Raw genomic sequence first — 114,158 nt, 5'->3', positions numbered from 1 at the left:
GTTCACCAGAACGCCGCGCCGCTGGTCGAGGCGCTGCTGCCGCACCTTAGGCGCCAGACGTTGACGCTGGCGCCTGTCGTCATCGCTTCTCAGGCGCGTGTGGCACTGGGGGATGCGGCGGGCCAGGCGCTGGGCGCGCGCATGGTCCTCGTCCTGATCGGCGAGCGGCCGGGCCTGTCCTCACCCGATTCGCTCGGCGCCTATCTCACCTTCGCGCCGCGGATCGGCCTGACCGACGAGGCCCGCAACTGCATTTCCAACATCCGCCCCGGCGGGCTGGACTTCGCCGAGGCGGCCTTCAGGCTCGCCTGGCTGATCGACCAGGGCTTCCGTCGCTCGCTGACCGGCGTCAAGCTCAAGGACGAGAGCGACGCGGCGCTGGAGGCGGGCGCGGCCGCCGGTCTGATCCCGAAGGGCTGACCGCCCTCAGCCCGCGAAGCCGCCCTCCGCCAGGAAGGTGGCCTCCTCCGGCGTCGTCTCCCGCCCGAGCAGCGCATTGCGGTGCGGGAAGCGCCCGAAGCGGCGGATCACCGCGCGGTGGCCTTCGGCATGCTCCGCCGCCTCGCCGCCGAGCGGCGTGCTGAGCGCGACCGAGAGATCCTGGTCCGCCAGATCCTCCGAATGGCAGAAGGGCAGGTGCAGGAACAGCCGCAGCGCCGGCTCCGTCGCTGCGCCATGGCCGCGCGCCTGCGCCAACCGCGCGAAATGCCGGGCCAGCGGGTCGGTGGCGTACATATGCGCCGTTCCGCGGAAGCTGTTGCGCGGGAACTGGTCGAGCAGGATCGCCAGCGCCAGGCTGCCCGCCGCAGTGCCCGCCCAGGCATCGAGCTCCCGCCGCGCCGCCGCGAAGTGCAGGGTCATGAAGCGCTCGCGGAACAAGCCGTCGAACGCCGCGTCCTTCCTGAACCAGCGCTCGGGGCCGGCATCGCGCCAGAAATCGATGACGGACTGGGCCGTGTCGCCGGTTTCGCGACGAGGCTTGCCCGGGAGGTCCTGCTGCATGGTCGCTGTTCTCCTTGTCCGGTCCTGCGGCACGGCCGACCCGTGTCCCGTCGGTGGCAGGCGCACTGCGCGCCGAGGGGGCTTGCTAACCAAAGGTCAGCGTCGTCATCTAGGGCTGTGACGACGATGCAGCCGCCACGACCCGCTGACCCGCCGACGGCCGAGGACTCTCCCGGCGGGTCTGCCCACGTCTTCGTCAGCCGCGACATCGCCGAGACACAGGCCTGGCTCAACGCTCTCCTGCGCCGCGATCTCAGGCTGGAGCCGCTCGGCGTCGACGGCTTCGAGGCCAGGCTGTCGGCACAGTCGCTGGCGGGCGCCCACATCATCCGGGCCGAATATCCCGCCGGGATGCGGCTGAAACACGGCGGTGCCACGGACGATCTCACCATCCGCATTGTCGCCGCCGGGGAAGCCTGTTTTCGGCGGGCCGGCAGACGCTTGCCGCGGTGCCGGGACGCGGGCTCGTGCTCAACACCGGCCTCTGCGAATCGGCTGAATACGGGCGTGGCAGCGTGCACACGACCTTCACCCTGCCGGGCGAGGAGGTCGCCCGCATCCTTCAGGCCGCCTTCGAGCGGCCCGCGCCCGGGCAACTGGACATTGCCGGCACCTTCGATGTGGCGGCCCCCGAGGGCGCGACGATCGTTGCGATGATGAGCGCGATCGAGTCGGGCCTCTCCGGCGACGCCCCGCTGGCGTCGGCGCCGCAGGCGGCGAGGCTGCTGCGCGATGCGCTGGTCATGCTGGTCCTGGCGCGCTTCCCGCACCGCTACGCCTCCTGGTTCGAGAGGACGGCGGCCCCGGCGCCCTGGCAGATCCGGCGGGCGGTCGCCTTCATCGACGCGCACAGGGACGGGCCGCTCACCGTCCAGGAGGTCGCCGACGCCGTCGGCATCGGCCTGCGCTCGCTGCAGGAAGGCTTCCGCAAGCACAAGCAGATCTCGCCGCACGACTACATCAAACAGGTGCGCCTGGCCGCGGTGCGCGCCGAACTGCTCGAGCCGGGCTCCACGCGCTCGATCGAGGCGATCGCCCGGCACTGGGGCTTCGTCAACCGCGGGCACTTCGCCCTCGATTATCGCAACGCCTTCGGCGAACAGCCCTCCCAGACCCGCCGCCGCCGCTGACCCATTCTGGCACGACCGTGCCAGGGCGATCCGCAGGGCAGTCTCGGAGCCCGCCGGGCGGCTAGTTGCCCAAACGTAAAGCAACACCCTCCGGCATGGTTACTCAAATGCTGCGATCCCGGGCGGCGCCGACTCCGCCTGCGCGTCGCTGACTCCGGAGACGAATCTTCGTGGAAAAGACGTTAATATAAAAAACTGCATTTTTAAGTGAATTATAAATTTATTCGCTTAAATTCTCGGTATGGAACGAGGGGTTTCAAGTTGCTGTAATACCAACGGCCCTCATTCCTGACCGATATGCGCCCATTCACGCCTCCCGATGGATGTGATGGTCCTGGGCTGATCGACGAGGCGGTTCCACGCGTCGCAGGCGGCGTCGATGATGTCGTCGTAGGTGTCGAAGACGCGGTTTGAGAGCCAGTTCGCGCGCAGATACTGCCAGATGTTCTCGACCGGGTTCAGTTCGGGCGAGCGCGAGGGCAGGAAGATCAGCGAGATGTTTTTCGGCACGACGAGCTTGGCCGTGGTGTGCCATCCGGCGCGATCGAGCAGTAGGACGGCATGGGCGCCCTTCGCGACCGTCCTGGCGATCTCGTCGAGATGGGCCTGCATGGCGTGGGTATCGGCGAAGGGCATGGCGAGCGCCGCGCCGACGCCGCGGGCCGGGCAGATCGCCCCGAACAGATAGGCGCTCTCGTAGCGCTGGTCGGCGGGCTGGCGCGGCCTGGTTCCGCGCCTGGCCCATTGCCGGACCAGGCCGTTCTTCTGGCCGATGCGGGCTTCGTCCTGGAACCAGAGTTCGATCGGCTTGCGCTTCGGCACATGGGCGAGATGGGCCCCCAGCGTCACCGCGAAGTTTTTTTGAACGCCTCGATCACGCGCGCGTCCTGCGCCGGGTGGTGCGGGCGCGCGCTGATGTGGGAAAAGCCGATCTGCTTCAGAAGCTTCCCGATCGTGCGCTCGTGATAATCAACGCCGAAGCGCTCACGAACGACCTTCTGCAGGTCGATGCGCCGCCAGCGCACCACGCCATTGACGGCCCGGTCGGGGCCCGTCTCGACGATGGCCGCCAAGGCGGCGAGCTGATCGGTTGAGAGCCTGGGCGGATGTCCCTTGGAACGAATGTCCTTCAGCCCGTCGGGGCCGCCTTCGTTGAACCGGTGAACCCAGTCGCGCAGCGTCTGGCGATCCATGCCGCCGATCCGCGCGGCCTGCTCCCGATCCATACCGTCGAGAACCGCCGCCAGCGACAGAAGCCGGCGGCTCTGGTTGGCGTGCCTCGACCCCGCCGCAAGCCGACGCAGGTCGAGGGCCGAGTAGTCCGTTCGAAGCTTCACCGCAGCAGCCATGGCGCGAATCCTCCTCGCGCACATGGAATCAGCGAAACGAGCCGCCGAAAAGACCCCCGTGAGTCAGCCGCTATGGCCGTTGGTATAAGTGTTAGTGAGGGGCGTGATGAGCAAGAACAGTGCCAGAGGCCTGGCATCATTTGCTGCGGGGGCAGATTGTACGCTTCGTCACGCCAAGGCGACGGCCGCCTCACTGGCCGGTCTTCTCGAGGCTGGGTCCGGGATCGAGATCGACTGCGCCGGCGTCGAGCAGGCCGACATCACCTTCGTGCAGACACTCCTGGCCGCCAGCCGTAGCTGCGCCGCCCGCGACCTGCCCTTCACCCTCACCAGCATGAGCGACGTCGTCGCTTCCGCCTTCCACCGGGCCGGCGTGACGCCGCCCGGCACGATGCCTTCCGAACTGTCTGGGATCTGACCATGGCCAACATCCTCACCGTCGACGATTCGCCGAGCGTCCGGCAGATGATCAAGCTCGTGCTGGGACCGGCCGGGCACAACGTCGTCGAGGCCGGCGACGGCGCGGAGGGGCTGGCCAAGGCCAAGGCGCAGAGCTTCGACCTCGTCATCACCGATCTCAACATGCCGGTGATGAACGGCATGCAGATGATCAAGGCCCTGCGCGCCCTGCCGGCCTTCATGGGCACGCCCATCGTCTTCCTGACCACCGAATCCGACGACGCCGTCAAGCAGGAGGCCAAGGCCGCCGGCGCGACGGGCTGGATCACCAAGCCGTTCAAGCCCGAGCAGCTGCTCGCCGTCGTCGCCAAACTCGTGAGGGCCTGATGGAACTCGATCCGACGGAAACATTCCGGCAGGAAGCGTCCGAGCTGCTCGATTCGCTCGAGACGGTGCTGCTCGACCTCGGCCAGACGCCGCAGAACCGCGACCTGATCGACGCCGCCTTCCGCGCGCTGCACACGATCAAGGGCTCGGGCGCGATGTTCGGCTTCGACAAGGTCGCGGCCTTCACCCATGATTTCGAGACGGCCTTCGACCTGATCCGCAAAGGCAAGATCGACGCCAACCATGAGATCGTCACGGTCTCCCTCTCGGCGCGCGACTACATCCGCACGCTGATCGAGGACCCCGATTCGACCGACCCGATCATCGGCGAGGCGATCGTCGAGGAGCTGCAGCGCCTGATCGGCGCCGGCCCGGCCGCGGCGAAGGCCGCCGCCCCGGTGGAGCCCGCCGCCGAGGCGGCGCCGGAGGCTCCCGTTTCCGCCGGCTGGCGCATCGAGATCGCCTTCGAGCCCGGCATCCTGCGCAACGGCACCAACCCGCTCGTCCTGCTCGACGATCTGCGCGCGCTCGGCCCCTGCACGGTCGAGGCCGATACTGCTGCGATTCCCGTGCTCGAGGAACTCGACCCCGAGACCTGCCTGGTCACCTGGACGGTGACGCTCGAGAGCGCCTGCTCGCAGGACGACATCGAGGACGTCTTCATGTTCGTCCGCGACGAGATGAAGCTCGTTATCACCCCGCTCGATGCAGGCGGGCAGGCCGGTTTCGGCCTCGACATGTCGATGCCGGGCGATGCGGCGCCCGCCGCCGCCGTAGAGCCCGTGACCAAGGCCGAGACCGCTCCTGCTCCGGCCGCCCGTGCGGCTGCGCCCGCACCCGAGAAGGCTGAGCTGAACCGCCGCGCCGAGGACAAGGGCACGACGGTGCGCGTCCAGGCCGAGCGCCTCGACGAGCTGATGGACCGCGTCGGCGAACTCGTCATCGCCCAGGCCCGCCTCAGCCAGATCGCCCATTCGGGCACCGATCTCGCGATCAAGGCGATCGCCGAGGAGATCGAGCGCCTGGCCTCGGGCCTGCGCGATTCGACCATGGGCGTGCGCATGGTGCCGATGGGCTCGCTCTTCGGCCGCTTCCGCCGCCTCGTCCACGACCTCTCGCGCGATCTCGGAAAGCCGGTCGACTTCGTCACGGTCGGCGAGGACACCGAGATGGACAAGACCATGATCGAGCGTCTCGCCGATCCGCTGGTGCATCTCATCCGCAATGCCATCGACCACGGCATCGAGAACGCCGAGGACCGCGCCAGAACCGCCAAATCCGCCACCGGCCGCATCGAGCTCGCCGCCCGTTATGTCGGCGCGCAGGTCCTTGTCACGGTTCAGGACGACGGCGCCGGCCTCAACACCGCCCGCATCCGCGCCAAGGCCGAGGAGAACGGGCTGATCCCGCCCGGCGCCAATCTCAGCGAGCACGAGATCCACCAGTTCCTGTTTCATCCGGGCTTCTCGACCGCCAAGACGATCTCGGCGCTCTCGGGCCGCGGCGTCGGCATGGACGTGGTCAAGCGCACCATCGAGGCGATGCGCGGCACGATCGACCTGACGACGATCCCGGGCCACGGCTCCTCGGTGACGCTGCGCCTGCCGCTGACGCTGGCCATCATCGACGGCCTGCTGATCCGGGTCGGCGAGGGGCGCTACATCATCCCGCTCTCGGCGGTGGAGGAGTGCATCGAGCTGACGGCGGAGGCGGAAGCCCGCGCCAAGGGCCGCAGTTTCCTCAATGTCCGCGGCGACCTCGTGCCCTTCCTGCGGCTGCGTGACGTCTTCGATGCCGACGGCCAGCCCGATCCCCACCAGAAGGTCATCGTCACCTCGATCGGCGACACCCGCGTCGGCCTCGTCGTCGACCAGATCATCGGCAGCCACCAGACGGTGATCAAGTCGCTGTCGAAGCTGCATTCCGACGTCACCATGTTCTCCGGCGCGACCATCCTCGGCGATGGCTCGGCGGCGCTGATCCTGGACGTCGCCCAGCTCGTCACGCTCGGCCAGTCCCGCGCCGAGAGCGACAGAACCCCGGAGGCCGCGTGATGAGCCAGGCTCAGATGCAAGCAAACCCGCAGGCGGGCGCCACGGGCCTGCCGCCGGCAACCGAAACCCGCCTGCAGGTGCTGATGGTCGGTCTCGGCAACGAGATCTTCGCGATCGAGACCGACATGGTCCGCGAGATCATCGACCCCGTGCCGGTGACGCGCGTCGCCGGCGCCCGCAGCTTCCTGCCGGCGCTGGTCAATGTCCGCGGCAACGTCATCCCGCTCGCGGATCTGCGCATCCGCTTCGGCATGGCCAAGACCGAGCAGACCGCCGACACGCGCATCGTCGTGATCGAGGTCGAGATTGACGGCGACCCCGTCACCCTCGGGCTGCTCGCCGACAAGGTCTACGAGGTCACCGAAGTCTCGACGCGGCAGATGCAGCAGACGCCGCGGCTGGGCAGCCATTGGCGGCCCGAATTCATCCGTTTCATCACCAAATGGGGCGATGAGTTCGTCATCGTTCCCGACATGGCCCGAATTCTGGGCTGAGTACGATTTCCCACTTGCTGGGGCGAAGGGGGCTTCCGATGCGCTTCTCGATCAAGGCCAAACTGTTCGTGACGTTCGGTGGGATCATCGGCTTGTCGATGGTCGCAGGCGGCGTGGCCTATCAACAGCTCGCCGCGCTCGACCGCTCGCAGCAAGAAATCGTTGGCCAGGGCCATCGCATCGTCAAGCTCGGCGAGTTGCAGAATGAGCTCCAGGGCCAGGTTCGGGCCGAGAAGAACGCCATCATCGCCTCCTCGGAGGCTGAACTCGAGGCGGCCGCTGCCGAGCTCATCGCACGGCGCCAGAAGGTGACCCAACTCAGCGCGGACATTCATGCCTCTGCGTCCGAACAGGGCAAGCGGCTGATGGACCAGGTGATGGCCACGGCCAAGGCGCTGAACGAGGTACAGGACACGATTATCCGCAACGCCAAGCTGCACTCCGCGGCGCGGGCGGATGCCCTCTGGCAGACCGAGGGGCAGGCCGTTCTCGCCGCGCAGAACGCGGCCCTCGACAGTCTGCTGGCTGAACTCGACAAGAACCGGGGCTCGGTCGAGCACGAACAGGCTGCTCGCCAGGTCGTCGCCGCCCGCTACCAGACGGCGCGGATGCTGCGCTCGCTAGTCGAAACCTTCACCGCGAATTCGCTCAATGCCCTCGACGAGCGCCGCCGGACGGCACTGGCCGAGATGGAAAGGTTGAAGCGGGCGGCCGATATGGCGGCGGAGCGGCTGACAGCCCTCGGAATCGCCGCCGAGACGCTGCAGAGCCGGGTCGGCCAGGTCGAGGCCGTCGCGCTCCGCGCCGTCGACATCGCCCGCGAGGGCGGCGTCATCCGTGCGGCCGAACTGAGCCGCAGCGAAGGCCGCAAGGCACTCAGCGATTCGCTGGCGGCTGTTGAAGGCTATGCGCACTATGTCGAGAAGCGCATGGACGAGATGGGAGCCGCTGGGACGGCCGCCGCACTCTTCGCCGAAATGCTCCTCGTCGCGATCCTGGCGGCATCCGCGCTGATCGGCCTGGCGGCGGCGACCTGGATCGCCATCGGCATCAGCCGCGGCATCGGCGGAGCGGTGGCACTCGCCAACGCCGTCGCCACGGGTGATCTGACGCGCACGGTGGAGCCGAAGTCCAATGACGAGGTCGGCGACCTCCTGACGGCGCTCAACGGAACGGTCGAGAAGCTCCGCGAAGTCGTCGGCGACGCCACCAAGGCCGCCGAGAACATGTCGGCGGGTTCGCAGGAACTGTCGGCCAGCGCCGAGCAGCTCTCGCAGGGCTCGACAGAGCAGGCCTCGTCGACCGAGGAGGCCTCCTCCTCGATGGAGGAGATGGCGGCCAATGTGAAGCAGAACGCCGAGAACGCCGCCACCACGGAAAAGATGGCGGTTCAGTCGGCTCAGGATGCCGAAGCCTCGGGCGTCGCCGTCGGCAAGGCGGTCGACGCGATGCAGACCATCGCCCAGAAGATCAACATCGTGCAGGAGATCGCGCGCCAGACCGATCTGCTGGCGCTGAACGCGGCGGTCGAAGCCGCCCGTGCCGGCGAACACGGCAAGGGCTTCGCGGTGGTCGCCTCCGAGGTGCGCAAGCTGGCCGAGCGCAGCCAGGCGGCTGCCGCCGAGATCGGCACGCTCTCGGTCGACACGGTGAAGGTCGCCCAGGAGGCCGGCTCGATGCTGGCCAAGCTGGTGCCCGACATCAAGAAGACCGCCGAGCTGGTCGAGGAGATCACCGCCGCCTGCCGCGAGCAGGATGTCGGCTCCAGCCAGATCAACCAGGCGATCCAGCAGCTCGACAAGGTCACGCAGCAGAATGCGGCCGCCTCCGAGGAGGTCTCGGCGACGTCCGAGGAACTCGCCTCCCAGGCCGAGCAGCTCCAGGCCACCATCGCCTTCTTCAAGACGGACGACAGCGGCGCCGCGACCGACCGCGCGGTCAGCCAGCTCAAGGCCAAGGCGAAGCAGATGAAGGCCGTCGCCCAGCCTCGCAAGGCGGCAGCGCCGGCCCGCTCCACCAAGGGCTCGAAGGGCGGCTTCGACTTTGATCTCGACGATGCCGGCGACGAGCGCGACGCCACGTTCAGCCGGGCCTCCTGACCGGAGCGGCCGTCATCGCGGGATGACGGCCGCCACCAACCCTCAAGTTTCCCTCTAGCAGTACGAGTCCTGTCATGCGTTTGACCATCAAAGCCAAGCTGGCCGGCGCCTTCGGCGTCGTCATTGCCCTCTCGACGGCGGCCGGCGGCCTCGCCTACTGGAAGCTCGGCGCACTGGCCGAATCCCAGAACGAAATCATCCAGCAGTCCAAGCGCGTCGAGGCGCTCGACGAACTCAACAGCCGCATGCTGCAAGAGATTCGCGCCGAGAAGAATGCGCTTCTGGCCAAGACCGACCAGGACATCGCGCGCTTCGTCGCCGACAACGCGACGCTGCGGGCCGAAACCGAAAAGCTGCATGGCGAGCTTCATCATCTCGCCAGCCCGGCCGGCCGGAAGCTGCTCGACGAGGCCCATGCCAAGCGCAAGGCCTATGTCGACGCCCAGTCGCGCGCGCTCGCCTATGCCAAGCTGAACTCAGCCAGCCGTGCCGCCGCGCTCTGGGACAGCGAGACGCAGCCCCTGATCTCGGCCGTCACCGCGACGACCAACCCCGTCATCGCGGCCGCCACCGCCCCCACGGCCTCGCCCGAGATGCTGCGCGCCGGCATCGGGATGTTCAACGCCCGCCTCGAATGGCTGCGCCTCTCGCGCCTCGTCTCGGTCATGCTCTCGGGCACGACGGTTGAGGAGATCGAACGCGATCACAAGCAGATCGAGAGCCAGGCCGCCGTGGTCCGGCAGGTGCTCGCCAAGGGCGCCGCGCCGATGCAGGAGTTCGGCATCGCGACCGGGCCGATGCTCGGCGCCTTCGACAACGCGATCGATTCGATCCTGCGCGTCGCGAAGATCGCCGCCGAAGCCGGTCCGATCAAGGCGACGACCCTGTCCACCACCGAGGTTCGCACCACGGCCGTGCAGGCGACGGAGGCCTACAGCGCCTACAGCAAGATGGTCGACGCCCAGATGGCCGAGATCAGCAAGGCGGCGCAGGACGAGGCGGCCTTCTTCAAGAACCTTCTTCTGGCGATCGTCCTCGGCACCTTCCTGATCGCAATCGCCGCCGCCACCTGGATCGCGCTCAGCATCAGCCGCGGCCTGGCCAGCGCCGTCGGCCTCGCCAATGCCGTCGCCATCGGCGATCTCAGCCAGACCATCGCGGTGAACAGCAATGACGAGATCAGCGATCTCGTGACCTCGCTCAACACCATGACCGCCAATCTCAACGCCACCGCGGCGGTCGCGGATTCGATCGCCTCGGGGGACCTCACGGTCGAGACCAAGCCGCTGTCCGAGAAGGACACGCTCGGCATCGCGCTCGAGAACATGGTCACCAAGCTGCGCGAGGTGGTGGCCCAGGTCAGCGGCGCCGCCGAGAACATGTCGGCGGGTTCGCAGGAACTGTCGGCCAGCGCCGAGCAGCTCTCGCAGGGCTCGACAGAGCAGGCCTCGTCGACCGAGGAGGCCTCCTCCTCGATGGAGGAGATGGCGGCGAACGTGAAGCAGAACGCCGAGAACGCCGCCACCACCGAGAAGATGGCGGCCCAGTCCTCGCGCGATGCCGAAGCCTCGGGCGTCGCCGTCGGCAAGGCGGTCGATGCCATGCAGACCATCGCCCAGAAGATCAACATCGTGCAGGAGATCGCCCGCCAGACCGATCTGCTGGCCCTCAACGCGGCGGTGGAAGCCGCCCGCGCCGGCGAACACGGCAAGGGCTTCGCGGTGGTGGCTTCCGAGGTGCGCAAGCTCGCCGAGCGCAGCCAGGCGGCCGCAGCCGAGATCGGCACGCTCTCGGTCGACACGGTGAAGGTCGCGCAGGAAGCCGGCTCGATGCTGGCCAAGCTGGTGCCCGACATCAAGAAGACCGCGGAACTGGTCGAGGAGATCACCGCCGCCTGCCGCGAGCAGGATGTCGGCTCGACCCAGATCAACCAGGCGATCCAGCAGCTCGACAAGGTCACCCAGCAGAACGCGGCGGCCTCCGAGGAAGTCTCCGCCACCTCCGAGGAACTCGCCGCCCAGGCCGAGCAGCTCCAGACCACCATCGCCTTCTTCAGGCTCGACGAGCGGACGACGCCGGTCCAGGCCGCCGAGCCCGTCACCAAGGCGGTCAAGCAGCTGCGCGGCAAGGCCGCCAGCATGGCCGCCGCGATCCAGCCGAAGAAGGCGCCCGCTGCCAAGCCGGCCCGCAAGGTCGCCAATGGCGGCTTCTCCTTCGACCTCGCCGGCGGCGAGGACCAGGACGACGCCGCCTTCCACCGCAACTGACGAGGTGCACCGGCCCGGGTCCCCCGGGCCGGTTGCCGCCCCACGCTTTCAACGCGAGGTCGCCATGGCTGATACCGCCCAATATCTGACGCTCGGCATCGACCAGGAGCTGTTCGGCATCGATATCCGCAATGTCCGGGAAATCCTGGACATGCGGCCGATCTCGAAGCTGCCGCATGCGCCGAATTTCCTGCTCGGCATGATCGATGTCCGCGGCGCCGGTTACCCGATCGTCGACCTGCGCACCAAGCTCGGGCTGCCCCGCGCCGAGCCCACCGATGCGACGCGGATCATCATCCTCGACGTGCCGGTCAAGGGCCGCACCATGGGCGTCGGCTTCGTCGCCGACCGCGTCTTCGAGGTCACCGGGCTCGACGACGACCAGACCGAAGCGGCGCCCGACGTCGGCGGCCGCTGGCAGTCGAACTACATCGCCGGCATCGGCCGCAAGGGCGAATCCTTCATCGTCGTCTTCGATCTCGAGCGGCTGATGGAGGCGGACGACCTGCCCCAGCTGCCGGCCATGGCAGCGGAAAGGGCCGCGTGACGTGAGCAAGCAGCAGGCGGCAGACGCCTACGATCACCTCTCCGACAAGCATTTCAACGCGATCGCGAGGTTCATCGAGGCGCGGGTCGGCATCAAGCTGCCCCAGACCAAGCGGACCATGGTCGAGGGGCGCCTGCGCAAGCGCGTGCGGGCCCTGCAGTTGGCGGGCCTCACCGCCTATGGCGCACATCTCTTCGATCAGGGCGGGCTGGAGGCCGAGACCGTCCACCTGATCGATTGCGTCACCACCAACAAGACGGACTTCTTCCGCGAGCCGAGCCATTTCGACTTCCTGCGCGAGGTTGCCGTGCCGCAGCTGACGCAGCGCCAGGGTGGCCGGCCGCCACAGCTCAAGGTCTGGAGCGCCGCCTCCTCGACGGGCGCCGAAGCCTACACGGCGGCGATGGTGCTGCAGGACCTCGTCGCCGCCGGGAAGGTCGCGCGCTTCTCGATCCTGGGCACCGACATCTCGACCGAAGTGCTGCGCGAGGCGCGCACCGCGATCTATCCGCGCGCCTTCGTCGCGCCGGTGCCGGCCGCGATGCAGCAGCGCTACTTGATGCGCTCGCGCGATCCCCGCGAGGACGTGGTGCGCGTGACGCCGGAGCTGCGGCGCACCGTGTATTTCGAGCGCCTCAACCTGATGGACGAATCCTATCCCTTCGACCGCGACGTCGACGTCATCTTCTGCCGCAACGTCTTGATCTATTTCGACAAGCCGACGCAGCAGGCCGTCCTGACGCGGCTGGCTTCGCATCTTCGCCCGGGCGGCTACCTGATGCTGGGCCATTCCGAATCGATGGCCGGCAGCGGAGTTGGCCCGCTGCGCCAGGTGGTCCCCACGGTCTATCAGACGGCGCCGATGGCCGGAACGAGGTCCGCCGCATGAACCGCAAACCGATCCGCGTCCTCATCGTCGACGATTCCGCCTCGGTGCGGCAGGTGCTCACGACGATCCTCACCGAGGATCCCGGGATGGAGGTCATGGGCACGGCGGCCGATGCTTTTGCCGCCGCACGGCGCCTGCAGACCGAATTGCCCGACGTCATGATCCTCGACATCGAGATGCCCGGCATGGACGGGCTGACCTTCCTGCGCAAGATCATGGCGCAGCGCCCGATCCCGGTGATCATCTGCTCGACCCTGACCGAGGCCGGGTCGCGCGCCCTGTTCGATGCGCTCGAGGCCGGCGCGGTCGATGTGCTGCCAAAGCCGCGGATCGACACCCGCGCGGCCCTGATGGAAACGGCCGACCGCCTGCGCCACGCCGTGCGCGCCGCCGCCCAGGCCAAGCTGCGCCCGCGCGAGCCGCGCATGCAGATTGAAAAGAAACTGACGGCGGATGCCATCCTGCCGCCGCCGGTGCTCGGCCGCGTGCGGCATTCGACCGACAAGATCGTCTGCATCGGCATTTCCACCGGCGGTACCGAGACGCTGCGCGAGGTGCTGGAGCAACTCCCGGCCAACTGCCCGGGCATCGCGATCGTCCAGCACATGCCCGAGAAGTTCACCCTCGCCTTCGCCAGACGGCTTAACGGCCTCTGCGCCATGGAGATCAAGGAGGCCGAGGACGGCGACGAGGTCTCGACAGGCCGGGTCCTGATCGCGCCGGGCAACCGCCACATGCTGCTGCAGCGCGTCGGCCAGCAATACCGCGTCGCCATCAAGGACGGGCCGCATGTCTCGCGTCACCGCCCCTCGGTCGACGTGCTCTTCCGCTCGGCCGCGCAATATGCCGGCGCCAATGCGCTCGGCATCATCATGACCGGCATGGGTGACGACGGCGCTCGTGGCCTGCTGGAGATGCGCAAGGCCGGTTGCCGCACCCTGGCGCAGGACGCCGAGAGCTGCGTCGTCTTCGGCATGCCGAAGGAAGCCATCGACCTCGGCGCGGCGGAACGGATCGTCAAGCTCTCTCGTGTACCGCAGGAGATCATGGCCTGGCCGCAGGCCACGGGCGGGCCGGGCTGAGGGGTTTTCCATGCGTGTGGCGTTGGAGTTGAGTGGTGGCGGGGGCATGACGATGACGGCGCACGACACCGCCCTGCCGCGGATCATTCAGGCGCTCGAGGGCGCGGCCCGCGAGATCGACGTCACCTTCGCCCGGGCGGGCGGGCAGCTCGGGGAGGGCCTGAGCCTCTTCGAGGGTCTGAAGGAACGCCTCTCGACGCTGTCGGCCGAACTGGCGGGCGACGATATCGCCCAGGCCGGCGCCACGCTCTCCACAATGGCGGGTGAATTGCGGGCCATCAATCACGGGCTGCGCCACGAGACCGGCGTGCTGCAGGAACTCGCGCTCCACAGCAAGGATGCGTCCCAGGCGCTCGAACGCCTGCTCGAGCACATGCGGCTGATCACGATCCTGGCCCGCAGCGCCCGCATCGAGGCGGTCTCGGTGCAGGCCGCCGGCCGCGACTTCGGCGACTTCACCAGCGAGATCGTCGCCCTGACGACGCAGGCCCAGCGCACCATCCAGAACTGCGCCCGCGACCACGACCATCTCAGCGTGCTGCTCGGCTCGGCGCTGGAGGCGCAGCGCGATTTCGAGGGGCATTACGGGCTCGCCCTGGCGGGCCTCGCCGACAAGCTGGAGCAGACGCTCGCCGAGGTGGCGGCGCGCCAGCAGCGCGGGGTCGTGCTGACGAGCGACGCCGCGACCCATTCTGGCAAGATCGCCATGGCGGCCGGTGGTGCCATCATCGCCCTGCAATCGGGCGACAGCATCCGCCAGCAGCTCGAACACGCGATCAAGGCGCTGCGCCTGCTCTCCGCCGTCGCGACGGGCACGGGCCCCGGCGCCGGCCTGGACGCCGAGGCGCGCCGGGTCGCCGACACCGTGCTGCGCCGCCTCGAAGCCGCCCAGCTTCAGGAGAGCGCGCAGATCCTGGCCCAGGACGCCGACTCGATCGAGGCCGCGCTGGCCGTGCTGGCCGGAGACACCGCCGGCCTGCTCGATCTGGTGCGTTCGCTCTATCAGGGCGACGGAGCCAAGTCCGGCTCCTTCCTGGCCGACCTCGAGGCGGATCTGGCCGAGGCCTCCGACCTGCTCGCCAAATGCGATCGCGCGCGCGCCGGCGTCGACCGGGTGACCGCGGCCCTCTCGACGGTTCTGGAAACCTGCCAGCAGACCGTGGCGGCGCTCGCGGGCACGGTGTCGAGCATCGTCCTGATCGGCATGAATGCCGGCCTTCGGGCGGCTCGCATCGGCACCGGCGGCCGCAGCCTCGTCGTCATCGCCCAGGAGCTCAAGGTCGCGGCCGACCAGGTCGCGGCCGATGCCGCGCAACTCACGCCGACCTTCGCGCAGATGCAGCAGGCCTCGGGCGGGCTGAAGCAGGGCGGAGGGCTCGACGCAGCCCATTTCGCGGCGCTGAACGAAGCGATGGGGACCTCGCTCGCGGCCATGCGCGGCGCCGGCGATCGGCTGGGTTCCGCCCTCGACCAGCTCACCCGGGAGGGCGGGGGCTTCGCCTCGGTCGTCGCCCAGGCGCGCCTGTCCTTCTCGAACGCCGGTGCGATGAGCGACCTGATCGCTTCGGGCGCCGCCGAACTCGAGCGCTCCTGCGATACGGCACAGATGCCGGACGAGCCGGCTGCGGCGGCAGCGGTACGGGAGCTCATCGACGACCAGGTCTGGCCCAATTACACGATGGTCGGCGAGCGCACGATCCATCAGGCGATCGTTGCCGCGCTGCTGCCGGCGGTGGCCGGAGCGGCGGCGTCCGTGACCGTCGCCGCACCGGCGCAGGGCGATGTCGACGACTTCCTGTTCTGAGCGCGCCGTACCCTGTTTCGAGCGATGAGACTGCACGCGGCGCGTGCATATCCCCAACTTTCTCGCGACACGGAAGGGGCTTGGCAACCTTTTCGGTTAGATTTCGTTCAATCGCGGATAGACAACGCTTTGTCTTCGTCCTATGGCCGAATCTGTTCTCACAGCATTTCCACCCTCTACCTGCGATCGGAGCGCCCCATGGCAGATAATAACGAAGAGCTGCTCGATCTGACGACCTCGATCGTCTCAGCCTATGTCGCCCGCAATAATGTCCCGCGCGGCGACCTTGCCGAACTCATCGCGAGTGTCCATGCGTCACTTGCGAAGCTGGGCGGTGAGCCGGAGCCCCCGCCGGCTGCGCCGCTGGTGCCGGCCGTGCCGATCCGCAAGTCGGTCACGCCCGAGGCGATCATTTGCCTGGAAGATGGCAAGTCCTTCAAATCCTTGAAGCGCCATCTCAGCAGCAAATACGATCTCACTCCCGAGCAGTACCGTGCCAAGTGGGGCCTGCCGGCCGATTATCCGATGGTCGCGCCGGCCTATGCCGAAGCGCGCTCGGCGCTCGCCAAGTCGATGGGCCTGGGCCGCAAGGCAGCCGCGACAGCCGCTCCGGCCGCCAAGGCCAAGCGCGCCTCTCGCGCCAAGGCCTGACGCCGCCCGTCGGCAATCCCGGCCGTTCGCGCGCGACGAGCCGGCGCCCACGGCCTCGAATCGCAGCCTCGCCCCTCGGGCGGGGCTGTTGTCGTTCGGACGGTCAGCGCCGCTCGAGCAGGCTCTTTCTCAGCATGCAGTGCACGCCCTTGTGCTGGTTCACCGTCTGGGTGACGCGCAGGTCGGCGGCCATCGAGCACAGCGCATAGGCCTGTTCGCGGGTGATGCCGGTGCGCTCGACGATCAGCACGATCATGTCGCGCAGCGCCTTCTCGGCGCAGCGGTCGAGGTCCGGGTCCATGCCGCAGGTGATGACATGGGTCGGCGTCTCGGCGCGGGGATAGGTGAATGTCAGATCCTTGCGCACCGTCAGGCGGAAGGTGCCCGACAGGGCGGTCTCGATCGCGGTGACGTTGACCTCGCCATCCCCCTGCACGCCATGGCCGTCGCCGACTGAAAACAGCGCGCCTGGAACGAAGACCGGCAGATAGAGCGTCGTGCCAGCGACCAGTTCCTTGTTGTCGAGATTGCCGCCGAAGGCGCGCGGGATGATCGAGGTGCAGCGCCCCCATTCCAGCGGCGGCGCCACGCCCATCACGCCGAAGAAGGGCGACAGCGGCAGCTCCAGCCCCCAGGGCAGGGTGCCGACCATCCGCGCCTTGTCGAGCGGGATGTTCATCATGTGGAAATGCGGGAAGTCGTCCGGCAGCGTGCCGGCGAGCGGACGGTTCAGGTTGTAGCCCCAGTCCTGCCGCAGCGAGACCGCCTCGATGTCGATCTGCAGCACGTCACCCGGCCAGGCGCCCTCGACCGCGACCGCGCCGGTCAGGATATGCGGCCCGAAGGGCAGGCCCTTCTGCGCCGCATGGATCGCGTGCAGCTCGGGCGGAACGTGGAATCCGGCCGGCGGCAGGGTCTCGACCGTGCCGCTGACGGATTCGATCGTGACGCTCTCGCCGCTGGCGATGGTCAGCGCGGGCGGCACGCGGGCATCGAAATAGCCCCAGTGGCAGGTCTCGGGCGAAGCCTTGAGATGATGGGTCATGATCGCTCCCGCGCGGCGTGGCCGCAGGATGGTCCGCGGCCGGAGGGGCTGTCGAGTGCAAATAACGCGCCCCTCGGCTGCGCCCGCTTGCCTTCCTGGCCCGGTTGCCTTCATGGGCCAGTCCTGTCCGCCCGATCCGAGGAAGCCCTGCCGATGTCGAGAGACCTGAAAGCCATCGCCCTGTTCTGCGGCTCGAACACCGGGCTGGGCGAGGCCTATCGTGAGGGCGCGGCGCGGCTCGGGGGCGAGATCGGCCGGCGCGGGCTGACGCTCGTCTATGGTGGCACGCATAAGGGGCTGATGGGCGTCGTCGCCGACGCCGTGCTCGCGCAGGGCGGGGCCGTCCACGGCGTCATCACCCGGCGTCTGGCGGATCTCGGCCATCTCCACGAGGGGCTGACCCGGCACGAGATCGTCGACGGCATGCGTGCGCGCAAGGAGCGCATGGCCGAACTCGCCGATGGCTTCGTCGCCATGCCCGGCGGCATCGGCACGCTCGAGGAGTTCATGGAGGCCTGGACGCTGAACCAGCTCGGCGAGTTCGACAAGCCGGCCGGGCTGTTCGACATCGAAGGCTACTACCAGCCCTTCATGGGCTTCATCGACCATATGATCGCCCAGGGCTTCCTGCCACCGGCCCATTCGCAGGGGATCGTCGTCGACCCCGATCCGGCCCGTCTGATCGACGGGCTCGTCGCCTTCGAGCGCGTCACCGTTCCGAAATGGCTCTAGACCGGCCGGTCTCGAGGCGCGCGGCGAGCTGTTCGGCGAATTTCGCGGCAGCCACGGGCAGCGGCCGGCCGTGGAGCTGGCCCATCGCGAAGCGGGCCGGCTGGATGTCGCGCTCGTCGATCGGGCGCGAGATCAGACCGTCGCGATGCTTCAGGCTGGCGGGGGCGCCGATCTCGATCTGGAACGTGATCGCGTCCTCCAGCCGGACATAGTTGCGCAGGAACTCGAAGGAGTTCGATTCGATCACCGGGACGAGCTTGAACGAGCTCCTGGCGACGGCCTGGTCGAGCAGCTGACGCCCGCCATAACTGGGATCGGGCAGCGCCAGCGGGTAGCCGCTGCACTCCCGCAGGCGGATGCTGCCCTCCTTCGCGAGGGGATGGTCCTGCCGCATGATGGCGACGAGGCGCTGCTCGGCCGACGCGATGATCTGGAAGCCGATGCTGGTGTCGAGCCGGAAGATCAGGGCGAGATCGACCTCGTAACCCGCCAGCGCCCGCAGGGCCTCGCCATGGCTGGCGACGCGCACGTCGAATTCGACCAGCGGAAACGACCGGCGATAGGAGGCGATCTCGACCGGCAGGAAATCATGCGCCAGCGCGTGGCTGCAGGCGATCGCGACCGTGCCGCGCCGGAAACCCGACAGATCCTCGATCTGTGAGCGCACCCGGCCCATATCGGCGAGCTGGCTGCGGATGTGCCGGATCAGCAATTCGCCCGCCGCATTCAGCCGCACCCCGCGCGGCAGCCGCTCGAAGATCTTGGTGCCGAGTTCGTCCTCGACGTCCTGCACGCGCCGGTTCAGCGCCGAGGCGGTGATGTTGAGCCGCTCCGCCGCCTTGCGGATCGAGCCCACCCGCGCGACCTCGTCGATATAGTTCAGCAGGCGCAGATGCCTCATGGCGCGGCCCTTCGTGCGATGCGTTTTACGAACAGATCATGCAAGAAGTCAGCACAAGACGGCATCGGTCAAGCCGTCCTAGGCTTCTCCCATGGCCGCGGCACAGGGCCGCGATGGGAGAGTTCGCATGACGCACGCGATCAGCCGACGCCGTTTCACCCTCACCGCCGGTGCCGCCGCGCTGGCCTCCGCCCTGCCGCGGCCGGCCCGGGCGCAGGCGCCCACCCGCCTGAAGATGATCCTGAACTGGCGCTACCAGGGCCCGCAGGGCTGGTTCTTTCTGGCCGACGACCGCGGCTATTTCCGCGAGGAGGGGCTCGAGATCGTCATGGACCAGGGCAACGGCTCGGGCGCTGCGGTCGGGGCGGTCGCTTCGGGCTCCTACGACATCGGCTTCGGCGACATCAACGCGCTGATCCAACTCGCGGCGAAAAGTGCGGCCGGTGCGCCGACCCCGCTGGCGATCTCGGCGATGTACAACCGCCCGCCCTTCACCATCGCGGTCAAGGCCGACGGGCCGATCAAGACGCCGAAGGATCTCGAAGGCCGCACCCTCGGCGGTCCCGCCAATGACGGCGCGCTCAAGCTCTTCCCGGCCTTCGCCAAGCTCGCCGGCATCGACGCCTCCAAGGTCGCGATCACCAACATGCAGCCCAATCTGCGCGAGCAGATGCTGCAGCGCGGGCAGGTCGACGGCGTCTTCGGCTTCGTCAACACCATCGCCTTCTCGGCCAAGCTCGTCGGCATCGACCCGGCTAAGGACTTCCGCTTCATCAGTTTCGGCGATTACGGGATGGATCTCTACTCCAACGCGATGATCGCCTCGCGCAAGCTCGCGACCGAGAATCCGCAGGCGCTGAAAGGGTTGCTGCGCGCGATCAACCGCGGCCTGAAGGACACGCTGAAGGACAACGACGCAGCCATCGATGCGGTGGCCAGGCGCGAGCCGCTGATCAACAAGGTCGTCGAGAAGGAGCGTCTGATCGCGACGCTCGCCTCCGAGATGAGCCATCCCGAGGTCGCCAAGATCGGCATCGGCGACATCGACGATGCCCGCTTCAAGAAGTCGATCGCGATCGTCGTCGAGGCCGACGGCCTGCCGCGCGTGCCGGCTCCCGACGAGGTCTTCAGCCGCGCCTTCCTGCCGCCGCTGGCCGATCGCGTCACCAAACTGGGGTGAACCTCACCCGTCATTCCGGGGCTCGCGCAGCGAGAACCCGGAGCCCACGACCGGGTGAGCCCTGAGGGTCGGAAACGGCCGCGACCTCGCCCGTGGATTCCGGGTTCGCCCCTGCGGGGCGCCCCGGAATGACAGCAAACCCCAGAGCCGCCGCGAACACCTGCCCGATTGCCGAGAACATAAGCATGGATCTGAACCTCACCGGCCGCGTCGCGGTCATCACCGGCCCGGCGAAGGGCATGGGCGCCGCCGTCACCCGGGCCTTCGCGGCCGAGGGCTGCAGGCTCGCCCTGATCGGCCGCGACATCGCCGCGATTGAGCCCGTCGCGGCGGAGATCCGCGCGAAGGGGGCGCAGGCCCTCGTCATCGCCTGCGACATCACCAGGGGCGGCGACTGCGAGGCCGCGATCGCGCAGACGCTGTCGGCCTATGGCGGGCGCATCGACATCCTCGTCAACGTCGCCGGCGGCTCGGGGCCGATCGGCAAGACCGGCTGGGAGACCACGGAGGAGGAGTTCGACGAGATCGTCGATCTCAACATGCGCGGCTGCTTCAACACCATGCGGGCCTGCCTGCCGGCGATGATCGCGCAGAGGGGCGGCAAGATCGTCAATGTCGGCGGCACCTTCGGCATGCGCGGTCGCGCCGGGCGCATGGCCTATTCGGCCTCGAAATGGGGCCTGCGCGGCATTACCAAGAGCTTCGCGCTCGAAGCCGGCCCCTACGGCATCAACGTCAACTGCGTCGCGCCCGGCATGGTCGACGGGCCGCGCTTCCGCGGCAAGGTCGTGCCGGAGATGGCCAAGCGATTGGGCATCTCGGAGGAGGCAGCCTTCGAGAAGCACGCCGCCGACTACGCGCTGAAGCGCGTTTCGACCGATGAGGATGTGGCCAATGCCTGCCTCTTCCTCGCCTCCGACGTCTCCCGCCAGATCACCGGCGTCGACCTGCCGGTCGATGGCGGCTGGGCCATGCTGTGAGTGAAGCCGTGACCGACACGCCCTTCATCGCCGATCTCGTCCTCACGGGCGGCACCGTCGTGACCGGTCAGGCCCGCTATCGTGCCGATGTCGCGATCAAGGACGGGCTGATCGCGCTGGTCGGCGCGCCGGCCGCGATGCCGGCGGCGCGCGAAACGGTCGACGTGTCCGGCCAGTTCCTGTTGCCCGGCGCCATCGACGTGCATGTCCATTTCCGCGAGCCCGGCTACACCCATAAGGAGGACTGGCGCACCGGTAGCGCTGCCGCCGCGATGGGCGGCACCACCACCGTCTTCGAGATGCCCAACACCAATCCGCCGACGCGCTCGGTCAAGGAACTGCGCCAGAAGCAGGAGGCGGCCGCCAAGGCCCATGTCGACTACGGCATCTATGGCCTGCTCGCCGAGGACAATATCGACGAGCTCCAGGGCCTGATCGAGGGCGGCGTCAACGCCTTCAAATGCTTCATGGGCAACACCTTCGGCAATCTGCCCTCGCCCTCGACGGGGGCGATGCTGGAGGGCTTCGAGATCATCGCGCCCTCGGGCCTGCGCATCTCGCTTCATGCCGAAACCGCGTCGATCATGGCCTGGCGCCAGAAGCGGCTGATGGAGGCCGGCCGCAACGACCCGCTCGCCCATATCGCGGCGCGCCCCGCCATCGTCGCGGCGGAAGCCGTCGGCCGCGCGGCGGAACTGGCGGAGTGGACCGGTGCGCGCATCCACATCCTGCACATCTCTTCAGCCGCCGAACTGCGCCCGCTTGCCGAAGCCAAGGCGCGCGGCGTCGAGATCACCGGCGAGACCTGCCCCTGCTATCTCCTGCTCGACTCACGCGACTATGTGCGGCTCGGCTCGATCATCCGCGTCAACCCGCCGGTGCGCGAGGCCTCGGACTCGGAAGCCATCTGGGCGGCGCTGCAATCGGGCGTCGTCGACATGATCGCGACCGACCACGCGCCCCATACGGTCGAGGAGAAGACCAAGAACGTGATCTGGCAGGCCGATTGCGGCTTCCCCGGCGTCGAGACGCAGATGCCGCTGATGCTGAACGAGGTCTCGAAAGGCCGCATGACGCTCGAGCACTATGTCCGCATTTCGGCCGAGAACCCGGCGAAGTCCTTCGGGCTCTGGCCGCACAAGGGTCGCATCGAGGCCGGCGCCCATGCCGACATCGCCGTCGTCGACATGAACAGGACCGAGACGATCCGGGCGGAGACCCTGCACTCGCGCGGCAAGATCACGCCGTTCGAGGGCGTCAGCGTTACCGGCGTTCCCGTCCACACGCTGGTGCGGGGCCGTTTCGTCCAGCGCGACCGCAAGCTCGTCCCCGAGACCAGCGGCTGGGGCCGCCAGGTCACGGCGATCCAGGCGATGCCGAAACCCACCATTCGCAACGCCGACCAGACCCTGGCCGCCTGTTTGCAGGCGCCTGCCATCACCGCAGAGGGAGCCGGGCCGTGAACGCCGCCGTCACCGATATCAGACCGGGCACTGCGATGCCCTCGCCGACCTTCATCGAGTTCCAGGAGGCCTCGATCACCTATGGCCGCGGGCCCAAGGCGGTCCAGGCGCTGGCACCGACCTCGCTCAAGATCGGGGAGGGCGAATTCGTCGCGCTGGTCGGCCCCTCCGGCTGCGGCAAGTCGACGATCCTGAAGATGGTCGGCGAATTGCTGGCGCCCTCGACCGGCCATGTCTTCGTCGCCGGCCGCGAGATCGGCGCGACGCCGATCCGCATCGGCATGGCCTACCAGAACCCGACTTTGCTGCCCTGGCTCAACATCCGCGACAACGTCATGCTGCCGCTGAAGATCGTGCCGCCCTTCCGGCAGGGTTACCGCGCCAAGCGCAAGGGCGAGTACCGCGACCGCGTCGAGGCGCTGCTGGCCCAGGTCGGGCTCGGCGGCTTCGGCGACAAATATCCCTGGCAGCTCTCCGGCGGCATGATGCAGCGCGCCAATCTCTGCCGCGCCTTGATCCACGACCCGGACCTCCTGCTGCTGGACGAGCCCTTCGGGGCGCTCGACCAGTTCACCCGCGAGGAGCTCTGGGCGATCATGCAGGACCTCTGGCTTTCCAAGAAGCTGACCGTGCTTCTGGTCACGCACGACCTCAAGGAAGCCGCCTATCTCGCCGACCGGATCTGCGTGATGAGCGCGCGGCCCGGCCGCATCCTCGACGATTCACCCGTCGAAATCGCGCGTCCGCGCACCATCGACATGACCTTCGAGCCGGATTTCGTGGCGCTGAACCAGCGCCTGAGGGCGATGATCGTCGGCGCGCGGGGCGGCACCGGCATCGTCAACCACGCGCCCGGCGCGGCGTGAGGAAGGGACTCTGATGGAACGCGTCAGTGAGATCATCCGCGAGAAGGGCGCCTCGACCGCGCTCATCATCGGCGTCTTCGTATTCTGGGAGCTGTTCTGCCTGATGGCGGGCATCTCCGACATCCTGCTGCCGCGCCCGACCCAGATCATCGCGGCATTGATCCAGTACTGGCCGGCGATCTGGCCGCATACCTGGCAGACGCTCTACACGACGATCGTCGGCTTCGGCATCGGCGTCGTCATCGGGCTCTTGCTGGGCATCCTGATCGGCTCGTCCAAGCTCGCCTACGACACGGCTTATCCGCTGCTCGTCGGCTTCTCCTCGATCCCCAAGGTCGCGGTCGTGCCGATCTTCGTGCTCTGGTACGGCGCCGGCACGGTGCCGGCGATCCTGACCGCGATGATCATCTGCATCTTCCCGATCGTGGTGAACGTCGCGACCGGCATCGCCACCGTCGAGCCCGAACTGGAAGACGTGATGAAGACGCTGAAGGCCTCGAAGACCGACATCCTCTGGAATGTCAGCCTGCCGCGCGCGATGCCCTATTTCTTCGCGGCGCTGAAGGTCGCGATCACACTCGCCTTCGTCGGCTCGGTGGTGGCCGAGACGGTCGCCTCCAACCGCGGCATCGGCAATATGATGATGATCGCCTCGTCCAGCTTCAACGTGCCGCTCGTTTTTGCGGGGCTCTTCGTCCTGGCCGGCCTTGGCGTCACGCTCTACGTGCTGTTTTCTCTGATCGAGCGGCGCGTTACCGGCTGGGCCCACCGCAAGACCGACGTCGCCTCGGCCTGAGCCGGGGCAGGGGCCCTTTCGCGACGGAGACCGACTTGCGCCAGATCACCGCCGGCCATGCCTTCGACGCCCGCCGCAGCCTGCAGGATGCGGCGCTGACGATCGAGGGCGGCACCATCGCCGCGATCGCCGGGGCGCCGGCGGGCACCGCGGACGACGTCGTCGTGCTGCCGGCGCTGGTCAACGCGCATGATCATGCCCGCCCGATCCGCACCAGCTCGGTCGGCGGGTTCGCCCGACCGCTCGAACTCTGGCTGCATCGGCTGGCGCTGTTTGCCCCGCTCGACCCCTATCTCGCGACGCTGGCGCCGCTCGGGCGCGCCGCGCTCGGCGGCCAGGGCGCGGTGATGATCCACCATGTCCGCCCGATGGGCCTGACCGATCTGCCGACGGAGGCCGCGGCCATGGCCCGCGCCGCCCGCGATATCGGCGTGCGCATTGCCTTCGGCGTCGGCATGCGCGACCAGAACCCGCTGGTCTATGGCGACCACGCCCCCGTGCTGGACGATCTCGACCCCGTCGCCCGCGCCGAGATCGAAGCGCGCTATCTGTCGCCGATGCTGCCGATCGCCGAGCAGATCGCCCGCGTCGATGCCGTCGCGGCCGCGATCGCCGGCCCGATGGTCGATGTCCAATATGCGCCCAACGGCCCGCAATGGGGCTCGGACGCGCTCTGGGAGGCGATCGCGGAGGCCTCCGCCCGCACCGGGCGCCGCGTCACCACCCATCTCTTCGAGACGAAGTACCAGCGCGACTGGGCCGACCGCACCTACCCGGGCGGGCTCGTGAAGCGCTGGAAGGAGATCGGACTGCTCTCGCCGCGGCTGACGCTGGCGCATTGCGTCTGGGCCCGCCCCGACGAGCTGGAGATGATCGCCGAGGCCGGCTGCGTCATCGCCACCAACACCTCCTCCAACCTGGCGCTGCGCTCCGGCCTGGCGCCGGTCGCCGAGATGGCGGCGCGCGGCTGCAAGGTCGCGCTCGGCGTCGACGGCCAGGCCTTCGACGAGGATGACGACGCGCTGCGCGAACTGCGCCTGCTCTGGTCGCTGCATGGCGGCTGGGGCTTCGATCAGAAACTGAAGCCCCGAGACGCGCTCGCCATGGCGCTGGAGACCGGGCGCATCGCGCTCGGCGCGCCGGCAGGCGGCCAACTCGCGGAAGGGCAGGCGGCCGATCTTCTGATCCTCGACCGCGCCGCGCTCGACGAGGACGCGCTGATGCCGGTCGATCCGCTCGAGCTGATGTTCGCCCGCGCCACCCGCCGCCAGATCCGCGAGCTGATCGTCAATGGGCGCAGCATCGTCGCCCATGGCCGCGTGCTGGGCGTCGATCTCGATGCCGTCCATGACGAGCTGCGCGGCATCTACCGCGCCGGCATCGCCGATCGCGCCGGCCTCGCCGCGGCGCTTCCCGCGCTGGAGAGCGCCGTGACCCGGCATTACGTCACGCGCCTGGGCTGCTGCTGAGACGAAGCCGAGCCGCAGCGCTCAGGCGCCTATTGTCCGCTCGGCCATGCCGTCGAGAAAGACCTCGATGCAGCGCCTGGCGTGGCCGACCCGCTGCTCGCTGGTCATCAGCGAATCGCCCGGGTAGCGCTTCACCATCACGCTGAACACCATGTCCATCAGCATGCGGGCCGCCGTCTCGGGCGGGAAGGGCCGCAACGCGCCGCGCGCCTGCTGCTGTCCGAGCCACTCTGCGAGCAGATGCATCGCCGCCTGCGCCCCTTCCAGCGCGATCGCCTCGCCGATTTCCGGATAGCGGTCGGCATCGGCAACGGCCAGCCGGATGAAGGCGAGACGCTCGCGGTTCTCGACCTCGGCGATGTCGAGCCGAAATATGGCCGCCAGTGCCTCGGCCGCTGGCAGATCGTCGTCGGGACGCGGCAGGGCGAGCATGGTCCGCCGGTGATCGGCGACCATCGCCTTGAACAGGTCGGTCTTGGCCGGGAACAGGCGATAGAGCGTCTTCTTGGAAATGCGGCAGCGACCGGCCACTGCATCCATCGTCGTGCCACCATAGCCGACATCCAGGAAAAGCTCGCAGGCGATGGCGAGGATGCGCTGGCGCTCTTCGGAATCGGGTCGCTGCTTGGGCCGTCCGCGGGCTCGCACCGGCCCGCCATCGCCCGCCCGAATCTCGTGATCAATCATTAACCGTCACTCCCGGGAAACATCTTTGGGTTTGACAGGCCGAGAAATCAAGCGTTAAGAAACTCGAGAGTTTCCAAAAAGAGACACTGCATGTCCCGTCACCGCTCCGTCCCCGTTCGGCCGATGCTCCTCGCAGGGGCCGCCGTTCTCGGCATCGCTCTGGCCGGCTGCAACAGCGAGAAGGCCGCCGCCCCGCCGCCCCAGCCCCAGGCTCAGGTCAGCGTGGTCGTTCTGCGGTCCAAGCCCGTCGCCATCAGCGCCGAGCTGCCCGGCCGCGTCGCCGCGAGCCTCGTCGCCGAGGTGCGTCCGCAGGTCGGCGGTCTCGTCAAGACGCGCCTGTTTCGCGAGGGCAGCGAGGTCAAGGCCGGCGATCTGCTCTATGAGATCGACCCCGCCCCCTATCAGGCGGCGCTCGACAGCGCCGAAGCCGCGCTCGCCCGCGCCGAGGCCTCGGTGCCCAACGCCCAGGCCAAGGTCGATCGCTATCGCGACCTGATCCGCCAGAACGCGATCAGCAAGCAGGATAACGACGACGCGGTCGCGCAGCTCGCCCAGGCCCGGGCCGACGTCGCCTCCGCCCGCGCGAGTCTCGACACGGCCCGCATCAATCTCGGCTTCACCAGGGTCACGGCCCCAATCGGCGGCCGCGTCGACCGTTCGACGCTGACGCCGGGCGCGTTGGTGACGGCCAACCAGACGACGGCCCTGACCACGATCCGTCAGCTCGACCCGATCAATGTCGACGTCATCCAGTCCAGCACCAATCTGCTGAAGTTCCGCAGAGCGGTGGCCGAGGGGCGCCTGCGCTTCACCGGGCCGAACGTCGCGGTGAAGCTCAAGCTCGATGCCGGCACGGAATACGCGCAGACTGGCAAGCTCGAATTCGCCGAGGCCAATATCGACGAGACCACCGGCACCTTCACGGTGCGGGCCGAGTTTCCCAATCCCGACCGCCTGCTGCTGCCGGGCATGTTCGTGCGCGCCGTCATCCAGGAGGGCATCGCCGAGAACAGCTTCCTCGTTCCCCAGCGCGCCGTCGGCCGCAACACCAAGGGCGAGGCGACGGCGAAATTCGTCGGCGCCGATGGCAAGGTCGAAGAGCGGGTGCTCGTGGCCTCGCGCAATGTCGGCAACAACTGGCTGGTCGAGCAGGGCGTGAAGGACGGTGACCGCGTCATCGTCGAGGGCGCCCAGCTCGTGCGCGCCGGCCAGACCGTGACCGGCAACGAGGTCACGATCGACGAGGCCAGCGGCGAGCTCAAGGCCGCCAACCGCCAGGCCGCGCTGCCCGCCGGCCAGGCTCCCGGCCAGTCCGCGAAGAACTGAGCGCCATGTCCCGCTTCTTCATCGAGCGCCCGATCTTCGCCTGGGTCGTGGCCATCGTCATCATGCTGGCGGGCCTGCTCGCCCTGCGCACCCTGCCGGTCTCGCAATATCCGCAGATCGCGCCGACCACGGTCAGCATCAGCGCGAGCTATCCCGGCGCCGACGCCCAGACGGTCGAGAACTCGGTGACGAAGGTCATCGAGCAGGGCATGACCGGCGTCGACAACCTGCAATACATGTCGGCGACCTCGACCTCCTCGGGCCAGGCGACGATCACGCTGACCTTCACCAGCGGCGCCGACCCCGACGTCGCGCAGATGCAGGTGCAGAACAAGCTGCAGCTCGTCACCGCGCAATTGCCGCAGACGGTGCAGAACACCGGAATCACCGTCGCCAACGCCTCGACGGGCTTCTTGATGGTCGCCGCCTTCGTCTCGCGCGACGGGCGGATGTCGACCAACGACCTCGCCGACTATGTCGATTCGACCCTCAACGACACGCTCAAGCGCGTGCCGGGCGTCGGCTCGACCCAGCTCTTCGGCGCGGGCTACGCGATGCGGATCTGGCTTGATCCCGAGCGCCTGCAGAAGTACGCGCTGATGCCCAGCGACGTGGTCACCGCGATCCAGGCGCAGAACGTCCAGGTCTCGGCCGGCCAGCTCGGTGGCCTGCCGCAGGTCAAGGGCCAGCAGCTCAACGCCACTGTCACCGCCGTCAGCCGTCTCCAGACGGTCGGGCAGTTCGAGAACATCATCCTCAAGAGCGGCTCGTCGGGCTCGATCGTGCGGCTCAACGACGTCGCGCGCGTCGAGCTCGGCGCCAAGGACTACACCACCGCCACCCGCTACAACGGCGCGCCCGCGACCGGCCTCGCCGTCAGCCTCGCCACCGGCGCCAACGCGCTGAACACCGCCGCGGCGGTTAAAGCGACGATCGACCGCCTCAAGCCGACGCTGCCGGAGGGCATCGACGTCGTCTATCCCTTCGACACCACGCCCTTCGTGCAGGTCTCGATCGAGAAGGTCGTCCACACGTTGTTCGAGGCGATCATCCTCGTCTTCATCGTGATGTACGTCTTCCTGCAGAATTTCCGCGCGACGCTGATCCCGATGATCACCGTCCCGGTCGTGCTGCTGGGCACCTTCGGCGTGCTCGCGGTGGCCGGCTACTCCGTCAACACGCTGACGATGTTTGCGATGGTGCTCGCCATCGGCCTGCTCGTGGACGACGCCATCGTCGTCGTCGAGAACGTCGAGCGCGTGATGCAGGAGGAGAAGCTCTCGCCCAAGGAGGCGACCATCAAGTCGATGGGCGAGATCACCGGCGCACTGGTCGGCATCGCCACCGTGCTCGCGGCGGTCTTCGTTCCGATGGCCTTCTTCGGCGGCTCGGTGGGCATCATCTATCGCCAGTTCTCGATCACGATCGTCACCGCGATGGCGCTGTCGGTCGTCACGGCGCTGATCCTGACGCCGGCGCTCTGCGCCACGATGCTCAAGCCCGCCGGCGAGCATGCCGCGCGCACCGGCCCCTTCGGCTGGTTCAACCGCGGCTTCGACAAGACGCTGAACGGCTACACCGCCGGCGTCGCCGGCATGATCGCCCGGCCGATGCGCTTCATGCTGGTCTTCCTGCTGATCGGCGGCGGCATGGCCTATCTGTTCGCGCGGCTGCCCAACTCCTTCCTGCCGGACGAGGACCAGGGCGTCCTCTTCACCATCGTCCAGCTGCCGGCGGGCGCGACGCAGGACCGCACGCTCGCCGTGCTCGATCAGGTCCGGCGGCATTACCAGGAGCAGGAGAAGGACCTCGTCGAGGGCGTTCTGACCGTCAGCGGCTTCAGCTTCAGCGGCGCGGGCCAGAATGTCGGCATCGCCTTCGTGCGGCTCAAGCCCTTCGAGGAGCGCGTCGGCAAGCAGGCCTCGGCCCAGGCCGTGGCCGGGCGCGCCATGGGCGTCTTCCGCGGCATCAAGGACGGCATGGTCTTCGCGCTCGCCCCGCCCTCGATCCAGGGCTTCGGCAACAGCGCCGGCTTCGAGTTCTACCTCCAGGACGTCGCCGGCGCCGGCCATGCGCGGCTGATGGAGATGCGCAACCAGCTGCTCGGGATGGCCGCGCAGAACCCGTCGCTGACCGGCACACGCCCCAACGGCCAGGAGGACACGCCGCAATACGCCGTCGAGATCGACCAGGAGAAGGCGAGCGCGCTCACCCTTTCGCTGGGCGACATCAACACCACGCTCTCGACCGCCTGGGGCTCGGCCTATGTCAACGACTTCATCGACCGCGGCCGTGTGAAGTCGGTCTATGTCCAGGCCGACGCGCCGTTCCGGATGCAGCCGGAGGATATCGGCCGCTGGTATGTCCGCAACAGCGGCGGATCGATGGTGCCGTTCTCGGCCTTCGCCACGGGCCACTGGACCTATGGCTCGCCGCGGCTCGAGCGCTACAACGGCGCCTCGGCCGTCAACATCCAGGGCGCGGCGGCCGCGGGCATCAGCTCCGGCGCGGCGATGGACCAGATCGACGCCATAGCCCAGAAGCTGCCGCCCGGCTTCAATCATGAATGGACCGGCCTGTCCTATCAGGAGCGGCTCTCGGGCAGCCAGGCGACGGCACTCTATGCGCTCGCCATGCTGGTCGTCTTCCTCTGCCTGGCGGCGCTCTATGAGAGCTGGTCGGTGCCCTTCGCGGTGATGCTCTCGGTGCCGATCGGCATCTTCGGCGCGCTCGCCGCCGCGACGCTCTTCGGCCAGAGCAACGACGTCTATTTCAAGGTCGGCCTGCTCACCACCATCGGGCTCGCCGCCAAGAACGCGATCCTGATCGTCGAATTCGCCATCGAGGAGGAGGCGGCGGGCAAGAGCCTGATCGATGCGACGGTCGATGCCGCCCGCCAGCGCCTGCGCCCGATCCTGATGACCTCCTTTGCCTTCATCCTCGGCGTGCTGCCCCTGGCGATCGCGACGGGGGCGGGCTCCGGCAGCCAGAACGCGATCGGCATCGGCGTCATGGGCGGCATGATCGCCGCCACCGTGCTCGGCGTGTTCTTCGTGCCGCTGCTCTATGTCATCGTCGCCGGGACGGTGAGGCGCTGGCGCAAGGCTCCGGCCCAAAAACCGGCCGAGGCGACGATCGAGGCGCATTGAGATGACACGGATGACCAAGACGCCTCTCGCCCGCTGGGCCGGCATCGGCCTTGTCACGATGACGCTCGCCGGCTGCGCCGTTGGGCCCGACTATGTGACCCCCGGCCAGTTCCTGCCCGGCCAGTGGGGCAACGCTCCGAAGACGACCAAGCCGCTGGACGCGGCGCGGCTCGGCGGGTGGTGGAAGAAGCTCGGCGACCGCAAGCTGAACGCGATCGTCGAGCGCGCCGTCGCCGGCAATCTCGACGTCGCCTCCGCCAAGGCGCGCATCCGCGAGGCCCGCGCGACCCGCCGCCAGGCGATCGGCGCGCTCCTGCCGCAACTCGACGGGCAGGGCGCGGCGACGCGCTCGCGCTCCTCCGCCGCGACCTCCTCGAGCGGCTCCAACATCACCTCGAGCCTGTATCAGGCCGGCTTCGATGCGAGCTTCGAGCTCGACCTGTTCGGCGCGAACTACCGCAATGTCGAGGCGACGACCTATGGCGTCGACGCGGCCGACGAGGATCTTCGCGCGACCCTGCTGACGCTGATCGGCGACGTCGCGACGACCTATGCGGAAGCCCGCGGCGCGCAGGCGCGTATCGCGCTCGCCCGCCGCACGGCAGCCTCCCAGCGCGAGACCGAGCGGTTGACGCGCAATCGCTTCACCGCCGGTACCGCCTCGGCGCTGGATGCGGAGCGCGCCGCCGCCCAGGCCGCGACGACCGAGGCCGCGATCCCGACGCTCGAAGCGTCCTATGCCCAGAGCCTTCACCAGCTCGGTATCCTCACGGGCGAGGCGCCGACGGCGTTCGCGGGCCTCCTCGGCTCGGGCGGCCCGATCCCCGCCGCGCGCGGCACGCCGCCGGCAGGCATCCCGGCCGATGTTCTGGTCAACCGTCCCGATGTCCGCCGCGCCGAGCGCCAACTCGCCCAGACGACGGCCAAGATCGGCCAGGCGGAAGCGGCGCTCTATCCGAGCATCAGCCTGACGGGGGCCATCAGCACCACCGCGCTGAAGACCGGCGACCTCGCCAAGAACTCCTCGATCGGCTGGTCCTTCGGTCCGACGCTGAGCGTGCCGATCTTCAACGGCGGCGAGTTGCGCGCCGCGGTCGAGGTCGCGCAGGCGCAGCGCGACCAGTCCGACGCGGCGCTGCGGCTGGCCGTGCTGACCGCGCTGCAGGATGTCGAGAATTCGCTGGTCAACCTCGCCAAGGAGCGCCAGCGCGCCGGCAAACTCTCGGCCGCCGCCTCTTCCTATCGCGAGGCGGCGCGGCTCTCGCGCACGCTCTACCAGTCGGGCGCCGCGAGCTTCCTCGACGTGCTCGACGCCGAGCGTTCGCTCTACAGCGCCGAGGACACGCTGCTGCAGAGCCGCGTCGCCGTGACCTCGAACTTCGTTTCGCTGAACAAGGCGCTGGGCGGGGGCTGGGACAAGCCGGTCGAGGTCGAGCGCAAGCGGGTCGTCGACGTCGACACCGGCCCGCATCTGCGTGCCGCCTACTGAGCCGTCGCGATTTCGCTGGCGGTTGCGAGGTCGCGGATGGCCGCGGTCACCGTCTCGACGAATCCCAGCGCCAGCGGCGAGCGGAAGCGCCCCGCCGGCCAGACGACCCCGATGTCGTAGAGGACCTCCGGGCGGAACGGGCGGGTGACGATGCCGCGGCCGCGATACTCCGCGGCCGTGTAGGGATCGACGATTCCCACCCCGGCCCCGGACGCAACCAGCGAGCAGGCGATCATCGACAGCGGGGTCTCGACCTTGATCGGCCGTGTGACCCGCGCAGCCGAGAACAGGGCGTCGGTGCGGTAGCGCCACTGCGTCGATCCGGCCAGCGAGACGAAGGGCTCGCCGACGAAATCCAGCGGTTCGAGGACGGCCTTCTCGCAGAGCCTGTGCCCCTCCGGCAGCACGGCCACGGCCGGCACCGAGGGCAACTGCTCGACATCGATATGCGGGAAGTCGAGCGGGTACTGCGCGAAGCCGATGTCGCAGAAGCCGGTCGCGACCCAGTCGACCACCTGCGAGGAGATGCTGCCGTAGATCGCGATCTCGAGGCCGGGCTTGTCTTTCATATAGGCAGCGACCAGCCGCGGCAGGAAGCCGACATTGAAGGTCGGCAGTGCTGCGATCCTCAGGCTGCCCGACAGCCCTTCGCGCAGGTTGCGGGCGGTGTTCTCGATCTGCTCGAGCCCGACGAACTGCCGCTCGACCTCACGGTATAACGACAGCGCCTCGTTCGTCGGCACGAGCCGCGTTCCCCGCCGCTCGAACAGCGTCAGACCGAGCACATACTGCAGATCGTGGATCAATCTCGTCACGGCTGGCTGGCTGATATTCAGCGCCCTTGCCGCTGAAGTTACCCCTCCGGTGACGATGACGGTCCGAAAAGCTTCGATTTGACGAGGATTCAGCATCGCTTCCGCCGTGCAAAGCTGAACCATAACATTTTCGTATGGATTGCGCGAATGATTCGATTTGACCCGTTACAATCTGTCGCAGAACCTTCACGGATCACTCGCAAAAATGAGGAGGGGTTCATGAAATTCTCTTGGGTAGGACTGCTGCTGACGACGACGGCGCTGGCGACGTCCGGTGCGGCCATGGCGCAGCAGAAGACGATGTATGTCGCCGGCTATGGCGGCTCCTTCGAACAGACCATGCGCAAGGATATCCTGCCGGTCTTCGAGAAGCAGGCCAACGTCAAGATCGAGTACGTCGCCGGCAATTCGACCGACACCCTCGCCAAGCTCCAGGCCCAGAAGGGCAACCAGCAGATCGACGTCGCCATCGTCGATGACGGCCCGGCCTATCAGGCGGTTGCGCTGGGCTTCTGCGGCACGCTGACCGACGGCCCCGTCTATAAGGACGTCGCCCCGGTGATGCGGTTCAAGTCCAACAAGGGCGTCGGCCTCGGTCTCGTCGCGACGGGCCTGTTCTACAACACCAAGATCTTCGCCGAGAACAAGTGGCCGGCACCGACCTCCTGGAACGATCTGAAGTCGAAGACCTACGGCAAGAAGATCGTCACCCCGCCGATCAACAACACCTACGGCCTGCATGCGCTGATCGCGATGGCGCAGATCGGCGGCGGCGGCGAGAGCAACATCGAGCCGGGCTTCAAGACCTTCAAGGACGAGATCAACCCCAACATCGTCGCCTATGAGCCGTCCCCGGCGAAGATGACGGAGCTGTTCCAGAACGGCCAGGCCGTGCTCGGCGTCTGGGGCTCGGGTCGCGTCAAGGCCTTCGCCGATACCGGCTTCCCGGTCGCCTTCGTCTATCCGAAGGAAGGCAGCTTCGCGCTGGGTATTGCCGCCTGCCCGGTCGAGGGCGCCAAGAATCCCGCCGAGGCCAACGCCTTCATCCAGTTCATGCTCTCGCCTGCGATCCAGAAGATCATGGCCACCGGCGCCGGCTTCGGCCCCGCCAACACGACCGTGACACTGACCAAGGACGAGCAGAAGGGCCTGCCCTACGGCGACGAGGTGAAGAAGCTCAAGGCCGTTGACTGGGACATCGTCAACGCCAAGCGCGAGGAGTGGACCAAGCGCTGGAACCGCGAGGTTGAGCGGTAAGGCTCGGTTCGCTCACGAACCTCACCGTCATCCCGGACGCAGCGAAGCGAAGATCCGGGATCCATCCTAGGGCACGTCGCGTCCTCGGATGGATCCCGGGTCAAGCCCGGGATGACGGGCGCGTTTCCGCGACCTCATTTACGAAATCAGCAAGACATCCATGTCCCATCTCGTCCTCGATGGCCTGACCAAGCGCTTCGGCGGCTTTACCGCCGTCGACGCCATGAACCTCTCCGTCGAGCGCGGCGAGTTCGTCTCCCTGCTCGGTCCCTCCGGCTGCGGCAAGACCACCACGCTGCAGATGATCGCCGGCTTCGTCGATGTCGACCACGGCGGCATCCGGCTCGACGGCGCCGATCTGGTCTCGGTCGCGCCCAACAAGCGCGGTCTCGGCATCGTCTTCCAGAGCTATGCGCTCTTCCCGCACATGACCGTGGCGGAGAACATCGCCTTCGGTCTCGAAATGCGCGACATCGCCAAGGCTGACCGCGACCGGCAGACGCTGGCCGCGATGGACCTCGTCGGGCTGAAGGGCTTTGCCGACCGCTATCCGCGCCGCATGTCGGGCGGCCAGCAGCAGCGCGTGGCGCTGGCGCGGGCGCTGGTGATCAAGCCGGCGCTGCTTCTCCTCGACGAGCCGCTCTCCAACCTCGACGCCAAGCTGCGCGAGGAGATGCAGGGCGAACTGCGCCAGATCCAGCGTTCGATCGGCACCACCACGATCCTCGTCACCCACGACCAGCACGAGGCGATGGCGCTCTCGGACCGCATCGTGCTGATGAACCAGGGCCGCATCGAGCAGATCGGCGCGCCCCACGAGGTCTATGACCGGCCGGCCAGCGCCTTCGTCGCGAGCTTCCTCGGCAAGACCAATGTGCTCGCCGCCGCCGGAGACGGGCAGGGCGCGGTCACCGTCGGGGACTTCGTCTTGCCGCTGCCGGGCGCCGGCAAGGGGCCGCTGCAGCTCGCCGTCCGGCCCGAGCGCCTGACCTTTGCGCTGGCCGGCGAGGCCGGTCTCGAGGCCCGCATCACGGGCCGCGTCTTCCAGGGCACGCATTGGCTGCTCGCCGCCGAGAGCGCGGCGGGCACGCTCACCCTGATGCGCGGCAATGACGGCGCCGCGGTCCCGGGCGAGGGCGAGATGGTGCGCCTGCGCTTCTCGGCCGCCGACGCAGCCCTCCTGCCCGCCGGAGCGGCGGCATGAGCGGTGTCGTCACGCAGCGCAACGCGCCCTTCCTGCTGACGGGGCCGGCGCTGCTGGTCTTCCTCGGGCTGGTGATCATCCCGCTCGGCATGACCGTGCTTCTCTCCTTCTACGACTGGGGGCAGTACAAGGGCATCGTCCCGGAATTCACGCTGAAGAACTGGATCGAGGTCTTCACCGACTCCTATTTCTTCGAGATCTTCATGCGGACCTTCCGCATCGCCTTCCTGGTGACGCTGGCGGCGATCGTCATCGGCGTGCCCGAGGCCTATATCCTCAACCGGATGTCGCCGGCCTGGCGCAGCGCCTTCCTGCTGGTGATCATCGGCCCGCTTTTGGTCTCGGTCGTGGCGCGCACGCTCGGCTGGGCGCTGCTCCTGGGCTCGACCGGCCTCGTCAACCAGGGCCTGATCGCGCTCGGCCTGATCAAGACGCCGCTCGAATTCATGTTCACCGAGACCGGCGTCGTCATCGCGCTGATCCATGTGCTGATCCCCTTCATGATCCTCGCGGTCTGGGCCTCGCTGCAGCGGCTCGACCCGCAGATCGAGAATGCGGCGCTCTCGCTCGGCGCCGGCCGCATCACGATCTGGCGGCGCGTGATCCTGCCGCAGATCGTGCCGGGCATCCTCTCGGGCTCGATCATCGTCTTCGCGCTGGCGGCGAGCGCCTTCGCCTCGCCGGCGATCATCGGCGGGCGCCGTCTGAAGGTCGCCTCGACGCTGGCCTATGACGAGTTCCTGAACACGCTGAACTGGCCGCTGGGGGCCGCGGTGGCGACGCTGCTGCTCGTCGCGCTCGTGCTGATCACCGTTGGCTCCAACCGCCTGATCGAGCGCCGCTACGCACAGGTGTTCGAATGAGACGCAACGGCATCGCCGCTCTGATCTTCCATGGGCTCTTCGTCGTCTTCATGCTGGCGCCGCTGCTGATCGTCTGCGTCGTCGCCTTCACGCCCGAGGGCTATCTCTCGCTGCCGACGCGCGGCCCGAGCCTGCGCTGGTTCCGGGCGATCTTCGATTACCCTGAATTCATCCGCGCCTTCCGCGATTCGCTCTGGCTGGCGGCTTTGTCCTCGACCATCGCGATCGGGCTTGCGGTGCCGGCGGCGCTCGCCATCGCGCGCTACCGCTTCCCCGGACGCGAGGCGATCACGGCGCTGTTCATGTCGCCGCTGATGGTCCCGCATGTCGTGCTCGGCATCGCCTTCCTGCGCTTCTTCACGCAGATCGGCATCTCCGGCACCTTCGTCGGGCTGGTGCTGAGCCACATCATCGTGGTCATCCCCTTCGCGCTGCGGCTCGTGCTGGCGGCCTCCTACGGCATCGACCGGCGCATCGAGCATGCCGCGATCTCGCTGGGCGCCGGCACGGCCACGGTCTTTCGCCGGGTGACGCTGCCGCTGATCCTCCCGGGCGTTGTCTCCGGCTGGCTGCTGGCGGCGATCAACTCCTTCGACGAGGTCACGATGACCGTGTTCATCGCCTCGCCCGCGACCGTGACGCTGCCGGTGCGCATGTTCCTCTACATCCAGGACAACATCGACCCGCTGATCGCGGCGGTCTCCGCCTGCCTGATCGCCATGACCGCGATCCTGCTCTTCGCGCTCGACCGCCTGTTCGGGCTCGACCGCCTCTTCGTCGGATCCGGAAAGGGCTGACAGACGTGACGACCTCAGCATTGTCATCGGAAGCCGACATCGTCGTCGTCGGCGGTGGCGTCGTCGGTGGCGCCATGGCGCTCGGCCTGGCGCGTGGCGGCGCCCGCGTCACCGTCCTCGACGAGGGCGACGTCGCCTTCCGCGCCTCGCGCGGCAATTTTGCGCTGGTCTGGGTCCAGTCCAAGGGGCTGGGCATGCCCGACTACGCGATGTGGTCGCGCCGTTCGGCCGAGCAATGGCACGAACTCGCCGCGGTGCTGCACGAGGACACCGGCATCGACGTCGCCCACAGCCAGCCCGGCGGCTTCATGCTCTGCCTGTCCGAGGCCGAGCTGGAGCAGCGCCGCCAGACCATGCAGCGGCTGCACAACCAGATGTCGCTGAGCGATTTCCCCTATGAGATCCTCGACCATGACGAGACCAAGCGCCGCCTGCCCGACATCGGGAAGGATGTGGTCGGCTCGGTCTACAGCCCGCTCGACGGCCATGTGAATTCGCTCAAGCTGTTCCGGGCGCTGCGCGACGCCAGCGCACGCCGCGGTGTCGACTATCGCCCCAACTGCACGGTCGACAGCATCACCTCGGGCGCGGGTGGCTTCCGGCTGAAAGGCGCCTTCGGCGAGATCGCGGCCGGCAAGGTCGTGCTCGCGGCGGGGCTCGGCAATGCGCGGCTCGCCCCCATGGTCGGGCTCGACGCGCCAGTGAAGCCGAGCAAGGGCCAGATCATCGTCACCGAGAAGACGGACGCCTTCCTGCACAACCCGATGGTGACGATCCGCCAGACGGACGAGGGCGGGATCATGATCGGCGACAGCCAGGAGGATCGCGGCTTCGACACCGTGGTCGGCCAGCCGATCCTCTCGGTCATGGCCGAGCGCGCGGTTCGGATGTTCCCGCGGCTGGCGGGGCTGAACGTGGTGCGCTCCTGGTCGGCGCTGCGGGTGATGAGCCCGGACGGATTCCCGATCTACGACCAGTCGCTCAGCCATCCTGGTGCCTTCGTCGTCACCTGCCACTCCGGCGTGACGCTGGCTGCCAACCATGTCCTGACGCTCGCCCCCGCCATCCTGTCGGGCGGGTTGCCGGACACGCTCGATGCCTTTTCCGCACGGAGGTTCCATGTTCCGGCCCATGCATGAGGCGAAGCCGGCCGAGGCGCTCGGCTTCACCTTCGACGGTCGCGCGCTGACGGCGCGCGCCGGCGACACGGTCGCGGCCGCGCTGCTGGCCAACGGAATCCAGGCCTGCCGCCAGACGCCGGTCTCGGGTGCGGACCGCGGGCCCTATTGCATGATGGGCGTCTGCTTCGACTGCCTCGTCGTCATCGACGGCGTCGGCAACCGCCAGGGCTGCCTCGTGCCGCTGCGCGAGGGCATGCGGATCGAAACCCAGGCCGGGCGCCGCCATCCCGATGGGGCCCAGTCATGATCCCGATCGAGACCATCGGCCAGGTTGCCGAGCATTACGACATCGCCGTGGTCGGTGCCGGCCCGGCCGGGCTCGCGGCGGCCGCACGCGCGGCCGAACTCGGCCTTTCCGTGCTGCTGGCCGACGAGAACCCCGCACCCGGCGGCCAGATCTACCGTGCCATCACCACGACGCCGGTCACGAAGCGCGCGGTGTTGGGCGAGGATTACTGGAAGGGCGGGGCGCTGGTCGACCGGCTCCGGCCGACGAACGCCGCCTATGCGCCGGGCTGCACAATCTGGTCGGTCGCGCCCGACGAGGCCGGCGGTTTCGAACTCGGCCTCTCGCTGGGCGGGCAGGCCCGGCTGATGTCGGCCGGCCAGGTCATCCTGGCGACGGGCGCGCAGGAGCGGCCCTTCCCGATTCCCGGCTGGACTCTGCCTGGCGTGATGACCGCGGGCGCGGCCCAAATCGCGCTCAAGGCCTCGGGCCTCGTGCCGAGCGGGCGCACCGTCATCGCCGGCTGCGGCCCCTTGCTCTATCTGCTCGCCGGCCAGCTTGCGGCAGCGGGCGCCAACATCGTCGCGGTGCTCGACACCACGCCGCGCCGCAACTGGCTCGCCGCCATCGCCGCGTTTCCTGATTTCCTGCGCTCGCCTTATCTCGCCAAGGGCCTGAAGCTGATGGCGGCGGCCCGCGGCAAGCTGCCATTCAAAACCGGCGTCACCGCGCTGGCGGCTGAAGGCTCCGGCAAGGTCACGGGTGTGACGGTGACGCGTGGAGGGGCGACCGAGACGATTCCCTGCGACGCACTGCTGTTGCACCAGGGCGTCATCCCCGGCATCAACCTGGCCAATGCGGCCGGCTGCGCGCAGCATTTCGACACGGTCCAGCATTGCTGGACACCGACCGTGGACGCCTGGTTCGCTTCCTCGATCCCCGGCATCGCCATCGCCGGCGACGGGGCAGGCATCGGCGGGGCCGAGAGCGCGGCCCTGCGCGGCGAGATCGCGGCGCTCGACGCCGCCCGCCGGCTCGGCCGGATCTCGCAAGCCGAGCGCGACGAGACGGCCGCCCCCACGCGCGCCGAACTCGCCCGCAGCCTGCGCGGGCGTCGTTTCCTCGACCTCCTGTATCGCCCCGCCGCGAGCTTCCTCGCGCCCCCGGCCGACGAGACCATCATCTGCCGTTGCGAGGAGGTCACCGCCGGCCAGATCCGCGATGCCGCCAGCCGCCTCGGCGTCACCGGCCCCAACCAGATGAAGGCCTTCCTGCGCTGCGGCATGGGCCCCTGCCAGGGCCGCCTCTGCGGCCCGACCGTGGTCGAGCTGATCGCGCAGGAGCGCGGCGTCTCAGCCGAAGAGACCGGCTATTACCGGCTGCGCCCGCCGGTGAAGCCGGTGACGCTCGCCGAACTCGCGGCCCTGCCGCCGACGGACGCTGCCATCAAAGCGGTGGTTCGGTGAGCGAAGGACGCCGCAGCGCCGACGTCATCGTCATCGGCGGCGGCATCCATGGCTGCTCGACGGCGCTGCACTGCGCGATGCGCGGGCTCTCGGTCATCCTGATCGAGAAGGACCATGCCGGGCGCCACGCCTCCGGCGTCAATGCCGGTGGTGTGCGCCAACTCGCCCGCCATGTCGCGGAGATCCCGCTCTCCAACACCTCGATGGCGCTCTGGCACCGCATCGAGGACCTCGTCGACGACGATTGCGGCTTCACCTCCGACGGTCAGGTGCTCGTCGCGGAGGACGAGGAAGACCTCGGCAATTGCCGCGCCCGCGTCGAGGACCTGACCCTGCGCGGCTTCCACCATGAAGAGCTGATCGACGCGGCCGAACTGCGCCGCCTCGTCCCGGCCGTCTCGGACGCCTGCCCCGGCGGCGTCGTCTCGCGCCGCGACGGCGCGGCGATCCCGCTGCGGGCGACGCAGGCCTTCAAGCGCAAGGCCCAGAGCCTCGGCGCCGACATCCGCGAGGGCGTGCGCGTCACCCGCGTGGCCCGCGATGGTGCAAACTGGCGCGTCGAGACCGATCAGGGCGCCTTCCTCAGCTCCCGCATCGTCAATGCCGCGGGCGCCTGGGCCGACCGCATCGCCGCCGATCTGGCTGAGCCCGTGCCGCTCGAGGTCATCGCGCCGATGCTGATGATCACGGCCCGGATGCCGGCCTTCATCAGGCCGGTGGTGATCCTGCGCAAGCGCAAGCTCTCCTTCAAGCAGTTCGAGAACGGCACCGTGCTGATCGGCGGCGGCTATCTCGGCCGCGCCATCCGCGACGAGAACCGCACCGTGCTCGACTGGGGCAAGCTCGCCACCAACGCCAGGACGGTCTGGGACCTCTTCCCGATCATGCGTGGCGCGCCGATCCTGCGCGCCTGGGCGGGCATCGAGGCGCGGATGCCCGACGATCTGCCCATTTTCGGTAGGAGCGCCAAGCACGAGGGCGTCTACCACCAGTTCGGTTTCTCGGCCCATGGCTTCCAGCTCGGCCCCGGGGCCGGGGCCGTGATGGCCGAGATCATCGCCACTGGCGCGAGCAACGTCCCGATCGACGGGCTCGGCATCGCGCGGTTCGCGCCGTCGTCACACCAGCCGTCATTGCGAGCGTAGCGAAGCAATCCAGGGGCCGCCATGCGCTGCTGCCCTGGATTGCTTCGCTGCGCTCGCAATGACGACCACAGCCTTTCACCCCAGGAGAGAAGACCATGACCATCAAGCGCCAAAGGACTAAGCCGCTCTCGCGGCAGGGTGCTGCGGCGCGGTCATCGCTGAGATTTCGCCTGTGAGGCGCTGCATCCGAGGATTTGGGGTCGTTTCCCCTGATCCCTGGAGGTTTCCATGATCGATGCCGTCACCGTCAGCCCGCTGCGCCAGCGGATGATCGAGGACATGACCATCCGCCGGTTCGGCGAGCACACGCAGCGCGACTATGTCCGGCAGGTGCGTGAGTTCACGGCCTTCCTTGGGTTGCCGCCGGACCGGGCCGAGCCCGAGGATCTACGGCGCTATCAGCTTCACATGGCTTCGCTCGGCGCCAGCTATGCCCGGATGAACCTGGCCTGCACGGCCCTGCGCTTCTTCTTCCACGTCACGCTGGGCCGGACCGGCTTTGGTGACCGCATGGCGCGGATCCCGACGCCCGATCGCCTGCCGGTGGTTCTGGACACGCAGGAGGTGGCGCTGCTGTTGGCGCATGCGCGGAGCCTGAAGGACCGCGCCGCGCTGAGCATCGCCTATGGCTGCGGCCTGCGCGTCTCGGAGATCGCCAACCTCAAGGTCACCGACATCGACAGCGCCCGCATGCTGATCCGGGTCGAGCAGGGCAAGGGCCGCAAGGACCGCTATGTCATGCTCGCGCCCGACCTGCTCGATCTGCTGCGGCAGTGGTGGCGGGTGAAGCGGCCGCGCGGCTGGCTCTTCCCCGGCCAGCAGCCGGGCCAGCCGATCACGACGCGCCAGCTCAACCGGGCCTGCCATGCTGCAGCCGAGGCAGCCAAGCTCGACAAGCGGGTGTCAATGCACACGCTCAGGCACAGCTTCGCCACCCATCTGCTGGAGCGGAAGACCGATATCCGCGTCATCCAGGTCCTGCTCGGGCACAGGAAGCTCGACACCACCGCCGTCTACACCCGCGTCGCGCTGAAGACGCTGCGCGAAGTGACGAGCCCGCTCGCGCTGCTGGCGCCGCCGCCACCGCCATAGCGGTCCCGCGCCGATCATGGCGCGGCCTTCGCTGGAGGTTGCGGATATCCTGAACCGGCATGGCGAGGCCTATCTCGCGCGCCATCGGCTCAGCCGCGGTCAGCTCAAGGTGATGGGTGCCATCCGGGCCTGCCGCACGGCTGCGCTCGGCGGCCATGTCATGGCCTGCGGCGACTGCGATCACGCGGCCATCGCCTACAACTCCTGCCGCAACCGGCACTGCCCGCGCTGCCAGGGCGCAGCGGCAAAGGACTGGCTCGCGGATCGCCAGGCCGATCTCCTGCCCGTGCCCTACTATCATCTCGTCTTCACACTGCCGGCGTCGATCGCAGCGGTCGCCTACCAGAACAAGGCCGAGGTCTACGGCCTGCTGTTCAGGGCTGCAGCCGAGACGCTCGCCACCATCGCGAGCGATCCCCGGCATCTCGGCGCCCGCATCGGCTTCACCAGCGTACTGCACACATGGGGATCGGCGATGACGCACCATCCCCATCTCCACATCATCGCGCCCGGCGGCGGCCTGTCGCCGGACGGCGCTCGCTGGATCTCATGCCGATCCGGCTTCTTCCTGCCCGTGCGCGTGCTCTCGCGGTTGTTCAGACGGCTCTTCCTCGAAGGGCTCGCGGCCCTGCACGCGGCCGGGCGGCTCGCTTTCCAAGGCAATCTCGCCGATCTGACTGAGGCCGATGCCTTCGCCTCCATGCTGGCGCCGCTGCGGCGCGCCGACTGGGTCGTCTATGCCAAGCGCCCCTTCGGTGGCCCTGAGGCCGTGCTGGCTTATCTCGCCCGCTACACCCACCGTGTCGCCATCGCCAACAGCCGCATCATTGCCGTGGATCGGCACAGGGTCACGTTCCGCTGGAAGGACTATCGCGCCCGCTCCACCGGCAAGGGCCGGCGCAAGACCATGACGCTGACGGCCCACGAGTTCATCCGCCGCTTCCTGCTCCATGTCCTGCCCGACGGCTTCCACCGCATCCGCCATTACGGCCTGCTCGCCTCGAGCCGCCGTGCCGACACCATCGTCCGCATCAGGCAGATCATCGCGGCGACGACGCCGGACGACATCGCCAGAGACGACGTCCCGGTCGCCGCAGCGCAACCCGAGCAGGCCTCTGAACCCCACCCGCCATGCCCATGCTGCGGCGGCCGCATGATCCTCGTCGAGCGCTTCGCGCCGGGCACAGCGCCGCGAACCATCCTCGCCGTCAGGATCGACACATCATGACGATGGCCCCATGGCGGCATCTTCAGGAAGCACTGCCGATCTCGGCCAGAGAGCGGGCAATCCCGTTCGGCCCAATCGCGGAAACGGAGATGGCCGCGGTCTCGGATCCACCAAATGTGCAGCTAAACCTCAGCTTCGGGGCCGCTCGGTCGGAGCATCGCACCGTCGCCTCGCGCCTCGCACGATCTCGCAGACCATACCGCGCGGCGAAATCCCCATAGCCCACGGCCCCGGGCCGCGGCTTCCTCCCTTGGAGGCTTTCGGACGCCGGCCCTCAGCCCAGTCCGAACCCGCTCGCATGGGCCGGCATCCGAAACCCTTCACACATCAAGACCCCGATCCAGAACCGCGTCGTCGAGGCCGGCAATCTCGTCTTCGTCGGCGGCTGCATCGCCGACGACATCACCCAGTCGATGGGCCCGCAGACCCAGAACATCCTGACCAAGATCGAGAGCTATCTCGGCGAGGTCGGGCTCGACCGCAAGGCGATCGTCGCCGCGACCATCTTCGTCACCGATCTGCCGGGCAAGAAGGAAATGGACCCGGTCTGGACCGCCTTCTTCGGCGACGCCCTGCCGACCCGCGCGACCGTCGGCATCGCCGATCTCGGCGGCGCGCTGATCGAGATCGTCTGCACCGCCAGCCGCGGTTGAGATTTCCGCACACACCGCAAAGTCAGCCGTCATCCTGGACAAGCCGCGTAGCGGCGCAGGCCGGGATCCATCATAGGGCAGGACGTCGCTCTAGGATGAATCCCGGACGACCTGCGGTCGCCCAGGATGACGGAGTGTATCCGCGCGAGACAAGCGGCCCCTCACACCGCCACGACATACCCATCCCGGCGCGGATCAGCCGCGCCGGTCATCACGCCGGTGGCGGGGTCGACCGACACCGCCTGCATGCCGCCGCAGCGCATCGTCCAGCCCGTGTCGAAGGCGGTGATGGCGTGGCCGCGCCGGCGCAGCTCGGCCAGCGTGTCGGCCGAGATCCGATTCTCGGCCTCGATCGCCCGCCCGTCCCAGAGCCGCGCGCGCGGCGCCTCGATTGCGTCCTGCAGCGGCAGGCCGAAATCGAGATGCTGCACCATCGCCTGGGTCTGCGTCTGCATGATGCCGTAGGAGCCCGGCGTGCCGAGCGCGAGCACGGGGCGGCCATCCCGCGTCGAGACGCTGGGCGACATGCACATCGGCAGTTCGTCGCCGGGCTTCGAGCGGTTCGGGCTGCCGGTCTGGACGTCCGACCAGTACAGGAAATTGTTGAGGCAGACGCCGGTGCCCGGCACCACGATCCCGCTGCCGAAGGGGCTGCCCAGGCTGTTGGTGATGCACACCAGATTGCCCTCGGAATCCGCCGCCGAAAACGAGGTCGTATGCGCCGGGTCCTCGCCCGGCTGCGGCGTCCATTGCTCCGTCGGGCCCTCCACCGGCGCGCCGTCGGTCAGGCGCCGGCGCAGTGCGGCGAGCGCATCCTCCGCGAAGATGGCGGCGAGGCGATCGGGCGAGGGGTTGTTGGCGGCGATGCGGACACCGGCCGCCAGCCGTATCGCGCGGAAGACGAGGTTGAGATGCTCCGGCCCGTCCTTGACGAGGGCGCCGAGATCGCTGCCCTCGAGGATCTTCAGACTGAGCAGGAACTGGAAGGCCTCGCAGGGCGGCGGTGGCACATGGACGGTGAGGCCGCGATAGGAGGCCACGAAAGGCTCGCGCCAGCGCGGCGCCACCGCCGCGAGATCCTCCATCGTCATCAGCCCGCCGAGCGAACGCAGATGGGCGACGATGCGCTGCCCCAGCGCGCCGCGATAGAGATGATCCGGCCCCTCCGCCGCGATGGCGGCGAATGTCGTCGCGAGATCGGGCTGGCGCAGCACCTGGCCGACGCGGACGGGGCCGCCCTCGGCCAGATAGGTCGCAGCGAAACCGGGATAGAGCTCCGTCCACGCCTCCAGCAGCGGCGCCTGCTCATTGAACTCGGCGACGCCGAATTCGGAGAGGGCGAAGCCGTCCCGGGCGAGCGCGATCGCCGGGGCGAAAACCTCGGCCAGCGTCTTGCGGCCATGGCGCGAGACGAGCTCGCACCAGCCGGCGAGGTTGCCCGGCATGGCCACCGCATGGGGGCCGCGCTCGAGATCGCTGCGCTGCGTGAAGCGCTCGGCCGGGAAGCTCTTCTGGATCGGCGGCACGAAATCGAGCACGCTCACGCGCTCCTCCGCTGCCGACCAGAGCGTCGCCGAGCCCATGCCCGACAGGCTCGACATGAACGGCTCGACCACGGTCAGCGCCGCCGCCGTCGCGACGATGGCGTCGAACGCGTTGCCGCCCTGAATCAGCAGCCGCGCGCCCGCCTGGGCCGCAAGCGGATGGGCCGCGGCGACCATGCCGTGGCGGGACTGGATCGTCGGGCGGCGGCCATCCATCGTCTGTCTCCTCGCAACGGCCCGGGTGGCCGGCGCGCGATCAGAGCATGACGGGGGCGGGGCGCGACAGATGCCCCGGCCTGCGTTGCGCGGGCCGCGGCCGGCGCGGCGCGCATGGCGGCGCCACCCGGCTCAGTTCAGCACGAGCCGGGGCAGCCAGAGCACGACTTCGGGGAGGAAGGTGATGATCGCCAGCACGCCGAACCCGACCGCCAGGAAGGGCAGCACCTCCCGCACGACCCGCTCGATCTTCACCTGGGCGAAGTTGCCGCAGATGTAGAGGAGAATGCCGACCGGCGGTGTGAGCAGCCCGAGCATCAGGTTGAAGACGATCACCAGCCCGAAATGCACGAGATCGATGCCGACCGCCTCGACGATCGGGATCAGCACCGGGATCAGGATGATCATCGCGGCGATCGCTTCCATGAAGCAGCCGACGATCAGCAGCAGCACGTTGATCAGCAGCAGGATGACCCAGGGATTGGTTGAGAAGGCGCCGATCCACGCGGCGATCTCGCGCGGCAGACCGCTCACCGCCATCAGCCAGCCGAAGCCGGCGGCAAAGGCGATGATGATCATGACGACGGCGGAATCGAGCCCGCTCTGGACGCAGATGCCCCAGAGCTGGCGCCAGGACAGCTCACGATGGATCACCATGGCGACGAAGAGCGCATAGAGCACGGCCACGGCTGCGCTCTCGGTGACGGTGACGACGCCGCCGGTGACGCCGAACAGGATGACGAAGGGCATCATCAGCGCCCAGATCGCCTTGCTGCCGGAGCGCAGCACTTCGCGCAGCGGCACCGCCTCGTGGACCGGGTATTTCCGGGCGCGCGAGATCAGGTAGACGACGACGGCGAGCCCGCCGCCGAGCAGGAGGCCGGGAACGACGCCGCCGAGGAACAGGGCGGCGACGGAGACGCCCTTGCCGACCGACAGGGCGTAGATCACCAGCGGGATCGAGGGCGGGATGATCGGGCCCATCACCGAGGCCGAGGCCGTGATCGAGGCGGCGAAGCCGGGGTCGTAGCCCGAGCGCTTCATGCCCGGGATCAGCACCTTGCCCAGTGCGGTCGCATCGGCCACCGCCGATCCGGAGACGCCGGAGAAGACCATGCAGGACATCACGGTGGTGAGGCCGAGCCCGCCACTGAACCGGCCGACGCAGGCATTGGCGAAGCTGATGATGCGGGCGGTGATGCCGCCGACATTCATGATGTTGCCGGCCAGGATGAAGAACGGGATCGCCAGCAGCGAATAGGAATCGGCGCCGATCAGCGCCCGCTGCACAAAGACCGAGAAGGGCAGCGTCGGGTGGTTGGCGATCGTCATGACGGCGGCCAGCGCCATCGCGAAGGCGATCGGCAGGCCCAGCACCATCATCACGCCGAACGACAGCATCAGCACGCCGGCCATCGGGATCGTCTCCTAGAGGTGCACGTCGCCGAGCGGATCGCGTCTGGCCGGATCGAGCAGCTTCTCGATCCAGAACACGATCATCAGCGCGGCGCAGAAGGGCGCGGCGAAATAGAAGGAGGCGGGGCTGATCTCCAGCGCGCCGAAGGTCTGGCCGAGCGTGCCGATCGAGATCTGGAGCCCGAACCAGAGCATCAGCACGGCCAGCAGCAGGATGAGCCCCTGGTTGAGCCAGAGCACCAGCGTCTGCAGCCGCTTAGGCAGCATCAGCACGAACATGTCGATCGCGATGTGCAGCATGTTGCGGTAGAGCACCGCCGCGCCGGCGAAGACCGACCAGACGAACAGGATCCGGCAGACCTGCTCGGTCCAGGACAGCGGGCGCTCGAGCCCGTAGCGGTACCAGACCGCTGCGATCGTGATCAGCACGATGGCCGCGATCGACACGCCGACGATGGCGCGGGCGATCCAGTCGCAAAGGTCGCACAGCCGGCGCCATAGCGCAGGCAGGCCGGTCAGAGGCTGCATGACAATCCTGTCGAGCGAGGACGAGGTGCCGGGCCCCAAGGGGGCCCGGCAATAGCGGCGTCAGGCGCTCATGCGATCGTCTTGATCCGGTCGACCCATTTCTTCACATGGGCGAACTCGGTCTCCATGCCTTCGAGCGTCTTGCGGAAGGCATCCTTGTCGACATCGTTGATCGCGATGTTCTTGGCCTTGACCAAAGCGAGGATGCGGTCGTCGTCGGCGATCACCTTCGGACGCAGCGAGTCCTCCATGTCGCGGGCGGCCTGGACGAGGGCCTTGCGCTGGTCCTCGCTGACCGCTCGGAAGCTGGCTTCCGAGATCACGATCATGTTGTCCTGCATCATGTGCTCGGTCAGGGCGAAGTTCTTGTTCACGTCGAAGATGCCGCCGTTATAGGTCAGCGCCATCGGGTTTTCCTGGCCCTCGATCACGCCCGACTTGAGAGCCTGGAACACCTCCGGCCAGGGCAGCGGCGTCGGCGAGGCGCCGAAGCGCTCGAAGGTCCGGCGCCACATCGTGGTCTCAGGCACGCGGATCTTGAAGCCCTTCAGATCGGCCGGTGTCTTGACGACGCGGCTGGAGGAGAGCTGGCGCGGCATGCGCGGAATCGCGCCGAGCGGGCGCAGCTTGGCCTGCGCCGCGACGTCGTTGCCGTATTCGGCCATGATCGCGGTCATGACCTTGTCCTTGTGGGCGACGTTCTTGAACAGATAGGGATAGGTGAAGACCTCGGCCGGCTTGTACCAGCCGGCGAGCAGGGCGGCGCCCGGCGTCGCGACATGGATCGAGCCCTGCAGCAGCCCCTCGACATTCTCGCGCTCGCCGCCGAGCGCGCCGGCATGATGCGAGGCGATGTCGATCTGCCCCTTGGTCAGTTCCTTCACGCGCGCGGCGAAGACGTCGAGGCTCTGGGAGATGAAGTCGGTCTGCGGCGTCGCCGAAGCTCCGATCCATTTCAGCTGCTGGGCCCGCAGGATGCCGGGCATGGCGATGAGGCCGGCGCCGAGCGCGGCCCCCGCCAGGACGGTCCGGCGGGTCGGCTGGTCTGTTCTGCTCTTGGTCATGATGTCCTCCCTGGACGTTGGGCCGGCCCGTTGTCTCGGGCTCTGGCCGGTCTGCACTGCTAAGGCCGGGGCGGTGTCAGCCCCGGAAGTGATCCTCCATCTCGCGGCGAACCTTGACCGCGGAATCATTGGCGTCGAAGGCGACGTCCGACCATTTCAGCCGCTGGCCCAGCGCGATGTCGTGCTTGAGCTTGACGCGATGGGCGAGGCCCAGCGGCAGATAGCCCTCCGCCAGCGAGGTCTTGGCCGGGGTCTGCTTGCCCCAGACGCAGAAACCACCCTCGCCATCCAGCATTTCACCGGCCTTGAGGTCGCGCTTGGCGGTGGCGACGACGTCGGAATTGAAGCAGATCGGCGCGCCCGTCGGCTCATGCCGCAGCGCGGCCGAGGCGACCGAGATGCCGAGTTCGAGCCCGATCATGTGGATCGGCCGGTAGAGGCAGGAATAGCGGCCACTCTTGTCGGGCAGCATCGAATACTCCCGGAAGCACTCCTCGCTATAGGCGCTGTCGGACTCGAAGACGACATAGGTGCCCATGACAAGACTATGGGGCACATCCGTGCCGTCGCGATAGACCGAGGAGGTCACCTCGGTGACGCCGGCCCGCTCCAGCACGCCGCCATCGGCCTTTGGTTTGCAAATCTCGGCATGTTCGAACCGCGTCGCAGGCGGGAAGGACAGGCCCTCGGCCTGCGATTCCAGCCCCGTCGCATTGCAGACAGCGGTCATCTCGATGCCCGACTTGGTGCCGTCGACGAAGGAGTTGAACATCTTCGGATTGATCGAATTACGATCCTTGATCTTCATGTACTTGTCGAGGATGTCCCAGACCGTGTCGGGCGTCGACTGGTGGTAGGTCGGGTGGTAGCGCGTGCCCTTGCCGGCGCTGACGACCCGGAAGCCCGAGGCGCGGGCCCAGTCGACATGGTCGGCGATCAGGGCCGGCTGGTCGCCCCAGGCCAGCGAATAGACCACGCCAGCCTCGCGCGCCTTGCGCGCCAGCAGTGGCCCGGCGCAGGCATCGGCCTCGACATTGACCATGACGATGTGCTTGCCGTTGGCGATGGCGCGCATCGCGAAGCGGATGCCGGCGCCCGGATCGCCCGTCGCCTCGATGATCACCTCGACGCCCGGATGGTCGATCAGCGCATCGCCGTCCTCGGTGACGAGCGTCGCCCCGTTCTTCAGCGCATCGTCGATCGAGGCCGCCGCATATTGTTCCTCCGGCCAGCAGGCCAGTTTCAGCTGCGAGCGGGCGCGGGCGGTGTTGAGGTCGGCGACGCCGACGATGTGCATCCCGTCCGTGCTGCGCGCCTGGGAGAGGAACATGGTGCCGAACTTGCCGGCGCCGATGATGGCGACGGTGACCGGCTTGCCGGCGGCCTTCCGTTCGAGAAGCAGTCTGTGCAGGTTCATGCGCCGGTTCTTTCCTCGCCAGGCCGACCGCGAGGGGTCGGACGTCTCGTTATTCGAGGAGGCGTCGCAAGGAAAAAGGGTGGCGAACGCGGGCTGCGCGTCACCTGGCGCCGGGTGCCGGCGCGTCTTTCCTCCCTGCGGGCCGCAGCTTCGTTTGATGAGCTGCATTCCTCATGTCATAGGCGTAACATGGGGTTCATTCGCAACAAAAGCGAATAAGTTTGGCATGATCGACAAATAGGATTCACCGATGATCGGGGGCATGCCACCGCTGCAATGGCTACAGACCTTCCGCGCCGTGATGGAGGCTGGCAGCTTCGCCGGCGCCGCCAAGCTGATGAACCTGACGCCTTCGGCGATCAGCCATCAGATGCGCGCGCTGGAGGGCATGCTGGGGCGGCCCCTGTTCCTGCGCGTGCGGCGCAGCGTCGTCCCGACCGAGGAGGCGCTGACCTATTCCGCCTCGATCGGCGAGAGCTTCGCGCGGCTGATGACGGCGACGATCCGCGTCGCCTCGGGGGCGGGCGTGCGGCGCCTGCCGATCCACGCCTCGCCCAGCCTGGCGACGCTCTGGCTGATGCCGCGGCTGGGCCAGTTCCTGCGCGAGCATCCCAGCATCGACGTTTCGCTCTTCGCCAGCCATGAGCCGGCCCGGCTCGGCCAGGACGGCATCCTCATCGACATCCAGTATGCGCGGCCGGTCCCCGAGGATTGCGAGGCGGTGGCGCTGGGCGAGGAGCTGATCGTCCCGCTCGCCAGCCCGGCCTTCGTGGCCGCCCACGGACTGGAGACGGCGGGCGACATCGCGCGCGTGCCGCTGATCCACTCGCTGCGCTGCGTTGTGCCCTGGGACCAGTGGGCCGCGCGCCACGCCCCCTTCGTGCCCCTGAGCGCCAGGGGCCTGCAGTTCGACCGCGCCCATCTCGCTTTGGCCGCCGCCGAGGACGGGCTGGGCCTCGCGCTGGAATCGACGCTGCAGGCGCGCGATCTCATCGCCACAGGCCGGCTCGTCATGCCGCTGGGCCCGACCGGCATCGGCGTCGTCGCCCATCGCCTGATCTATCGGCGTGAGGAGCGGGACAATCCCGAGATCCAGGCTTTCGTCGGCTGGCTGATGGACAAGATCGCCGAGGGGGCGACGCCCGGCCAGTTCGCAGCGCCGTGAGGCTCAGGTCCCGCAGAAGGTCCGCAGCACGCGCTCTTCCGGCCTTGGCGGGGTCTCGTAATCCGCATGAACCGCCCGCTCCACGAAGGGCTCGGCGAGAACCGCCAGCAGTTCCTCGAAGGGCCCGAAATCATCGCGCTCCTGCGCGGCGGCGATGGCCGCCTCGACGCGGTGGTTGCGCGGGATATAGGCCGGGTTGACCGAGAGCAGTGCGCCAGACGCCGTTCCCGCGCTGCGCTCGCGCCAGCGGGCCAGCCAGCCGTCGAGGGCAGGGTCCTCTGCCAGCGCCGCTCGCAGCGGGGCCTCGTCGGCCTGGCCGGCCTGCAACCGGGCCAGATGGCGGAAGGTCAGCGTGAAATCCGCCTCGCGCGCGCCGAGCAGGCCCAGGAACTCGGCGCCCAGCACGGTGTCCGCTTCGCTGTTGCCGGGCAGGCCGAGCTTGCGCGCGATGCCGGCGTCGTAGCCGGCCTGGAAGCGCGGCGCGAAACCGGCGAGCGCGTCCTGCGCCAGTTGCACCGCCTCGTCGGTCCCCTCTGCGAAGAGGGGCAGCATCGCTTCCGCGAGACGCGTCAGGTTCCACAGCGCCATCGTCGGCTGGTTGCCATAGGCGTAGCGACCGCCGGTATCGATCGAGCTGAAGACGGTGGCCGGGTCATAGGCGTCGAGGAAGGCGCAGGGGCCGTAATCGATCGTCTCGCCGGCGATCGAGACATTGTCGGTGTTCATCACGCCATGGATGAAGCCGACCAGCAGCCAGCTCACCATGAGGTCCGCCTGCACCGCGATCACGGCCTCGAGCAGGCCGAGATAGCGGTTCTGCGCCTCAGCCGCCTGCGGGTGGTGGCGCGCGATGACATGGTCCGCGAGCGCCCGCAGCGCCTCGGTGTCCTGCCGCGCCGCGAAGAACTGGAAGGTGCCGACGCGGATATGGCTGGACGCCACGCGCGTCAGCACCGCGCCGGGCAGGATCTCGTCGCGCATCACGCGGGCGCCCGTCAGCACGAAGGCGAGCGCCCGCGTCGTCGGGATGCCGAGCGCCGCCATCGCCTCGCTGACGATGTATTCACGCATGACCGGCCCCAGTGCCGCCCTCCCGTCGCCGCCGCGCGAATAGCGCGTGCGCCCGGCCCCCTTCAGCTGGATGTCGCGGCGGCGGCCTGAGCGGTCGATCACCTCGCCCAGCAGGATCGCGCGGCCGTCGCCGAGCTGCGGCACGAAGTTCCCGAACTGGTGGCCCGCATAGGCGGTCGCGATCGGCGTCGAGCCCTCGGCCACCGCATTGCCGGCCAGCATGGCGAGTCCCTCCGGGCCCGAGAGCCAGGCAGGATCGAGCCCGAGCTCTTCGGCCAGCGCACGGTTGAGCCGCACCAGACGCGGCTCGGGTACCGGCGTCGGCGGGGTCAGCGCAAAGAAGCGCTCCGGCAGCCTGGCATAGGAGTTGTCGAAGGCGATGGGCATGGCGCGTCCTGTCGTGGGGGCGTCTCATCCCCTCTGGTCGAAAGCCTTGGCGCGAGCAAGGGTTCCGCGCGCGGCCCTCGCCGTCACATACCCACGCGTTCCGTTCTGCTACGATGAAACCATGACCATGGATCGACTGAAACGCATGCTCGAACCGGCCTCGCTGGCGGTCTGGGCGCCGCCGGGGGCCTCCACCAGCCCGCTGCTCGATGGCATCCGCAGCGCAGGCTATGCCGGCCGCGCCTTCGTGCTCGGCGGCGGCAGCGCGGATGGATTCGAGGCCGTGCCCGGCTTCGACGAACTGCCGCAGCCGGTCGATCTCGTGATCGCGCCGGCCGCCGGGGCGGCGGAGGTCATCGCCGCCGCCGGTCGGCGCGGTTGTGCGGGCGTCCTCGTCGCCGATGGCGAGCGGTCCGATGCGCAGGGGCTGGGCGCGGCGGCGCGCCTGGCCGGCATCCGCCTGCTCGGGCCGGACTCGATCGGACTCGTCGCGCCGCGCCTGCGCCTCAACGCCAGCTTCGCGCCCTTCGTGCCAGGGGCCGGGGGCGTCGCGCTGGTGGCGCAGTCGAGTTCGATCGCAGCCGGCGTCCTGGCCTGGGCGGCGCGGCGCGAGGTCGGGTTCTCCGGCGCCGTGACGCTGGGCGCCGCCGCGGATGTCGATCTCGCCGACTGCCTCGACCATTTCGGGCAGGACGGCCGCACCCGCGCCATCCTGCTGGCGCTGGACGAGGTCGAGGATGCGGCGCGCTTCCTCTCCTCGGCGCGCGCGGCGGCACGGCTGAAGCCCGTGCTCGTGCTCAAGCCCTGGCAGCCTGCGGGCGCGAGCGGGGGGCTGACCCATGCGGGCCTGATCGTCACGCCCGACCGGGCCCATGACGCGGCCTTCCATCGGGCCGGCCTGCTGCGCGTGAACGATCTCGACGAGCTCTTCGCCGCCGCCGAGACGCTCGGGCGCATGCGCCAGCTCGTCGGCGGTCGGCTGGCGATCGTCAGCAACGGCGCCGGCCTCGCCGCTCTCGCCGCCGGGCGGCTGCGCCAGCTCGGCGGCAGCCTGGCCAGGTTCGACGGTGGCGCGGCGGGAGCGTCGCGGGAGGCGGTGATCGAGGTCGCGACGCCGGCTCAGTATGCCGGCACCGTCGCGCAGCTGCTCGCCGATGCCGGCGTCGATGCCGTGCTGGCGGTCCATGCGCCGCACCGCCTTGCTCAGGCCCAGGCCAGTGCCGATGCGGTGCTCGCCTCCGCCCGGGCGGCGGGGCAGGGCAAGCCCGTCCTTGCCGCCTGGATCGGCGGCGATGAGGCCGTCGCCGCGCGCTTCGCCGCGGCCGGGCTGCCCTCCTTCGCCACGGGCGCCGAGGCGGTGCTCGGCTTCCAGCACCTGCTGCGCCACGCCCGCCTGCAGGCGGAGCTGATGGCGACGCCGCCCTCGGCCGACGACGTGCCCCCGCCCGATCTGGCCCAGGCCCGGGCGATCATCGCCCGCGCGCTGGCGCAGGAGCGCGACTGGCTCGATGCCGGCGAGGTGTCCGCATTGCTGGCGATCTATCGCGTTCCGGAACTGAGGCCCGTGGTGGCGGCGGATATCGAGGCGGCGCTGGTCGCAGCCCGGCCCTTCCTGGCATCGGGGCGGCCGGTCGCGCTGAAAATCGTTTCCCCCGACATCGTCCACAAATCCGATGTCGGCGGCGTCGCGCTCGATCTCGCGACCGAGGCCGCCATCCGCGAGGCGGCGCAGCGCATGCTGGCGCGGGTGGCGCGCGAGCGGCCTGGCGCGCGCATCACCGGTCTCGCCATACAGCCCATGGCCCAGCGCGCCAAGGCCCGCGAACTCATCGTCGGCTTCGCGACCGATCCGTGCTTCGGGCCCGTCATCGTCTTCGGCCGGGGCGGGACAGCCGCCGAGCTGATCGATGACAGCCATGTCGCACTGCCGCCGCTCGATCTCGGCCTCGCCGGCCGGCTGATCGCGCGAACCCGGGTCTCGCGCGTGCTCGCCGCCTATCGCGACGTGCCGGCGGCGAATCTCGAGGCGGTCGCCGCCACGATCGTCGCCGTCGGCCAAATGGCGGTCGACCTGCCCGAGATTCGCGAACTCGACCTCAACCCGCTGCTCGCCGACGAGACCGGTGTGATCGCGGTCGATGCCCGCATCATGCTGGAGCGCCGTCCCGAGCAGCGCCGCCGCCCGGCGATCCGGCCCTATCCCGGCAGCTGGGCGAAGCGGATCGCCTTGCGGGGCGGGCGCGAATTCGAGGTCAGGCCGATCCGCCCGGACGACGAGGTCGCCATCGCGGAGATGCTGAAGAAGGTGACGCCGGAGGATCTCAGGCTTCGCTTCTTCGCCCCGGTGAAGGCGTTCACCCACGCCTTCCTCGCCCATCTGACGCAGCTCGACTATGCCCGTGCCATGGCCTTCGTGGCGCTCGACGAGGAGGGCGAGGTCGCCGGCGTCGTGCGTCTCCACGCCGACATCGCCCATGAGGAGGCCGAATACGCCATCCTGCTGCGCTCCGACATGAAGGGGCTGGGGCTGGGCTGGACCCTGATGACGCTGATCATCGAATGGGCGCGTGCCGAGGGGCTGAAGACGATCCGCAGCCAGGTCCTGGCCGAGAACACGCGCATGCTGGCGCTCTGCCGCCAGCTCGGCTTCGACATCGCCAACGATCCCGATGACACCGCCATCCGCATCGTCACCCTGCCGGTCGAGCCGGCGCCTCCGCCGGGCTGACGCGGCCGTCGCCTCTTTTTCGGGCGCGACGGCGGGGAACGCTCACGGCGGAAGATGGTTCACCCGAAAGGCCCGCCGCCGCGTCGCGGGCCGGAAACATTCGGGATGGAGGATATCCGCCATGGAAGACGACAAAGCTCTGACTGAGATCAGGAAGATCGCCTATCGCCTCTGGATGGAGGATGGACGCCCGGATGGCGAGGACCGCCGCCACTGGGATCGGGCCAAGGAGATCTGGGCCTTCGAACATGCCGGCGACGCGCCGGCGGCGATGGAGACACAGCCGCAGCCGGCCGCAACGTCCTCTCGCCGTCGCGGCTCGCGCAGTCTGCCGGCGCCCGGTCTGGGAGGCTGATGTCGGGGATCACGTTGCCGTGATTCCGGTCGCGGCACCGTCTTCGGAAACGGCCGCCAATGGCGGGCCCAAACCGAGCGCCTGCGCAGAAAATCCGCCGGACCGCCGCGCGGAACGGGCAATCCTGTCCTCTCACGCGGCGTGATCGGGCCGGCGGTCGCTGTTGGCTTGCGCCCGCAACTGAGCTTCACTCTGTTCCAATTCAAGGCTGGCCGGCGCGCCATGGTGCTTCGCCGGTCAAGCGGCGAAGCGCGTGGGCACTCTCGCCGCCCTTCTTGATCCGAACCGGGAGGTCGACGGTGGCGAAGCTCAATGTGAACGGCAAGATGCTCGATGTCGAAGCAGCCGGCGATACGCCGCTGCTCTGGGTCATCCGCGAGCAGATCGGCCTGACGGGCACGAAATATGGCTGCGGCGTCGCCCAGTGCGGCGCCTGCACGGTGCATATCGACGGTGTCGCGACGCGCGCCTGCGCGCTGCCGCTCAGCGCGGTCACGGCCGAGCAGAAGATCGTCACGATCGAGGGGCTCTCCCCCGACGGCAATCATCCGGTCCAGCAGGCCTGGATCAAGCACGAGGTGCCGCAATGCGGCTTCTGCCAGAGCGGAATGATCATGGCGACCGCCGCCCTGCTGCAGGCCAATCCGAAGGCGACCGAGGCCGACATCGCCGCCGAGATCACCAATATCTGCCGCTGCGGGACCTATGCCCGGGTCAAGACGGCCATCCTCGACGTCGTCGCGGGCGGAACACTCGGCCGCGGCTGAGGTCTCGCCTGGTTTCGCTGCCCCTGCGCGGGGTTGAGCGCGGCCGGATCTGGACAAGACCGCCGCTTCCCTCGAGACCAACCGATCCGGAGGACGACATGACATCCGCCTCGACCACCCCCGAGACCACCGCTTCCGCCCGCAAAGGCCTGTCCCGCCGCGGGATGCTCGCCGGCTCTGCAGCAGCCGCCGGCGCCTTCAGCTTCGGCTTCGCCATCCCCTTCGGCGGGGCGCAGGCACAGGGCGCCGTGCCCGAGATCAACGCCTGGGTCGTGATCCATCCCGACGACAAGGTGGTGATCCGTATCGCCCGCTCCGAAATGGGGCAGGGCACCCTGACCGGCCTCGCCCAGCTCGTCGCCGAGGAGCTGAACTGCGACTGGTCGAAGGTCACGACCGAATACCCGACGCCGGGCCAGAACGTCGCCCGCAACCGCATCTGGGGCAATTTCTCGACCGGCGGCAGCCGCGGCATCCGCGAAAGCCACGAATATGTCCGCAAGGGCGGCGCCGGCGCCCGCACCATGCTGATCCAGGCGGCGGCCAACGAGTGGTCGGTACCGGCCGGCGAATGCACCGCCGAGAAGAGCGTCATCACGCACAAGGCCTCCGGCCGCTCGCTGCGCTACGGGCAGGTCGCCGCTGCGGCCGCCAAGCTCGAGGCGCCCAAGGACGTCGCGCTGAAGGATCCCAAGGACTGGATCATCGCCGGCAAGCCGCTGGCCCGGCTCGATACGGCCGACAAGACCACCGGCGCCAAGATCTACGGCATGGATTTCAAGCTGCCCGGCATGCTCAACGCCGCGATCAAGGACTGCCCCGTCTTCGGCGGCAAGGTGAAGAGCTTCGACGCCGCCAAGATCAAGGCGATGCCCGGGGTGAGGCATGTGCTTCCCGTCGGCGACAGCGCCGTGACGGTGGTCGCCGACACCTGGTGGCAGGCCAAGACCGCGCTCGACGCGCTGCCGATCGTCTGGGACGAGGGGCCGCACGCCAAGGTCTCCAGCGCGAGCCTGGCCGAGTGGCTGAAGGAGGGGCTCGATGCCCCCGGCGCCGTCGTCGGCAACCAGAACGGCGACGTGAAGGCCGCGATCGCCGGCGCCGCCCGCACCATCGAGGCGGTCTATTCCTACCCGTTCCAGAACCATGCCTGCATGGAGACGATGAACGCGACGGCGCTCTACACGCCCGAGAAATGCGAGGTCTGGACGCCGACGCAGAACGGCGAGGCGGCGCTCGCTGCCACCGCCGAAGCCTCGGGCCTGCCGATCGCCAAATGCGAGGCCTACAAGATCGACCTCGGCGGCGGGTTCGGCCGGCGCGGCGCGGTGCATGACTGGGTCCGCCAGGTCGTCGCCATCGCCAAGCAGATTCCGGGCACGCCGGTGAAGCTGATCTGGTCGCGCGAGGAGGACATGCTGCATGGCCGCTTCCACCCGCTGACCCAGTGCAAGATGGTGGGCGCGCTCGACAAGGACGGCAATCTGACCGGCCTGCACATGCGCATCTCCGGCCAGTCCATCGTCGCCGGCATCTTCCCGCAGAACATCCGGGACGGCCGCGATCCGGTCGTCTTCCAAGGCCTCAACGCCTCCGGCCCCGAGGCCTCGATCGGCTATTCGATCCCCAACCTGCTGATCGATCATGCCATGCGCAATCCGCATGTGCCGCCGGGTTTCTGGCGCGGTGTCAACCTGAACCAGAACGCGATCTATCTCGAATCCTTCATCGACGAACTGGCGAACGCAGCCGGCAAGGACCCGCTCGAGTTCCGCCGCGCCCTGATGAAGAACCATCCCAAGCATCTGGCCGTGCTCAACGCAGCCGCCGAGAAGGCGGGCTGGGGCAAGCCGCTGCCGGCGGGTGTTTTCCGCGGCATCTGCCAGACCATGGGCTTCGGCTCTTATGTCGCGGCGGTCGCCGAGGTGTCGGTCAGCGACGACGGGAAGCTCAAGATCCACCGCATCGTCGCGGCGACCGATCCCGGCCATGTCGTCAATCCGGCGCAGGTCGAGCGCCAGGTCGAAGGCTCTTTCGTCTACGGTCTCTCGGCCGCGCTCTATGGCGAGATCACCATCAAGGATGGTCGTGTCGAGCAGGAGAACTTCGACACCTACGAGGTGATGCGGCTGGAGGCGATGCCGGCGGTCGAGACGGTTCTGGTGCCGTCTGGCGGCTTCTGGGGCGGCGTCGGCGAACCGACGATCGCGGTCGCGGCGCCCGCCGTGCTGAACGCGATCTTCGCCGCCACCGGCAAGCGCATCCGCAACCTGCCGCTCAAGAACGCCGATCTGAAGAAGGCGTGAGAATCGAGCGCGGCTCTTCTCCCTCCCCCCGCTTGCGGTGGGGAGGGCCGGGGTGGGGGGCCGGAAAGCCCGAACTCCATCCTGTTTCGTCTCGCCGAGCGGCACTGCGTCCTACCCCATCCCTCCCCACCGCAGGCGGGGGGAGGGGGGCGGCAGGTGTCGCGATCAGATGGGGCCTGACGATGTTGGCGTTAATCGGCGTTCAAGCGTCTCCAGCCACCGCGCTCGAACCCTACGCGGTCGTCGGCGACGCGATCCCTGGGCCTCTCGGGGGCCTCGCCGGCGATGTCTGGCGGGGCGAGGCTCTCGTGCGGGATCGCGAGCGCGGCAACTGCCTGATCTGCCACCAAGGCGCGGATCCGTCCGAGCCCTTCCAGGGCTCGATCGGGCCGCCGCTCGCCGGCGTCGGAGCGCGGCTCGATGCCGGCCAGATCCGGCTGCGGCTGGTCGATGCCTCGCTTTTGAACGCGCAAACGGTGATGCCGCCCTATTTCAGGACGGAAAACCTGCAGGATGTCGCCCCGGCCTTCCGGGGCAAGCCGGCCCTCTCGGCCCAGGAGATCGAGGATGTCGTCAGCTATCTCGCCACGCTCCGCGCAGACTGAAGCGGGGATCGACCGCCGTAGCCTCATGGCGGGCGCGACGGCTGGCCTGCTGGTCGCGGGCCTTCCGCTCCCGGCTGCCGCCGACACACCCCCCGATCTCGCCCAGCTGGTCGCGCGCGTCACCGAAGGCGCCGTGCCCGAACGTGCCCGCATCAGGCTCGAGATCCCGGCGCTGGCCGAGAACGGCAATTCCGTCGACACGAAGATCCTCGTCGACAGCCCGATGACCGAGGTGGACCATGTCCGCTGGATTCACCTCATCGCCGAGAAGAACCCCTTTCCGGACATGGCGCGCTTCCATCTCGGCCCGCGCGCCGGTCGCGCCGAGGTCGCGACCACGCTGCGGATCGCACAATCGCAGAAGGTCGTGGCGCTGGCATCGCTCAGCGACGGCCGCTTCGTCATGACCGATGCCGACATCGTCGTGACGCTGAGCGCCTGCATCGACGGCGGCTGAGGAGGCATCCGATGAGCTTCAACGCCCGCATCACCCTGCCCGCCCAGGCCAAGGCCGGCGAGATCGTCGAAATCCGTGTTCTCACCCGTCACCCGATGGACCGCGGCGGCCAGTCCGACGGCAAGGGCGGCACCGTGCCGCGCAAGATCCTGAATCGGCTCACCGCGACCTATGCCGGCGAGCCGATCTTCCGCTTCGACATGCACACCGGCGTCTCGGCCAACCCCTTCGTCTCGTTCACGACGCGGGCGGTGGCCACCGGCGACATCGTCTTCGAATGGCGCGAGGACGGCGGCGCGACCTACACCCGCACCGCCCGGCTGACCGTGACGTGAGCTTCGTCGGCTTGCGGTTGTTCTCGGCCCTCATCCTGAGGAGCCGCGCGAGCGGCGTCTCGAAGGATGGTCCGGAGCGCGCTGGAGCATCCTTCGAGACGCAAGCTCCACTTGCTCCTCAGGATGAGGGCTGTGGCTCCAGGAACGTGATCGCGCTCATCGTCGCGCTGGCCGTCGTTGTCCTTCCTGCCGGTTCGGCGCTGGCGGAGATCAAATCCGGCTCCGACTTCCTCTCCCCCGAATTGCGCCGGCAGCAGGCCGATGAGACGCGCAACCCCGGCTTCTTCTGGGTCGAGCAGGGCCGCGAGCTGTTCAGCCGCAGGCCGGCGGGAGAGGGTCAGGCCTGCATCGGCTGCCATGTCGAGCCGCAGCAGAGCCTGCGCGGCGCCGCCACGCGCTATCCGAAGGTCGATGCCGCCACGGGCCGGCTGCTGAATCTCGAAGGCCGCATCGAGCAGTGCCGGGTTGAGCGTCAGGCGCAGCCCGCCTTCGGCTACGAGACGCCGGACCTGCTCTCGCTGACCGCCTATCTCGCCTCGCTCTCGCGCGGCCTGTCGATGCAGGTCCGCACCGACGGGCCGGCGCAGCCCTATTACGAGGCGGGCAAGGCTTTTTTCGAACGCAGGCAGGGTCAGCTCAACCTCTCCTGCCGGCAATGCCATGACGGGCTCGTCGGCCAGAAGCTGCGCGGCGACACGATCAGCCACGGTGCTGGAACGGGATACCCCGCCTACCGGCTGGAATGGAACGAGGTCGGCTCGCTGCACCGGCGCCTGCGCGCCTGCTCGCTGGGCGTGCGCGCGACGCAGTTCGAGGCGGGCGGACCTGAGTATCTCGCACTGGAACTCTATCTCGCCGCCCGCGCCAGGGGACTTCCCGTCGAAACGCCGGCCATGCGCCGCTGAAGGCATGACAGCGGCGCTTCTTCCGGGAAGCGGCGGACGCTACTGCCCGCCGCCGAGGATGAAGTGGCGGCCGTCCTGCTCGACGATCTCGACCGTCTGGCTGAAGGCGCCGGTTCCGGCCGCATGACGCGCGATCCGGGCCTCGCTGCGCGCCGGCAGCGCCAGATTGCGGCCGACCATGGTCGGGGCCGGCGCGACCCCGAGCAGTCCCAGCACCGTCGGGGCGATGTCGATGATGCCGGCCGGTTCCTGCGAGACCGCGCCGGACTCCTCCCCGTCGCCGCGGGCGAGGATCAGCACCGTGTTGAGCTCGTGCGGGTTGATGCCGCCATGCATGCCGCCGCCCAGCGGCACGTCGCCGGGCGTCATCGCGCCCAGGCCCGGCAGGTCATAGGGATCGGCGTCGAGCCCGGATTTCAGGATGAACATCAGCTCCGGCTGGCGCGCATGGCCGGCACCCATCAGTCCGAGCGAGAGCGTGCCATCGACCTGGCCCTCGACGCCGTTGCGGTCTGCCGACAGGACATGGCCGATGGCGGGCTGCTCCATCAGCCAGGCGGCGATGCGGGCGAGCGTTGCGCGATCGGCGGGGTCGCGCAGGCGGATCTCGCCGCTGATGCCGCCGGTCGCGGTGAGGGCGGCCTCACCGATCTCCTTGCTCGCGCTGAGGCTGAAGCCCGCGGCCACGGCCGCATCGAACAGCGGCTCGACCGAGCCCGTCGAGATCTGGCCGTGGTCGGAGGCGGCGATCACCGCGATGCGCTCCGCATCCGGCTGCGCCTCGACCCAGTCCAGGATCGTCCCGAAGGCGCGGTCCGCCTCCTTCAGCCCGGCCTTGGCCTCGGCAGAGCCGAGCCCGCGATAATGGAAGGTCGTGTCGGGCTCGTTGAACCAGATCAGCGCGACATCGGGCGCCAGCACGGGCAGCACATGCTCCGTCATCAGCCGGCCGCCATAGGCGAGTTCGGAAATCCGCGGCGTCTCTCGCGGCGGCAGCGGGCCGAGCAGAGCCAGCGCCTGCTCGACCGCCTCCGGCGTCTGGGTGGCACCCGTGCCATGGACGGAAAACGTCCAGTGTCCGTTGGCGCGGGCGCGGGGGTTGATGAAATGCGCCGAGCCGGGCGAGCCGACATGGACGACCGCGAGCCGCTTGCCGGCCTTGGCCAGCCGGTCTCCCATGGTCTCGACATCGACCAGCCGCCCCTCATGATGAGCCTCGGCGCGGCGCAGCATCGTGGCGTCGCTGGTGTCGAAGATCCGCTCCGGAATCGCCTCGCGGTGATGGAAGGCATTGCCGACGATGCCGTGCACGCCGGGCGGTGCGCCCGTGGCGATCGAGGTCGTGGCGACCCGCGTGACAGAGGGGAAGACGCTGCGCGCCCGGCGGAACCAGGTGCCGCGCGCGGCCAGCCGCATCAGGTTCGGCGTCTGCTCCGGGCTGAGCATATCCGGGCGAAGGCCGTCGAAGACCGCTATGACGACGCGGTCGGCGAGGGGAGTGTCCTGATCGGGCATGGCAGGGTTCCGGAGGCTGGGGGCGATGAAAGCTGGGTCAGGCCGTGTCGGCAATCGCTTTTCAGGTGATGGAATCGCCATGCGACAGAAGCAACTCGCCGTCGTCCCGTGCGGCAGACCGGCTGGCCGATGGCGCGGTCGGCTCGAGCATTGTCGGACGGGTGATCATGGCGCGGGAGATACCGCCGCGTCGATGACCGCCTCGTGACGGCGGCCATCCCGCATTTGCGGCGCGCCGCCGCCTGTGGTTTGCGTGGCGCGAACCCCGCGAGCGGGACCGACGGAGCCATGCCGTGAACAGCCGCCAAATCGAGATCTTCGTCGCCGTGATGAAGGCCGGCACGATCTCGCGCGCGGCCGAACTGCTCGGCGTCACCCAGCCCGGCGTCAGCCGCACCATCGCCGATCTCGAAGCCTCCGTCGGCTTCCTGCTCTTCGAACGGGTGCGAAACCGCATCGTCCCGACGCCGGAAGGCCGCCTGCTCTATGACGAGGTCCAGGCCGCCTTTCGCGGCATGGACAAGATCCGCTCGGCCGCCGCCCGCATCCGCGACCATGGCGCCGGCCAGATCCGGGTCGCCTCGCTCTCGGCGCTGGGCTCCTCGCTGGTGCCGAAGGCCGTCAGGCGCTTCCGCGAACGGCGCCCCGACACCGCGGTGACCCTGATGGTGCTGCCCTCTCGCGACGTCCGCAACGGCGTGGCGGCAGGCGAGTTCGATCTCGGGCTGGCCGCCGACGAGGTCGATGTCAGCGGGCTCGTCCACCAGCCCTTCGTCTCGCCGCGCGCGCTCTGCGCGATTCCGCTCGGCCATCCGCTCGCCGAGCGCAGCCTGGTGACGCCACATGATCTCGCCGGGCTGGACTTCGTCGCCTATGTGCCGGAGGACCGGGCGCGCCAGCGGCTCAACCTGGCCATCGCCGAGTCAGGCGCTGCGCCGCCGCGCATCGTCGTCGAGACGATCTATGCCGCCACCGTCTTCGCGCTGATTTCGGAAGGGGTCGGCGTCGGCCTGGTCAGCCCCTATGCGATCGCGGGCTTCGATCAATCGCGGGTCGTGCTGCGGCCTTTCGAGCCGGCGGTGCACAGCAAGAGCGTGCTGCTGCTGCCCGCCGACCGACCGAAATCGCAGCTGGTGCGCGATTTCATCGACTGCCTGATGGCGGAGCGCTGAGCCGCAGGACGGACCGGTCGCAGTCATAACATCAGGGCATCGTCTTATGCCTTCCACCTGATTGCGGCACTCCGGCGATCGCTTACGCATGGTCCCACGAAGGGATTCCCACAATGCACGATCTGACCCGCTGCGTTCACCACCCGGCCGTCAACGAGGAGGGCTATGCCTCGCTGGCCGTGCCGACGCATCGCGCCTCGACCATCGTCTACAAGGATGCGGCGAGCTTCGCGGCGCGCAAATATCGCGGCTTCGACGGCTACACCTACGGGCTCCACGGCACGCCGACGACCCGCACGCTGGAGGCGCAACTCACCGCGCTGCATGGTGGCGTGCGCACCGTGCTGGTGCCGTCCGGCCAGGCCGCCGTGACCATGGTCATGCTCGCCGTGCTGATGCCGGGCGACAGGGTGCTGATCCCCGACCATGTCTATCCGCCGGTGCGCAGCTTCTGCGAGGACTATCTGAAGCCGCGGGGCATCGATTACGGCGTCTATGATCCGCTGATCGGGGCCGCTATCGCCGATCTGATCGACGCCGCGACGAAACTGGTCTGGGTCGAGTCGCCGGGCTCGGGCACGATGGAGGTGCAGGACGTGCCCGCCATCGTCAGGGCCGCCAAGGCGAAGGGCTGCCTCGTCGGCTGCGACAACACCTGGGCGACGCCGCTCCTCTTCAAGCCGCTCGCCCATGGCGCCGATTTCGCCTGCGAGGCCCTGACCAAATATGTCGGCGGCCATTCCGACCTGCTGCTCGGCTCGATCACCGTCGCCGACATCGGCTTGCGCCAGAAGCTGAAGGAGCTGCTGCGCGGCTACGGCGTCGGCATCTCGCCCGACGAATGCCAGCTCGCCCTGCGCGGCATCGAGACGATGGGGCTGCGCGTCGCTCATATGGGCCGGGTCTCGGAGGATTTCGCCAAGCGCCTGACGCATTCGCCGGGGGTCGAGACGGTGCTGCATCCGGCGCTGCCCTCCTGCCCCGGCCATGAATTCTGGAAGCGGGACATGGGGCGCTCCTCGGGCGTGTTCAGCCTCGTGCTGAAGCCGGTCGCCGACGGCGTGCTGGAGGCCGCGCTGACCGCGCTGAAGATATTCGCCATCGGCGCCTCCTGGGGCGGGACCCGCAGCCTGATCGCGCCGATGGCGGTGAAGGGCGACCGCAGCGTCGTGCCCTGGACGAAGGAGGGCCCTGTGCTGCGCATCAGCATCGGGCTCGAGGACGAGGACGATCTCTGGAGCGACCTCGACGCGCTGCTGCGGATGTCCTCGAACCCGATCTAACCCCTATTGGCCCGGCGGGATCGACGAGTCGCTAGGGGCGTCTGAACAGGCGGCTGCGGACAGGAAGGTGCACTCAAGCTGGGCAAGCCAGCGGGTTAGCGGGAGGGCCCTCATCAACCAGCGAGTGCCGCGCGGCTTTGCGCCGCGCAAGGATCAGGGGGGGACGCTGCCGTCCTCCGCGAAACGCGTGCAATTGCGGCCCGCCGCCTTTGCGGCGTAAAGCGCTTTGTCGGCCCGGCGGGTCCATTCCGGCAGAGCCTCAGGGCTTTGTGGTCTCCACATGGCGACGCCGATGCTGACGGTGACTGCCTGGGCATTCAGCAGAACTGTCCTGGCCGCGGCATGTACGCGCAAGGCAAAGGCTGCGGCCCCATCGCCATCACAATCCACGAGGCAGGCAATGAACTCCTCACCTCCGTAGCGCGCCACCACCTCGTCCTGTCGCATGATGGCGCGCAAGGCCGCGCCAAACTGGCGCAAAGTCTCGTCGCCCGAAGCGTGCCCGAAGCCGTCGTTGATGGATTTGAAATGATCGATGTCGATCATCACGATCGACAGCCCATAACCGCGTCGTTCAGAGGCCTGCAGTTCGCGATTGACCAACCGCTCGAACTCGCGTCGGTTTGGCAGGCCGGTGAGGGCATCCGTGATGGACAGGTCGCGCAACTCTTGAGCCTGAATTTTCAGGTTCTCGCGGGCCTGAGCCAGATCTTGATAGACCGCGTTGCGATTGTCCGCCCGCATGATGCACCAGATGATGCACTGTCCGTCGCCATCAAGGATGCGGAGGCTCACCACTGCGGGAATGCGCTCTCCCGTGGCCGAGATCAGTGTGATATCAACTTCGTTGCACCGTCTCTCATGCAGCAGCATCGGTTGGATGTAGCTGTCATAGAAGATCCGAGAGGCCGGAGTCAGTAAGGTCTCGATTTTGCGTCCGACCAAGGTGCCGGGTGCCACACCCAATTCCTCATGCAGATAGGCATTGGCAAACTGCACCTCACGGTTCAGATCAGTCACGAGGCATCCGCCGGGCAATGCGTCGAAACTTGGGGTCACCCGCTCAAAGACCTGAATGCTGGTCAGAGAAGCCGCGGATGATTTCGGCGATCTCTGCGGCGTGGGTCATGTGCAGGCAATGCCCGCTGGCCCGGACCACCTCCAGCCGACTGCCCGGCATCCTGGCCTGCATATAGCTGCCGACAGACAAGGGGGCGAGACTGTCGGTCTCGCTTTGCAAGATCAGCGTCGGATGCGACGTTTCGGGCAAAAGACTGCGGCAGTCGGCAAAGAAGGTCGCGCGGGCAAAGGTCTTGGCCAACAGCGGGTCAGTCGAACAGAAATTCCCCGAAAGCTCGGCAATCAAGGCCTCGTCATTCCCCGTGCCGATCACGGCCGACGCCAGATAGTGTGCCCACCCGATGTAATTCCTATCCATGAGCGCCAGGAGCTCTTCCAGATCCTCATGCTCGAAGCCGCCCATGTAGTCTGGCGGATCGTTCAGGAACGAAGGGGAGGGGCACACCATGACCAACTGACCAAACAGCGCCGGGGCCCTGATCGCGGCGATCAGCCCGATCATCGCGGAGACCGAATGTCCGATGAAGAGCACATCGCGCAAATCCAGAGCCTCGCAGACCTCGATCACGTCCTGTGCGTAGCCATCCAGATTTGAATAACGTTCAACCTTGAATGAATTGGCGTCAGATCTTCCGCTGCCAACATAGTCAAACAGCACGATACGATAGTCAGATGTAAAAGACGGCGTCAAAAATCGCCACATATTTTGGTCGCAGCCAAAGCCGTGCGCCATCACGATGGTTTTATGGCCTGAGCCGATCACTTTCACATTGTTGCGCGAAGCAATGGTCATGGCTCAACTCCTCGGCGGCATTTCTCAAATGGTCTGCCGCCGGGCAGCCCGAGCGTGGGATCAAGCTGGCGCATCATCTGGTGGCCGCCCTCAGGGCGGAGCTGCGTGCCGCGAACGCCCGCCATACGCGATGGGCGAAATCCCGTCGATCCGCCCGCTGAGAGCCCCCACCCTCTGGATGATTCATGAAGATGCCCTTCGTAGCCATCGACGCGCGATTTGATATCGAGATTTTCAAGAGCATATCAGGGAATTTATAAAATCAAATGGTACGCGGAGGGCGCGATACCTCTATCTGAACAGCCGTTCCGAATATGTTCTCCAAGTGAGGCTGCTTCCATGTGGCCCTTGAACAGTTTCTTCGATAAATTACCTTACGATAGGGTTAAAATAATAGCTTCATTGTGACCGAAGAATTTTCGTTTTTGGCGACCGGGGAGCCGTTAGTGCTGTCTCGGTCGACCTTGCCCGTGCTGAAGTCAAGTCCGGCGGCGACCCATCCAGTGCTCTGCCCAGGCAGAGCACTTCTTACGGCTGGACGCCCTGCCTCAGGGCGGGCATTCCGGTCTTATGCAAGGACGCGCCCCGCATGCGCCCGCTCCGCCGCGAGCGCCCGCAGTGGCGTGACGATCAGGCGCCCCTGCGGATCGGAAGACAGGGTCGCCTCGACGCCGAACACGCTTGCGACCATCGCGGCATCGATCACCGCCTCGGGCTGTCCGCAGCAGACGGCGCGGCCCGAGCGCATTACCAGCACGCGGTCGGCGAAGCGCGCGGCGATGTTGAGATCGTGCAGGATCACCAGCGTGGTCAGGCCGCGCGCGCGGGTCATGCGCAGCACGATCTCCATCACCTCGAGCTGGTGGCGGATGTCGAGCGCGCTGATCGGCTCGTCGAGCAGGAGCAGCGCAGGCTCGGAGGCCAGCGCCTGTGCCAGGAAGACGAGCTGGCGCTGGCCGCCGCTGAGTTCGCCGAGATAGCGCGAGGCGAGCGGCATCAGGTTGAGTTCGCCCAGAACCGCCTCGACGGCGGCGAGATCCTCGGGCCGCACCCGCAGGCCCAGCCGCCCCAGACGCCCGAGCAGCACCGCCTCCAGCACGGTCAGCGCAGCGCGTGCGCCGATGTCCTGCGGCATGTAGCCGATCCGCTCGGGCCGCACGGTTGAGCCGTCGAACCTGACCACACCCTCATGTGCCACCAGCCCGGCGATGGCCTTGACCAGCGAGGATTTGCCCGAGCCGTTGGGGCCGATCACGGCGAGAAACTCGCCGGGATGGGCGGCGGCGTCCACCGCTTTGATCGCCTGCGTCGCACCGTAGCGGACGCTCAATCCATCGACGGTCAGCTTCACCAGAAGGCCCTCCGGTTGCGCAGGATCAGCCAGACGAAGAAGGGCACGCCGATCAGCGAGGTGACGATGCCGATCGGCACGATCGCGCCGGGCAGCACGGTCTTGCTGGCGATCGAGGCCAGCGACAAAAGCAGCGCGCCATAGAGCGCCGAGGCCGGCAGGAAGCTGCGCTGATCCTCGCCGACGAGCATCCGCGCAATATGCGGCGCCACCAGCCCGACAAAGCCGATCGTCCCGACGAAGGCGACTGCGACGCCCGTCAGCGCCGAAATCAGCACGAAGGAGCGCAGCCGCAGGCGCCGGACATCGACGCCCAGGCCGCGAGCCCGCTCGTCGCCGAGCTTGAGCGCGGTCAGCCGCCAGACATCGGCGGTGAGCACGGGAATGCAGGCGGCGAGCACGACGGTAATGATCCAGAGCTTGCTCCAGCTCGCCTTCTGCAGCGAGCCGAACAGCCAGAACACGATCTGCTGCAGCGCCTCGGGCGAGGCGACGAACTGCAGCAGTGCCAGCAGAGCCTGGAACAGGAAGAGCAGCGCGATGCCCGCCAGCACCAGCATCTCGGGCGAGGATTCCCGTGCCTGGCCGATGCCGTAGACCCCCGCGCAGGCGATGCCCGCGAAGAGGAACGCCATCAGCGGAATGCCCCAGGCCTCGGGCACCGGCATGGCGACGCCCAGCACGATGACGAGCGCCGCACCGAAGCCGGCCCCGGCCGAGACGCCGAGCGTGTAGCTCGACGCCAGCGGATTGTTCAGGATCGTCTGCATGATCGCGCCGGACAGACCCAGCGCCGCCCCCACCACGAGCGCCACGAAGGCGATCGGCAGGCGGATCGACCAGACGAGGGCATCGACCGTGTGGTCCTGCGCCAGCCCGAACACCGACTTCGCCACGGCGCCGACCGGCAGGAAGGCCGGCCCCGTCGCGACGTCGAGCACGAGGCTGACGAGGATGGCGACGGAGCCGATGGCGAGCACCGCGACGCGGCGCGCGCCCATCGCGGCATAGGTCGCGGTGAGGGAGATCGCGCTCATGGCTTGAGCGACAGCATCCAGGTGCCGCTGAAGGCGATCGGGAGGAAGGCCTTGTGATAGGCCCGGAAGGATGCGACCGGGTCGACATCCGCGAACTGCTCCGGATAGAGCCGCTTGCCGATGTATTGCATCGCCACGAAGTCGTAGAGCGTGCGGGCGAGGCCGTGCTCGATGGCGTTGATGTCCCCAGTCTTGACCGCGGCGAGCCCGGCCCAGCCGGGGCGCTGCGCATAGGGCATCAGGCTGGCGCGGGTTTCGCTCTCGGGGATGTCGTAGCCGGTACGGACCGCCTTGGGCCGACCCGCCCAGGAGGACGAGGCCATCAGGATCAGGTCCGGATTCTCGGCGATGACCGCTTCCGCATTGAGCGGTCCCCAGGGGCCGGGGATCTTGCCGGTGGCAATGTTCTGCGCCCCCAGCGTGGTGATGATCTTGCCCCACATCGTATTGTTGTAGGTGTTGCCGATCGTCTCCGCCCCGGCCTGGCCGAGCTCGACATAGACCTTTTTGGTGGGGGCGCCCGCCGCCTTTGCCTTCGCGACGCGGGCGAGCACGCCGTTGTATTCGCGCTCATAGAGGTTCGCGAGACCTTCGGCCCGGGCTTCCGCCCCCATCACCTTGCCGAGCGCGCGTGTCGAGGCGAGATGGCGCTCGAGCAACTGGGCGTTGTAGTCGATGATGACGACGGGGATGCCGGCGCCCTCGATCTGCTGCATCTGGGTGGCCAGGGCCTTGTAGCCCCATTCCGACATCAGCAGCACGTCGGGCTTCAGCCCGATGACCTTCTCGGCGCTGAAGCTGTTGTCGTCGCTGTGGCCGATATCGGGCATTGCGGCGAGGTTGGGGATCACCGCCTTGTAGCGGTTGAAGATCACCGGCCGCCAGCCTTCCCAGGGCGCGCGCGAGATGCCGACGACCTTCTGCCAGCCTTCGACGCCGGCGACCGCGGTGAACTCCTCGAAATTGAAGTTCACCGCGACACGCTTCACCGGCAGATCGACCGTGACCTTGCGGCCGAGCGCGTCGGTAATCTCGGTGGGGGCGGCGAGCGCCGACAGCGATGAGGCCAGCAGCGCCGCGCCGGCCATGAGCGATTTGAGCGAGAAACGCATGGGGTTCGCCTCTCTCGCGTCAGTGCTTGTGGCCGGTGTCGCGGGCGCCGACGCCCTGGACGGCGAATTCGACCGCGACCGTGCCGGCCTTCTCGAACTGCAGCGTGCCCTTGACGCGCTCGCCCTCCTTCAGGGGGCGCTTCAGCTCCATGAACATGATGTGGTAGCCGCCGGGCTTCAGCTCGGCCTTGTCGCCCGGCTTGACCTCGAGGCCCTCGGGCAGCGGCCGCATCGTCATGATGCCGTCCTTCACCGCCATCTGGTGGATTTCGACGCGGCCGGCGATCTCGGACGAGCCGCCGAGCAGCCGGTCGGGCGCGCTGCCGCTGTTCTGGATCGTCAGATAGCCGCCGGCGACCTTGGCGCCGCCCGGCGTGGCGCGCGTCCAGGGATGATCGATCTTGAGCGAGCCGAGCGAGTAGTCATGCGCCAGCGCCACGACGCTGGTCAGGGTCAGCATCGCGGCGGCGAGATAGTGGACGGGCTTGTTCATGGCAGGTTCCTCGAGAGGTTGATGACTTTGGGTGGAAGCTTGTGTCGGGCCGCAGCCGGGGCGGGTTGCGCGCGACTGCGGAGATCGCCGGCTCAAGAAGCGCGGCAGAGGGACCGCGAGGCGGTCAGGGACGGGTGGGCAGACGGAGGGGTTGGGTCAGCGCGGCCGTTGGCGAGATTGCCGGGGTGGCGGGGCGCGAAACCCGTCGCGGCCGTGACGGCCGGCGTTCGCGAAGCGCGCGCTGCGCCGGCTCGGCCCGGGTCTGGATTAGACGAGAGCGGGGGGCGCGCGCGGATTGGCCGGCGAGTGGCCGGCGACATAGCCCTGCGGCGCGTCGAGATGGCGCGCGAAGGCGACGAGATCGACCGGGCGGTGAACGACCGGCAGGAAGCTCGTGGCGGGTGCGGGCAGGCCGCCGCCCGACAGGGCGCAGCCGATCACGCAGCAGCTCGTCCGGTCATGCTGGGCTGCGCCCTGGTCGGAGGCCGAGGGCGCCGGCATCTCGCCCGGCGCGCAGAGCGCCAGCGCCAGCGACCGATCGAGGCTCATGCTCGCGGCATGGGCCCCCGAGGCCAGCCCCGTGAAGACCGCCTGCAGCACGAGCAGATAGGCCGCGATGATCGCGACCCAACGGCGAGATGCTGCGTTTTGGCGGAATGCGGACAAGGACGGGTCTCCCGGCTCGCTTCCTAGCACCGGGACGAGGCCTGTCAAAGGGGGGACGCTGCGGCGGCTTGTCCGCCGGGGCCGTTGACAACTGCGTAATGTTATACTGTAACAAACGCGACTCTCTCCTGGGACTGCCCGCCATGACCGACGCCCTCTTCATCGACCGCCGCCTGCCCGTGACCGTGCTGTCCGGCTTTCTCGGCGCCGGCAAGACGACGCTGCTGAACCACATCCTCAACAACCGCGAGGGCAAGCGCGTCGCGGTGATCGTCAACGACATGAGCGAGGTCAACATCGACGCCGACCTCGTGCGCGAGGGTGGGGCGGGCCTGTCGCAGACGCAGGAGAAGCTGGTCGAGATGACCAATGGCTGCATCTGCTGCACGCTGCGCGACGATCTCCTGAGTGAGGTGCGCCGGCTCGCCGCGGAGAAGCGCTTCGACTACCTCCTGATCGAGGGCACCGGCATCGCCGAGCCGCTTCCGATCGCCGCGACCTTCTCCTTTCGCGACGAGAACGACCAGTCGCTCGACGATGTCGCGCGGCTCGACACGATGGTCACGGTGGTCGACGCGCTCAACCTGCTCGCCGATTACGACAGCCGCGACTTCCTGGCCGATCGCGGCGAGACGGCCGGCGAGGGCGATGGCCGCACGCTGGTCGATCTCCTGGTCGAGCAGATCGAATTCGCCGACGTCGTCGTGATCAACAAGATCGGCGAGGCGACGCCGCAGCAGCGCGAGCAGGTCCGCCAGGTCGTGCGCGGATTGAATGGCGACGCCCGGATCGTCGAGGCCGATTTCGGCCGCGTGCCGCTGGCCGCCGTGCTCGACACCAAGCTCTACAGCGAGGAGCGCTCGCAGGAGCACCCGCTCTGGCACAAGGAGCTCTTCGGCTTCAAGGACCACGTCCCGGAGACCGAGGAATACGGTATCCGCTCCTTCGTCTACCGGGCGCGGCGGCCCTTCCACCCGCGCAAGCTCTACGATCTCCTGGAGCAGCGCCTGCCCGGCGTGATCCGCGCCAAGGGCCATTTCTGGCTGGCGACCCGGCCGCGCTGGGTCGGCGAATACTCGCTCGCCGGCCGCATCACCCGCACCGAGGGCATGGGCAGTTGGTGGGCCGCGGTGCCCAAGGAGCGCTGGCCGCGCTCGGAGGAATTCGCCTCGCTGATGCGCAAACACTGGTCGCAGACCTGGGGCGACCGCCGCCAGGAACTGGTCTTCATCGGCACGCAGGAGATGGACGAGGCGGCCATTCGCGCCAGGCTCGATTCCTGCCTGACCGGCAGCCCGGCGACCGGTATGACGCAGGGCCTGCTCGCGCTCGAGGATCCCTTCCCCGCCTGGGACCGGCAGGCGGCCTGAGCCATATGCGCGATCTCGGAAAGGCCGGGCGCCGCGCCACGCCCGCGATGGCCTGCGACATTCTGTCTTGCGGCGCAGCGGCCGGCATGCTCTTTTCGCCGCGTCGGTTCCCGAGAGGGATCAAAAGGGAATCCGGTGAGCGCCTGCGAGGGCGCAAATCCGGAGCTGCCCCCGCAACTGTCAGCGGCGAGCGACGTTCGATCATGCCACTGGGTTCGCCCGGGAAGGCCGAACGGAGCATCGACCCGCGAGCCAGGAGACCTGCCGACGTCGTGAAGCCAATCGACCGGGCGGGGTGCCCCGGAAGGAGCTCTGATGACGGTCGCTCTCCCGCGCGGGTTTTTCGCGCGTCCGGAACGCAACGGCGCCACAGCACCGACCGCTCCCCGCTCGCGGGAGCCCGGTGACGGATGCTGCAGGAACCAACCCTAGACGCCGCGCAAGCGGGTTCGAATTTCGGCCTGAAGGACGAGATTCGAACCTATTGGGGCAAGCGCGCCGAGACCTTCGATCTCTCTTATGGCCACAAGATCAGGTCGCGCGGCGAGTTCGACGCCTGGTCGAGACTGATCGCGCACCATGCCCCGATCGGCCCCGGCGACCGTGTGCTCGAGCTCGCCTCCGGCACGGGCGAGGTCACGCGGGTGCTGCTCGGTTTCGGCTGCAGCGTCGATGCTCTCGATCTCTGCGAGGCGATGATCGAGCGCTCGAAGCGCAAGCACCGTGGCTCCGCCGTGCGGTTTCATCTCGGCGATGCCGAGAACACGATGATGCCCGACGCCCGCTACGACCTGGTGATCTGCCGGAATCTCGTCTGGACGCTGGTCGATCCGCAGGCCGCCCTTGCGGACTGGCTGCGCGTGCTGAAGCCCGGCGGGGCGCTGGTCGTGATCGATGGCGACTGGGTCAACCGCTCGCGGAGGGCGAGGCTGCTGCAGCGCCTGTCGGGCAGGGTCGACCGGCTGACGGCCGCGCCACGTCTCTGGGACGAGGCGGCGCATCGGCGGATCATGCGCGGCGTCTTCTTCCGCGACGGGCTGAAGGCGCCCGCCCTCGTCGCCCTGGCGTCGGCCGCCGGCTTCGTCGCCATCCGCATCGGACCTTTGACCGGAGTCAGGCGCTGCCAGTTCGCCTCCGCCTCCTGGAGCGAGCGGCTGCGGCTGCTCGCGACCTATGACGACACCTTCATCCTCTCGGCCCGCAAGCCGACGCTCGCCGCCAATACCCCCGGAGCCTCCCGATGATGTCCACGCCCCTCGACCGTCGCGCCCTCCTGTCAGGGGCGCTCGCCGGCGCGGCCGCGCTCGCCGCGCGCCCGAACCTCGCCCAGGCTGCGGGACCGGCCGAACTGCGCGTCGCCCAGCCCTGGGAATTCAAGACGCTGGAACTCGGAGAAGCCGGCTTCACCTACTCGCGCGCCGGCATCACGGAGACGCTCGTCGCCTCGCTGCCGGACGGGCGCATCGCGCCGGGCCTGGCCCAGTCATGGAGCGTCAGCGACGACGGGCTGCAATGGCGCTTCCGGCTGCGCGACGCCGTGTTCCATGACGGCACGCGGCTCGATGCCGCCGCCGCCAAGGCGTCCTTCGACCGGCTGCTGCCGCAGTCGCTCTATCTGAAGCGTGCCGGCATCGCCGCCGTCCATGCAGATGGGCAGGACCTCGTGCTGAAGCTCGACAAACCGTTCGGCCCGCTTCTGTCCTATCTGGTCGACAACTCGGCGGCGCTGCTGGCGCCCGGCGCCTTCGACGGCGAAGGTCGCGTGCGGGCCGTCATCGGCACGGGCCCTTTCAAGATCGGCGCGGCCGAGCTGCCCCGCAGCCTGGCGCTGCTCCGGCACGAAGCCTATTGGGGAGATAAGCCGCACGTCGCGGCCGCTCGCTATGACGCGGTCCCCAACGGCGACACCCGCACCAACATCGCCATCGCCAAGGATGCCGACATCGTCTTCAACCTGGCGGCGCAGGGCGTTAGCCGCGCGGTGTCGGCCGGCATGACGATCGAGCGGGTGATCATTCCGCGCACCAACATCCTGATGCTGAACTGCGCCAAGCCGCAATTCGCCGAAGCCACAGTGCGCCGTGCGCTCAGCATGGCGCTGGATCGCGAGGGCATCGCGGCGGGCATCATGCGCAACAAGGCGCTGGCGGCGACCCAGTACCTGCCGCGGACGCTCGCCGAATGGCACTTCGCCGATCTGGCCCCGCTCCGGCAGGATGTCACGGCCGCCAATGCCCTGCTCGACGCCGCCGGCTGGCCGCGCGGCGCCGACGGCATCCGCGCCAAGGGCGGCGTGCGCTTCGCCGGCACTGTCCGCACCTTCCCCAACCGGCCGGAACTGCCGGTGATCGCCACCGCGATGCAGGCGCAGCTGCGCGCGATCGGCTTCGATCTCGCCATCAGCGTCGGCGAGGCGCAGGCGATCTTCGAGGCGCAGAAGGACGGTTCGCTCGAACTGGGCCTCAGCTCGCGCAATCTCGTCATCGTACCGGACCCGATCGGTACCATCGCGCTGGACTATGCCGCCGACAGCATCGCGCCGGGCTCGACGGGCACCACGAACTGGCGCCATGATGGGTTGAGGCAGGAGGTCGCGCGCTATCTCGCCGAGGCCGACGACAGACGCCGCGCCACGGCAAGGCGCGCCATCGCCGGCATCATCCATGAGGAGCTGCCGATCATCCCCGTGACCTGGTACGACCAGATCGTCGCCGTCCACCCACGGGTCTCCGGCTTCGTCACGGACCCGCTCGAGCAGCGCTACTTCCTCGACAAGGTCACGATCGCGTCGTGAGTGCATCCCGGTCTTCGTTCTGGCCCGGCGGTGCGGCGGGCATCGTGCTGCACATCGTCGCCTCGCGGCTGGTGCAGGCGGTACTCACGGCGCTCGTCCTCGCCAGCCTCTGCTTCGCCTTCGTCCAGGCGCTGCCGGGGGATGCGGCCCTGCGCATCGCCGCCGCCCGCAGCGGCGACGACCGCGTCACGGCGGAGTCTGTCGCGCGAGTGCGCGAGCAGGAGGGCTTGGATCGGCCGCTCCTGGCGCAATATGTGAGCTGGATCGGCCGCCTGGCGCAGGGCGATCTCGGCCATTCGCTGGTGTCGCGCCAGCCGGTCTGGCGGGAGCTCGCCGAGCATGGCCGCTTCACGCTCGGGCTCGGCGCGCTCGGCTGGCTGCTTTCCTACGCCATCGCGCTGCCGCTCGGCATCGCCTGCGGCTTCCGGCCGGGCGGCTGGCTCGACCGGGGCACCAATGCGCTGGCGGTGGCGCTCGCCTCGATGCCGAGCTTCCTCGTCGGCATCGGTCTGATCTCGCTCTTCGCGCTCACCCTGCGCTGGCTGCCGCCGGCGGGGTTCCGCACCGGCGCGCATATGGTGCTGCCGGCGCTGACGCTGGCGCTGGGGCTGGCCGCCTTCTCGGTGCGGATCATCCGCAATGCGGTGGTCGAGGTCCGCGGCGCCTTCTACATGACGTTTGCGCGCATCCGCGGCCGCAGCGCCGGCTCCGCCTTCCTGCATCATGGCGTGCGCAACGCGGCGATTCCCGTGGCGACCTTCGCCGCCCTGCAATTCGCCTATGTCGTCGACGGCTTCGTCGTGGTCGAGACGCTGTTCAACTATCCCGGCCTCGGCGACCTGCTCGTCAAGTCGCTGCTGGCGCGCGACGTGCCGATGATCATGGGCGCGGGCATGGTCGTCGGCTTGATGTATGCGGCGGTCAATCTCCTCGCCGATCTCACCTGCATCGGGCTCGATCCGCGCCGTCTTGCGGGGCGTGGCGCATGACGCTCGCTTTGTCGCCTCCGCGTGCCGGCATCCGCCGTCCGCTCGGCGCCCCGCTGCTGCTGCTCGGCGGGCTCGCGGCGCTGGTGGTGATCGGCCCGCTCGTCATCCCGCATGACCCGGCCGTGCAGGACCTCGTCCGCACGCTGGAGGGACCGAGCGCGCAGCACTGGTTCGGCACCGACCATCTCGGCCGCGACATCGCCGCCCGCCTCTTCCATGGCGGCCTGCGCTCGCTCGGCATCGCCGTCGCCTGCGTCGGCTTCGCCACCGGGGTTGGCGTCGCGCTCGGGCTCGTGGCGGCCTATGCCGGCCGCGTCGCCGACATCGCGATCATGCGCCTCGCCGACCTGATGCTCGCCTTCCCCGGCATCCTGCTGGCGCTGCTGATCTCCGGCTTCCTCGGCGGCGGCGTCCTGCCCATGCTGATCGGCATCAAGCTCGCACTCTGGCCGCAATTCGCGCGCATGGCCCGCGCCATCGCCATCGGCGAGCTGGCGCAGCCCCATGTCGAGGCGGCGCGTCTCGCCGGCTTCCCCGCGCTGACCATCCTGCGCCGCCATGTCCTGCCGCCGGTGCTCCGCCAGACGGTGACGCTGGCGACGCTGGGGCTCGGCGCCGCGATCATGTCGATCTCCTCGCTCGGCTTCCTCGGGCTGGGCCTGCAGCCGCCGACGCCCGAATGGGGCGCGATGATCAGCGAACTCCTGCCCTATCTGGCGGAGGCGCCGGTGCAGATGGCGGCGCCCTGCCTGGCGATCTTCCTCGCCGTGCTCGGGGCGACGCTGCTCGGCCAGGCTCTCGCCGAGCCGCCCACCATGCCGGAGGAGATGTGATGACCGCGCCCGCACTGGCCCTTTCGGGACTGACGATCCGGGACCGGAGCGGCACCGCTCTGGTCTGCGATGTCGACCTGACGCTCGAGGCCGGCTCCGTGCTGCTCCTGATCGGCGAGACCGGCAGCGGCAAGAGCCTGATCGCCCAGGCTGTGATGGGCCTCCTGCCGGCCGGTTTCTCCGCCAGCGGCAGCATCGCCATCAACGGGCATGCACCGGTCGAGGCCAGCCAGGCCGGGCTGCTGCGGCTGCTCTGGTCGCGCGAGACGCTGCTGTTGCCGCAGGAGCCGCGCGCCGCGCTCGACCCGACGATGCGGATTGCGCCGCAGCTCTGGGATGCCGGGGCGCGCGACGGCACGGCGCGGCACGGCGAGGCCGGTCACGGGCTGACGACGCAGGAGGCGCTGGCCGCGGTCGATCTGCCACCGCGCGTCTCGCGCGCCTTTCCGGCCGAACTCTCCGGCGGCATGGCCCAGCGTGTCCTCGTCGCCTCCGCGCTGGTCGGCCGCGCGCCGCTGGTCGTCGCCGATGAGCCGACCAAGGGGCTCGATGCCGCGCGCGTCGCCCAGTCCGCCTCGCTGCTCGCCTCGCTCGGCGGCGCCGGACGCGCGCTGCTCGTGATCACGCATGATGTGGCGTTGGCGCGCGCTCTCGGCGGACAACTGGCGGTGCTCCGCGATGGGCGCATCGTCGAGCAGGGCCCGGCGGACACCGTCTTCGCGGCCCCGGACCATCCCTATACGCGCGCCTGGCTCGCCGCCGACCCCTCGACCTGGCGTCCCTGCCTGCGCTGCTGCGACCTTGAGGCGCCGGTCCTCTCCGCGCATGGGCTGTCCTTCGGCTTCAGCCGCGCGGAGCCGCTGTTTTCCGGTGTCGACGTCCATATCCCGCCGGGCGGGATCCTCGGGCTCACCGGGCGCAGCGGCTGCGGCAAGACTACGCTCGGCAACATCCTGCTCGGCCTGCAGCCGCCGTTGGCCGGAGCCGTGAACTGGCAGGGCGTCGATCCCTATCGCGATCGCAGTGGCGCGCGCCGCCTGCGCCAGCGCTACCAGAAGCTTCACCAGGATCCAGCCAGCGTCTTCCTGCCGGGACGCAGCTTCGCGCGCCAGTTCGCCGATCTCGCCGAGGTCGTGCCGGATCCGGCACTCGACGACGCGCTGCCGCCGTTGCTGGAGCGGCTGAGGCTGGATCGCAAGCTGCTCGGGCGGCGCCCCGGCGAGGTCTCGGGCGGAGAGGCGCAGCGCCTGGCGCTGGCGCGCATCCTGCTGCTGAAGCCGGCGCTGATCGTCGCCGACGAGCCGACCTCGCGCCTCGACCCGCTGGTCCAGCGCGAAGCCATCGCGCTGCTGGCGGAGATCGTCGCCAGCGAGAGCCTCGGCCTCGTCCTCATCAGCCATGACCGGGCGCTGCTGGCGGCGACCGCCGACGAGGTGCTCGAAATCGGCGCGGGCGAGGGGACGACGACCCTGCCGGGCTTCGCCCGGGGCCTTCAGGGCGCCTGATCGTAGCCGAGATAGGCGCCGAGCTTCATCATCGCCGTGTAGATCTGGCGGCCCGTCGCATCGTCCATGATCAGCGGTCGGCCATCGACGACGAGATAGATCAGGTTCTCGTCCTGCCAGTCGCTCGAGCGGCCGAACTCGATCTCCAGCGGCGCGCTGCGGTCGGTCTGGTCGATGACGACGCCATCGTAATAGGGGGTGCTCGACAAGGACGGCTCCTCTGCGGCGGTGCGGCTAGCGCTTGGTCAGTTCGATCTCGGGGATCGTCGGTCCGCCCGAGGCCCGCTCGCCGTCCACGAAGACGGGGGACGGCTTCCGGGTGATCCGAAGGGTGATGTAGATCGCGACCAGGGCGGACAGCGCCATCAGATAGACCAGCATCCCGCGCGCGCCCATGGCCTGCATCAGGCCGGTCGCGACGACAGGCCCGACCGCCGCGCCCGTACCCCACAGGAAGAGGAGCTGGGCCGAGAGCCCCACCGCCTGCTCGCGGCCGATCCGCAGATAGGCATGGGTGACGGCCACCGTGTAGAGCGGGATGCTGCACCCGCCGATCAGCGCGAACAGCGAGAACAGCCACACACGTGCCTGAGCCACATCGGCTGCCTGGATCACCAGCAGCGTCGCGGCCGTCGCGGTGACGAGGCTGGCCGCGACCAGCATGATCAGGCGGCTGGCGACGCGGTCGGCCAGCAGGCTCATGGGCCATTGCATCAGCAGCGCGCCGACCTGGATTCCCGCCGTCAGCAGGATCGTGTTGCGCTGGTTGAGCCCGGCGAGGATGCCATAGGCCGGGATCACGCTCGTCAGCGGGCCGCTGACCAGCCCGACATAGAGGCACCCAACCACGGCGGCGGGCGCCTGCCGCCAGAGCGCGCGCAGGCCCACCGCGACCACGTCGCTCGACTCCGGCCCGCGCGCCCGCGTCAGCGCCACCGGGATCAGCGCGATCGAGAACACCATGCTGGCGAGCAGGAACACGTTCTGCGACTGGATGGCGACATAGCCGACGCCGATCTGCGAGCCGATCATCGCCACCCGGTTGAGCAGCTGGTAGACGCCGAAGATGCGCCCGCGCCTTGCCCCGCTGGCCTGCCCGCTGATCCAGCTTTCGATGCAGATGCCATGGCCCGCCGCGGCCAGCCCCATCAGCAGGCGCGGGCCGCCCCACCAGGGCTCGGGGATGAGCGCGAAGCTCAGCGTCGCCGCCGCCTGGAGGGCGGCGAAGACGGCGAAGGCGCGGATATGCCCGATCCGGCGCACCAGCGACGGCATCGCGAAGCAGCCGATCAGAAAGCCGACGGAATAGGCCGAGGCCACGAGGCCGATGAGCAGCGGCGGCTGCCCGGCGATCGCCATGCGCAGCGGCACCACCGTGTTGACGATGGTGCCCGCGAGCTGCAGCAGAAGGGCCCCCGAGACGATGGCTCCCAATGCGGCGAAGGAACCCGTCGCGGGCTTCTGCGTCGTCATGGGGCCACGCCCGGCATCGGGTGCGGAAACCGGACCATGACCTTGGGAAAGCGACCTTGCGCGGGGCGTCCCGCACCATATCTCGCGCTCTCAACGATGAAGGCTACGCCTATGCAGACCAACGATTTCCGCTTTCCCGGAGTTCTGAATTCGAAGGAGCTTCTCGTCGCTGAGGCCGTGCAGGCGCGGGCCTGGGCGGTTCTGTCCGGAAAAGGTCGCTTCCGTGACGATGATGAAGCCGCCAGGGCCAGGCTCGGCGGCATCGTCGTCCGCCTGATGGCGGACGGCTCGCAGTCGGTCGGGGATCTCGCCAGCGCCGCGATCGACAGCTTCGAGAGGGCGGCGAGCTGATCGAGGCCGGAGGGCAGGGCGGGCTCCATACGCAATCTCTTCGATCCGGCTCGGGCCGCGACGGCCCGAGTCGCGAGCATAACAGCACGATGCACGCCACCCGGAAATGGCGCGGGACGCAAGCCGGCGGTGTCCCGGCGTGGAGGCGCAGCGCTGCGGGCGCTGTTCCCGCGCGGCGCTAACCCTGCAGGATCTTGTCGATGGTGATCGGCAGGCTGCGGATGCGCTTTCCGGTGGCGTGATGGACCGCGTTGGCGATGGCCGCTGCCGTTCCCACCACGCCGATCTCGCCCAGCCCCTTCACGCCGATCGGGCTCGTCTTCTCATCGCGCTCCTCGACGAAGATCACCTCGATGTCGTGGATGTCGGCGTTGACCGGCACATGGTACTCGGCGAGCGAGTGGTTCATGATCCGGCCGAGGCGATGGTCGGTCAGGGTTTCCTCGTGCAGCGCCATGCCGATCCCCCAGACGACGCCGCCGAGGATCTGGCTGCGGGCCGTCTTCGGGTTCAGGATGCGCCCGGCCGCGACGGCGTTGACGATGCGCGTCACCCGCAACACCCCCAGCTCCTCGTCGATCCTGACCTCGGCGAAGACCGCCGAATGCGTATAGGAGGAGTGGCTCTTGGGCAGCATCATGCCGATCAGCCCGGGGCCTGCGGACTCGGTCGCCGCGATCCGGTCCTGACCGCTGGCGGCAACGATATCCGCCAGCGTCACGACATGGGAGGGTTCCTTCAGGCTTCGGACGTGGCCCCCCTCGAAGATCACGTCGTCAGCCCCGGCGCCGGCGAGCGGGGAGCCTTCGGCCGTGGCACGCGTCAGCAGGGCCGCGCGCAGGCTGCCGCAGGCCGCCGCGACGGCACTGCCGGCCGAGGCCGCGGTCCAGGACCCGCCCTGGACGGGCGCCTCAGGCAGCGTCGAATCGCCGAGCGCGACGTCGACCGCGTTCATCGGCAGGCCGAGCGCATCGGCGGCGATCTGGGCCAAGATCGTATAGGTGCCGGTGCCGATGTACGAGGTGGCGCAGGCGATGGCGAGACGGCCGTCGGCGGTGAGCGTCGCCCGCGCCGAGGTCTTCATCATGTTGGCCTCCCAGACGCCGCTCGCCATGCCCCAACCGATCAGCTCGCGCCCTTCCCGCATCGAGCCTGGCCGTGGATCGCGCCGGCTCCAGCCGAAGCGCTCGGCACCCTCGCGATAGCAGGCGCGCAGCTCCTTCGAGGTGAAGGGCTTGCCGTCGTTCTCGTCCCGCTCGGCATAGTTGCGCAGGCGCAGCTCGACCGGGTCGACGCCCGTAGCCACCGCCAGTTCGTCCATCGCGCTTTCCAGGGCGAAGACGCCGAGCGGTGCGCCGGGCGCACGCATGTCGCCGGGCGTGTAGGTGTCGAGCTTGGCCAGTTCGTAGCGCAGATCGACATGTTCGGCCGGGTAGAGCAGGCCCGACCAGTTCACCACCACCTCCTGATGGTCCTCGAAGCGCGAGGTCGCCGCGATCGCCTGATGCTGGATCGAGTGCAGCTTGCCGTCCTCGCCCGCCCCCAGCGAGACCAGGTTGACGGTCTCAGGCCGGTGGACATGACCGAACATCTGCTGGCGCGTCAGCTCGACGCGCACCGAGCGCTCGAGGGCGAGCGACGCCATGACCGCGAGGAAGAGCTGGTGCTGGGGGCGCAGGCCCGAGCCGAAGCCGCCGCCGACGAAAGGCGACACGACGCGCACATCGTCCCCGGAGAGCCCGAAGACGTTGGTGACATAGGCCTGGCTGTTCTGGACGCCCTGCGTCTTGTCGTGGACGGTGAGCTTGCCGCCGCCCTCCCAGACCACCGTCGTGGCGTGGGGCTCAATCGGATTGTGGTGCTCGCTGGCGATGGCGTATTCGCCGGCGATCCGCACCGGCGCGGCTGCGAAAGCCTGCTGCGCGTCGCCGCGCGGGGCGGGCGGTGGCGCGATGCCGTTGCGCTTTTTCGGCGGCTCGTAGCTGTCGTGCCGGGCGCGGTCGAGATCGGTCTCGTGCGGCTGGCGCTCATAGGACACGCCGACAAGGCCTGCCGCCTCTCGGGCGGCCTCGAAGCTCTCCGCCACGACCAGCGCGACCGGCTGCCCGCTATACTGGATCTCGTCGCTGGAGAGCGGCCGGAAGGGCGCGCCCGGAGGGGCGACCATGTCGCGGTATTTGTAGTCGAACCAGGCCGTCTTCGGCCGGTTCTCATGGGTGAAGACCCTGACGACGCCGGGCAGGGCCTCGGCTGCGGCGGTATCGATCGACAGGATCCGCCCGCGCGCGATCGCACTCTCGACGATGTAGCCATGGGCGAGGTCGGCGGCCGTAAACTCGGCCGCATAGGTCGCCTGCCCCGTCACCTTGGCGGGTCCGTCGACGCGGCTGCGGGGCGAGCCGACATGAAGGTCGTTCTTCAGCATGATCGGAAGCCTTTCAGGCGATGCGCTTGTCGGTCTGCGATTGCGGGGTGCCGGCGGCCGCCTGTCCGAGCGCGCGGAGGATGGCGCGTCGGGCGAGCTCGATCTTGAAGGCGTTGTGCTCATGGCCCTGCGCACCCGCGAGCAGTTGCGTCGCGGCCGCGGCGAAGGCGGCCTCGTCGGCGGGCGAGCAGACCAGCGCCGCTTCCGCTTCCTCACGGCGCCAGGGCTTGTGCGCCACCCCACCGAGGGCCAGCCGGGCCGCCACGATACGCCCCTCCCGGATGTCGAGGGCCGCCGCAACCGAGACCAGCGCGAAGGCATAGGACAGGCGGTCCCGCAGCTTCAGATAGCTGTGATGGCCGGCGAAGGCTCCGGCCTCCGGCGGCAGTAGAACGGCTTCGACGATCTCGCCGGGCTGCAGCGTGTTGTCGCGCTCCGGCGCATCGCCCGGCAGGCGATGATAGTCGGCAAAGGGAATGCGGCGCGCCCCGTTCGGACCCTCGACGCGGACCTCGGCGCCCAGCGCCGCCAGCGCCACGCACATGTCGGACGGATGCGTCGCGATGCAGTGCTCGCTCGCGCCGAGGATGGCGTGAATGCGGTTGACGCCGCCGATCGCGGGGCAGCCCGAGCCCGGCTCGCGCTTGTTGCACGGGGTTTTCGTATCGTAGAAGTAATAGCAGCGGGTGCGCTGGTTCAGGTTGCCGCCGGTCGTCGCCGCATTGCGCAGTTGCGGCGTCGCGCCGGCCAGGATCGCGCTCGCCAAAAGCGGGAAGCGGGTGGTTACGCGCGCGTCCTCCGCGACCGTTCGGTTCGGCACCAGCGCGCCGATCCGCAGGCCGCCCTCATCGGTGTCGTCGATGCCGTTCAGCGCCGCGATCCGGGTGACGTCGACCAAGGCCGAAGGCGTCTCGACGCCGTACTTCATCAGATCGACGAGATTGGTGCCGCCCGCCACGATCCGCGCATCCGGCGTGGCGCAGAGAGCCTGCACGGCATCCGCGACGCTGTCGGCGCGGTGATAGGAAAAGCGCTTCATTCCGCGGCCTCCTGCAGCGGCTGCCGCTTGCAGCCGACCACGTCCTCGATCGCATCGACGATGTTGGTATAGGCGCCGCAGCGGCAGAGGTTGCCGCTCATGAATTCGCGGATCTCCTCGCGGCTGGTGGCGTGCCCTTCCTCGATCAGCGCCACCGCCGAGCAGATCTGCCCCGGCGTGCAGTAGCCGCACTGGAAGGCGTCATGCTCGATGAAGGCGGCCTGCAGCGGGTGCAGGCGCCCGTCCTGCGCCAGCCCCTCGATGGTGGTGATCGCCTTGCCGTCCTGCATCACCGCGAGCTGCAGGCAGCTGTTGAAGCGCTGGCCGTCGATCAGCACCGTGCAGGCGCCGCACTGGCCGTGGTCGCAGCCCTTCTTCGTTCCCGTGAGGTCGAGATGGTTGCGCAGCAGATCGAGCAGCGTCGTGACGGGCGAGACCGACAGCGAGCGCGGCTCGCCGTTCAGGGTGATCTGGATCGGGACGGTCTGCGTCCCGGCGACGGCGTGCTCGGACAAGGCCTTCGTCTCCTCGGTTCGGCGGCGGCAAAGTGGGCAGGCATGCGGACCAGCCGGCCTCGCGGGGGCTCGCGGCTCGTCCCGCGACAACAGGGAGCGGCGGCTCAGGTTCCAAAACTTCTCATTGGACGCATTGGAAAGACGGCCGGAGGCGTTTCGGGAACCTGGCCGGCCGCGGCTGGTTCCGATCGGCGGGCCCGGGATGGGCGCCGTCCGCGAAACAAGGGCTTGTCTCGACGGCGAGTCGCGAAACGGGAGACATTATGGACCGCAGAACTGCCCTGCTCGGCCTGACGGGAGCGCTTGTCGCCGGCTCACCCGCGGCCGCATCCGCCCAGACGCCTGTCACCATCGACCGCGTCGAGGGCGCAGGCAGAGGGCGCAGGCCCGCGATTCTGCTGCTCCACGGCGCCGACGGCATCACGCGGCGCGCGCAGTACCAGTTCGCCGCCAATGCGCTGGCGGGGCAGGGCTACACCGTGCTGTTTCCGCATTACTTCGAGGTCACCGGCGAGCAGCGCGCCTCCTTCGGCGAGATCGGCCGCAAGTACCCGGTCTGGCGCGGTGGCCTCGCCTCGGTGATCGAGTCGGTCCGCAAGGACCCGGCGATCGACGCCTCGCGCCTCGCGATCGTCGGCATTTCGCTGGGCGGCGCGCTCGCCTTGTCGCTCGCCGCGCGTGACGGGCGCATCGGCGCCGTCGTCAGCTATTTCGGCTTCCTGCCGGAGGATCTCGACGGGGGCCGGCCACGGGCGCCGACGCTGATCCTCCACGGCTCCGCCGACCGGATCGTCCCCGTCCGCAATGCGCAGCGCATCGAGGCGCTGCTGCGCGGCCGCGGTGTGCCGGTCGAGACGCAGATCTATCCGGGCGAGGGCCACGGCTTCAGCCAGGCCGCCCAGCTCGACGCGGCCACCCGCAGCGTCGCCTTCCTGCGCCGGCATCTCGGCGCCTGAGCGGCGCCGAGATGCCGGCCGTCGGCCTCAGCCGCCGACGGTCAGCATGATCTTGCCTAGATGGGCGCTCGACTCCATCAGCGCGTGGCCCTGCCGCGCCTGGTTCGAGCGGGAAGGTCGCGTGGATGATCGGCTTCACGGCGCCGGCCTCCAGCAGCGGCCAGATTTCCGCCCGCAGCTTCGCGGCGATCTCCGCCTTGAGCGCGACCGAGCGCGGCCGCAGGGTTGAGCCGGTGAGCGTCAGCCGGCGGATCATCATCGCGGTCAGGTTGAGCTCGGCCTTCGGTCCCTGCAGGAAGGCGATCTGCACCAGCCGCCCTTCGACCGCCAGCGCGGCGATGTTGCGCTGGATATAGGGCCCGCCGACCATGTCGAGGATGACATTGACGCCCTTTCCGTCCGTCAGCCGCTTGACCTCGGCGAGGAAATCCTGCTGCCGGTAGTCGATCGCCTCATCGGCCCCCAGCGACCGGCAGAAATCGCACTTCTCGGCCGACCCGGCCGTCGCATAGACGGTCGCTCCCGCCTGCTTGGCGAGCTGGATCGCGGTCGAGCCGATGCCGCTCGAGCCGCCATGGATCAGGATGGTCTCGCCGGCACTCAGCCGCCCGCGGGTGAAGACGTTGTCGTAGACGGTGAAATAGGTCTCGGGCAGGCCGGCGGCCTCCAGCAGCGAGAGCGGCTTCGGCACCGGCAGGCAGAGCACCTCATCGGCAACGGCATATTCGGCATAGCCGCCGCTGATCAGCAGCGCACAGGCGGCCTCGCCGATGCGGCTCTCGGCCACGCCCGCGCCGACCGCGACGATCCGGCCGGAGACTTCGAGCCCCGGCACCTTGGTCGCGCCGGGCGGCGGTGGATAGCCGCCCGCCCGCTGCAGGCAGTCGGGCCGGTTGATGCCGGCCGCCGCGACCGCGATCAGCACCTGGCCCGCGCCCGGCTGCGGCACCGGGGCCGTCTCGATCTCGATCACTTCCGGCCCGCCGGGCCCGGAAAAGCGCACCTGCTTCATCGTCTGCGGCAAAGCCATCATCGTCTCCATGGGGCGGCGCGCGGAGGCGCCTTCGCCGCACCTTGTGGCGACGAGGCGCTGCCGGTTCAAGGGCCGGGACGCCCGGACGCTTACTGCAGCAGGCGCGGCAGCCAGAGGCTGATCGCCGGGACATAGGTGATCAGCGCCAGGCTCAGCAGCAGCGGCACCAGCCAGGGCAGGATCGCCATCGTCGTCCGCTGGAAGCTGAGATTGGCGACGCGCGCGAGCACGAAGAGCACGAGCCCCATCGGCGGATGCAGCAGGCCGATCATCAGGTTCAGCACCATGACGAGCCCGAAATGCACGGGGTCGATGCCGAGCTTGAGCACGATCGGCAACAGGATCGGCGTCAGGATGGTGATCGCCGCCGTAGGCTCGAGAAAGCAGCCGACGAACAGCATCAGCGCATTCGCCAGAAGCAGGAACATCGCCGGGTCGGAGGTGAAGGCCAGCACCCAGCCGGCGATCATCTCCGTGGTGCGCGAGACCGCCAGAACCCAGCCGAAGACCGAAGCCGCCGAGACGATGAAGAGCACCGTCGCGGTCAGTTCCACCGTCTCCATCGAGGCCTTGATCACCATCCGGCCGCTCAGCGTGCGGTACCAGACGGTGCCCAGAAAAATCGCCCAGACGCAGGCCGCGATGGCGCCTTCGGTCGCAGTGAACAGGCCCGATGTCATGCCGCCGATCAGCAGCACCGGCGTCATCAGCGGCAGCACGGCGGCAAAGCGAAAGACCCTGTCGGCGGCCAGCAGCAGGGCGAAGCCGGCGACGACCGCGATGCGCGGCGAGACACCGGCATCGACCGCAAGCCAGATCGCCAGCGGAAAACCGGCCACGATCGCCAACTCGCCCAGCACGCGCAGGATCCGCGGCCATTCGAACGGCACATCGCCACCCCACTTGTTCCTGTGGGCGTAGAAGCTGACCGTCGCCATCATCAGCAGGGCCATGACGATGCCGGGCACGATGCCGGCGAGGAAGAGCTTCCCGATCGAGACATTCGCCATCATCCCGTAGACGACGAAGGGCAGGGAAGGCGGAATGATCGGGCCCAGCGTCGCCGACGCTGCCGTGATGCCGACGGCGAACTCGACATTGTAGCCATGCTCGCGCATCGCCTTGATCTCGATCGTGCCGAGCCCCGCCGCATCCGCGACCGCCGTGCCCGACATGCCCGAGAAGATCACCGAGCCGACGACGTTGACGTGGCCGAGCCCGCCCCGCATCCAGCCGACGAGGCCGAGTGCGAAATTGTAGATCCGGTTGGTGATTCCGGCCGAGTTCATCAGGTTGCCGGCGAAAATGAAGAAGGGCACCGCCAGCAGCGGAAACGAATCGAGCCCCGCGAACATTCGGTGGATGATCACGAAATCGGGCGCGATGCCGGTCGCCAGGATGTAGATCAGCGACGAGCCCGCCATCGCGATGGCGACGGGGATGCCCGAGCCCATCAGGGCGAGGAAGAGCAGTTTGAAGGACAGCGCGCTCATGAAGAAGCGCTCGCCGTCTCCGGGCGTTCCAGTACGCTGTAGCCGTTCGCCCAGTTGCGCAGCGCGACCTGGATCGCGCGCAGCGTCATCGCCGCGAAGCTCAGCATGACGACCCCATAGACCCAGCCGATCGCGATCGGCGCGACCGACATGGGCTGTCCGCCGATGCGGGAGATCAACTGCCAGGTCAGCCAGACGGCGTAGCCGAAGAAGGCGATCCGCCCGAGATCGACCAGCGTCGAGAGCGGCCGCGTGATCCAGCGCGGCAGCCAGTGATAGAAGAAGTCGACGTGGATATGGCTGTTCTTGCGCACCGAGCCGACGATGCCGACGAACACCGTGCAGACCAGCAGATAGCGCGCGATTTCCTCGGTCCAGGCGGCCGAATCGTTCAGGGCGTAGCGCGTGAAGAACTGGTGGAACACCGTCGCCCCCAGCACGCAGAACACCGCGAAGCCGAGCCAGTCTTCGATCGCATAGACCGAGAGGTCGATCGCCTCGTCCTCGACCTGGAATTCGCCCTTTTCGTTGAGGACAGCGGGCTGGTCGTCGAGGCGGGCCGGCGTGGTCATGGGGAAGAGTCCACAGCCAGCTTACTTCAGTGCCACCAGCGCGTCGAAATCGGCCTGGACGAAGCCGAAATCCGCGGGCTTCGAACTCGCCAGCACGGCCTTCTGGAAGGCGGCCTTGTCGACCGCATGGATCGTGGTGGTGCCGGCCTTGACGATCTCCTGGCGCAGCTTGTCGTCCTCGTCGCGGATCAGGGTTGAGGCGTGCAGGCTGCCCTCCTGCATCGCCAGGACGAAGATCGCCTTGTCCGCGTCGGAGAGCTTCTTCCAGGTCGCGCCGCCGATCACCGTGTTGAGCACGTCGATGACGTGGCCGGTGAGCATGATGTGCTTCTGCACCTCGTGGAATTTCTTCGACCAGATCGTGTTGAAGGCGTTCTCCTGCGCGTCGACGACGCCGCTCTGCAGGGCCGTGTAGACCTCGGCCAGTGCGATCGGCGTCGGGTTGGCCGAGAGCGCCTTGGGGAAGGCCATATAGGCGGCGGCGTCGGGCACGCGGATCTTCAGCCCCTTCATGTCGGCGGGCGTCAGGATCGGCCGGCTGGAGGTGACGTGCCGCTCGGCGGCATAGGTCAGCGCGACGATGCGGTTGCCGGTCGCCTTCTCGTAGCCATCGGCGAGCCGCTTGTAGAGGTCGCTCTTCGCATAGGCCTGGACATGGTCGAAATCGCGGAAGGCGAAGGGGAAATAGGTCACGCCGAGCGGCTTCGAGACCTGGGCCTGGAAGCTCGCGGCGCTGATGATGATGTCGACCGTGCCGAGCGACAGGCCCTGGTTGAGATCCGATTCCTTGCCGAGCGTGGCGGAGGGGTAGAGCTGGATCTTGTAGCGCCCGCCGGTGCGTTGCTCGATCAGTTCGGCGGCCTTGACCGCACCCTTGTGATGGGGCTCGGCCGGCTCATAGACATAGGCCCATTTCAGCGTGGTCTGGGCCTGCGCCGGCAGGGCGGCGAAGGATAGCGCTGCCGCGGCGAGAGCCGCCAGCAGACCGCGGGGCATCGAGGCCTTGGTGGTCACCGTCATTCCCGTCTCTCCCCTAAGCTGCTGTCTTGCGTCGGCGCTCGATCCGGCCGCTCGCGTCCGGATGTCGGCACAGCAAGCGACATGCCAGCCGAACGCTGCCGTTCCCGGACGATAGCGCCTGAAATGTATGCGGAAGACAAGCACGATTGTTCGCAATCTGTGCACATTGTGCACGCACTATGCGTGTGGTAGCCGGTCGCTGCACCGCGATGGGAGACACCGTGCAATGCGAAACACCTTGCGCCGGCAATTGGCCGAGGGCCGCACGCCGATCGGGCTCGCGGCCTGCGTCATCCGAACGACCGAGATCGTCACCGTCACGCGCAGCTGCGGCTTCGATTTCCTGCTCGTCGACATGGAGCATGGGCCGATCGCGATCGGCGACGCGGCCTCGATCAGCGTCACCGCCTTCGAGGCCGGGCTGCCCTGCCTGGTCCGCGTCGGCGGACCCTATGCACCGGATCTGGCGCGCGTGCTCGACTGCGGCGCCGAGGGCGTGGTCGTGCCCCATGTCGAGACGGCCGCGGAGGCGCGATTGATCGTCGAGAAATGTCGCTTCCAGCCGCTCGGCAAGCGCTCACTGCCGAGCCCGCTGGCGCGGCTGGGCTTCCAGGTGCCCCCGGCCGCGGAGATGACCAGGCGGATCGAGGCGGACACATTCGTCGTCGCCATGGTTGAGAGTGCAGGCGGCGTCGCTGAGGCCGGTGCCATCGCGGCTGTCCCCGGCATCGACGCCGTCATCATCGGGGCCAACGACCTCGCCGCCGACATGGGGCATCTGGGAGCGGTCGACGATCCAAAGGTTCTGGCGGCTTTTGCGGCCGTCGCGGCGGCGACGCGCGCGCAGGGCAAGATCTTCGGGGTCATCGGCGTCGGCGCGGCGCTGCTGCAGTCGCATGCGCTCGATCTCGGCGCCCGGCTGATCGTCGCCACCAACGACATCAACCTGCTGATCGACCAGGGAACCGCGGTCGCGCAGACGCTGCGCGAGCGTACCGGGCAGGCCGCTCCCGCCGCCCGGTGAGCGCCGCTCAAGGCCGCATCCGCGCTAGTCGGCTCCCGGGGCGAGCCGGCAGGTCGAGCGCGTGAAGACCTCGATCTGCGACAGGGCGGCATCGAGTGTCGCGAAGGGGCCGTGCTTCATCGCGCGCATGCTCTCGGCGACGCGCTCTCCGGGAATGATTCGGTATTCGTCCGGCGCCGCCAGCTCGACGCGCCCCATATTGCGTCCGAGCAGGTCGATCAGAGCCCAGCTCGTCGGGCCGCTGGGCGTTACGATGATGTCCATGGTCTGCTCCGCAGGCACATCGCCCGGCCGCGAGGATCGCACGTTTCAAGGCTTTCCGCCTCTCCCTTCGGACGGCCTGCGGCACCTGTACAACGGCGCATCGGAAAGGCCTGCGGAGCCGCGTTATTTACCAGCCGTTAACCATTGGCTGAATACACCGAAGACACCGAAAATTTACCAAGATGACCGCCGTGTTAACCAAACCCAGGCCCATCCGCCTCAAGGGGCGCTCCTACCTTGCCTTGACGCTGACCCCCGAGTTGCCGCTCGAGGACTGGCTGATCCGGCTCGACGAACTGGCCGCGCTCTCGGCCGGCTTCTTCCTGCGGCGGCCCGTCGTGCTCGACATCGAGGGGCTCGAACTGGACCGGGCGGAGCTGCGCGACCTCGTCGGCAAGCTCTCCGGTCGTGGCGTCCGGATCATGGGCATCGAGGGGGCCACGGCCTCGATGCTGGGCTCGGATCTGCCGCCGGCGATGTCCGGCGGGCGCTCGACCGCCGATGTCGAGCCACCGGCTGCCGAGGCGGCGCCAGTGCCGGAAGCGGTGGCCCCCGAAAGCGTCGTTCGCTCCGATCCGACGCCGGGCAAGCCGACGCCCTCGATCATCGTCACCCAGCCGGTGCGCTCGGGCCAGTCGCTGTTCTTCCCGGAAGGGGACGTCACCATCGTCGGCTCGGTCGCCTCGGGCGCCGAGGTCGTCGCGGGCGGCTCGATCCATGTCTACGGCACGCTGCGGGGCCGGGCGCTCGCCGGCACCATGGGCAACGCCTCGGCGCGCATCTTCTGCAGCCGGCTCGAGGCGGAGCTGCTGGCGATCGACGGCTTCTACAAGACCGCCGAGGACATGGAGCCGGAGTTGCGCGGCAAGGCCGTGCAGATCTGGCTCGAAGGCGAAACATTCAAGGTCGGGTCGATCGCCTGACCGGGCGACATCGGGATAATCGGGAGAGGTCTATGGGCAAGGTCATCGTGGTCACCTCGGGCAAGGGGGGCGTCGGCAAGACGACGTCGTCCGCCGCGCTGGGGGCAGCGCTCGCCAAGGGTGGCGACAAGGTCGTGGTGGTGGATTTCGACGTCGGGCTGCGTAATCTCGACCTCGTCATGGGGGCCGAGCGGCGGGTCGTCTACGACCTCGTTAACGTCATCCAGGGTGAGGCGAAGCTCACCCAGGCGCTGATCCGCGACAAGCGCGTCGAGACGCTCTACCTGCTGCCGGCCTCGCAGACCCGCGACAAGGACAACCTGACCGCCGAGGGCGTGGAGAAGGTCATCGGCGCGCTGAAGAGCGTCTTCGACTGGGTGATATGCGACAGCCCCGCCGGCATCGAGCGCGGCGCGACGCTGGCCATGCGCCATGCTGACGTCGCCATCGTGGTGACCAATCCGGAGGTCTCCTCGGTGCGCGATTCCGACCGCATCATCGGCCTGCTCGATTCCAAGACGCTGCGCGCCGAGAACGGCGAGCACATGGAGAAGCACCTGCTGCTGACCCGCTACGACCCCGTCCGGGCCGAGCGCGGCGACATGCTCAAGGTCGACGACGTGCTGGAGATCCTCTCCATCCCGCTGCTCGGCATCATCCCCGAGAGCATGGACGTTCTGCGGGCCTCCAATCTCGGCTCGCCGGTGACGCTGGCGGATGACCGCAGTGCCCCCTCGATCGCCTATTTCGAAGCCGCGCGCCGGCTCCAGGGCGAGAACCTGCCGATCATGATCCCGGGCGAGAAGCGGGGCTTCTTCGGCAAGATCTTCGGAAGGAAGGCGGCATGAACCTGCGTCGTTTCTTCTCGCGCGTGCAGTCGGCGCCGGCCGCTCGCGAGCGCCTCAAGGTCCTGCTGGCGCATGAGCGCGCCGCGGTCGGCGATTCCGATCTCGTCGCCAAGCTCAGGGACGAGATCCTGCGCGCGATCTCGAAGCATATGCAGATCGACGCCGACAAGGTCAGCGTCACGATGGAGCGCGGCGCCCAGGTCTCGACGCTCGCCGTCGATATCGAGATCCCCTTCGACGTCGCCCGCAAGGCCGCCTGAACGGGCTGCGCCGCGCCGCAGCCATCCCGAACAGAGCCCGGCGGCTGCGGTGCGCCGGGCTCTCTTTGGTTTGCAGATTACAACAATACTTGTAGTATTGCAGGATGCATGACGAAGCCGCCATCGAAGCACTCTCCGCCTTGGCGCAGATCGACCGCCTCGCCGCCTTTCGCCTGCTGGTCAGGGCCGGGCCCGAGGGCCTGCCCTCCGGCGAGATCGCGGAACGCCTCGGGATCGCACCGACGCGCATGAGCTTCCACCTGTCAACGCTGGAACGCTCGGGCCTCGTCGCCTCCAGGCGAGAGGGGCGGCACATCCTCTACGCCGCGCGCTTCGTCGAGATGGGGCTGTTGCTCGCCTTCCTCACGGCCGATTGCTGCGGCGGAAACCCGGCGATCTGCGGCGATGTCCTCGCGCTCGCCACGCGCAGCTGCGCGCAGCCCGAGGCCACGCGATGACCGTCACGATCTATCACAACCCCGCCTGCGGGACCTCGCGCAACGTCCTGGCGATGATCCGGGCCTCAGGCGAGGAGCCTGTCGTCATCGAGTATCTGAAGACCCCGCCGGGCTGCGAGACGCTGGTCGGGCTGCTCGCGGCGATGGGGGCGCGGCCACGCGACATCCTCCGCGAGAAGGGCACGCCCTATGCCGAACTCGGCCTCGGCGATCCCTCGCTGAGCGACGATGCCCTGCTCGACGCGATGATGGCGCACCCGATCCTGATCAACCGCCCGATCGTGAACACCCGGCGGGGCACGCGGCTCTGCCGCCCCTCCGAACGCGTGCTGGACCTGCTCGACAACCCCGTCCCGCGCTTCACCAAGGAGGATGGCGAGGTCGTCACCCACCCCGCCGCGCCCCGCTGAGCCGCACCATCCACTGTGGTCCCGCTGCTCCCGCAAGGCCGCACGCCCCTACGACAGATCCTCGGATAATCTCATGCTCGCTTTCGCCATTTTCGCGGCCACGCTCGTCCTCGTCATCTGGCAGCCGCGCGGGCTGGGCATCGGCTGGTCGGCGCTCGGCGGCGCGGCGGTTGCCCTCCTCGCGGGTGTCGTCGGTTGGGCCGATGTCGGCACGGTCTGGACCATCGTCTGGGACGCGACCTTCACCTTCGTCGGCCTGATCGTCATCTCGCTGATCCTCGACGAGGCGGGCTTCTTCGCCTGGGCGGCGCTGCATGTCGCGCGCTGGGGCGGTGGCAACGGCCGGCGGCTGTTCCCGCTGGTGATCCTGCTGGGGGCGGTCATCGCCGCCTTCTTCGCCAATGACGGCGCGGCGCTGCTCTTGACCCCGATCGTGCTGGCGATCCTGCTGCGGCTGAATTTTCCGCCCGCCGGCGCCATGGCCTTCATCGTCGCCTGCGGCTTCGTCGCCGACACGACCTCGCTGCCGCTGGTGATCTCCAACCTCGTCAACATCGTCACGGCGAACTTCTTCGGCATTTCCTTCGCGCGCTATGCGGCGGTGATGCTGCCGGTCGACCTGGCGTCGCTGGCCGCGACACTGCTGGTGCTCTGGCTCTGGTTCGGGCGCGACATCCCGCCGTCCTATGCGGTCGGAGAACTCGAGGCGCCGGCCGCCGCGATCCGCGACAGGGCTGTCTTCCGCGCCGCCTTCCCGCTGCTCGGCGTCCTGCTCGTCGCCTATTTCGCCACGGCGCCGCTCGGCATCCCGATCGCCTTCGTGACGGGAGCCGCCGCATTGCTGCTGATGGCGATCGCCGGGCGCTGGTTCGCAGGCGGCACGGGGGCGGTCGTCTCCGTATCTAAGGTTCTGCGCGGGGCGCCCTGGCAGATCGTGCTGTTCTCGGTCGGGATGTATCTCGTGGTCTACGGCCTCGGGAATGCGGGTCTGACCGACATCGCCGCCGGCATCCTCATCTGGCTGGCCGCACAGGGCAGCTTCGTGGCCACCGTGGGGACAGGGTTCCTGGTCGCCGGCCTCGCCTCCGTGATGAACAACATGCCGGCGACGCTCGTGGGTGCGCTGGCAATCGACCGGGCTGCGGTCGCCCCGCTGACGAAGGAGCTGATGATCTACGCCAATGTCATCGGCAACGATCTCGGCCCGAAATTCACGCCGATCGGCTCGCTCGCGACCCTGCTCTGGCTGCATGTGCTGGCCGGCAAGGGCCAGACCATCGGCTGGGGCCAGTACATGAAGGTCGGGCTCGTCCTGACGCCGCCGGTGCTGTTGGCCGCGCTGCTGGCGCTTTGGCTCTGGCTGCCTGTGGTGTCATGACCCTCACGGCCGTCGATCAAGCTGGACCCTGCGTCCTGGAGGAGAGCCACATGGATGACCCGCTGGACGTGGTGGTCATCGGCGGCGGCCAGGCCGGGCTCGCCTGCGGCTATTTTCTGAAGCGGGCAGGGCTTCGCTTCGCCATTCTGGATGGCGAGGAGAAGCCCGGGGGCGCCTGGCTTCATGCCTGGGATTCGCTGCGGCTGTTCTCGCCGGCGCAGTTGAGTTCGCTGCCGGGCTGGCCGATGCCGGCAAGCCCTGACGGATATCCTGATCGCGATGCGGTGATCGATTATCTGGCGCGCTACGAGGCGCGCTACGGCTTCAACGTCGAGCGGCCGGTCGAGGTCGAGGCCGTCAACCGCGACGGAGCCGGGTTCTCCATCGCAACCAGCGCCGGCACGCGCCGCGCCCGCTTCGTCGTCAGCGCGACCGGAACCTGGCGCCATCCGTTCCGGCCGAGCTATCCGGATCAGGCGCTGTTTGCGGGGCGACAGATTCATTCGGCGGATTACCGCACACCGGGTGCATTCGCCGGCCAACGCGTTCTCGTCGTCGGCGGTGGCAATTCCGGGGCGCAGATCCTGGCCGAGCTGTCGCTTGTGGCCGACGTGACCTGGGTGACGGCGACCCCGCCCGCCTTTTTGCCGGACGATGTCGATGGTCGTGTCCTGTTCGAGCGGGCGACGGCGCGCTGGCGGGCGGCCCAGGAGGGTCGCACGATCGACCTGCCCGTCGGCGGCTTCGGCGACGTCGTGATGGTGCCGCCGGTCAGGGAGGCGCGCGAGCGTGGCGTGCTGCACGCGGTCGCTCCCTTCGTCCGCTTTACCGAAGACGGCGTCGTCTGGGCCGACGGCACGCGCTCGACCGTCGATGCCGTGATCTGGTGCACCGGCTTTCGGCCCGCCTTGTCGCATCTGGCGCCGCTCGGAGTTGTCGGGGAGGATGGCCGAGTCGCGACGAGCGACACGCGGTCCATCGACGAGCCGGGGCTCTGGCTCGTGGGCTATGGCGACTGGACCGGCGCGGCCTCGGCAACCCTGATCGGCGTCATGCTCACGGCCCGTTCGACGGTGGCAGAGATCGCGGCGGCGCTGGCCTGACCCCGGCCGCTCCTGCTCATCCCGATCTGGCGCCGGCACCCGGTGCGGAGGCCGCATAGCGCGACAGCGCAAACAGGGCCGCCGCCGCCGCCCCCGAGAGCACGATCAGCAGGATTGTGCTCGGCATGAGCCCGGCCCGCTCGACCATGACCGCGAAGGCGACCGGCGCGGCCGCGCGGATGGCCAGCCCCGGCGCCGAGAGCTTGCCCAGCATCGCGCCATAGCCGGCGGGGCCGAACAGCCGCAGCGGCACCGTGCCCCGCACGATCGAGCTCAGCCCCATGCTGACGCCATAGGCGATGGCGAAGAGCCCGGCGAGCGTCGCCGTCGTGCCGCTGACCAGCAGCAGCGCGAAGCCGATCGGCATCAGCGCCGCCGAGACCCAGGCCGTCGTCGTGGGCTCGAGGTCCTTCCCGAACAGCATTTCAACCAGCCGTCCGGTCACCTGCGAGGGGCCGACCATGGCGCCGATCCCGACGGCGAGCGCCGCGCTGAGCCCCAGGCCCTGCAGCATCGTCAGCATATGCACAGACATGGCCGAGACGACGAAGCCCTGAAGCGAGAAGGCCAGCGCCAGCAGGATGAAGGCGCGCATGCGGTCTCGTCCGACCAGATAGCTGTGGTGGTCGGCTTCCGGCCGCGGGGCGGCCGTTGCGGTCATCTTGCCTGCACGGGCCGGCAGCAGCAGCGCATGCAGCGGCAGGCACAGGACGAGATAGCCGATCGCATAGAGCTGATAGATGCTGCGCCAGTCGTAATGCGCGAGCAGCGCCGTGGTCAGCGGCCAGAACAGCGTCGAGGCGAAGCCGCCGATCAGGGTGAGCTTGCTGATCGCGCGCCGCGCGCCGGCCCCCTCCGCCTGGGTCAGCGCGGTGAAGGCGGCGTCGTAGAGCACGAGCGTCGCCACCGTCTCCACCGCGATCATGGCCACGTAGAAGCTGACCGGATCGCGCGCCTGCGACAGGCCGTAGAGCGCGGCCGCGGCCAGCACGCTGCCGAGACTCATCATCGCCCGCGTGCCGAAGCGGTCGATCAACTGGCCGGAAAAGGGTGCGGCGAGACCGCCCGCGAGCAGGCCGGCGGCGAAGGCGCCATAGGTCCATTCCGGCGCCCAGCCGAAACTCTTGGTCATCTCGGGGGCGAGCACGGCGAAGGTGTAGTAGAGCGTGCCATAGCCGGCGACCTGGGTGGCGCCGAGCGCCACGATCAGGCCGAGATGGCCGCGGGCAGTGGAGCCCGCAGGCGGAGCAGAAAGCGTCGTCATCAGGCGGTCGCGAGCTCCGGCGTCTTCGTGGTCCCGCTGCAGCCGCAGCCCGTCTCGCCCGCCGCCTTGGCGTCGTGATCCTGCGCGCAGCAGGCGGTGCTGGGAGCAGGCGCCGGCCCGCCGCAGCAGCCCGCCGCCGCCGCCTTGCCACCGCCCGGCGTGGCGCTGCAGACGCCCGTCTCCGGCAGCACGAGCTCGACGCGCCGCGCCGCTTCATGGTCCCCCGCGAGCGCCGCGACGATGGAACGGACCTGCTCATGGCCGGTCGCGAGCAGGAAGGTCGGGGCCCGGCCGTAAGCCTTCATCCCGGCGATGTAGAAGCCGGGCTCGGGATGGGCGAGCTCGGCCGCGCCATGCGGCCGCACCGTGCCGCAGGAATGTTCGTTGGGGTCGATCAGCGGCGCCAGCACCGGTGGGCATTCCAGCGCCGGATCGAGCGCAACCCGCAATTCCCTGAGCGGGCCGAGGTCGGGCCGGAAGCCGGTGGCCACGATCAGCTCGTCGACCGGGACAGTGCGGCCGTCATCGGCGATCAGCCGCAGCCCGGCCGCATCGCTCTCGATCCGGTCGAGGCGGTAGCCGGTCTCGACGGTCAGGCGACCGCTCTCGACGAGCTGCGCGATGCGCAGGCCGAGTTCGCCGCGCGCGGAAAGCTGGTCGGCGGCCCCTCCGCCATAGGCCTTGGCGACATCGGCGCCGCGATAGAGCCAGGTGACCGGCGTCGGGGTGCGGGCATCGGGAAGGGCGGCGAGCGCAGTCAGCGTCCCGATGGCGCTGTGCCCCCCGCCGAGCACGGCGACCCTTCGGCCGGCATAGCGCGTACGATCGGTGCCCAGCACATCCGGCATGCCGTAGCGGATGCGTCCGGTGTTCTGCATCTCGCCGATGGCGGGGAGACCGCCCGAGCCGGCGGGATTGGGAGCGAACCAGGTCCCGGAGGCGTCGATCACGGCGTCCGCGAAGAGTGTCATCTCCTCGCCGCCGGAGCGGCAGCGCAGCGCGAAGGGGGCGTTCTCGCGCCCGGCGGTGCGGACCTTGTCGAAGCCGCGGCGCGAGACGGCCAGGACCTCGGCGCCGAGGCGGATGCGCTCGCGCAGCGCGGGAATCTCCGCCAACGGGGCGAGATAGCGTGCGACGAGATCGCCGCCGGTCGGATAGCTGTCCCCGTCCGGGCGCGTCCAGCCGGACGCCGTCAGCAGCCGCTCGGCCGCCGCATCGACATTGAAGGCCCAGGGCGAGAACATCGGCACATGCGCCCAGTGCCGGACGGCATGGCCGACCGCCGGACCCTTCTCCAGCACGACCGGATCGAGCCCGCGCTCGAGCGCATGCGCGGCGGCAGCGAGACCCACCGGTCCCGCACCGATGATGGCGATGGTCTGGTTCATGGCTGTTCTCCCAATCGAAGGATCGCTCGCGCCGTCAGGCGGCGCTGGCGTCTGACGTCCCGCAGCACTCGTCCCGGCAGCATTCCGCCACGAGGAAGTCGACGAGCCCGCTCATCACCTCGAAATTCGCCCGGCAGACGAGGGTACGGCCCTGCCGCTCCTGCGTCACCAGCCCGGCCACGATCAGCGCCTTCAGATGGAAGGAAAGCGTCGACTGCGCGATGCCGAGCCGGCTCTGGCAATCCCCGACCGACAACCCGCCATGGCCGGCGCGGACGAGGGCGCGATAGAGCGACAGCCGGGTCGGATTGCCCAGTGCCTCCAGCCGCGAGGCTGCGATGATCGTATCCATGCTGCGAGCATGATCGATGCTCCAGGTGTCGTCAATCGATATTTCCGGTTTTATCGAAATAACGGCTGCGGTGCTGGTGCTCTTCAGAACCGATAGATCCGCCGCGCATTGTCGGGAAAGAGCCGGTCGCGTTCGGCCTCGATCGCGATCGCGTCGCGGATCACAGGGCCGCGCTCCGGCCTCGGGCGCCGCGAAATCGCACCAGGCGACGATGCCGAGGGCATGCCTTCGCCCTCCGCGACCGCCGCAACCCAGGGGCTTTCCAGCACCGCCTTGTCGCGCGCCGATTCCGCCTCGACATAACCTGAGCCGGTGACCGGCCAGCCCTTGGTGTCGGCGCGATCGTCGGCGGGCAGATTTCTCCGGCAGATCAGCGCAACCCCATGCCCGATGGAACGGTGCGGTGTGGGGGCACCCGGCGCCTCGCATTGACGAAGGGGAGGGCACTTTTCTCAGTCGACCATCGCCGCAGAAATGGAACCGAGCCGTCGCCCAGCCGTTTGACCTCGGATGAATGGTCTCAGCGGTGATAACGTGGCGGGAGTCGATACATTATCTCCCGCCGAGCGCGGGATGAGCGCGAGAGATCGCCGCGGGAAACCGGGCGGTACCCGGATCTATTATTCAAATCCTCGCCTTGATGACAGGGATGAGGGTTTGAAAATCCAGATTGAGCACGCGGGAGAGCTTGGTTTCACCCATTTTCTTCTCGCCTGGCCTTTTGCCGGAGAGGGCGCTCTGTTTTCGACGCGCACGCTTTCGCAGATCGGCGCGGACGAGACCGTCGCGGCTTTGCGGTCCCTCGCGACCGAATGCGATCAGCACGGCCTCGTGCTCTGGATGGACTTCGTCGTCGACCGGGCGGATGCGGAAAGCGAGCCCGTCGCCGAACTGCCCGGGTGCTGGCGTCAGCCGCGGCGGGCTGGGCTCGATCCGCGAACCGATCTGACGCGGGGCGTGCTTCGCGCCGATTTCGAGCATGAGGAGAACCGTCAGCGGCTGGCCTCGTTCTGGGGACAGCACCTGCGAGCATGGAGCGACGCCGGTGTCCGCGGCGTGCGCTGCCATGCGGTTCGCGCCATCCCTCTCTCCGTCTGGCAGGCGATCCTGGCGCCTGTCCGCGACAGGTGCGGCGATTTCGAAACGCTGGGCTGGATGCCGGAGGCGAATTCCGCCGATCGGATCGCTAGCGCACCGGCCTTCGACTATGTGTCCGCGCCCATCGCAGCGGGCCGCAGCGTTGCGGATCTGGTTGAGGACTACAACGCGCTCGCCCCAGCGACGGCCGTCATCGGCTGCCCTGAGGACCCCTTCGCGCCTCGTTTACCGGCAAGGGCTCCAGTCCACCCCGAACGGATTCGGCGCTCTGCGCTGAGCGAGGCGGCGCTGCTGGCGGATGGCTGGCTGATGCCGATGGGCTTCGAATTCGGCATGGCTGTGCCCTTCCTGCACGCGAAAGCCGAAGACTTCGCCGCTGCCCGCCAGGAGGCCGGCGACCGGCGTGAGGCCGTGGCCGCGGTCAATCGGGCCGTGGCCGGGCTCCCGGCGAGGGCAGGACGACCGTTGCGCGCCCTCGATACCCAGGCCCCCCTGGCCGCAGTTCTGCGGGAGGGCGCCGGTCAGGCTCGCTGCCTCGTCCTGCTGAACACCGACCCCGTCAACGCGCTCGCAATCGATCCCGTGCGGCTGGCGGCGGGATGGGGATCCGCGGCGGCGACCACGCTCGCCAGTTCGTTGTCTCCGGCCTCGGCTCTGGTGGTCCCGCTCGACGAGACCGCCCCGATCCGCGAACCCGCCCCTCCGGCACCAGATGACCGAGCGGCGCTCGCGGCAGGGCGGATCGCCATCGAAGCGGTCGCGCCGACCGTCGAAGGCGGACGCTTCGCCGTCAAGCGGCGGGTCGGAGATGGGGTGAGCGTCACGGCCGACATCTTCGGCGACGGCCACGAGGTTCTGGCGGCTGAGCTGAGATGGCGAGCCGAGGACGAGGCCGAATGGTCGCGCGCGCCGATGGCGCATCGCGTCAACGATATCTGGGAAGGCGAATTCCCCCTCCTGCGCGTCGGCCGCCACCTCTTCGCGATCGAGGCCTGGTGGAGCGAGTTCGGCACCTTCCGCCGCGACCTCGCCAAGAAGCGCGATGCCGGCCTCGACATCGCGCTGGAGATTCGCGAGGGGCGGCTCATCCTCGAAAGCTACGCATCGGGTGCCGTGCCCGCCGATCGCACCCTGATCGAGGCCCAGCTCGCCCGTCTCGGGGCGGGCCAGGCCGAGGATGCGGCGGTTCTGCTCGCCGACATGCTGAATGAGGCGATGATGCGGGCCGATCCGCGTCCCCACGCTACCGGCGGTGAGCGAGTCTATCCCGTCGGGGCCGACCGCGAGGCCGCCGCCTTCTCCAGCTGGTACGAGCTGTTTCCACGCTCGATCACCGACAGTCCATCGCGCCACGGCACCTTCCGGGATGTTGTCGGTCGTCTCCCGGCGATCCGGGACATGGGCTTCGACGTGCTCTATTTCCCGCCGATCCACCCGATCGGCCAGACCAACCGGAAGGGCCGAAACAATACCCTGACCCCTGCCGCCGACGATCCGGGCAGCCCCTACGCGATCGGCTCTGCCGACGGCGGACATGACGCGATCCACCCCGAACTCGGCAGCCGCGAGGATTTCCGGGCGCTGGTGCGGGCGGCGGCAGATCATGGGCTGGAGATCGCGCTCGATTTCGCGATCCAGTGCTCGCCCGACCATCCCTGGCTCGAAGAGCATCCCGGCTGGTTCCAATGGCGGCCGGACGGTTCGATGCGCTACGCCGAGAACCCGCCGAAGAAGTACCAGGACATCGTCAACGTCGATTTCTATGCGAAAGACGCCGTCCCCGGGCTGTGGCTGGCACTGCGCGACGTGGTGCAGGGCTGGGTCGACGAGGGCGTGCGGATCTTCCGCGTCGACAATCCGCACACCAAGCCCTTCCCCTTCTGGGAGTGGCTGATCGCCGACATTCGCTCGCGCGATCCCGGCGTCCTCTTCCTGGCTGAGGCCTTCACGCGCCCCAAGGTGATGTACCGGCTCGGCAAGGTCGGCTTCTCGCAGTCCTACACCTACTTCACCTGGCGCAACAGCAAGGCGGAACTGACGGAATACCTGAGCGAGCTGAACGAGGCCCCGGCGCGCGACATCTTCCGCCCGCATTTCTTCGTCAACACGCCGGACATCAACCCGGTCTTCCTGCAGCGCTCCGGCCGGCCGGGCTTCCTGATCCGTGCCGCGCTGGCGGCGACCCTGTCCGGGCTCTGGGGCGTCTATTCCGGCTTCGAGCTCTGCGAGGCTGCGGCCGTTCCCGGCAAGGAGGAGTATCTCGACAGCGAGAAATACGAGATCAAGCCGCGCGATTGGCAGGCACCGGGCAACATCATCGCCGAGATCACCCGCCTCAACCGCATCCGCCGCAGCCAGCCGGCGCTTCAGAACCATCTCGGGCTGACCTTCTACAACGCCTCCGACGACAACATTCTCTACTTCGGCAAGCGCGCACGCGCCGACGGCGACATCATCCTCGTCGCCGTCAATCTCGACCCCTTCGACGCGCACGAGGCCGGCATCGAGGTCCCGCTCTGGGAGTTTGGGCTGCCAGACGACGGCTCGATCGCAGTCGAGGATCTGATGCGCGGCCATCGCTTCCACTGGCACGGCAAGTCCCAGTCGATCCGTCTCGACCCGCGCGAGCTTCCCTTCTCGATCTGGCGCCTGAGCGCGCCGACAGGTTCTCCATGACAATGGCCGACGGCATCGCCAAACCCGCCACCGATGCGCGCGATCCGCAATGGTATCGGGACGCGATCATCTACCAGATCCACGTCAAGTCGTTCTTCGACGCGAATGGCGACGGCATCGGCGACTTCCCGGGCCTGATCGCCAAGCTCGACTACATCGTCTCGCTCGGCGTCAACGTCATCTGGCTCCTGCCCTTCTATCCCTCGCCGCGGCTGGACGACGGCTACGACATTTCGGAATACAAGGCGGTCCATCCCGATTACGGCACGATCGCGGATGTGAAGCGCTTCATCCGGGCGGCCCACGAGCGGGGCCTTCGGGTGATCACTGAACTCGTCATCAACCACACCTCCGACCAGCATCCCTGGTTCCAGCGCGCGCGCCTTGCCAAGCCCGGCTCGCCGCACCGCAATTATTACGTCTGGTCGGACAACGATCAGCTCTATTCCGGCACGCGCATCATCTTCCTCGACACCGAGCGTTCGAACTGGACCTGGGACGCCACGGCCGGCGCCTATTTCTGGCATCGCTTCTACTCGCACCAGCCCGATCTCAACTTCGACAACCCCGCCGTCATCAAGGCGGTGCTCGGCGTGATGCGCTTCTGGCTCGAGCTGGGCGTGGATGGCCTGAGGCTGGACGCTGTACCCTATCTGATCGAGCGCGACGGCACCTCCAACGAGAACCTGCCCGAGACGCATGCGGTCCTGAAGACGATCCGCGCCGAGCTGGACGCCTCCTTTCCGGACCGGATGCTGCTGGCCGAGGCCAATATGTGGCCCGAGGACACGCAGGCCTATTTCGGCGAGGGCGACGAATGCCACATGGCGTTCCACTTCCCGCTGATGCCGCGCATGTACATGGCGATCGCCCAGGAAGACCGCTTCCCGATCACCGACATCATGCGCCAGACGCCCGACATCCCCGAGGGCTGCCAATGGGCGATCTTCCTGCGCAACCATGACGAGCTGACGCTCGAGATGGTGACCGACAAGGAGCGCGACTATCTCTGGAACTTCTACGCCACCGACAAGCGCGCCCGGATCAATCTCGGCATCCGGCGCCGGCTCGCCCCGCTGCTGGAGCGGGATCGCCGCCGTATCGAGCTGATGAACAGCCTGCTGCTCTCCATGCCCGGCACGCCGGTGATCTATTACGGCGACGAGCTCGGCATGGGCGACAACATCTTCCTGGGAGACCGCGACGGCGTGCGCACGCCGATGCAGTGGTCGCCCGATCGCAATGGCGGCTTCTCCAAGGCCGATCCGGCCAGTCTGGTCCTGCCGCCGGTCATGGATGCGCTCTATGGCTTCGATGCCGTCAATGTCGAGGCGCAGACGCGAGACCCGCATTCGCTCCTCAACTGGACACGCCGCGTGCTGGCCGTTCGCAAGGATCATCAGGCCTTCGGCCGCGGCAGCCTTCGCTTTCTCTACCCGAAGAACCGCAAGGCCTTCGCCTATCTGCGCGAGTATGAGGGGGAGACGATCCTCTGCGTCGCCAATCTCTCGCGCTCGGCCCAGGCCTTCGAACTCGACCTCTCCGAATTCGCCGGCCGCCATCCCGTCGAGATGCTCGGCAACGCGGTCTTCCCGGCTATCGGCCAGCTCAGCTATCTGCTGACGCTGCCGCCCTACGGGTTCTACTGGTTCGTGCTGGCGCAGGACGCGCAGGTGCCGTCCTGGTTGGGGCAGACGCCGGAGCCGATGCCCGACTATACGACGTTCGTCCTGCGCGGCGGCCCCGACGAGATGATCACGCCGCAGTCGCGCCGTGAGTTCGAGACGGCGATTTTGCCGCCCTATCTCGCCAAGCGACGCTGGTTTGCCGCCAAGGACCAGAAACTCGGCGAGACCCGCGTCGCCTCCACCGCCCGCATCGGCAGCGGCCGCGAGGCGGCTATCATGGCGGTCGAGGTCACCCATGCCGGCGGCACGGAGCGCTATCAACTGCCGCTGGGGATCGGCTGGGACGACGAGATCACGGCGGCGCTGCCGCAGCAGATGGCGCTCGCCCGCGTCCGGCGCGGACGCCGCACCGGCTTCCTCACGGATGCCTTCTCGCTTCCAGGCTTCATCCACGAGTTGCTGGCGCTGCTCAAGGCGGGGGGCTCGGTGAAAAGCACGGTCGGCGAGGTCCAGTTCCGACCCACCGCGGCCTTCGACGATGTCCAGGTCCTGCCGGAGGATCCCGTGCGCTGGCTGTCCGCGGAGCAGTCGAACTCCTCGGTGATCGTCGACCACAAGGTGATGCTGAAGCTGTTCCGGCGACTGGCGCCGGGTCAGCACCCCGAGGCCGAGATGTCGCGTCTGCTCACCGAGCGCGGCTTCCGCAATGCGCCTGCCCTGCTGGGCGAGATCGTCCACGTCCCCGCCGAGGGCGAAGAGGAGGTGATGGCCGTCGTCCAGGCCTTCATTCCAGGCGAGGGCGACGCTTGGGAGTGGACGGCCGCCTATCTCGGCCGGGCGCTCGACGAGATGTCGCGCGAGGATGTCGATCTCGAAAGCCAGCTGGCGATCTACGAGAGCTTCTCGCGCATGCTCGGCCAGCGTCTCGGTGAGATGCATGTCGTGCTGGCGCAGCCGAGCGAAGACCCGGCCTTCGCGCCTGAGCCCGCCGATGCCGGGCAGGTCGAGCGCTGGCGGCAACGCATCCGCAACCGGGTCGAGTTGGCGTGCGCCAATCTGGAGAAGGCGGCCAGCGGCCTTCCGCCGGAGGAACAGGCCATGGCGGAGGCGATCGTCTCACGCCGCGCCGACCTCTTCGACGTCGTCGACCGGCTCTGCGGCGCGGGCGAGGGCAGTCTGCTCCACCGCGTCCATGGCGATTTCCACCTCGGCCAGGTCCTCGTCGCCAGTGGTGACGTTATGATCATCGATTTCGAGGGTGAGCCGGCCCAGCCCCTTTCCGAGCGCCGCGCCAAGGACAGCGGCTGGCGCGACGTCGCCGGCATTCTGCGCTCGCTCGACTATGCCGTTGCAGCCGGCGCACGAACCGTCACCTCGGCCGGCCAGGCGACCCGCTACAAGACCCTGGCCGACACCTTCGGCACCGCCATGCCCGCGGCGCTGCTGTCGGCCTATCGCGAGGCGATCGGCGCTGGGGAGACGGGCGAGGGCGGACAGGCCGACGAGGCGTTGCTCGACCTCTTCATGCTCGAAAAAGCCGCCTACGAGATCAATTACGAGGTGAGCAACCGTCCGGATTGGCTGGCCGTGCCCTTGCGCGGGTTGACCGATCTGTTGGGGCGGTTGCTGCCGGAAGGAGCTCCGGATGAGTGAGGCCACGGTCGAACGGGTCCCGCCCCTGGCGATGGAGACCGCCGCCGCTCTGGCCGAGGGCCGCTGGGGCACACCGGCCGCGATTCTCGGCCCGCATCAGGGTACGGCTGGCCGCTATCTGCGGGCCTATGTTCCCGGTGCGGAAGCTGTCTTCGTCCGGCAGGAGGGGCGCGACGATGTCCGGCTGCGTCCGGCCGAGCCCGACGGCCTCTTCGTCGGAGACCTCGCCGCCGGTTCTTATTGCCTCGCCATCCGCTGGCCGGGTGGCGAGCAGGTCGGTGAAGACCCCTACGCCTTCGGGCCCCTGCTCGGCGAGCTCGACCTGCATCTCATCGGGGAGGGGCGCCATCTCGAACTTGCGCGAGCGCTGGGGGCCAATGCCTGCACCGCCGAAGGTGTGGCAGGTGTGCGCTTCGCGGTCTGGGCGCCGAATGCGCGCCGCGTCTCCGTGGTCGGCAGCTTCAACAGCTGGGACGGTCGGCGCCACCCGATGAATCGGCGCGGCGACGGCGGCGTCTGGGAGCTGTTCATCCCGCGCCTCGGCAGCGGCGAACTCTACAAATACGAGATCATCGACCGGGACGGCCACCTCCTGCCGCAGAAGGCCGATCCGCTGGCGCGCGCCGCCGAACTGCCGCCGGGCACGGCTTCGATCGTGCCGCGCCCCGCGTCGCATGTCTGGGGGGACGAGGCCTGGATGACCACGCGGGCCAATCGCCAAGCCCCGGATGCGCCGATGTCGATCTACGAGCTTCATCCCGGCTCCTGGGTGCGCGGACCCAACAGCGACATGCTGGACTGGCGCAACCTCGCCGACCGGCTCGTGCCCTATGTCAAGGCGATGGGGTTCACCCATGTCGAGCTGATGCCGGTCGCTGAACATCCCTTCACCGGCTCCTGGGGGTATCAGCCGCTCGGCCTCTTCGCGCCGACGCGGCGCTTCGGCGAGCCCGAGGATTTCGCGCTCTTCGTCGAGGCCTGCCACCGCGAGGAGATCGGCGTGATCGTGGACTGGGTGCCCGCCCATTTCCCCTCCGACGCCCATGGGCTCGCCCGTTTCGACGGCACGGCGCTCTACGAGCATGAGGATCCGCGAGAGGGCTTCCACAAGGACTGGAACACGCTGATCTACAATTTCGGGCGCCGCGAGGTCTCGAACTTCCTGATCGCCAGCGCCTTGCACTGGCTCGAGCATTTCCATGTCGACGGCCTACGCGTCGATGCCGTCGCCTCGATGCTCTATCGCGACTACAGTCGCCAGCCCGGCGAATGGGTCCCCAACCATCTCGGCGGGCGCGAAAATCTCGAGGCGGTCGCCTTCCTGCGCGAACTCAACACCCTCGTCGCGCAGCGCCAGCCGGGGGCGGTGATGATCGCCGAGGAATCGACCGCCTGGCCCGGAGTGACGCGCCCCACCTCCGAGGGCGGCCTCGGCTTCGCCTACAAATGGAACATGGGCTGGATGCACGATACGCTGCACTATCTGCAGCGCGACCCGCTCTACCGGCGCCACCACCATGACGAGATGACCTTCGGGCTGGTCTATGCCTTCTCCGAGCAGTTCGTGCTGCCGCTGTCCCATGACGAGGTCGTCCACGGGAAAGGCTCGCTGCTGGAGAAGATGCCCGGCGACCTCTGGCAGAAATTCGCGGGTCTGCGCGCCTATTTCGCCTTCATGTGGACCCATCCCGGCAAGAAGCTGCTGTTCATGGGCGGCGAGATCGCCCAGCGCCGCGAGTGGAACCATGACGGCGAGATCGACTGGGACCTGCTGGAGGACCCGCTCCATCGCGGCATGCAGGCACTCGTGGGAGATCTCAACCGGCTCTATGCCGCTTGGCCGGCCCTGCATGCGAGCGACGCCGTGCCGGAGGGTTTCCGCTGGCTGATCCAGGACGATCGCGAGAACAGCGTCTACGCCTATCTGCGCGAGGTTCCCGGCGAAAAGCCGGTCGTCACCGTCGTCAATCTGACGCCCGTCACCCGCTGGAACTACCGCATCGGGGTGCCCGCGGCAGGGCGCTGGCGCGAGGTGCTGAACAGCGATGCCGGCGTCTATGGCGGGTCTGATGTCGGCAATGGTGGCGGGGTCCAAGCTCGCGCCGAGGCCCATGGCGGCGAACCGGCGTTCATTGAGGTCGTCCTGCCACCTCTGGGCGCGCTGGTCTTCGTGCTCGACGACGGCGCCTGACGCCGTCGCGGGGGGCTCAGGGCCTCGCGTCGTGGGCCGTCACCCAACGCTGCAGGGCCGGCCGATGGCGCAGGAAACGGACATAGAGCCATTCCAGCGCCGAGCCGACGAGGCGGTTGCGCGCGGCGATGCCCAGCGGGCGCAGCAGCGGGATGGCGCGCCACATCGCCGCGAAGGCGGCCGCACCCGAGAGCAGAACGCCATTCTCCTGCGCATGGAACCGCGCGAGCAGCGCGCCCCGGTCGATCGGGCAATCGGTTTCGTCGGAGGCGACGTCGAGGAAGGTGATGCGGCCGGCGCGGTCGAGCCGCTTCATCGCCGCGATCTCGCGGCGGCAGAGCGGACACCCGCCATCGAACCAGACGATCAGAGCTGTCATGCCCACCGATATCGGCTTGCCGCGCCGCAGCCGCAAGCGCGCGACGCATGCCTGGGCGCCGATGCCGCAGCCGGATGAAGAAGATGGGCCGTTTGCCAACGAAAATCCCCGCGCTGGGCGGCGCGGGGACAGAAGGCGTAAATTGGCCGGAACCGCCGGATCGTCTCAGTTCAGGTCGAAGCGGCCGGCGTTCATCACCTTGGTCCAGGCGGCGACGAAGTCCGTCACGAATTTCTCCTGGCCGTCGTCCTGGGCATAGACCTCGGCATAGGCGCGCAGGATCGAATTCGAACCGAAGACGAGGTCGACCCGCGTCGCGGTCCACGTCACCGCGCCGGTCTTGCGGTTGACGAGGTGGTAGAGGTTCTTGCCGACCGGCTCCCAGCGATAGGCCATGTCGGTCAGCGCGACGAAGAAGTCCGTCGTCAGCGCACCAGTGCGGTCGCTGAAGACGCCGTGCTTCGTCCCGTCATGGTTGACGCCGAGCGCACGCAGACCGCCGACGAGGACCGTCATCTCCTGGGCCGTCAGGCCGAGCAGCTGCGCCCGGTCGAGCAGCATCTCCTCGGGGCTGACGGTGTAGTCCTTCTTCAGCCAGTTGCGGAAGCCGTCGGCGAGAGGCTCCAGCGCCTTGAAGGAGGCCGCGTCGGTTTGCTCGGCGGTGGCATCGCCGCGGCCGGCCGCGAAGGGCACCGCGACGTCGAAGCCGGCCGCCTTGGCCGCCTGCTCGACCGCATGGCTGCCCGCCAGCACGATCACGTCGGCCACGCTCGCACCGGTCTCGGAGGCAATGCCTTCGAGCACGCTCAGCACACGCGCCAGCCGCGCCGGCTCGTTGCCCTCCCAGTCGCGCTGCGGGGCGAGGCGGATGCGGGCGCCGTCCGTGCCGCCGCGCATGTCGGAGCCGCGATAGGTGCGGGCGCTGTCCCAGGCGGTCGCGATCATATCGGTTGCGGAGAGGCCGCAGGCCGCGATCTTCGCCTTCACCGCCGCGACGTCGTAGTCGCGCCGGCCGGCGGGAACGGGATCCTGCCAGATCAGGTCCTCGGCCGGAACGTCCGGGCCGAAATAGCGGATCTTCGGCCCCATGTCGCGATGGGTCAGCTTGAACCAGGCCCGCGCGAAGGTCTCCGAGAAATAGGCATGGTCGCGGTGGAAGCGCTCGCAGATGGCGCGATAGGCCGGGTCCATCTTCATCGCCATGTCGGCATCGGTCATGATCGGCATGACGCGGATCGACGGATCCTCGACATCAACAGGCATGTCCTCCTCGCGGATGTTGATCGGCATCCACTGCCAGGCGCCGGCGGGCGACTTCTTGAGTTCCCACTCATAGCCGAAGAGCAGGTCGAAATAGCCGTTGTCCCATTTCGTCGGATGGGTGGTCCAGGCGCCCTCGATGCCCGAGGTCACCGTGTTGCGGCCCACCGATCGGCTCTCGTGGTTCATCCAGCCCAGGCCCTGCTCGGCGATGTCGGCGCCCTCCGGCACGGGGCCGAGCTTGGCGGCGTCGCCATTGCCGTGGGTCTTGCCGACCGTGTGTCCGCCGGCGGTCAGTGCTGCGGTCTCCTCATCGTCCATCGCCATGCGGGCGAAGGTCTCGCGCACATGCGCCGCCGTCCGCAGCGGATCGGGCACGCCGTTCACGCCCTCGGGGTTCACATAGATCAGCCCCATCTGGACCGCGGCGAGCGGGTTCTCCATGGTGGAGGCGTCCATGATGTCTTCGTAGCGGCCGTCGGAGGGCGCCAGCCACTCCTTCTCGGCGCCCCAGTAGACGTCCTTCTCCGGATGCCAGATGTCCTCGCGGCCGAAGCCGAAGCCGAAGGTCTTCAGACCCATCGACTCATAGGCGATGTTGCCGGCGAGGATCAGCAGGTCGGCCCAGCTGACCTGGTTGCCGTACTTCTTCTTGATCGGCCAGAGCAGACGGCGGGCCTTGTCGAGATTGGCGTTGTCCGGCCAGGAGTTCAGCGGCGCGAAGCGCTGGTTGCCGGTGCCGCCGCCGCCGCGCCCGTCCGCCAGGCGGTAGGAGCCGGCCGCGTGCCAGGCCATGCGGATGAACAGGCCGCCGTAATGGCCCCAATCCGCCGGCCACCACTCCTGGCTGTCGGTCATCAGCGCATGCAGGTCGCGCTTCAGCGCGGCGACGTCGAGCGTCTTGAGCGCCTCGCGATAGCTGAAGCCCTTGAGCGGGTTGGTCTTGCTGTCGTGCTGGTGGAGGATGTCGAGGTTGAGCGCGTTCGGCCACCAGTTCGTGACCATGCCCTCGGTCCTGGTGTTGGCGCCATGCATCACCGGGCATTTGCCCTTCGGTGCCGTGTTCAGTCCGTCCATTGCCTTCTCCCCGCCGATTCCGTGCTCCGCGAGCCGTCGCGGACAATGCAGCTGGGTAGGACGTAGCATGCGAACGTGATAAAATTAATTTTGAATTTATAATTGGAGCGATGAGAAAAACCTATGGCGGCCTTGTCCATCAGGCATCTGCGCTATTTCGATGCCCTCGCTCGGCAGGGCCATTTCGGCCGTGCCGCCGAGCACTGCGCCATTTCGCAGCCGGCCCTGTCGCTGCAGATCAAGGATCTCGAGGACAGCCTCGGCGTCACCCTGGTCGAGCGCAGCGCCAAGCAGATCCGGCTGACGGCGCTGGGCGAGGAATTCGCCCTGCGCGGTCGCGACATCCTGCGCGCGATCGACGAACTCGCCGATCTCGCGCGAGCCTCGCGCGGGCCTCTGGCCGGGCGCCTGCGCATCGGTGTCATCCCCACGGTCGCGCCCTATCTCCTGCCGCGTTTCATCAAGGCGCTCGTCGGGCGCTACCCGGATGTCGAGTTGAGCCCGCGCGAGGCCCTGACCCGCATCCTGATCGAGGATCTCATCGGCGGCCGGCTCGACGCGGCGATCGTCGCGCTGCCGGCCTCCGAACCCTCGCTGGCCGAAACGCCGCTCTTCGAGGAAGAGTTCGTCCTCGTCCGCTCGCGCGACGAGGCGGCGCGGCCTGTGCCGAGCACGACGATGCTGCGCGAGATGCGGCTGCTGCTGCTGGAGGAGGGGCATTGTTTCCGCGAACAGGCGCTGGAGGTCTGCGCCTTCTCGCCCCAGGCCCCGCGGGCCCTGATGGAGGGCAGTTCGCTCTCGACGCTCGTGCAGATGGTCGGTGCCGGCATCGGCGTCACCCTGATCCCGGAAATGGCGGTGGCCGTCGAGATCCGCAGCGCCGCGGTATCCGTCGCCCGGCTCGGGGCACCGCGGCCGTCCCGCACCATCGGCATGGTCTGGCGCAAGACCAACCCGCTGGCGGCGCAGCTCGCCGAGATCGCCGCCATGGTCCGCGAGGCCGGGCTGGCCGCGATGCAGGATGCGGCCCGCGCCCTCGAAACGAGGCCAGGGACGGGCAGCGAAGCGCCTCATCCCGATGCGGCGCCGCTTTAGCCCAGCCAGCCCTTGACCGAGGCGCTGATCGCCTCGGCCGAGATGCCGTAGCGGTCATGCAGTGTCGGCAGGGCACCGGCCGCCATGAAGGCGTCGGGCAGGGCGATGTGGCGGAAGGTCGGATGGACGCCGGCCATCATCAGGTGGCGCGCCACGGCCTCGCCGAGCCCGCCGATCTCGGTGTGGTTCTCGGCGACGACGACGAGCCGCCCCGAGCGACGCGCCTCGGCCTCGATGGTGGCGACGTCGAGCGGCTTGATCGTCGGGCAGTGCAGCACCGCGACGCCGATCTTGTCGGCCTCCAGCAGCTTCGCGGCTTCCAACGCCCGCATCGTCAGGATGCCCGAGGCGATGACGAGGACCTCGCGCCCCTCGCGCAGGAGCTTCGCCTTGCCGAGCTCGAAGCGGTAGTCATAGGCATCGAGCACGAGCGGCACGTTGCCGCGCAGCAGCCGCATATAGGCCGGCCCCTTATGAGCCGCGATCGCGGCGGTCGCCTGCTCGGTGTCGAGCGCATCGCAGGGGTCGACCACGACCATGTTCGGCATCGCCCGGAACAGGGCGAGATCCTCCGCCGCCTGGTGGCTCGGCCCGTAGCCCGAGGTCAGGCCGGGCAGCGCGCAGACGATCTTCACGTCGCGATCTTCCTCGGCGATCGTCTGGTGAATGAAGTCATAGGCCCGCCGCGAGGCGAAGACGGCATAGGTCGTGGCAAACGGCGTGAAGCCCTCGCTCGCCAGCCCGGAGGCCGCGCCGAACAGGATCTGCTCCGCCATGCCCATCTGGTAGAAGCGGTCGGGATAGGCTTTCGCGAAGATGTGCAGGTCGGTGTATTTGCTCAGATCCGCCGTCATGCCGACGATGTCGGGGCGGCTCTCTGCCAGCGCGACGAGCGCATGGCCGAAGGGGGCGGGCTTCGTCGCCTGCCCCTCGGCGGCGATCGAGGCGATCATGGCCGAGGTCGTCAGGCGCGGCTTGCCCGGCGACGGTGGTGAGAAGACCGGCTTCATGGGTTCCTCCCGGCGTCCAGCGCCGCGAGGGCGAGCTGCCACTCATGGGCTTCGATGCGGATGAAGTGGCTCTTGTCACGCGTCTCGAGGAAGGGCACGCCCTTGCCCATCAGCGTGTC

General features: G+C 68.5%; 103 protein-coding genes, 1 pseudogene and 1 riboswitch (2 of these 105 only partly in view). Of the genes and pseudogenes, 65 read left to right on the top strand and 39 right to left on the bottom strand.

The window, feature by feature from the left end; translation table 11 throughout:
• A protein-coding gene (eutC, locus tag SJY11_RS23670) for an ethanolamine ammonia-lyase subunit EutC (protein ID WP_376989152.1) crosses the window boundary here: on the top strand, nt 1-420 show its 3' portion. It extends 372 nt beyond the left edge of the window; only the last 420 of its 792 coding nucleotides appear in the window; its start codon lies beyond the left edge, outside the window; it ends in the stop codon at nt 418-420.
• Nucleotides 421-426: 6 nt separating this feature from the next.
• Here the strand turns inward: eutC and SJY11_RS23665 are convergent, their stop codons facing one another.
• Nucleotides 427-1,002 (bottom strand): DUF924 family protein, encoded by a 576-nt coding sequence (locus tag SJY11_RS23665; protein WP_291827009.1) that lies wholly within the window; start codon nt 1,000-1,002, stop codon nt 427-429.
• 467 nt (nt 1,003-1,469) lie between these two features.
• Here SJY11_RS23665 and SJY11_RS23660 point away from each other — a divergent pair, with 467 nt between their 5' ends.
• Entirely contained in the window at nt 1,470-2,132 is a 663-nt protein-coding gene (locus SJY11_RS23660; RefSeq protein ID WP_376989150.1) for a helix-turn-helix transcriptional regulator, read from the top strand.
• A 282-nt stretch (nt 2,133-2,414) separates the two neighbouring features.
• Here SJY11_RS23660 and SJY11_RS23655 read toward each other — a convergent pair.
• Nucleotides 2,415-3,481, bottom strand: a protein-coding gene (locus SJY11_RS23655; RefSeq protein WP_376984777.1) for an IS630 family transposase whose coding sequence is annotated in 2 segments (ribosomal slippage) — nt 2,415-2,995 and nt 2,995-3,481 — 1,068 coding nt in all. Because the reading frame shifts where the segments join, the coding sequence is not laid out codon by codon here.
• 106 nt (nt 3,482-3,587) lie between these two features.
• On the opposite strand from SJY11_RS23655, the gene SJY11_RS23650 reads away from it, so the two are divergent.
• The 11 genes from SJY11_RS23650 (at nt 3,588) to SJY11_RS23600 (ending at nt 16,154) form a co-directional block, all read left to right on the top strand.
• Complete coding sequence (locus tag SJY11_RS23650; protein ID WP_376989149.1) at nt 3,588-3,899, top strand: STAS domain-containing protein; 312 nt, start codon at nt 3,588-3,590, stop codon at nt 3,897-3,899.
• A 2-nt stretch (nt 3,900-3,901) separates the two neighbouring features.
• A complete protein-coding gene (locus SJY11_RS23645; RefSeq protein WP_267520282.1) occupies nt 3,902-4,267 on the top strand; it encodes a response regulator in 366 nt (121 codons plus the stop codon).
• The gene (locus SJY11_RS23640; RefSeq protein ID WP_376989411.1) at nt 4,264-6,321 is read left to right on the top strand and encodes a chemotaxis protein CheA; all 2,058 of its coding nucleotides are present in this window, start codon (nt 4,264-4,266) and stop codon (nt 6,319-6,321) included. Before SJY11_RS23645 ends, SJY11_RS23640 begins: the two co-directional genes overlap by 4 nt.
• A gap of 14 nt (nt 6,322-6,335) precedes the next feature.
• Nucleotides 6,336-6,815, top strand: coding sequence for a chemotaxis protein CheW (locus tag SJY11_RS23635; RefSeq protein ID WP_376989410.1), 480 nt, complete (start codon nt 6,336-6,338; stop codon nt 6,813-6,815).
• A gap of 38 nt (nt 6,816-6,853) precedes the next feature.
• On the top strand, nt 6,854-8,914 hold the full coding sequence (locus tag SJY11_RS23630) for a methyl-accepting chemotaxis protein (RefSeq protein ID WP_376989148.1): 2,061 nt from the start codon (nt 6,854-6,856) through the stop codon (nt 8,912-8,914).
• Between the two features lie 74 nt (nt 8,915-8,988).
• Nucleotides 8,989-11,181, top strand: coding sequence for a HAMP domain-containing methyl-accepting chemotaxis protein (locus SJY11_RS23625; RefSeq protein WP_376989147.1), 2,193 nt, complete (start codon nt 8,989-8,991; stop codon nt 11,179-11,181).
• Between the two features lie 64 nt (nt 11,182-11,245).
• Nucleotides 11,246-11,728 carry a chemotaxis protein CheW gene (locus SJY11_RS23620; RefSeq protein WP_376989146.1) on the top strand — a complete coding sequence of 161 codons (483 nt, stop codon included), beginning with the start codon at nt 11,246-11,248 and terminating at the stop codon, nt 11,726-11,728.
• Nucleotide 11,729: 1 nt separating this feature from the next.
• Nucleotides 11,730-12,617 carry a CheR family methyltransferase gene (locus SJY11_RS23615; RefSeq protein WP_376989145.1) on the top strand — a complete coding sequence of 296 codons (888 nt, stop codon included), beginning with the start codon at nt 11,730-11,732 and terminating at the stop codon, nt 12,615-12,617.
• The gene (locus SJY11_RS23610) at nt 12,614-13,699 is read left to right on the top strand and encodes a protein-glutamate methylesterase/protein-glutamine glutaminase (RefSeq protein ID WP_326909309.1); all 1,086 of its coding nucleotides are present in this window, start codon (nt 12,614-12,616) and stop codon (nt 13,697-13,699) included. The genes SJY11_RS23615 and SJY11_RS23610 overlap by 4 nt, the downstream gene beginning before the upstream one ends.
• Nucleotides 13,700-13,745: 46 nt before the next feature.
• Nucleotides 13,746-15,503 (top strand): hypothetical protein, encoded by a 1,758-nt coding sequence (locus SJY11_RS23605; protein WP_376989144.1) that lies wholly within the window; start codon nt 13,746-13,748, stop codon nt 15,501-15,503.
• 198 nt (nt 15,504-15,701) lie between these two features.
• Entirely contained in the window at nt 15,702-16,154 is a 453-nt protein-coding gene (locus SJY11_RS23600; RefSeq protein ID WP_376989142.1) for a Ros/MucR family transcriptional regulator, read from the top strand.
• Between the two features lie 103 nt (nt 16,155-16,257).
• On the opposite strand, the gene SJY11_RS23595 is transcribed toward SJY11_RS23600, so the two are convergent.
• A complete protein-coding gene (locus SJY11_RS23595) occupies nt 16,258-17,199 on the bottom strand; it encodes an acetamidase/formamidase family protein (RefSeq protein WP_376989141.1) in 942 nt (313 codons plus the stop codon).
• Nucleotides 17,200-17,352: 153 nt separating this feature from the next.
• On the opposite strand from SJY11_RS23595, the gene SJY11_RS23590 reads away from it, so the two are divergent.
• A complete protein-coding gene (locus SJY11_RS23590; protein WP_376989140.1) occupies nt 17,353-17,931 on the top strand; it encodes an LOG family protein in 579 nt (192 codons plus the stop codon).
• Here the strand turns inward: SJY11_RS23590 and SJY11_RS23585 are convergent.
• The gene (locus SJY11_RS23585; RefSeq protein WP_376989139.1) at nt 17,909-18,832 is read right to left on the bottom strand and encodes a LysR family transcriptional regulator; all 924 of its coding nucleotides are present in this window, start codon (nt 18,830-18,832) and stop codon (nt 17,909-17,911) included. The genes SJY11_RS23590 and SJY11_RS23585 overlap by 23 nt on opposite strands.
• A 127-nt stretch (nt 18,833-18,959) precedes the next feature.
• Between SJY11_RS23585 and SJY11_RS23580 the strand changes: the two genes are divergently transcribed.
• The 6 genes from SJY11_RS23580 (at nt 18,960) to SJY11_RS23555 (ending at nt 25,586) form a co-directional block, all read left to right on the top strand.
• Nucleotides 18,960-20,012, top strand: a complete 1,053-nt coding sequence (locus tag SJY11_RS23580; RefSeq protein WP_376989138.1) for an ABC transporter substrate-binding protein — start codon at nt 18,960-18,962, stop codon at nt 20,010-20,012.
• 185 nt (nt 20,013-20,197) lie between these two features.
• Nucleotides 20,198-20,992, top strand: a complete 795-nt coding sequence (locus SJY11_RS23575) for an SDR family NAD(P)-dependent oxidoreductase (RefSeq protein WP_376989136.1) — start codon at nt 20,198-20,200, stop codon at nt 20,990-20,992.
• An 8-nt stretch (nt 20,993-21,000) separates the two neighbouring features.
• Nucleotides 21,001-22,455, top strand: coding sequence for an allantoinase AllB (gene allB / locus SJY11_RS23570; protein WP_376989135.1), 1,455 nt, complete (start codon nt 21,001-21,003; stop codon nt 22,453-22,455).
• Between the two features lie 35 nt (nt 22,456-22,490).
• Nucleotides 22,491-23,321, top strand: a complete 831-nt coding sequence (locus tag SJY11_RS23565) for an ABC transporter ATP-binding protein (RefSeq protein ID WP_376989409.1) — start codon at nt 22,491-22,493, stop codon at nt 23,319-23,321.
• 13 nt (nt 23,322-23,334) lie between these two features.
• Nucleotides 23,335-24,117 carry an ABC transporter permease gene (locus SJY11_RS23560; protein WP_305689852.1) on the top strand — a complete coding sequence of 261 codons (783 nt, stop codon included), beginning with the start codon at nt 23,335-23,337 and terminating at the stop codon, nt 24,115-24,117.
• 35 nt (nt 24,118-24,152) lie between these two features.
• Nucleotides 24,153-25,586, top strand: coding sequence for an amidohydrolase family protein (locus SJY11_RS23555; protein WP_376989134.1), 1,434 nt, complete (start codon nt 24,153-24,155; stop codon nt 25,584-25,586).
• A gap of 21 nt (nt 25,587-25,607) precedes the next feature.
• Here the strand turns inward: SJY11_RS23555 and SJY11_RS23550 are convergent, their stop codons facing one another.
• Entirely contained in the window at nt 25,608-26,273 is a 666-nt protein-coding gene (locus SJY11_RS23550; protein WP_376989133.1) for a TetR/AcrR family transcriptional regulator, read from the bottom strand.
• 90 nt (nt 26,274-26,363) lie between these two features.
• Here SJY11_RS23550 and SJY11_RS23545 point away from each other — a divergent pair, with 90 nt between their 5' ends.
• The 3 genes from SJY11_RS23545 to SJY11_RS23535 are packed head-to-tail and all read left to right on the top strand — an operon-like array spanning nt 26,364 to nt 32,237.
• Entirely contained in the window at nt 26,364-27,599 is a 1,236-nt protein-coding gene (locus tag SJY11_RS23545; RefSeq protein WP_376989132.1) for an efflux RND transporter periplasmic adaptor subunit, read from the top strand.
• A gap of 5 nt (nt 27,600-27,604) precedes the next feature.
• On the top strand, nt 27,605-30,748 hold the full coding sequence (locus SJY11_RS23540) for an efflux RND transporter permease subunit (protein ID WP_376989131.1): 3,144 nt from the start codon (nt 27,605-27,607) through the stop codon (nt 30,746-30,748).
• Nucleotides 30,749-30,758: 10 nt separating this feature from the next.
• A complete protein-coding gene (locus tag SJY11_RS23535; protein WP_376989130.1) occupies nt 30,759-32,237 on the top strand; it encodes an efflux transporter outer membrane subunit in 1,479 nt (492 codons plus the stop codon).
• Here the strand turns inward: SJY11_RS23535 and SJY11_RS23530 are convergent.
• A complete protein-coding gene (locus tag SJY11_RS23530; protein WP_326909279.1) occupies nt 32,231-33,148 on the bottom strand; it encodes a LysR family transcriptional regulator in 918 nt (305 codons plus the stop codon). The genes SJY11_RS23535 and SJY11_RS23530 overlap by 7 nt on opposite strands.
• Nucleotides 33,149-33,271: 123 nt before the next feature.
• On the opposite strand from SJY11_RS23530, the gene SJY11_RS23525 reads away from it, so the two are divergent.
• The 11 genes from SJY11_RS23525 (at nt 33,272) to SJY11_RS23475 (ending at nt 44,164) form a co-directional block, all read left to right on the top strand.
• Nucleotides 33,272-34,309 carry an ABC transporter substrate-binding protein gene (locus SJY11_RS23525; protein WP_376989129.1) on the top strand — a complete coding sequence of 346 codons (1,038 nt, stop codon included), beginning with the start codon at nt 33,272-33,274 and terminating at the stop codon, nt 34,307-34,309.
• Between the two features lie 160 nt (nt 34,310-34,469).
• Nucleotides 34,470-35,513, top strand: coding sequence for an ABC transporter ATP-binding protein (locus tag SJY11_RS23520; RefSeq protein WP_376989128.1), 1,044 nt, complete (start codon nt 34,470-34,472; stop codon nt 35,511-35,513).
• Complete coding sequence (locus tag SJY11_RS23515) at nt 35,510-36,376, top strand: ABC transporter permease (RefSeq protein ID WP_376989127.1); 867 nt, start codon at nt 35,510-35,512, stop codon at nt 36,374-36,376. The genes SJY11_RS23520 and SJY11_RS23515 overlap by 4 nt, the downstream gene beginning before the upstream one ends.
• Complete coding sequence (locus SJY11_RS23510) at nt 36,373-37,173, top strand: ABC transporter permease (RefSeq protein ID WP_376989126.1); 801 nt, start codon at nt 36,373-36,375, stop codon at nt 37,171-37,173. Before SJY11_RS23515 ends, SJY11_RS23510 begins: the two co-directional genes overlap by 4 nt.
• Before the next feature lie 5 nt (nt 37,174-37,178).
• Nucleotides 37,179-38,312, top strand: a complete 1,134-nt coding sequence (locus SJY11_RS23505; protein WP_376989125.1) for an NAD(P)/FAD-dependent oxidoreductase — start codon at nt 37,179-37,181, stop codon at nt 38,310-38,312.
• On the top strand, nt 38,305-38,601 hold the full coding sequence (locus SJY11_RS23500) for a (2Fe-2S)-binding protein (RefSeq protein ID WP_371125966.1): 297 nt from the start codon (nt 38,305-38,307) through the stop codon (nt 38,599-38,601). The genes SJY11_RS23505 and SJY11_RS23500 overlap by 8 nt, the downstream gene beginning before the upstream one ends.
• Nucleotides 38,598-40,046 carry an FAD-dependent oxidoreductase gene (locus SJY11_RS23495; protein WP_376989124.1) on the top strand — a complete coding sequence of 483 codons (1,449 nt, stop codon included), beginning with the start codon at nt 38,598-38,600 and terminating at the stop codon, nt 40,044-40,046. The genes SJY11_RS23500 and SJY11_RS23495 overlap by 4 nt, the downstream gene beginning before the upstream one ends.
• A complete protein-coding gene (locus tag SJY11_RS23490) occupies nt 40,043-41,191 on the top strand; it encodes an NAD(P)/FAD-dependent oxidoreductase (RefSeq protein ID WP_376989123.1) in 1,149 nt (382 codons plus the stop codon). Before SJY11_RS23495 ends, SJY11_RS23490 begins: the two co-directional genes overlap by 4 nt.
• Nucleotides 41,192-41,419: 228 nt before the next feature.
• Nucleotides 41,420-42,283 carry a tyrosine-type recombinase/integrase gene (locus tag SJY11_RS23485; protein WP_376984330.1) on the top strand — a complete coding sequence of 288 codons (864 nt, stop codon included), beginning with the start codon at nt 41,420-41,422 and terminating at the stop codon, nt 42,281-42,283.
• Between the two features lie 16 nt (nt 42,284-42,299).
• The gene (locus tag SJY11_RS23480) at nt 42,300-43,511 is read left to right on the top strand and encodes an IS91 family transposase (protein ID WP_376984328.1); all 1,212 of its coding nucleotides are present in this window, start codon (nt 42,300-42,302) and stop codon (nt 43,509-43,511) included.
• A gap of 308 nt (nt 43,512-43,819) precedes the next feature.
• A complete protein-coding gene (locus SJY11_RS23475) occupies nt 43,820-44,164 on the top strand; it encodes a Rid family hydrolase (protein ID WP_376989408.1) in 345 nt (114 codons plus the stop codon).
• Between the two features lie 161 nt (nt 44,165-44,325).
• Here the strand turns inward: SJY11_RS23475 and SJY11_RS23470 are convergent, their stop codons facing one another.
• The 5 genes from SJY11_RS23470 to SJY11_RS23450 all read right to left on the bottom strand — a co-directional run bounded on the left by SJY11_RS23470 (nt 44,326) and on the right by SJY11_RS23450 (nt 50,349).
• Complete coding sequence (locus tag SJY11_RS23470; protein WP_376989122.1) at nt 44,326-45,924, bottom strand: gamma-glutamyltransferase family protein; 1,599 nt, start codon at nt 45,922-45,924, stop codon at nt 44,326-44,328.
• 132 nt (nt 45,925-46,056) lie between these two features.
• Complete coding sequence (locus SJY11_RS23465) at nt 46,057-47,340, bottom strand: TRAP transporter large permease (RefSeq protein ID WP_376989121.1); 1,284 nt, start codon at nt 47,338-47,340, stop codon at nt 46,057-46,059.
• A gap of 12 nt (nt 47,341-47,352) precedes the next feature.
• On the bottom strand, nt 47,353-47,868 hold the full coding sequence (locus SJY11_RS23460; protein ID WP_326909255.1) for a TRAP transporter small permease: 516 nt from the start codon (nt 47,866-47,868) through the stop codon (nt 47,353-47,355).
• Nucleotides 47,869-47,936: 68 nt separating this feature from the next.
• The gene (locus tag SJY11_RS23455) at nt 47,937-48,932 is read right to left on the bottom strand and encodes a TRAP transporter substrate-binding protein (protein WP_376989120.1); all 996 of its coding nucleotides are present in this window, start codon (nt 48,930-48,932) and stop codon (nt 47,937-47,939) included.
• A 76-nt stretch (nt 48,933-49,008) separates the two neighbouring features.
• Nucleotides 49,009-50,349 carry an NAD(P)H-dependent oxidoreductase gene (locus SJY11_RS23450; protein WP_376989119.1) on the bottom strand — a complete coding sequence of 447 codons (1,341 nt, stop codon included), beginning with the start codon at nt 50,347-50,349 and terminating at the stop codon, nt 49,009-49,011.
• 250 nt (nt 50,350-50,599) lie between these two features.
• Between SJY11_RS23450 and SJY11_RS23445 the strand changes: the two genes are divergently transcribed.
• A complete protein-coding gene (locus SJY11_RS23445; RefSeq protein WP_376989118.1) occupies nt 50,600-51,514 on the top strand; it encodes a LysR substrate-binding domain-containing protein in 915 nt (304 codons plus the stop codon).
• Nucleotides 51,515-51,517: 3 nt separating this feature from the next.
• Here the strand turns inward: SJY11_RS23445 and SJY11_RS23440 are convergent, their stop codons facing one another.
• Nucleotides 51,518-52,972, bottom strand: a complete 1,455-nt coding sequence (locus tag SJY11_RS23440) for a protein adenylyltransferase SelO (RefSeq protein WP_376989117.1) — start codon at nt 52,970-52,972, stop codon at nt 51,518-51,520.
• Nucleotides 52,973-53,093: 121 nt separating this feature from the next.
• On the opposite strand from SJY11_RS23440, the gene SJY11_RS23435 reads away from it, so the two are divergent.
• From SJY11_RS23435 to soxA, 8 genes are all read left to right on the top strand, one after another.
• Nucleotides 53,094-55,700, top strand: coding sequence for a bifunctional acetate--CoA ligase family protein/GNAT family N-acetyltransferase (locus tag SJY11_RS23435; protein WP_376989116.1), 2,607 nt, complete (start codon nt 53,094-53,096; stop codon nt 55,698-55,700).
• Between the two features lie 121 nt (nt 55,701-55,821).
• Nucleotides 55,822-56,055, top strand: coding sequence for a DUF2934 domain-containing protein (locus SJY11_RS23430; protein WP_326909245.1), 234 nt, complete (start codon nt 55,822-55,824; stop codon nt 56,053-56,055).
• 299 nt (nt 56,056-56,354) lie between these two features.
• A complete protein-coding gene (locus SJY11_RS23425; RefSeq protein WP_376989115.1) occupies nt 56,355-56,822 on the top strand; it encodes a (2Fe-2S)-binding protein in 468 nt (155 codons plus the stop codon).
• Nucleotides 56,823-56,986: 164 nt separating this feature from the next.
• On the top strand, nt 56,987-59,128 hold the full coding sequence (locus SJY11_RS23420; protein ID WP_376989407.1) for a xanthine dehydrogenase family protein molybdopterin-binding subunit: 2,142 nt from the start codon (nt 56,987-56,989) through the stop codon (nt 59,126-59,128).
• Between the two features lie 182 nt (nt 59,129-59,310).
• Entirely contained in the window at nt 59,311-59,733 is a 423-nt protein-coding gene (gene soxX, locus SJY11_RS23415; protein WP_376989114.1) for a sulfur oxidation c-type cytochrome SoxX, read from the top strand.
• Nucleotides 59,696-60,190 carry a thiosulfate oxidation carrier protein SoxY gene (locus SJY11_RS23410; RefSeq protein WP_376989113.1) on the top strand — a complete coding sequence of 165 codons (495 nt, stop codon included), beginning with the start codon at nt 59,696-59,698 and terminating at the stop codon, nt 60,188-60,190. Before soxX ends, SJY11_RS23410 begins: the two co-directional genes overlap by 38 nt.
• Before the next feature lie 11 nt (nt 60,191-60,201).
• Nucleotides 60,202-60,525 carry a thiosulfate oxidation carrier complex protein SoxZ gene (gene soxZ / locus SJY11_RS23405; RefSeq protein ID WP_376989112.1) on the top strand — a complete coding sequence of 108 codons (324 nt, stop codon included), beginning with the start codon at nt 60,202-60,204 and terminating at the stop codon, nt 60,523-60,525.
• 146 nt (nt 60,526-60,671) lie between these two features.
• Nucleotides 60,672-61,430, top strand: coding sequence for a sulfur oxidation c-type cytochrome SoxA (soxA, locus tag SJY11_RS23400; protein WP_376989111.1), 759 nt, complete (start codon nt 60,672-60,674; stop codon nt 61,428-61,430).
• 39 nt (nt 61,431-61,469) lie between these two features.
• On the opposite strand, the gene SJY11_RS23395 is transcribed toward soxA, so the two are convergent.
• Nucleotides 61,470-62,945, bottom strand: coding sequence for an alkaline phosphatase family protein (locus tag SJY11_RS23395; RefSeq protein WP_376989110.1), 1,476 nt, complete (start codon nt 62,943-62,945; stop codon nt 61,470-61,472).
• A gap of 293 nt (nt 62,946-63,238) precedes the next feature.
• Between SJY11_RS23395 and SJY11_RS23390 the strand changes: the two genes are divergently transcribed.
• Both SJY11_RS23390 and metC read left to right on the top strand, forming a co-directional pair.
• Entirely contained in the window at nt 63,239-64,117 is an 879-nt protein-coding gene (locus SJY11_RS23390) for a LysR substrate-binding domain-containing protein (protein ID WP_376989109.1), read from the top strand.
• A gap of 113 nt (nt 64,118-64,230) precedes the next feature.
• Nucleotides 64,231-65,400: a cystathionine beta-lyase gene (metC, locus tag SJY11_RS23385; protein WP_376989108.1), complete on the top strand. Its 1,170-nt coding sequence runs from the start codon at nt 64,231-64,233 to the stop codon at nt 65,398-65,400.
• A gap of 153 nt (nt 65,401-65,553) precedes the next feature.
• On the opposite strand, the gene SJY11_RS23380 is transcribed toward metC, so the two are convergent.
• From SJY11_RS23380 to SJY11_RS23350, 7 genes are all read right to left on the bottom strand, one after another.
• On the bottom strand, nt 65,554-66,459 hold the full coding sequence (locus SJY11_RS23380; RefSeq protein ID WP_376989107.1) for a sensor domain-containing diguanylate cyclase: 906 nt from the start codon (nt 66,457-66,459) through the stop codon (nt 65,554-65,556).
• A gap of 4 nt (nt 66,460-66,463) precedes the next feature.
• Entirely contained in the window at nt 66,464-67,273 is an 810-nt protein-coding gene (locus tag SJY11_RS23375; protein WP_376989106.1) for an alpha/beta fold hydrolase, read from the bottom strand.
• A 568-nt stretch (nt 67,274-67,841) separates the two neighbouring features.
• A complete protein-coding gene (locus SJY11_RS23370) occupies nt 67,842-68,624 on the bottom strand; it encodes an ABC transporter ATP-binding protein (protein ID WP_376989105.1) in 783 nt (260 codons plus the stop codon).
• The gene (locus SJY11_RS23365; protein WP_376989103.1) at nt 68,621-69,661 is read right to left on the bottom strand and encodes a FecCD family ABC transporter permease; all 1,041 of its coding nucleotides are present in this window, start codon (nt 69,659-69,661) and stop codon (nt 68,621-68,623) included. The genes SJY11_RS23370 and SJY11_RS23365 overlap by 4 nt, the downstream gene beginning before the upstream one ends.
• The gene (locus tag SJY11_RS23360; protein ID WP_376989102.1) at nt 69,658-70,773 is read right to left on the bottom strand and encodes an ABC transporter substrate-binding protein; all 1,116 of its coding nucleotides are present in this window, start codon (nt 70,771-70,773) and stop codon (nt 69,658-69,660) included. Before SJY11_RS23360 ends, SJY11_RS23365 begins: the two co-directional genes overlap by 4 nt.
• A 19-nt stretch (nt 70,774-70,792) precedes the next feature.
• Entirely contained in the window at nt 70,793-71,266 is a 474-nt protein-coding gene (locus SJY11_RS23355; RefSeq protein WP_376989101.1) for a copper chaperone PCu(A)C, read from the bottom strand.
• A 267-nt stretch (nt 71,267-71,533) separates the two neighbouring features.
• The gene (locus SJY11_RS23350; RefSeq protein ID WP_376989100.1) at nt 71,534-71,932 is read right to left on the bottom strand and encodes a hypothetical protein; all 399 of its coding nucleotides are present in this window, start codon (nt 71,930-71,932) and stop codon (nt 71,534-71,536) included.
• 143 nt (nt 71,933-72,075) lie between these two features.
• Here SJY11_RS23350 and SJY11_RS23345 point away from each other — a divergent pair, with 143 nt between their 5' ends.
• From SJY11_RS23345 to SJY11_RS23320, 6 genes are all read left to right on the top strand, one after another.
• Nucleotides 72,076-73,302 carry a GTP-binding protein gene (locus tag SJY11_RS23345; protein WP_376989099.1) on the top strand — a complete coding sequence of 409 codons (1,227 nt, stop codon included), beginning with the start codon at nt 72,076-72,078 and terminating at the stop codon, nt 73,300-73,302.
• An 87-nt stretch (nt 73,303-73,389) separates the two neighbouring features.
• Nucleotides 73,390-73,585: riboswitch (cobalamin riboswitch) on the top strand.
• A gap of 127 nt (nt 73,586-73,712) precedes the next feature.
• On the top strand, nt 73,713-74,546 hold the full coding sequence (locus tag SJY11_RS23340; protein WP_376989098.1) for a class I SAM-dependent methyltransferase: 834 nt from the start codon (nt 73,713-73,715) through the stop codon (nt 74,544-74,546).
• Entirely contained in the window at nt 74,543-76,096 is a 1,554-nt protein-coding gene (locus SJY11_RS23335; protein WP_376989097.1) for an ABC transporter substrate-binding protein, read from the top strand. Before SJY11_RS23340 ends, SJY11_RS23335 begins: the two co-directional genes overlap by 4 nt.
• A complete protein-coding gene (locus SJY11_RS23330) occupies nt 76,093-77,085 on the top strand; it encodes an ABC transporter permease (protein WP_376989096.1) in 993 nt (330 codons plus the stop codon). Before SJY11_RS23335 ends, SJY11_RS23330 begins: the two co-directional genes overlap by 4 nt.
• Nucleotides 77,082-77,918: an ABC transporter permease gene (locus SJY11_RS23325; protein ID WP_376989095.1), complete on the top strand. Its 837-nt coding sequence runs from the start codon at nt 77,082-77,084 to the stop codon at nt 77,916-77,918. Before SJY11_RS23330 ends, SJY11_RS23325 begins: the two co-directional genes overlap by 4 nt.
• Nucleotides 77,918-79,423, top strand: coding sequence for an ABC transporter ATP-binding protein (locus SJY11_RS23320; RefSeq protein WP_376989094.1), 1,506 nt, complete (start codon nt 77,918-77,920; stop codon nt 79,421-79,423). The genes SJY11_RS23325 and SJY11_RS23320 overlap by 1 nt, the downstream gene beginning before the upstream one ends.
• Here SJY11_RS23320 and SJY11_RS23315 read toward each other — a convergent pair.
• Nucleotides 79,411-79,632 carry a hypothetical protein gene (locus tag SJY11_RS23315; protein ID WP_069053748.1) on the bottom strand — a complete coding sequence of 74 codons (222 nt, stop codon included), beginning with the start codon at nt 79,630-79,632 and terminating at the stop codon, nt 79,411-79,413. The genes SJY11_RS23320 and SJY11_RS23315 overlap by 13 nt on opposite strands.
• A 25-nt stretch (nt 79,633-79,657) precedes the next feature.
• On the bottom strand, nt 79,658-80,896 hold the full coding sequence (locus SJY11_RS23310) for an MFS transporter (protein ID WP_376989093.1): 1,239 nt from the start codon (nt 80,894-80,896) through the stop codon (nt 79,658-79,660).
• A gap of 111 nt (nt 80,897-81,007) precedes the next feature.
• Between SJY11_RS23310 and SJY11_RS23305 the strand changes: the two genes are divergently transcribed.
• Nucleotides 81,008-81,247 carry a hypothetical protein gene (locus SJY11_RS23305; protein WP_376989092.1) on the top strand — a complete coding sequence of 80 codons (240 nt, stop codon included), beginning with the start codon at nt 81,008-81,010 and terminating at the stop codon, nt 81,245-81,247.
• 178 nt (nt 81,248-81,425) lie between these two features.
• Here SJY11_RS23305 and SJY11_RS23300 read toward each other — a convergent pair whose 3' ends face one another.
• From SJY11_RS23300 to SJY11_RS23290, 3 genes are read right to left on the bottom strand one after another with little or no spacing between them, the layout of a single operon-like run.
• Nucleotides 81,426-83,672 carry a xanthine dehydrogenase family protein molybdopterin-binding subunit gene (locus SJY11_RS23300; protein WP_376989091.1) on the bottom strand — a complete coding sequence of 749 codons (2,247 nt, stop codon included), beginning with the start codon at nt 83,670-83,672 and terminating at the stop codon, nt 81,426-81,428.
• A gap of 13 nt (nt 83,673-83,685) precedes the next feature.
• A complete protein-coding gene (locus SJY11_RS23295; protein WP_376989090.1) occupies nt 83,686-84,711 on the bottom strand; it encodes an FAD binding domain-containing protein in 1,026 nt (341 codons plus the stop codon).
• Nucleotides 84,708-85,226, bottom strand: a complete 519-nt coding sequence (locus tag SJY11_RS23290; protein ID WP_376989089.1) for a (2Fe-2S)-binding protein — start codon at nt 85,224-85,226, stop codon at nt 84,708-84,710. Before SJY11_RS23290 ends, SJY11_RS23295 begins: the two co-directional genes overlap by 4 nt.
• A gap of 263 nt (nt 85,227-85,489) precedes the next feature.
• On the opposite strand from SJY11_RS23290, the gene SJY11_RS23285 reads away from it, so the two are divergent.
• Nucleotides 85,490-86,182: a dienelactone hydrolase family protein gene (locus SJY11_RS23285; protein ID WP_376989088.1), complete on the top strand. Its 693-nt coding sequence runs from the start codon at nt 85,490-85,492 to the stop codon at nt 86,180-86,182.
• A gap of 27 nt (nt 86,183-86,209) precedes the next feature.
• Here SJY11_RS23285 and SJY11_RS23280 read toward each other — a convergent pair.
• The 4 genes and pseudogenes from SJY11_RS23280 to SJY11_RS23265 all read right to left on the bottom strand — a co-directional run bounded on the left by SJY11_RS23280 (nt 86,210) and on the right by SJY11_RS23265 (nt 90,300).
• Nucleotides 86,210-87,215: pseudogene (locus SJY11_RS23280) on the bottom strand (NAD(P)H-quinone oxidoreductase).
• Nucleotides 87,216-87,304: 89 nt separating this feature from the next.
• A complete protein-coding gene (locus SJY11_RS23275) occupies nt 87,305-88,708 on the bottom strand; it encodes a TRAP transporter large permease (RefSeq protein WP_376989087.1) in 1,404 nt (467 codons plus the stop codon).
• On the bottom strand, nt 88,705-89,280 hold the full coding sequence (locus tag SJY11_RS23270) for a TRAP transporter small permease (protein WP_376989086.1): 576 nt from the start codon (nt 89,278-89,280) through the stop codon (nt 88,705-88,707). The genes SJY11_RS23275 and SJY11_RS23270 overlap by 4 nt, the downstream gene beginning before the upstream one ends.
• 21 nt (nt 89,281-89,301) lie before the next feature.
• Nucleotides 89,302-90,300 carry a sialic acid TRAP transporter substrate-binding protein SiaP gene (locus tag SJY11_RS23265; RefSeq protein WP_376989085.1) on the bottom strand — a complete coding sequence of 333 codons (999 nt, stop codon included), beginning with the start codon at nt 90,298-90,300 and terminating at the stop codon, nt 89,302-89,304.
• A gap of 226 nt (nt 90,301-90,526) precedes the next feature.
• Here SJY11_RS23265 and SJY11_RS23260 point away from each other — a divergent pair, with 226 nt between their 5' ends.
• A complete protein-coding gene (locus tag SJY11_RS23260) occupies nt 90,527-91,324 on the top strand; it encodes an HpcH/HpaI aldolase family protein (RefSeq protein ID WP_376989084.1) in 798 nt (265 codons plus the stop codon).
• A 24-nt stretch (nt 91,325-91,348) separates the two neighbouring features.
• Here SJY11_RS23260 and SJY11_RS23255 read toward each other — a convergent pair whose 3' ends face one another.
• On the bottom strand, nt 91,349-91,588 hold the full coding sequence (locus SJY11_RS23255) for a hypothetical protein (RefSeq protein WP_376989083.1): 240 nt from the start codon (nt 91,586-91,588) through the stop codon (nt 91,349-91,351).
• A gap of 182 nt (nt 91,589-91,770) precedes the next feature.
• Here SJY11_RS23255 and minC point away from each other — a divergent pair, with 182 nt between their 5' ends.
• From minC to SJY11_RS23220, 7 genes are all read left to right on the top strand, one after another.
• Nucleotides 91,771-92,511 carry a septum site-determining protein MinC gene (gene minC, locus SJY11_RS23250; RefSeq protein WP_376989082.1) on the top strand — a complete coding sequence of 247 codons (741 nt, stop codon included), beginning with the start codon at nt 91,771-91,773 and terminating at the stop codon, nt 92,509-92,511.
• Nucleotides 92,512-92,543: 32 nt separating this feature from the next.
• Nucleotides 92,544-93,359, top strand: coding sequence for a septum site-determining protein MinD (gene minD, locus SJY11_RS23245; protein ID WP_069053756.1), 816 nt, complete (start codon nt 92,544-92,546; stop codon nt 93,357-93,359).
• On the top strand, nt 93,356-93,619 hold the full coding sequence (minE, locus tag SJY11_RS23240; protein ID WP_326909184.1) for a cell division topological specificity factor MinE: 264 nt from the start codon (nt 93,356-93,358) through the stop codon (nt 93,617-93,619). The genes minD and minE overlap by 4 nt, the downstream gene beginning before the upstream one ends.
• A gap of 104 nt (nt 93,620-93,723) precedes the next feature.
• Nucleotides 93,724-94,077 (top strand): ArsR/SmtB family transcription factor, encoded by a 354-nt coding sequence (locus tag SJY11_RS23235; protein WP_376989081.1) that lies wholly within the window; start codon nt 93,724-93,726, stop codon nt 94,075-94,077.
• On the top strand, nt 94,074-94,487 hold the full coding sequence (gene arsC / locus SJY11_RS23230) for an arsenate reductase (glutaredoxin) (RefSeq protein ID WP_376989080.1): 414 nt from the start codon (nt 94,074-94,076) through the stop codon (nt 94,485-94,487). The genes SJY11_RS23235 and arsC overlap by 4 nt, the downstream gene beginning before the upstream one ends.
• A gap of 73 nt (nt 94,488-94,560) precedes the next feature.
• Nucleotides 94,561-95,865, top strand: a complete 1,305-nt coding sequence (locus SJY11_RS23225) for an arsenic transporter (protein WP_376989079.1) — start codon at nt 94,561-94,563, stop codon at nt 95,863-95,865.
• 50 nt (nt 95,866-95,915) lie between these two features.
• Entirely contained in the window at nt 95,916-96,968 is a 1,053-nt protein-coding gene (locus SJY11_RS23220) for an ArsO family NAD(P)H-dependent flavin-containing monooxygenase (RefSeq protein ID WP_376989078.1), read from the top strand.
• 16 nt (nt 96,969-96,984) lie between these two features.
• Here SJY11_RS23220 and SJY11_RS23215 read toward each other — a convergent pair whose 3' ends face one another.
• From SJY11_RS23215 to SJY11_RS23195, 5 genes are all read right to left on the bottom strand, one after another.
• Complete coding sequence (locus tag SJY11_RS23215; protein ID WP_376989077.1) at nt 96,985-98,232, bottom strand: MFS transporter; 1,248 nt, start codon at nt 98,230-98,232, stop codon at nt 96,985-96,987.
• Nucleotides 98,232-99,620 carry an FAD-dependent oxidoreductase gene (locus SJY11_RS23210; RefSeq protein WP_376989076.1) on the bottom strand — a complete coding sequence of 463 codons (1,389 nt, stop codon included), beginning with the start codon at nt 99,618-99,620 and terminating at the stop codon, nt 98,232-98,234. Before SJY11_RS23210 ends, SJY11_RS23215 begins: the two co-directional genes overlap by 1 nt.
• 34 nt (nt 99,621-99,654) lie before the next feature.
• Nucleotides 99,655-99,972 (bottom strand): ArsR/SmtB family transcription factor, encoded by a 318-nt coding sequence (locus tag SJY11_RS23205; protein ID WP_326909169.1) that lies wholly within the window; start codon nt 99,970-99,972, stop codon nt 99,655-99,657.
• 83 nt (nt 99,973-100,055) lie between these two features.
• Nucleotides 100,056-100,196, bottom strand: a complete 141-nt coding sequence (locus SJY11_RS23200) for a hypothetical protein (RefSeq protein WP_376989075.1) — start codon at nt 100,194-100,196, stop codon at nt 100,056-100,058.
• 400 nt (nt 100,197-100,596) lie between these two features.
• Nucleotides 100,597-100,953 carry a hypothetical protein gene (locus SJY11_RS23195; RefSeq protein WP_376989074.1) on the bottom strand — a complete coding sequence of 119 codons (357 nt, stop codon included), beginning with the start codon at nt 100,951-100,953 and terminating at the stop codon, nt 100,597-100,599.
• On the opposite strand from SJY11_RS23195, the gene SJY11_RS23190 reads away from it, so the two are divergent.
• From SJY11_RS23190 to glgB, 3 genes are read left to right on the top strand one after another with little or no spacing between them, the layout of a single operon-like run.
• Nucleotides 100,930-103,746, top strand: a complete 2,817-nt coding sequence (locus SJY11_RS23190; RefSeq protein WP_376989073.1) for a maltotransferase domain-containing protein — start codon at nt 100,930-100,932, stop codon at nt 103,744-103,746. The two genes, SJY11_RS23195 and SJY11_RS23190, sit on opposite strands and share 24 nt — an antisense overlap.
• Nucleotides 103,743-107,027: a maltose alpha-D-glucosyltransferase gene (treS, locus tag SJY11_RS23185; protein WP_376989072.1), complete on the top strand. Its 3,285-nt coding sequence runs from the start codon at nt 103,743-103,745 to the stop codon at nt 107,025-107,027. Before SJY11_RS23190 ends, treS begins: the two co-directional genes overlap by 4 nt.
• Complete coding sequence (glgB, locus tag SJY11_RS23180; RefSeq protein ID WP_376989071.1) at nt 107,020-109,218, top strand: 1,4-alpha-glucan branching protein GlgB; 2,199 nt, start codon at nt 107,020-107,022, stop codon at nt 109,216-109,218. Before treS ends, glgB begins: the two co-directional genes overlap by 8 nt.
• Nucleotides 109,219-109,234: 16 nt before the next feature.
• On the opposite strand, the gene SJY11_RS23175 is transcribed toward glgB, so the two are convergent.
• Nucleotides 109,235-109,597 (bottom strand): thiol-disulfide oxidoreductase DCC family protein, encoded by a 363-nt coding sequence (locus SJY11_RS23175; protein WP_376989070.1) that lies wholly within the window; start codon nt 109,595-109,597, stop codon nt 109,235-109,237.
• A gap of 165 nt (nt 109,598-109,762) precedes the next feature.
• Nucleotides 109,763-111,934, bottom strand: coding sequence for a catalase/peroxidase HPI (gene katG / locus SJY11_RS23170; protein ID WP_376989069.1), 2,172 nt, complete (start codon nt 111,932-111,934; stop codon nt 109,763-109,765).
• A 123-nt stretch (nt 111,935-112,057) separates the two neighbouring features.
• Between katG and SJY11_RS23165 the strand changes: the two genes are divergently transcribed.
• Nucleotides 112,058-113,029 carry a hydrogen peroxide-inducible genes activator gene (locus SJY11_RS23165; protein WP_376989067.1) on the top strand — a complete coding sequence of 324 codons (972 nt, stop codon included), beginning with the start codon at nt 112,058-112,060 and terminating at the stop codon, nt 113,027-113,029.
• On the opposite strand, the gene SJY11_RS23160 is transcribed toward SJY11_RS23165, so the two are convergent.
• Nucleotides 113,026-114,039: a transketolase family protein gene (locus tag SJY11_RS23160; RefSeq protein WP_376989066.1), complete on the bottom strand. Its 1,014-nt coding sequence runs from the start codon at nt 114,037-114,039 to the stop codon at nt 113,026-113,028. The genes SJY11_RS23165 and SJY11_RS23160 overlap by 4 nt on opposite strands.
• Nucleotides 114,036-114,158 carry the final stretch of a transketolase gene (locus SJY11_RS23155; RefSeq protein ID WP_305692257.1) on the bottom strand. Its footprint extends 714 nt past the window's final position, so only the last 123 of its 837 coding nucleotides appear in the window; its start codon lies off the right edge, out of view — the gene reads right to left on this strand; the stop codon is at nt 114,036-114,038. Before SJY11_RS23155 ends, SJY11_RS23160 begins: the two co-directional genes overlap by 4 nt.

It is taken from the genome of Allobosea sp. R86505 (assembly GCF_042466375.1).
In the GTDB taxonomy this organism is placed as follows: domain Bacteria; phylum Pseudomonadota; class Alphaproteobacteria; order Rhizobiales; family Beijerinckiaceae; genus Allobosea.
The sequence above is the reverse complement of the archived record's forward strand: the minus strand, read 5'-3'. Positions and strand labels throughout refer to the sequence as shown.

Bases quoted from the DNA above. Each gene is read 5' to 3' on its own strand.
- SJY11_RS23665 (WP_291827009.1), bottom strand. From the start codon at position 1,002: ATGCAGCAGGACCTCCCGGGCAAGCCTCGTCGCGAAACCGGCGACACG.
- SJY11_RS23650 (WP_376989149.1), top strand. From the start codon at position 3,588: ATGAGCAAGAACAGTGCCAGAGGCCTGGCATCATTTGCTGCGGGGGCA.
- SJY11_RS23645 (WP_267520282.1), top strand. From the start codon at position 3,902: ATGGCCAACATCCTCACCGTCGACGATTCGCCGAGCGTCCGGCAGATG.
- SJY11_RS23635 (WP_376989410.1), top strand. From the start codon at position 6,336: ATGCAAGCAAACCCGCAGGCGGGCGCCACGGGCCTGCCGCCGGCAACC.
- SJY11_RS23630 (WP_376989148.1), top strand. From the start codon at position 6,854: ATGCGCTTCTCGATCAAGGCCAAACTGTTCGTGACGTTCGGTGGGATC.
- SJY11_RS23625 (WP_376989147.1), top strand. From the start codon at position 8,989: ATGCGTTTGACCATCAAAGCCAAGCTGGCCGGCGCCTTCGGCGTCGTC.
- SJY11_RS23620 (WP_376989146.1), top strand. From the start codon at position 11,246: ATGGCTGATACCGCCCAATATCTGACGCTCGGCATCGACCAGGAGCTG.
- SJY11_RS23610 (WP_326909309.1), top strand. From the start codon at position 12,614: ATGAACCGCAAACCGATCCGCGTCCTCATCGTCGACGATTCCGCCTCG.
- SJY11_RS23605 (WP_376989144.1), top strand. From the start codon at position 13,746: ATGACGATGACGGCGCACGACACCGCCCTGCCGCGGATCATTCAGGCG.
- SJY11_RS23600 (WP_376989142.1), top strand. From the start codon at position 15,702: ATGGCAGATAATAACGAAGAGCTGCTCGATCTGACGACCTCGATCGTC.
- SJY11_RS23595 (WP_376989141.1), bottom strand. From the start codon at position 17,199: ATGACCCATCATCTCAAGGCTTCGCCCGAGACCTGCCACTGGGGCTAT.
- SJY11_RS23590 (WP_376989140.1), top strand. From the start codon at position 17,353: ATGTCGAGAGACCTGAAAGCCATCGCCCTGTTCTGCGGCTCGAACACC.
- SJY11_RS23585 (WP_376989139.1), bottom strand. From the start codon at position 18,832: ATGAGGCATCTGCGCCTGCTGAACTATATCGACGAGGTCGCGCGGGTG.
- SJY11_RS23580 (WP_376989138.1), top strand. From the start codon at position 18,960: ATGACGCACGCGATCAGCCGACGCCGTTTCACCCTCACCGCCGGTGCC.
- SJY11_RS23575 (WP_376989136.1), top strand. From the start codon at position 20,198: ATGGATCTGAACCTCACCGGCCGCGTCGCGGTCATCACCGGCCCGGCG.
- SJY11_RS23565 (WP_376989409.1), top strand. From the start codon at position 22,491: ATGCCCTCGCCGACCTTCATCGAGTTCCAGGAGGCCTCGATCACCTAT.
- SJY11_RS23560 (WP_305689852.1), top strand. From the start codon at position 23,335: ATGGAACGCGTCAGTGAGATCATCCGCGAGAAGGGCGCCTCGACCGCG.
- SJY11_RS23550 (WP_376989133.1), bottom strand. From the start codon at position 26,273: ATGATTGATCACGAGATTCGGGCGGGCGATGGCGGGCCGGTGCGAGCC.
- SJY11_RS23545 (WP_376989132.1), top strand. From the start codon at position 26,364: ATGTCCCGTCACCGCTCCGTCCCCGTTCGGCCGATGCTCCTCGCAGGG.
- SJY11_RS23540 (WP_376989131.1), top strand. From the start codon at position 27,605: ATGTCCCGCTTCTTCATCGAGCGCCCGATCTTCGCCTGGGTCGTGGCC.
- SJY11_RS23535 (WP_376989130.1), top strand. From the start codon at position 30,759: ATGACCAAGACGCCTCTCGCCCGCTGGGCCGGCATCGGCCTTGTCACG.
- SJY11_RS23530 (WP_326909279.1), bottom strand. From the start codon at position 33,148: ATGCTGAATCCTCGTCAAATCGAAGCTTTTCGGACCGTCATCGTCACC.
- SJY11_RS23525 (WP_376989129.1), top strand. From the start codon at position 33,272: ATGAAATTCTCTTGGGTAGGACTGCTGCTGACGACGACGGCGCTGGCG.
- SJY11_RS23520 (WP_376989128.1), top strand. From the start codon at position 34,470: ATGTCCCATCTCGTCCTCGATGGCCTGACCAAGCGCTTCGGCGGCTTT.
- SJY11_RS23515 (WP_376989127.1), top strand. From the start codon at position 35,510: ATGAGCGGTGTCGTCACGCAGCGCAACGCGCCCTTCCTGCTGACGGGG.
- SJY11_RS23510 (WP_376989126.1), top strand. From the start codon at position 36,373: ATGAGACGCAACGGCATCGCCGCTCTGATCTTCCATGGGCTCTTCGTC.
- SJY11_RS23500 (WP_371125966.1), top strand. From the start codon at position 38,305: ATGCATGAGGCGAAGCCGGCCGAGGCGCTCGGCTTCACCTTCGACGGT.
- SJY11_RS23495 (WP_376989124.1), top strand. From the start codon at position 38,598: ATGATCCCGATCGAGACCATCGGCCAGGTTGCCGAGCATTACGACATC.
- SJY11_RS23485 (WP_376984330.1), top strand. From the start codon at position 41,420: ATGATCGATGCCGTCACCGTCAGCCCGCTGCGCCAGCGGATGATCGAG.
- SJY11_RS23480 (WP_376984328.1), top strand. From the start codon at position 42,300: ATGGCGCGGCCTTCGCTGGAGGTTGCGGATATCCTGAACCGGCATGGC.
- SJY11_RS23470 (WP_376989122.1), bottom strand. From the start codon at position 45,924: ATGGATGGCCGCCGCCCGACGATCCAGTCCCGCCACGGCATGGTCGCC.
- SJY11_RS23465 (WP_376989121.1), bottom strand. From the start codon at position 47,340: ATGGCCGGCGTGCTGATGCTGTCGTTCGGCGTGATGATGGTGCTGGGC.
- SJY11_RS23460 (WP_326909255.1), bottom strand. From the start codon at position 47,868: ATGCAGCCTCTGACCGGCCTGCCTGCGCTATGGCGCCGGCTGTGCGAC.
- SJY11_RS23455 (WP_376989120.1), bottom strand. From the start codon at position 48,932: ATGACCAAGAGCAGAACAGACCAGCCGACCCGCCGGACCGTCCTGGCG.
- SJY11_RS23450 (WP_376989119.1), bottom strand. From the start codon at position 50,349: ATGAACCTGCACAGACTGCTTCTCGAACGGAAGGCCGCCGGCAAGCCG.
- SJY11_RS23445 (WP_376989118.1), top strand. From the start codon at position 50,600: ATGATCGGGGGCATGCCACCGCTGCAATGGCTACAGACCTTCCGCGCC.
- SJY11_RS23440 (WP_376989117.1), bottom strand. From the start codon at position 52,972: ATGCCCATCGCCTTCGACAACTCCTATGCCAGGCTGCCGGAGCGCTTC.
- SJY11_RS23435 (WP_376989116.1), top strand. From the start codon at position 53,094: ATGACCATGGATCGACTGAAACGCATGCTCGAACCGGCCTCGCTGGCG.
- SJY11_RS23430 (WP_326909245.1), top strand. From the start codon at position 55,822: ATGGAAGACGACAAAGCTCTGACTGAGATCAGGAAGATCGCCTATCGC.
- SJY11_RS23420 (WP_376989407.1), top strand. From the start codon at position 56,987: ATGCTCGCCGGCTCTGCAGCAGCCGCCGGCGCCTTCAGCTTCGGCTTC.
- soxX (WP_376989114.1), top strand. From the start codon at position 59,311: ATGTTGGCGTTAATCGGCGTTCAAGCGTCTCCAGCCACCGCGCTCGAA.
- SJY11_RS23410 (WP_376989113.1), top strand. From the start codon at position 59,696: ATGTCGTCAGCTATCTCGCCACGCTCCGCGCAGACTGAAGCGGGGATC.
- soxZ (WP_376989112.1), top strand. From the start codon at position 60,202: ATGAGCTTCAACGCCCGCATCACCCTGCCCGCCCAGGCCAAGGCCGGC.
- SJY11_RS23395 (WP_376989110.1), bottom strand. From the start codon at position 62,945: ATGCCCGATCAGGACACTCCCCTCGCCGACCGCGTCGTCATAGCGGTC.
- metC (WP_376989108.1), top strand. From the start codon at position 64,231: ATGCACGATCTGACCCGCTGCGTTCACCACCCGGCCGTCAACGAGGAG.
- SJY11_RS23375 (WP_376989106.1), bottom strand. From the start codon at position 67,273: ATGACCATTGCTTCGCGCAACAATGTGAAAGTGATCGGCTCAGGCCAT.
- SJY11_RS23365 (WP_376989103.1), bottom strand. From the start codon at position 69,661: ATGAGCGCGATCTCCCTCACCGCGACCTATGCCGCGATGGGCGCGCGC.
- SJY11_RS23360 (WP_376989102.1), bottom strand. From the start codon at position 70,773: ATGCGTTTCTCGCTCAAATCGCTCATGGCCGGCGCGGCGCTGCTGGCC.
- SJY11_RS23355 (WP_376989101.1), bottom strand. From the start codon at position 71,266: ATGAACAAGCCCGTCCACTATCTCGCCGCCGCGATGCTGACCCTGACC.
- SJY11_RS23345 (WP_376989099.1), top strand. From the start codon at position 72,076: ATGACCGACGCCCTCTTCATCGACCGCCGCCTGCCCGTGACCGTGCTG.
- SJY11_RS23340 (WP_376989098.1), top strand. From the start codon at position 73,713: ATGCTGCAGGAACCAACCCTAGACGCCGCGCAAGCGGGTTCGAATTTC.
- SJY11_RS23335 (WP_376989097.1), top strand. From the start codon at position 74,543: ATGATGTCCACGCCCCTCGACCGTCGCGCCCTCCTGTCAGGGGCGCTC.
- SJY11_RS23325 (WP_376989095.1), top strand. From the start codon at position 77,082: ATGACGCTCGCTTTGTCGCCTCCGCGTGCCGGCATCCGCCGTCCGCTC.
- SJY11_RS23320 (WP_376989094.1), top strand. From the start codon at position 77,918: ATGACCGCGCCCGCACTGGCCCTTTCGGGACTGACGATCCGGGACCGG.
- SJY11_RS23310 (WP_376989093.1), bottom strand. From the start codon at position 80,896: ATGACGACGCAGAAGCCCGCGACGGGTTCCTTCGCCGCATTGGGAGCC.
- SJY11_RS23305 (WP_376989092.1), top strand. From the start codon at position 81,008: ATGCAGACCAACGATTTCCGCTTTCCCGGAGTTCTGAATTCGAAGGAG.
- SJY11_RS23300 (WP_376989091.1), bottom strand. From the start codon at position 83,672: ATGCTGAAGAACGACCTTCATGTCGGCTCGCCCCGCAGCCGCGTCGAC.
- SJY11_RS23295 (WP_376989090.1), bottom strand. From the start codon at position 84,711: ATGAAGCGCTTTTCCTATCACCGCGCCGACAGCGTCGCGGATGCCGTG.
- SJY11_RS23285 (WP_376989088.1), top strand. From the start codon at position 85,490: ATGGACCGCAGAACTGCCCTGCTCGGCCTGACGGGAGCGCTTGTCGCC.
- SJY11_RS23275 (WP_376989087.1), bottom strand. From the start codon at position 88,708: ATGAGCGCGCTGTCCTTCAAACTGCTCTTCCTCGCCCTGATGGGCTCG.
- SJY11_RS23270 (WP_376989086.1), bottom strand. From the start codon at position 89,280: ATGACCACGCCGGCCCGCCTCGACGACCAGCCCGCTGTCCTCAACGAA.
- SJY11_RS23265 (WP_376989085.1), bottom strand. From the start codon at position 90,300: ATGACGGTGACCACCAAGGCCTCGATGCCCCGCGGTCTGCTGGCGGCT.
- SJY11_RS23260 (WP_376989084.1), top strand. From the start codon at position 90,527: ATGCGAAACACCTTGCGCCGGCAATTGGCCGAGGGCCGCACGCCGATC.
- SJY11_RS23255 (WP_376989083.1), bottom strand. From the start codon at position 91,588: ATGGACATCATCGTAACGCCCAGCGGCCCGACGAGCTGGGCTCTGATC.
- minC (WP_376989082.1), top strand. From the start codon at position 91,771: ATGACCGCCGTGTTAACCAAACCCAGGCCCATCCGCCTCAAGGGGCGC.
- minD (WP_069053756.1), top strand. From the start codon at position 92,544: ATGGGCAAGGTCATCGTGGTCACCTCGGGCAAGGGGGGCGTCGGCAAG.
- minE (WP_326909184.1), top strand. From the start codon at position 93,356: ATGAACCTGCGTCGTTTCTTCTCGCGCGTGCAGTCGGCGCCGGCCGCT.
- SJY11_RS23235 (WP_376989081.1), top strand. From the start codon at position 93,724: ATGCATGACGAAGCCGCCATCGAAGCACTCTCCGCCTTGGCGCAGATC.
- arsC (WP_376989080.1), top strand. From the start codon at position 94,074: ATGACCGTCACGATCTATCACAACCCCGCCTGCGGGACCTCGCGCAAC.
- SJY11_RS23225 (WP_376989079.1), top strand. From the start codon at position 94,561: ATGCTCGCTTTCGCCATTTTCGCGGCCACGCTCGTCCTCGTCATCTGG.
- SJY11_RS23220 (WP_376989078.1), top strand. From the start codon at position 95,916: ATGGATGACCCGCTGGACGTGGTGGTCATCGGCGGCGGCCAGGCCGGG.
- SJY11_RS23215 (WP_376989077.1), bottom strand. From the start codon at position 98,232: ATGACGACGCTTTCTGCTCCGCCTGCGGGCTCCACTGCCCGCGGCCAT.
- SJY11_RS23210 (WP_376989076.1), bottom strand. From the start codon at position 99,620: ATGAACCAGACCATCGCCATCATCGGTGCGGGACCGGTGGGTCTCGCT.
- SJY11_RS23205 (WP_326909169.1), bottom strand. From the start codon at position 99,972: ATGGATACGATCATCGCAGCCTCGCGGCTGGAGGCACTGGGCAATCCG.
- SJY11_RS23200 (WP_376989075.1), bottom strand. From the start codon at position 100,196: ATGCCCTCGGCATCGTCGCCTGGTGCGATTTCGCGGCGCCCGAGGCCG.
- SJY11_RS23195 (WP_376989074.1), bottom strand. From the start codon at position 100,953: ATGCTCGAAATCGGCGCGAAGCACGCCCCGCGTCAGATCGGTTCGCGG.
- treS (WP_376989072.1), top strand. From the start codon at position 103,743: ATGACAATGGCCGACGGCATCGCCAAACCCGCCACCGATGCGCGCGAT.
- glgB (WP_376989071.1), top strand. From the start codon at position 107,020: ATGAGTGAGGCCACGGTCGAACGGGTCCCGCCCCTGGCGATGGAGACC.
- SJY11_RS23175 (WP_376989070.1), bottom strand. From the start codon at position 109,597: ATGACAGCTCTGATCGTCTGGTTCGATGGCGGGTGTCCGCTCTGCCGC.
- katG (WP_376989069.1), bottom strand. From the start codon at position 111,934: ATGGACGGACTGAACACGGCACCGAAGGGCAAATGCCCGGTGATGCAT.
- SJY11_RS23165 (WP_376989067.1), top strand. From the start codon at position 112,058: ATGGCGGCCTTGTCCATCAGGCATCTGCGCTATTTCGATGCCCTCGCT.
- SJY11_RS23160 (WP_376989066.1), bottom strand. From the start codon at position 114,039: ATGAAGCCGGTCTTCTCACCACCGTCGCCGGGCAAGCCGCGCCTGACG.